We start from the raw sequence: 115,343 nt of genomic DNA, 5'->3' as shown, positions 1-115,343 counted from the left end.
GCATTTGAAATCATCATGGGGACAAGGCTGGGGCTTACTCTCGATGGACCTCGTTTATCTAATACATTCACATTATCAACAAGCGATTGTATGCCCCCGATTCCTGAACCAACATATACGCCTAAACGTTCAAGATCTACTTGATCTAACTGTAATTGTGAATGTTCTAATGCTTGTTCGGCTGCTGCTAAGGCAAACTGACTAAAACGATCTAATCGTTTTGCTTCTTTTCTCCCTAATATTTCATCTGCATCGAAATCACGAACGATTCCAGCTATTTTTGTTTTATAATCAGTCGTATCAAAAGAATCAATGAGAGATATTCCCGATTGTCCTTTAACGAGTTGATTCCAAAAGCTATCTATATCATTTCCTAGTGGAGAAATAACTCCCATTCCAGTAATGACTACTCTTTTCATGATCATTCCCTCCTTGTTTTTATTAACTTTATCCATTGTGTTATCCTATTACAAGTTGTTGTTTATCCTAGTATAATGAATAATATTTTAAAGGGTGATCATATTGAAACCTGAAACAAGACTTCAAGCATTATCAGAATTTCTAAAAAACCAACGTTCAAAAATCACGCCTCAAATGGTTGGTTTACCTGTAGGAACCCGCAGAAGAACACCAGGGCTCAGAAGAGAAGAAGTAGCTCAACTAGCCGGTGTGAGTCTTACTTGGTATACATGGTTAGAGCAAGGCAGAGATATAAAAGTATCTACTTCGGTATTAGATGCGATTTCTAGTGCATTACAATTAAATAACGATGAAAGGAGATATTTGTACGCTTTAGCGTTAGAGGAAGGTGTGAAACAATCCTATATCATTGAGAATGAGAAGGAAATCAGTCCGGCTTTAGTGAAAATTTTGCAGGAACTTCGTTATTGCCCAACAATTATATCTGATAGAAGAAGTCAGATTGTTGGGTGGAATCAAGCAGCAGCTAATGTATTTTTGGACTTTGAACAAATCATCCCAGCAGAAAGAAATATCATCCGCTTACTATTCGCAAGAAAGGAATTTAAAAGTTTAGCCGTGAATTGGGAGCATTTTGTAAGAGGATATATCGCCATATTTAGAACGTATTATGGACAGTATGTGGCGGATGACTGGTATGAGCAATTTATAGAAGAAATGGAGCAGGCATATCCTGAGTTTCGTAAAATATGGAATGAAAATGAGATCAGCTATGCACCTGAAGTATTAATTGAATTTCGTCATGCTAAGGTAGGTAAAATGTTGTTTAATCTCACTTCATTACAAGTGTATGGGGATACTGATTTAAGATGCAGTGTCTATACTCCAGTTGAGGATACTGAAACGGAGCTTAAGTTAAAACGTTTAATTGAAGGGTAGCTATTGTTTGGAGAGAAGAATAGATTTGAGGTATCCTTCCTTCGTTATAATTTAGATAAATTAAGTATTTATGGTAGAAATTATTTTGTGCTTTTTAAACTTAATCATGACATTTAGCTTCTTCGGGTATCGCTGATTGAGACATGCCGTCTATTCGCTTATCTAGTTCAAATAATATGAAAAATTTTATGATGTTCTGAAGAGAGGTAATTGAGGAAATTTTGGTTCCTTCAACTACCTCCGTGTTACATTTCTATTCGCTTTTCTATTCATAACTCCAATTGATCCTTTGCTTAACCAAGGTTACGCTTCTACAATCTCTAATAACACAGCATTTTGATGTAACTTGTCAATTCTCCTCTACCTCTTCACCAACACATATTGTAAGTTTTCTAATTCAAACATATCAATCAGTTCATCGATCCCTTTAAAATCGATATGTTTTCCAAACCGTTTTTTGCTTAGGTCAATTTCTACATCCAATTGATCGTCCTTTTCTTTCATTTCGAGTCCATCTAGACAAGAATAGATTTCGATGGTTTCTCCTTTTGACAGTTCTTTTTCAATGAATTTAAAAAGTGCACGAAGAGAATGAATGATGCCTAATTCATAAACAAAAGGATGCGTGAATTTGTCTCTTACCTCTTCATAGACGGGATCTAGATAATCAATATGAATGCCTTCGAAATCCTCTTCTGTTTCAAATACTTCTATCAAAAGATCTTCCTTTTGATAGGTTTTGTGCTTTTTTTGTTTTTTATCAAACATGCTGATATTGAGTTCAGAGAATGGTTTATAGGTAGGGTTTTGACCAATGGTACCAAGCGGCAGTTCTTTGTTTGATCCAATATAATGCTGTAAAGTCATGGGTTGCCCTCTTTCCTTGAAATATTCCTTATAGCGTTGATTATTTCCTTTTTACCAATTTAGAGGTGAATATGCAATGGCTTGACATATCGGTATTTCTAGATATACAATGTCTGCCATGGAACCTATTGATGTGTTTAAGGCATTATCGAATGAAACAAGGTTGAATATTTTAAAGTGGCTCAAGGAACCAGAGAAGCATTTTCCTAAGCAAGGCGCTCATTTACCGAAGGAGGTTAGTTATAAGGGGGGCGTTTGTGTTGGTGATATTCAAGAAAAGGCGCAAATTTCTCAATCAACGGTCTCTAGCTACTTACATTTGATGCAAAAGGCTGGTCTGCTCGAATCGGTACGGCATGGACAATGGACATACTATAGACGAAATGAAGAATTTATCCAACAGATCGGACAATATATGAAAACAGAGATCTAAAGGATGTGTGATTTCTGTTTTTTTCTATTCTATATATCTATTTATCTAGATATATAAATATATGAATCAAAGGAGATTTAATGATGCGTTTAATTTTTTATATGCTTGCACTATTAGCCGGTGCGGCACTTAGTTTTGAAGGAGCCATCTATGCGGAACTTGGGAAGTCGATTGGACAGTTAGAAACGAGTTTTTATAACTTTTTTGTCGGTTCAATTATCATGGGTTTATTGTGGCTCTTTTTTGGCAAAGGTGACCTTTCCTATACGTTGAAGGCACCAAAATGGTCTCTACTTGGCGGAGCGATGGGGGTTGTGTATTTAACGTCTATTGTGGTGAGTGTTCCATTTGTTGGTGTGGGGGTAACGATGGTTGCTGTCATTATTGGTCAGCTGCTGATGAGTATGGTGATTGAGCATTTTGGCTGGCTTGGGAGTCAGAGAACGAGAGTAAACAAAGAGAAGGTATTTGCGGTCATTTCGATGATCATTGCCCTTATTCTTATTCATTAGGAGGAAACTCGATATGGCATTATTGTTAATTTTATTTACTTTCATCGGAGGCATTACGTTAAGTGCGCAATCTTCCATAAACGGTACGTTTAGCAGGAGAGCGGGTACGATTGAAACGACCTTTTTGACCTTTTTAACGGGTACGATGTTTTTGACCATTCTGATTTTATTCTTTGGGAGCGGCCATCTGTTGAATCTCTTGCATGCACCAAAGTGGCAGTTGAGTGCGGCTTTTCTTGGAACGGCTTATTTAATCCTGACAGTGATCGCTGTTCCGAAAATCGGTGTCATTGCTGCGAATATTGCGGGGATTGCTGGGCAGCTTGTCATTGGAATGGTTATCGATCATTTTGGCTGGTTCCATAGCCTGGTGATTTCACTTGATCTCAAACGCATATTGGCATTGTTCTTTATGCTGATCGCTCTTTATTTTATTTACAAAGGAAATAAGCGCTCTCGAGAGGAAGCGAGTGCTTAAAGAGAACGTGCTGCTGCGACATTTGCTCTCAGCAGCTCTTTTATACTAATTCATCATGTTTGACTAAATACCTGTCAGGGTATACTATCTGATCATAGGGAAAAGAGAAAGGAGTGTTAAACGTGGAGTATAATCAGCAGATGAAGAATCGTCTTCGCCGGATTGAAGGGCAGATTAAAGGGGTTCTTGCGATGATGGAGCAGGGAAAGGATTGCCGCGAGGTGGTGACGCAGCTGTCTGCATCACGCAATGCCATTGATCGGGCAATGGGTGTGATTGTGAGTACAAACCTTGAACAATGTGTCCGTGAAAGTCTTGAGCAGGGCAAGGATACAGAGGGGCTTGTCAAAGAAGCGGTTGAGCTCTTGGTGAAAAGCCGGTAAGAAATTCCTCAGCCTTTGGAGGTTGACGAATTTTTTTACTTGTTATAATATACCCTTACCGGTATGTGTATATTTTTTTGTTATCAATATACCCCCACGGGTAATTGATATAAGGAGGATCATGATGGAGGAACAGAAAAAACGAACAACAATTGTTTTATTTAGTGGAGATTATGATAAAGCGATGGCCGCTTACATTATTGCAAATGGCGCAGCAGCTTATGATCACGAGGTGACGATTTTTCATACTTTTTGGGGGCTGAATGCCTTGCGTCAGGAAGAGATGGTGCCACTGAAGAAGGGATTTTCAGAAAAAATGTTTGGCAAAATGATGCCGCGCGGTGCTGATCGAATGGGGCTGTCAAAGATGAATTTTGCAGGAATGGGGCCGAAGATGATCAAGCATGTGATCAACAAACACAATGCCATGACCCTGCCGCAGCTCATTGATATGGCGAAGGAACAAGAGATCAACCTCGTGGCATGTACGATGACGATGGATCTTTTAGGGCTGCAGGAGGATGAATTACTAGCAGACATTCAATATGCCGGTGTGGCAGCGTATTTAGCAGAGGCAGAAATCGGGAATGTGAACTTATTTATCTAGGGGGGTGTCCATAAATGATTCAAATGCTTTTGCTCATCATGGTGATCGCTTTGCTTGTGAGCCGTTTTCTTCCCGTACGGGGTGTGAAACAAATGGACGCAGCTCATCTGAAACCTAAATTGCATAGTCGGCATCAACAACTGATAGACGTGCGATCACCTTTAGAGTTTCAAACAAATCATATAAAAGGCTTTCAAAATATCCCCTTACCACAGTTAAGGAATCGAGCGCATGAGCTTGAGAAAGACAAAGAAGTGTATGTGATCTGCCAAAGTGGGATGAGAAGTATGCAGGCGGCTAAATTGTTAAAAAAACAGGGATTTACCCACATTACGAATATCAGGGGTGGCATGAATGCTTGGCGATTATAGGTATCAATAGGCTTTGCAATATACCCCCACCCCTATAAAAGGAGGAAAAACAATGCAGCAACCAACAGCAATTCTAGATGCAAAAGGATTGGCATGCCCAATGCCCATTGTCAAAACAAAAAAACAAATGAATGAGCTCTTGCCAGGAGATGTGCTTGAAGTGCAAGCAACTGACAAAGGCTCTACAGCGGATTTAGCAGCTTGGTCAAAAAGCGCCGGTCATGAATTTTTAGGAACAAAAGTAGAAGGACAGGTGCTTCATCATTTGATTCGTAAAGGCGGAACGAAACAGGAGGAGGAGCAGTCAATGATTTCGGAAATGTCGTTGAACATGTTTCAACAGAAGGTAAAAGAAGATCAGTCATTGTTTATTTTAGATGTACGAGAGCCGGATGAATATGAAGCGGGTCATATTCCAGGAGCTGTTCACATCCCTCTTGGCGAGGTGGAACAACGTGCTGAAGAATTGAACCGAGAGACGCTCATTTACCTCATCTGTCATTCAGGCAGAAGAAGTGAATTAGCCGCACAAAAGTTAAAAGAAAAAGGATTTCATCAATTGATCAATGTAGTGCCAGGCATGAACAGCTGGACAGGAGAGATTGAAAAATAGGAGCTGAATGAACCAATGACTGTAAAAGCAATGACAGCAGAACAGTTAACAAAAAAGATCATCAACAAAGAGCCGATCTTTTTGTTGGATGTACGAAACGAATCAGATGTGCAGGACTGGAAAATTGAAGGGAAAGCCGTTGAATATTTAAATGTGCCTTACTTTGAGCTTCTTGATGGCGTAGAGGATATGGTGGAGAACATACCGGATGACCTAGATGTACTGGTCGTTTGTGCGAAAGAAGGCTCCTCTATTATGGTGGCAGAGATGCTGTCAGAGGCAGGCAGAACGGTCCATTATTTGCAAGGCGGCATGAAGGCATGGGGTGAGCATTTAGAGCCAGTGAAGATCGGTGATTTAACTGGCGGTGGAGAGTTGTACCAATTTGTGCGAATGGGCAAGGGGTGCTTGTCCTATATGATCATGTCGAATGGAGAAGCTGCGATTATTGATGCAGCTAGAATGACGGAGGTCTATACGCGATTTGCTAAAAATCATCATGTCACAGTAACGCATGTGTTTGATACGCACCTTCATGCGGACCATATATCTGGCGGGAAAAAGCTGGCTGAACAGACTGGGGCCACCTATTGGCTACCGCCAAAAGACGCCGAAGAGGTGACATTTGATTACAATCACCTTGAAGAAGGGCAGCGTGTGACGATTGGAGCGGCGGAGATTGATATTCACGCCCTTTATTCACCGGGCCATACGATTGGTTCAACCTCTTTTATCGTAGACGACCGTTTTCTCCTTTCAGGTGATATTTTGTTCATTGATTCGATCGGACGACCTGATCTAGCCGGTATGGCGGAGGACTGGGTAGGTGATTTGAGGGAAACCCTTTATACACGATATACGGCGCTTTCGGCAGAATTGATTGTGCTGCCTGCACATTTTATGATCGTGGCTGAGCTTAATGAAAACGGGAGCGTTTGGAAGGAGCTAGGCGCTTTGTTTGAAGAAAATCACGGGCTGAACATTGAAGATGAAGACGTATTTAGACAAATGGTCACGCAGGATCTCCCTGCACAGCCAAACGCTTATCAAGACATTCGGTCTACGAATATGGGGAAGCTGCATCCAGACGAGGAAGCGCAGCGAGACATGGAAATTGGTCCAAACCGTTGTGCGATTCGATAATGTTCAATAAAATAAAGAAGCGAGGGATGATCAGATGACATCAGATCACATTTTAGACGTAACCGGGCTTGCATGCCCGATGCCAATTATTCGGACGAAGAAAAAAATGAATGACTTGGCTGAAGGCCAAGTATTAGAAATACATGCAACAGATAAAGGAGCCAAAGCTGATTTGGCCGCATGGGCTAAGTCAAGCGGACATGAATTGATCACGCAGACAGATGAAGGGCATGTGCTGAAGTTCTGGGTGAGAAAAGGGTCCTAAAGGGGAGAGGGGTATCTATGAGGGAGCCCCTTTTCCTTTTGCAAAGGAGGAGACCAGCGTGGATTTTGCATTTTTCATTACTTTATTTATCATCGGATTTATTGGTTCCTTCTTATCAGGAATGGTTGGAATAGGAGGATCGGTGATCAACTATCCCATGCTGCTTTATATCCCGCCTCTAGTCGGAGTGATGGCATTATCGGCACACGAGGTTTCAGGGATTGGTGCTATTCAAGTCCTATTTTCGACACTCGGCGGTGTGCTGGCGTATCGAAAAAGCGGATTTTTACATCGACCATTGATTTTATATATGGGGAGCAGTATATTGGCAGGGAGTTTATTAGGCAGCTATTTATCACATTTCCTTCCAGAGAAAGGCATCAATGTAGTCTATGGTCTTCTTGCCATTGTCGCTGTCATTTTAATGCTTGTTCCGAAAAAAGGTCAGCGGGCAGAAGCGGATGGAGAGGCGACATTTCATAAAGGACTGGCGGCTGGTATTGCCTTTGTGATCGGAAGTGTATCGGGCGTATTAGGTGCAGGCGGTGCCTTTATTTTAGTGCCGGTGATGCTATCAATTCTCAAAATCCCTGTGCGGATGACGATTGCCTCGTCTCTGGCCATTACGTTTCTCTCTGCGATCGGCGCATCTGCTGGGAAAGTGCTGACGGGTCAAGTCATGTTCATGCCTGCTCTTGTCTTAATGGCGGCCAGTTTGATTGCTGCGCCGATTGGGGCGAAAATTGGTCAGAAAATCAATGCCGTTTATTTGCAGTGGGCGCTTGCCGTGATGATTACAGCCACAGCGATCAAAATCTGGGTGGATTTATTATAAGAAAAAGACCAACAACTGAGAGCAAGGGCTCTTTTCCATGTGTTGGTCTTTTTTATTTTATGTCATCGTGCTCGATATACGTTTCAAGTGCAGGGTGGTACTCTTTTTGATAATGAAGATTGGGGCATGTTTTCACGACTTTGCCTTGCAAGGCATTGGACTTCGAGACATCTAATGCTGTTTTACATTTTGGACAACGTTCGTTAAATATTGAGAGCCAGCGCTTCATAGATCACCACTCCAGTTAAAGTCTTAAAAACCGATTATATTAATATGAATTATAGGGGATTGTGTGAATGAGGTCAATGGATATTTGGCTCTTTTTAACAAAAAAGAAGCATCGTATAAGATGCTTCAGCGTATAGACAAATCCTCGCATTCTTTGTCAGCCTTGCATGCTGGCGCTCATGATTTTTAATTTCGCTCCGCGCAAGTGCTCGTCCTTCCTAGAGTCCGAAGGCTTTCCGTCACGCTGAAAAGAAGACAAAGGGCTAAAATAAAGTTCATTTTAGCCCTTTGTCAACAATTTGAAGCATGATTAGTAGGCTTTTGCCCAGAACACCATATCAGAAGCAGGTTTCCCGCAGCAGACACATGTGTCAGAAACGGATTCTTGTTCAAACGGGATACAGCGTGATGTCGCCCCTGTTCTCTCTTTGATGTCGTTTTCACAGTCTTCATCGCCGCACCACATGGCTTTGATCAACCTGTTTTCTTCGGCAAGAAGCTGCTCGATGTCTTCGATTGTGTGGGCGTTTGATGTTTTTTCATGTAATCGTTCTTTTGCTTTTTCGTACATCGTCTGCTGAATGTCTTCAAGCGTGGCCGTGATGGCTTGTTCAAGTGCATCTAACGTGATGGCTTGCTTTTCACCTGTGTCTCGTCTTGCGAGCATGACTTGGCCTTTTTCCATATCCTTTGGTCCTACTTCTACGCGTAATGGGATGCCCTGCATTTCGCATTCGTTGAATTTCCAGCCAGGCTGTTTATCACTTGCATCGATGTCAGCTCGTGCGATGCGGGCGAGTCGATCCTTTAATTCATAGGCATGATCGAGGACACCTTCTTTATGGGAAGCAATTGGCACAACACGTACTTGGGTTGGCGCAATGTTTGGCGGCAGGACTAGTCCTCTGTCATCGCCATGCACCATGATCATAGCGCCAATGATTCTTGTGGTGAAGCCCCATGATGTTTGCTGGACATGCTCTAATTTTCCTTCTCGATTTAAAAATTCAATGCCAAACGCCTTGGCAAATCCGTTGCCGAAGAAGTGAGAAGTGGCGGTTTGCAGGGCTTTTCCGTCATGCATCAAGCTTTCAACCGTATAGGTGAAGCGGGCGCCAGCGAATTTTTCTTTCTCTGTTTTTCTTCCTTTAATGACAGGGATCGCTAGAAGCTCTTCACAAATAGACGCATAGACATGGAGCATTTTTTCTGTTTCTTCAATCGCTTCTTGCTCAGTCTCGTGACAAGTGTGCCCTTCCTGCCAGAGGAATTCAAGGGTTCTAAGAAATGGACGTGTTGTCTTTTCCCAGCGGACGACATTGGCCCATTGGTTATATAGCTTTGGTAAATCACGATAGGAATGAATGATGTTTTTATAATGCTCGGCGAACAGCACCTCGGATGTTGGTCTGACGCAGAGTCTTTCCTGTAATTCCGAATCACCGCCATGTGTCACCCACGCCACTTCAGGAGCAAAGCCTTCGATATGATCTTTTTCCTGCTGGAGAAGACTTTCTGGGATAAAGAGCGGCATATAGACATTCTCGTGACCCGTTTCTTTGATTTGACGATCAAGTTCGTCGCGAATATTCTCCCAAATTTTAAAACCGTATGGCTGAATAATCATACTGCCTCTAACGCTTGAATAATCGACGAGACGCGCCTTTGTGACAACATCTGTATACCACTGGGCAAAGTCGTCTTCCATGCTTGTAATTTTCTCAACAAATTGTTTCTTTGACATCGTCTTTTTCCTCCTTTTAAAAAAACAAAAAAGCTGTGCTTTAAGTTAGGGACCATTCCTGGTGGTACCACCCTAATTTAAAGCACAGCTTTACACTCGATCATGATAACGGTATGAACCGCTGTATGAAACAGAACTAAATCGGCAGGTTCACTTGAAGATGTCAGTAGGAACTTCTCAGCACCGTTCCCTCTCTGGTAAAGATCAATTCAAGCTACTATTCCAGATCTACGTTGATCCTTGTTCGTTGATTTTTCATCAGTTTACCTGTAAATGGGGGAGAAAGCAAGTTGGTCCGCAAGTTCATTTCATGCCTTTCTAAGGTCGTTTATGTTGCTGAGCCATTGGCAGATATTTTCTATTTTTGCAGCTTGCACGTTATGGAAGGCTATGCTAATATATTTGAAGAAAAAAATAGACTTGTATAACCTCAATAATATGGTTTGAGGGTTTCTACCAGGATCCGATAAATCCTGATTACAAAAGCGCGCTTTCCTTTTTTGTAATCAGGGTTTTTTTGTTTGTCTACACCCTGTATCAAAAGTGAAAGCCATGATATAGAGAAGGGATGTTAGACATGAACTGGAGAGTTTATTTATTAGCTGTTTCTACTTTTGCGGTTGGATTAGTTGAGCTTGTGGTCGGGGCATTTTGCCAAGTTTAGCAGAGGATCTCAATGTGTCTCTTGCGACAGCTGGGCAGCTGATCACGGTATTTGCGATTGTGTATGCTATTTCAGCACCGGTGCTACTGACCGTCACAGCCAAAATCGAACGAAAGCGTCTTTATTTAATCGCATTATTGGTCTTTACATTAGGCAATGTATTCACATATTTTAGTTCCACCTTTGCCCTTGTCATGATCTCTAGGGTCTTGATTGCCATGAGTACAGCGCTTGTTGTGGTGTTATCACTAACGATTACCGCCAAGCTGGTGGAACCGGCGCATCGAGCGAAAGCATTAGGTCTGATTTTTATAGGGATTAGCTCATCACTTGTTCTCGGTGTACCGATCGGTATTTTTATTACAGAGAGCTTTGGCTGGAGAGTGATGTTTTTAGGAATCAGTATTCTGTCAGCTATATCCATGGTACTCATTTATTTTCTTTTGGAGAAAATGCCTGTTGAAAAAGTCACACCGCTTAAAGAACAAATTCGTTCTTTAGGGCATCCGAAAATTTTCAGTGCACATTTGATTAGCTTGTTCATGCTTGCTGGTCATTATATGCTGTATTCTTATTTCACGCCATTTCTGATGGAAGTTTTGCATATGACTCCGTTTTGGATTAGTATTTGTTATTTGGTCTTCGGACTTGCGTCGATTGGCGGGAATGGGTTTGGTGGCTGGCTGAGTGACAAACTAGGATCAGGAAAAGCCATTTTGCTTGTGACCATGGCGTTTGCCATTGTGATGTTTATCCTTCCTTATACAGCGGGAGTGTTTATGCTCTTTATGGTGATGGTTGTCCTATGGGGTGCTCTTAGCTGGGCACTGACACCTGCTTTGCAGAGCTATTTGATTCAAACAGACCCTGTGACGTCTGATATTCAGCAAAGTTTAAATACATCCGCTTTGCAAATTGGGATTTCCATTGGATCAGCAGTGGGTGGCGTCATGTTTACAATGACCGGTTCATCTGTTGATTTGGCTAAATTCGGTGCTGTTTTTGTGCTGATTGCCTTTAGCTGTGCAGTGATTTCATTAAAGAGACCGCCGCTTTATATGGATCGTCAGCATCATGCTGAATAGAAGGGAATAAGAACGTTTTCGTGTTAGTTAGCTGCCTCATCATAGGCAGCTTTTTATTTTTTGAAAACCACACCTTCACTTTTACCAGTAATGACTTCTTCTCCATGCTGATTGATATAACGGGAAAAAAGGTGGACACGATGGTATTTTTCAAGGGGTTCTACCTTGGTGACGGCCATCTGACAGGTAATGGTGTCACCTGTATAAACAGGGCGTATGAAGGTACATGTCATCTCTTGACCGATAAAATGAAACTGACCGCCAAGCTTCGTGGCTAGACTTGCTGTGAGAAAGCCGTGTACCATGAGCCTGCCTTGATCATCTAGCTCGGTATGATGTTTGCCAAGATCACCTGTCATCTCGCCAAATTGAATCACATCTTCATGCGTATAGGTTTTGCTTGTTTGAAATTGATCGCCTGGTCGAACCATCTGTTTTTCAGCTCCTTTTTTTAAATGTACCAAAGGAGTGAATGAATGTACATTCATTTTTATGGTGAGATGTTGGAGGCAAAGAAGAGACAGGCTACCTTTCTTTGCCTTTGATACCTCAGGAAAAATATCATCTTCTATTCAAAAATAACCATTTCTCCAATTGGTTGAAATCCGGCACGCTGATAGATATGTTTGCCGTCATTTGAGGCTTGTAACATCACACACTTTTGTTTGTTATCTGTCTGGGTCAGAAGGTAATGAAACATGTCACTGCCAAGTCCTCTTCCACGGTGTTCTGCCTTTGTGATGACATCATAAATACCGTAGCTGTCTGCTGTTTCAATCAATAAGCCCGTTGTGACTGGTTTGTTGTGTTCATATCCAACGAACATGCGGGTACTCGGGTGTAATCGTTCAATCGAGAAGCGCTGGAAATAGGTGTTTAAAGCGATTGCTTCAGGTGATCCTTCGAAAAGTTCGATAAATAAATGTTGATAATCGAGAAAGGTTTGATCGTCAGTCACTTCCTTGATCGTAAGCGATTGAGAGGTCCTTTGATCGATGTCGTTTGTATGTTCAAGCATCATGATGGTATTGCGTTCCACTTCTTGAAGCCCATATTTCTGCATGATATTCGACCAATCTGGGTGGAGCAGGCTTTGAGTGATCCATGTGCTGAATGCTAGCTGCTGTTGCTGCATTTGTTCGATGGCAGCTTCCACTTTTTGTTGATCTTGTATGTGCGCTGAAATGGGTAATAACAAATTGAACGTGTCAGTTGATATATGCGTGTTTGATAAAACGAAATCTTCTGTTGATAGGAACGATCCGTTGACAACAGAAGAAAACAAATTTATTTTTTCTTCTAACTGGCGAATGGCCATTTGCTGCTCTGTTTTCATTCTCTCACCTTCTTTTCTTAATTGAGGGTTACCTATCATAAATAATAGCAAAGAAAAGGAAATTGTGCCGTCTCTTGTAATCTAGTAAAAAAGTTCTTTTATTTATCAGGTCTGATGACCCATTCTTTTCCTCATCCCCACATTTCTTTTGACTCCTTTATTGATTATTAGTACCATTTTATTAACCAGTTAAGAGTGGAGGTTCAGATGGAAACAAACGAGCAGATTGTCTTAAAAGCGATTCAAGATTTGATTATGCATAGGGAAAAGAAACGGAACGATCCAACAGATCCACTGATTACCACGACTGATACACTCAAGCAAGATTGGACACTTACACAGCTTCATATTTTATCTATGATTCAAGCAAACCCTAACGAATCCAATAATACATTTCTTTCACAACAACTAAAACTATCAAAACCAGCCATTACAAAGGCTGTGAAAAAGCTCATCGAAAAAGGCATGGTCGACTATCGCCACCGGCAAGGTGACAAGAAATCCGTCTATTATTCACTCACAGAGGAAGGCACACAGCTTGCGGCACTGCATGATGAGCTTCATGAACAGGCAGTCTCCTCCTATTTAGAATTCCTCCATGAATTTAATGAAGACGAGCTACAGGTTATTGAGCGCTTCTTAAAGGCTTGGAAGGAAAAGATATAAATAACGGACCGAAAGCTTTCTATAAACTAGATGCTTTCGGTTTTTTTATGGTAAAATTAACATATATTGACGTTATTCGTGATGATGTTTGAGGGAGGGAGCCGTGTTGGTGAAAGAGATGATGGAGAATTTCAAAAAATCTATTTTTATCATGCCGTTCGTCGGATTGTTTGTCAGCTTGCTATTATTTGTTTATTTTTTTGGAGTGACAGGAGTTGAAGGGTCCATGTGGGCGGCTGTTTTGTATTGTGCTCTGCCCTTTCTGATGTACACGATACTCTGTTTGCCTTTATGGATTTATTTTAAAGTCAGCAAAAAACGTTCAATACATAGAAATGAGGAACATACATGATCGTTGTCAGCGCTTGTCTTGCGGGATTAAAGGTCCGTTATAATGGCAGCCATCGATTAGATCAACGTATCGAGGAGCTTGTGCAGGAAGGAAAGGCGGTAACAGTTTGCCCTGAGCTGCTTGGCGGTTTCTCTACACCAAGACCTCCCGCAGAAATTATTGGTGGAGATGGTCATGATGTCTTACGAGGGCAGGCTTCTGTAGTTGATGTTCATGGAACAGATGTGACAGAGATGTATGTAAAAGGTGCACAAGACACGCTTAAGCAGGTTCAGACTCTTGGCGCAACATCCGTCGTGTTAAAAGAGTACAGTCCTTCTTGCGGAAGCCGGATGATCTATCGGGGAGAGTTTAACGGGAAGACAAAGGCTGGGGACGGTGTGACGTCTGCCTTGCTGAAACAGCATGGGATTCAAGTATTCTCTGAGGAGGATGATTGGACCTCACTGTTTGTATAGGGATAAGTAGAAATCTATTTAATATAAAAACAAATATATTCACATAAAAATTTTGTGTTGTTAGTATGGGACAAAATGAAATTAGGTCATAGTAGCCCTTGCATGGTCTATTTTCATGCATGATCTTTCGCACATTCGGGTATAGTGCATGGTAAGCAAAAATGAAGCGGAGGTTTGTTTGATGAGTGGATTAACAGATACAGTCACATTAGCAAACGGAGTGAAAATGCCGAAGCTTGGCTTTGGTGTATGGCAAGTAAAAGATGGGGATGAGGCTGTAAATGCAGTCAAAGACGCACTTGAAGCTGGCTATCGCAGTATAGATACAGCAGCGGCCTATCAAAATGAAGAAGGTGTTGGCAAAGCCATTCAGCAATCAGGCATCTCTCGCGATGAGCTGTTCATTACGACAAAAGTGTGGAATAGTGATCAAGGATATGAGTCAACGCTTGAAGCCTTTGAAACGAGTATGAACAAACTAGGTCTGGATGTATTGGATCTTTATTTAATCCATTGGCCGGTTGAAGGCAAATATAAAGAAACGTGGAAGGCGCTAGAAAAGCTTTATAAGGATGGCCGTGTGAAAGCCATTGGCGTGTGTAACTTCCATCAGCACCATATAGAAGATTTATTAGAAGAGGCAGAAGTGGTGCCAATGGTCAATCAAATTGAACTGCATCCGAAGCTGACGCAAGAGCCTTTACGTGACTACTGCAAGGCAAAAGGCATTCATGTAGAAGCATGGTCGCCATTAGGCAGCGGGAAACTTCTTAACCATCCGGTGCTTCAAGATATTGCGAAAAAACATGAGAAGTCAGTAGCGCAAGTCATTCTTCGCTGGGACTTGCAGCATGGCATTATCACCATTCCGAAATCTGTGACGAAGAGCCGAATCATCGAAAACACAAACGTATTTGATTTCGAGTTGTCCGCCCATGAAATGAGTGTCATTGATCAGCTCAATGAAGATGAGCGCACGGGTCCAGACCCAGATAACTTCGATTTTTAATAAAAAGAAAGCACGGGCGGGATGCCTGTGCTTTTTATTTGCCCATATGTTCAAACCGTCTTTTGAGGCTGATAGGTTTCAATGATTTGAATGGCGTCGACAATTTGCTCTTTCGTATAGTCTCCAATCAAACAAAAGGTTTCATCTTTACGTGCAGCATGGTTTGCCACTGTATGTGCTGCTTCCTCTAGCTGAGCTGTGATGCCAAGCTCACGCATCGTTCTAGGTAATCCGAGTGTTTGATAGAGCTCAAGTAATTCTTCTACTTCCGTCATACGGTTTTCTGCGGCAAGCTGGACGAGAATGCCATAGGCCACTTTTTGTCCATGTAACACATGATGTGTTTCATCAATAAATGTTAATCCATTATGAACGGCATGGGCTCCTGCCATTCTGCCATAACGTCCTCCATAGCCGCCGACTGTTCCGGCTAACGTAATGATCGTATCTGTTACATCTGCAAAGGCTTGAGAAAGCTGACCTGTTTTTAAGCTGCTAACGGCTTCTTCACTATGAGTCAGAAGAATGTCACGAACGTACACTGCCTGCTTTAATGCAGCATGTACCATGAGCGGCAAGGTGCCTTTTGTGTTACGAATAATGGCTTCCGCTTCATACCATTTTGCCAGTGTATCCCCAATTCCGCTTTGTAGATAGGAAAGAGGAGATGAAAGCAAAAAAGTATGATCAATTAACGTGAGATAGCTGGACCGCTTATGATAGTCGACCCTCATGAAATTTCCCTTGTCATCATAAATGACACTGAGCGGTGTAGAAGCCGCACATGTCCCAGGAATCGTCGGCACCATGATCACTTCAATTTGGAGAGCGTCGGCAACAGACTTCGCTGTATCTAAAATCGTTCCACCACCGATCCCGATGATCACGTCTGAACTCTTGAGTTCTTCCGCAATTCGTGTGATCGCATTTGGTGAACTGTAACCTTTGTGCTGAACAACAGGCCACTCGGATGGAAGCTTTGTGTACTGTGAAAAGGCTTGATATGAGTCATATCCTGTCACTATAGCTGGTGACTGAAAGGGAGTAACAAGTGATTCGATTTCATGATAAATCCCCTTTTGAGAAATAAACTGGTTAGGACCGCTTCTGACGATCTCTTCTGGCTGGATCATGGACTTATGCTCCTTTACGAAATCATATAGTTCTTAAATCATCTCATTTTACAGAAAGTTCTGTCAAATAATCGGACAATATGAGACCATAGACCCTTCCGTTTTATGGAATTGAACTGCTGACATTGCCTTAAGGTATGTATTTCCTGTATGATATAAAATGGTATGTTTTGATTAAATTTAAGAGGTGTTTATATATATGGAAAAACAATATCGTGTATTACTTTACTATCAATATGTCCCCATTGAGGATCCAGAAACGTTTACAGCAGAGCATCTAGCATTCTGTAAGGAACTTGGTTTGTTAGGTCGTATTCTTGTTTCATCTGAAGGCATAAACGGAACCGTTTCTGGTACCATTGAGCAGACGGACAAGTACATGCAAGCATTGAAAGAAGATCCACGCTTTGCGTCCATGCCAATTAAAATTGACGAAGCAGATGGTCATGCGTTTAAGAAAATGCACGTCCGCCACCGAAATGAATTGGTGAATTTAAGTCTTGAAGATGATGTGAATCCGCTAGAATTAACGGGGAAACATCTCAGTCCAGTTGAATTTTATGAGCAAATGCAATCACCTGATACGGTCGTGATTGATGCACGTAATGATTATGAGTTTGATGTCGGTCACTTCAGAGGTGCTGTGCGCCCTGACATTGAGACATTCCGTGAATTACCTGAGTGGATTCGTGACAACAAAGAGATTCTTGAAGGGAAAAAAATTCTGACGTATTGCACAGGCGGCGTACGCTGTGAGAAATTCTCAGGATGGTTAAAGCGTGAAGGCTTTGAAGATGTATCCCAGCTTGACGGTGGAATTGTCACGTACGGAAAAGACCCAGAAGTTCAAGGAAAGCTATGGGATGGTCAATGTTATGTGTTTGATAACCGCCTAACGGTTCCAGTCAATCAAACAGAGCACGTCGTGGTAGGAAAAGATTTCTTCACTGGCGAACCTTGCGAGCGTTATGTGAACTGCGCGAACCCTGCATGTAACCGCAAAATGATTACAACAGAAGAAAGCGAGCATAAATATATGCGCAGCTGCAGCCATGAATGCCGCACAAGCGAACGTAACCTTTATGTGAAACAGCACAATTTATCTGAGGAAGAAGTTCAAGAAAGACTAGCTGTCATTGAAAAAGAACAAGCAATCTCACAAGGATAAGAGGGTTTCCCTTTTATCCTTTTTTCTTTGAATGATACGTGTTCAAAGGGAAGAGGAAGTCATTTCCTCTTTCTTTTTTGTTTTGTTTTTTTCAAAATAAGGGTAAAGGTAGTTAATCAGTCTAATAGATTGAACAGTTGAAAAAGCGCTTTCTTTTGAAATAAGCATGTTCGACTATTTCAGAAAATGGAGAATTGAGAGATAATATAACAGGTAAAAAAATGAACAAAGATAAAAGTTCAGATCAGAAAGTATTTGCCAATGGAATGAAAGGTGAGCTGCTATAAAAGAAAGGCGCTTGCTCGACACATGCTCTGTATTTTAATCGAAAGGTGTTATGAACATGAATCATTTGCATCGTAGGATGGGAACTTTCGCTTTAATGATGGTAGGTCTTGGCTCAATCATTGGTTCAGGATGGCTCTTTGGTGCGTGGCGGGCTGCTCAAATCGCCGGCCCTGCTGCTATTTTGTCATGGTTGATCGGGATGGTTGTTATTTTATTTATCGCATTGTCTTATAGTGAACTCGGGTCGATGTTTCCAGAGGCAGGCGGAATGGTCAAATATACGCAATATTCACATGGCTCTTTTATTGGATTTATCGCCGCTTGGGCAAACTGGATCGCCATTGTCTCAGTGATTCCTGTTGAGGCAGTTGCCTCCGTTCAATACATGAGCTCATGGCCTTGGGAGTGGGCAAAGTGGACAAGCCATTTGGTCACAAAAGGGGTTTTGACGACTGAGGGGCTCATGGTGGCAAGTGTGCTGCTGGTGATTTATTTTCTGCTCAATTATTGGACAGTTGGGTTGTTTTCAAAGGCGAATACATTCATTACGATTTTTAAAATCGTCATTCCAGGATTAACAATTGGTGCGCTCTTATTCGTAGGTTTTCATAGTGAGAATTTTACTTCTGGAACAAGTATTGCGCCGAACGGCTGGGCGAGTGTGCTCACAGCTGTGGCAACATCGGGGATTGTGTTTGCTTTTAATGGCTTCCAAAGCCCGATTAACATGGCAGGAGAAGCGAAAAATCCAGGGCGTTCGATTCCAATTGCCATTGTTGGATCGATTTTGATTGCAACGGTCATTTATGTGCTGCTGCAAATCGCTTTTATTGGCGCTGTCGATCCATCAATGATTGTGAATGGCTGGGGGCATTTGAATTTCAACTCGCCATTTGCTGACCTTGCCATTGCGCTAGGGATTAACTGGCTTGTCCTTATTTTATATGCAGATGCGTTCGTTTCTCCTTCTGGCACAGGGATTACGTATACGGCGACGACGTCTCGTATGATTTATGGGATGGAAAAAAACAAGTACATGCCGAGTGTACTTGGTCGTCTGCATCCAATTTACGGTGTGCCTCGTCCAGCGATGTTTTTTAACTTAGGCGTATCGTTTATCTTTCTGTTTTTGTTTAGAGGATGGGGGTTCTCGCTGAAATTATCTCTGTGGCGACCCTGATTTCCTATTTGACAGGACCTGTGACAGTCATGACGCTGAGAAAGACGGGCGCAGATTTATATCGTCCATTGCGAATTAAAGGACTCAGCATCATTGCTCCGCTTGGTTTTGTCTTTGCATCCTTGACACTGTACTGGGCGAGATGGCCGCTGACGGGTCAGGTGCTGTTCATTATTCTCATCGGTCTGCCAATCTATTTTTACTATCAAGCAAAAGCGAAGTGGAAGGGCTTTGGCCGTCACTTTAAAGCAGGTGCTTGGATGGTTGTGTATTTGCTTGTGATGATGACGATTTCCTGTCTCGGTAGTGATAAATTTGGCGGGTATAACGTCATTCATTATGGCTGGGATATGGCGCTCATTGCAGTTGTGGCGTTGTTATTTTATATGTGGGCACTCAAAAGTGGTTTTGAAACAGAGTTTTTAGAAGATGCGAAAAAAATTAATGATGAACTGCGTGCTTCTCAGAAAGAAGCCGCCTCATCTAAGGAATAACGGAAGGGCTGCCTGAATACTGAGGGCAGCCTTTTTATTTGGATAGATGATGCATGACATGTTGCTTTAGCCAAGTGGTAACGCCGTGTAGAACGGTGGCTGTCACAAGACAGATAAGCGCATATCTCCATAGCTGATCTAAGCCTTGTCCACTAAGCCAAAAAACAATACCTAGAATAAAGAGAGTCAGAATGAACATGAATAAAAAAGATGCTGACCAGAAAAAAGCCTTCATCGAAGGTCACCTCCTCGGGGTATTGTATGCAGGCCGAGGGAGGATCAGACCAGCAAGAAAGAAGTAAAAATATCGTGAAATCTATTTCAAAAGTCAGATAAAAATGCCAAGTGATTTGACAGTTGTGTTAAGATGAGAGCATATTTTGAGTGTAGATGGCTGGTTATAGACGGAGGTGTTTGGAGATGCAGATTCAAAAGGTTCTAAACAATAATGTCATTAGTGTGATAGATGAACAAGGAAAAGAAATCGTCGTCATGGGCAGAGGCATCGCTTTTCAAAGACGTCCCGGAGACCCAGTGGACGAGGCGTTAATTGATAAAGTGTTCCGCTTAGAGGATCATTCCGTTCATGAGCGGATGAAAATGCTGCTTCAAGAGGTTCCGTATGATGTCGTCAAGGTGACCGAGGAAATGATCCAATACGCACATACAAAGCTGAACCGAAGATTAAACGAAAGTCTGCATGTATCGCTGGCAGACCATATTCATTACGCCATTGAACGATTAAAGAAAAACCACTTGATTGAGAATTCGCTGATTTGGGAGATTAAACGTTTATACAAAGATGAGTTTCTCGTGGCGAAGGAATGCCTTGAGATGATTGAAGATCGTCTTCATATTGAACTGCCTGAAGATGAAGCGGGCTTTATTGCCATGCATATCATTAATGCAGAGCTCAATGAAGACATGAATACAACGGTCAATATCACAAAAGAAGTGAATGCCATACTGACCATTGTGAAATATCACTTGAACATGGAATTTGATGAAGACTCGCTCAACTTTTATCGTTTTCTCACACATTTACGCTTTTTCGTACAGCGTCTCATCAACGAAACGTTACTCGTCAGTGAAGATCAAGATTTATATCAGCTGATTAAAGTGAAATATCCGAAGGCGTACGAATGCGCAAAGAAAATCGCGGAATATGTGTATCAAACGTATCATCGCGACCTGACATCAGAGGAGATGCTCTATCTATCGATTCATTTGAATCGACTCATCAAACGAGAAAAATAAAGATAGAATTTTAAAAGAAAGCGTTGACATCATAAAAAGTGAGTGGTACTATTTGCTCATAAACATAAAAGAATACGGTTTCACAATGATCGTCTTAGAGGATTGTGACTGTTCGGCAGGCAAAACCTAAACGTTCACTGAAAAAGCGCAATAGCAAGTTGCGACTATTTTTGGTGCCCGTTTAGGTTTTTATTTTGCCTAAAAACGTATTTTTTTGAAAAAAAGGGGGTTTTTGTATGAGTCATCGTCAATTAGCAGAAGACATTATCAAACATATCGGGACAGAGAAAAATGTTCATTCATTGGTTCACTGTGCCACAAGACTTCGCTTCACATTAAATGACAGATCAAAAGCAGATAAAGCGGCCATTGAAAAATTAAATGGTGTGGTGACTGTCATGGAAAGCGGCGGCCAGTTTCAGGTGGTCATTGGCAACACCGTACCAGAGGTATATCGAGAGATTGGGGAGTTTACGAATCTATTAGAGGATTCCACTTCTTCATCTGCTAGATCAAGTGAAGAAAGTACAAGTCTTTTTGGAAAATTCGTCGACATTGTTTCTGGAATTTTCACACCGCTTCTAGGTGTCATGGCGGGTGCCGGTATTTTAAAAGGACTTCTAGGCATCTGTATCAATGCAAAATGGTTATCTCCTGAAGATACGTCGTATCAAATTTTATTTGCCGCATCAGACAGCTTGTTCTACTTCCTGCCGCTGCTGCTCGCATTCACTTCTGCTAGGAAGTTTAAAGCGAATCCATTTGTCGCTGTGACGATTGCAGGTGCACTGATCTATCCGACTATTCAAGAGCTCACAAAAGGCGGCGGAGATGTGTCGTTTTTTCGGCATTCCGGTTGTCTTAATGTCTTATACATCAACGGTTATCCCGATTATTTTGGCAGTGTTTGTGATGGGATATATCGAACGTTTCTTTAACAAAGTCATTCATGAAAGTGTGAAAAACTTTATTACACCACTGATTTTACTGGTCACGGTCGTTCCACTGACACTGATCGTATTTGGACCATTTGGTGTGTATGCAGGGAACGGAATTGCAGCCGTCCTGCTGAAAGTATTCTCCTTTAGCCCTACACTTGCCGGTGCTTTAATTGCGATGGCATGGCAGGTTCTTGTCATCTTCGGTATCCATTGGGGGCTTGTGCCAGTCATTTTAAATAATATTGCGGTTCATGGAAAAGATCATATTAAGCCGGCCACTGCGCCAGCTGTATTTTCACAAGCCGGTGCTTCAATCGGTGTTATGCTGAAAACAAAGAACAAAAAGCTGAAATCATTAGCTGGATCGACAGCGGTTTCTGCCGTGTTTGGGATCACAGAGCCAGCTGTATACGGGGTCACACTTCGTTTGAAAAAACCATTTATTGCAGCGGTGATCTCTGCCGGTGTCGGTGGTGCCATTATCGGTTATTCACAAAGTATTGCGATCGCGTCAGGTCTTCCGAGTTTACTGACACTTCCGATCTTCTATGGTCAAGGATTTACAGGGTTCTTAATCGGAATTTCCGTTTCATTTGTCCTTTCAATCGTCTTAACCTATTTGATTGGATTCAAAGATCCTGTGGATGAAGAAGATGCTCCTGCAGCTAGTTCTGCACCAGCATTTGAAAATGAACATGGTGTCAAAGCAGCTCATGTGAAAAGTCCTTTATCTGGCGAAGTCATCAAGCTAGAAGAGGTGCAGGATAAGGCCTTCTCATCTGGCGCTTTAGGTAAGGGCGCAGCCATTATTCCATCAGAAGGCAAGCTGTTTGCACCAGTAACTGGAGTCGTGACAACGGTATTCCCAACAGGACATGCATACGGTCTCACCTCTGAAAGCGGAGCAGAAGTACTCATTCATATTGGACTGGATACTGTACAACTTGGGGGCCGTCATTTTACGCCGAAGGTTGAGCAGGGCCAAACCATTACAGAAGGTGAACTGCTTGCGGAGTTTGATATTGAGGCCATTCAAGCAGCAGGACTGTCTGTCACAACACCTGTGATTATTACCAATTCCGGTGAATTTAGCGATATCATTGAGACAGAAGAAAAACAAGTGACACCAGGACAATCATTTTTACACTTAGTTTAAGAAAAGGGAGGACATAATCATGAGATATTCAACACTAGCACCATTTCCAAAAGACTTTTTCTGGGGCGGATCGACTTCCGCCTATCAAGTAGAAGGTGCATGGAACGAGGATGGCAAGGGACCTTCAGTCATTGATATGAGAGAAAGCTATCCTGAAGGAACAACTGATTTTAAGGTAGCCAGCGATCACTATCATCGATATAAAGAGGACGTGAAGATGTTTGCAGAAATGGGCTTGAAGGCTTATCGTTTCTCCATTGCATGGACACGCATCATTCCAGATGGAGATGGGGAGATCAATCAAAAGGGAATTGAATTCTACCATTCTCTCATTGATGAATTGCGCCACTATGACATTGAACCAATTGTGACGATGTATCACTTTGATTTACCTCATGCGCTTCAAGTGAAAGGCGGCTGGTCAAATCGTTCAACAGTCGATGCGTTTGAACGTTATGCGGAAGTTTTGTTCCAAGAGTATGGTGAGAAGGTAAAATATTGGCTGACCATTAATGAACAAAACATGATGATCTTACATGGATCAGCTCTAGGTACACTGGATCCAAATTTAGAAAATCCGAAAAAAGAACTATATCAGCAGAACCACCATATGCTTGTGGCACAGGCGAAAGCCATGACGCTTTGTCATCGTTTGCTGCCTGAGGCGAAAATAGGACCAGCGCCAAACATCGCCCTTATTTACCCGGCATCTCCAAAACCTGAGGATGTCATTGCTGCGGCCAATTACAATGCGATCCGCAACTGGCTGTATCTTGATATGGCGGTATTCGGCCGTTATAACAACCTTGCATGGGCATACATGAAGGAAAAAGACATTCTTCCTGTGATTGAAGAGGGAGATATGGATATTTTGAAAAGTGCAAAACCAGACTTCATTGCCTTTAACTACTACACATCTCAAACGGTTGAAGCGAGTAAAGGAGATGGCAATGATGAATTTGCCCGCGGTGGAGATCAGCATTTAAAATCTGGTGAAGATGGCGTCTACAAAGGCGGGAACAACCCGTTCTTAAGTAAAAATGCATTTGGCTGGGAGATTGACCCTACCGGTTTCCGATCAACGATGCGTGAGATTTACGACCGCTATCAGCTACCTCTGATTATTACGGAAAACGGGCTGGGCGCTTTTGACAAGTTAGAAGAGGATGGATCGATTCAGGATGATTACCGAATTGATTATTTAGAAAAACATATTGAACAAATCAAATGGGCGATCACTGACGGTGTTGAGGTATTCGGGTACTGCCCATGGTCAGCCATCGACTTAATCAGTACACACCAAGGTTGCTCAAAACGCTACGGTTTTATCTACGTCAACCGTGATGAATTTGACCTAAAAGACCTCAAAAGAATTCGGAAAAAGAGCTCTTATTGGTATGAAACATTGATCGAGCAAAATGGAGAGAACATCGGGAAGTAACAATATCACACTAAAAAACCCCTAATTTTTAGGGGTTTTTTTCTCTTCATGACTTGTAACTATATCAACTGGATGTATCAAGTTTTCATCATCATTATCCTCATCAGTGTAAGGCATAATAAGTGAATCCAACTCTTCTTTATCATTGACTAAAGCAACGTAAGTTGTATAATCCTCTAAATCTGATGGAAACAATTCAGCTTGACCAACATTACTTTTCAATGCTTGGTCAATAGCACTCTTTAATTCAATTAAACCCTCACGATTACCAATAATATAAGAATCCATATGCCAACTTTTTTGAGCATATATATGACAAATCTTATCTCTATCTTTCATTCTCTCATTACACCCTTCCTGAAGAATTTAATTGATTATGTGCCAACACGCCAACCACATAAAACGTCAAACGTCTCTTTGGCTTTTATGGCGTCTAACAGCTTTTTATCTCTTTCAAGAAGACTGCTTTGTATGTATGCTTGCTGTTTTTTCAACTTGCTGGAGTTTACCGATCACATCTTACTCTCTACTATCATTATACCCCGAATTTCATCTCATTTATAGACTGTTTTCCGTCCGCATCAGCCCGTATACTGTTATACGCAAGTCAAAAACGATAAGGGATGTGGCTGTATGAATGACAAGAAAGATGTTTTAGATCCTGGGCCGTTTTTTCATGGGACGAAAGCGGAATTGAAGATTGGGGACCTGCTTGAACCGTTGCATTTATCCAATTATCAGGATAAACAATCGAACCACATCTATTTCACCGGAACATTAAATGCAGCCAAATGGGGAGCTGAATTAGCCCGGTCTGATTCCAAAGAGAGAATTTATGTTGTAGAACCGACAGGCGAGTTTGAAGATGATCCGAATTTGACGGATCAAAAGTTTCCAGGGAATCCGACCCGTTCTTATCGATCGACATCCCCTTTGAAAATTGTCGCAGAATTAGGCGCTTGGGAAAGACACTCCGATGAAGAAATCAATCATATGCTGACGTCGTTAAAAAAGTTAAGGGAAGAAGGAAAAAATGTCATATACGATTGATTCGTATGTGAGGAATAGATGAATAAAAGGCCGCCCGATTTCACTTGGGCGGCCTTATGTGCTATTGAAACAGGACATGCATCAGCTCATCAAATGTCCTTGCATGTGTCAAGGAGTGAAGGCGGTCAGGACTGTCTAATAAATCGACAGCTTGTTCAAAAAATTGATTCATGCAGGCAGCGTCGTCTTTCTGAATGGCTAACAAGAAAATCAGAGATACTTGATCGCCCTGCCAATCAATTGGCTGTTTCAATCGTGCAATTGCCACGCAGGAGGTGCCTTCATTTGTGATGAGCGGGTGAGGCATTGCAATTCCCTTGCCAAGATAGGTCGATGACATTTGCTCCCGCTCCAGCACGGAGGAACGAAAAGAAGATGAAACAAGCTGATGCGCCTCCAGCCGGCTGCAAAGCGTATCTAATACCTCTTCTTTGCTTGAAAGGTTCACATCCAACAAGGTCAATCGTTCTTGGAAAAAAGCCATCAGCTCCTGCGAAGGGAAACCGTGTCCGTTTAACAGGTGAATGACCTCACTCACACGCTGGACATCATGGTGTTCAAAAAAAGCATTCACTTGAATGATTGGTTTCCCCTTTGGTGCGAGAGGTACGGTTGTAATAATCACATCACATGGCAAAGTCGTGCTAAAAGCGTAATCCTGATAAGAATAAAGCTCAACAATCTCAAGCTCATGCTGAAAGGCTGCCTTCAATTTAATTTCAAGCAGCCGTGCCGTTCCTAGTCCAGACCCGCATACAATAATGGCCCTCTTTTTTTGTGAGGTGTCAAGATGACTTCTCTCAAATGAAGCAGCAATATGTAAGGCAACATATGCCGCCTCATCTTCATTTGGCGTCCGCACCAGCTGTAGGGCATTGAGTCCGCTGACAGCCAAATCAAACGGATAAGGATAAGAAGTTTTGATCTCATGCAAAAGCGGATTTTGTAAAGACACGCCGTATTGGATTCGATTTAATAATGGCTTCATATGCAGCATCAAATCTTGACGCAGGATATCGTCATCTACAAAACGATGACCGCTTGTTTTTTCAATGTGCTGGAGAAATCGTGTCACTGCCTGACGTACTTCTTCTGTTGTTTGGTGCTCATCGATTTCTTTCCACGTTTGATTCGCCAAGAGATGCATCACCAAGTAATCTGTTTCATCCTCTGATAAGGTGACATGAAACGTGTCGTTTATTTGATGCGTGATCTTTTGAGCGATTCTTGTTAACACTGGCGGTCTTTGTGTGTGAGTAGTACTGGCGGGTATCCGCTGTTTTTTTTGCGTTTGCTGAATGGCAATCGCTAAGTGAATCACTAAATTCTTTAGGGCAATATCTTTAATGAGCAGTGATTCTTGATATAGATTTGTCAGCACAATGGATCGAATGGTTTCAAGTGAAATGTCAGGGAAATGAAGCTGTTCCCGCTCAGTTATATGAGATAGGGCGGGTTCTTCTTCAAGCAGTAAGTCTGCGTAGCACGTCCTTTTTTGCAATTCGTCTCCGTCTACTTTTAAGCCAAACCCAGGCTTTGAGACAAGGGTCATACCGTAACGGGCTAACAGCTCCCGTCCTTTTTTTAAATCACTGCTGACCGTCATACGGCTGATGAACAATTCTTCTGCTAATTGATCAATTTTTAAGTAGTCTGATTGAAGCAATAGTTTTCTCATCATAAATCGTATGCGCTCTTCTGGCATGACGGGTACGAGAGAGCGGGCAGGAAGCTTTTGCTGATGAAGCCAAAGCAGGAAAGCGTCTTGGTCACTTGTTAAGAGCGTATATCCTTTCCCGCGGATGGTCTTGATCATGGCTCCAGCTTGTGTTAACAGCTCGTTTGCTTCTTTGATTAAATTGCGGATGGAGCGTTCAGATAAGCGAAAAGAGGCAGTGAGCTCCTCCAGCTTCACGAACCCTTTCGTTTCAAATAGCCGCTGAATGAGCTGGTAGGTTCGAGTATCTGCCGTCATCATCATTGCGCCGCTCCTTGTTCCTTTAAGGCATCAGCTCCAAGGGCGATGGCTCCCATTAAACCAGATAATCCGTCAAAGGAAGGCTTTGTGACGATTTCATTTAATGGCTTTGGTAATTGTAAGTAACCATGAAGCCGCTTGTCTGTTTCTTCAAGGATGAGCGGCAGCAAGGCCGGCTGTTTCATGACACCTCCACCAAAAATAATGCGTTCTGGTGAAAGGGTGAGTAATAAATTTGCGGTCATTTGCCCGAGATAATAAGCTTGAAGTGACCAGGCAGGGTGCTCCTCTGGCAGCATTTGTGCCAATGTATGATAGCGGCCTTCTATGGCAGGTCCAGATGCTAGTCCCTCTAAACAATCATGGTGGATCGGGCAGCAGCCCCCATAGGTGTCATGAGGGTGGCGCTGAACGGTGATATGTCCCATTTCTGGATGAAGCAGTCCGTGAATGAGGCGGTTTTCAATATAAGCACCGCCGCCGATTCCCGTCCCAACCGTGATGTAGATCAAGGAATTTGGTCTGTCTGTGTCAGTTGAAAAACGAGCTTCACCGAGCGCCGCACAGTTCACATCCGTATCAAGCTTCATAGGGAGACCGAGTGCTTGTTTTAAGGTTGAGAGTAATGGAAATTGGCGCCAAGCTGTTTTGGGTGTTTCGAGAATCGTTCCATAGCTGGGGCTGTGCTCTTTTACATCGACAGGCCCGAATGCGCCTATGCCAATCGCATCGACTAGATGCTCTGTAAAGTATTCGATCACTTGCCGGCATGTTTCTTCTGGGTTCCCTGTTGCAAAGGAAGTCATATGTTCAATCGTTCCGTCTGTTGTTCCGTAGCCGCAGACAAATTTTGTACCGCCTGCTTCGATGCCTCCAATTCGCATGATCAATGCCCTCCATTAAAGAGAGGCGGAATCCAAATGGATCCCGCCCCTACATGTTCATTTTTTCTTTACAATGTAGGTTTGTACCTGACAAGGTGTGAGCGGTTCAATGTGTAATGATCCATGTTGTGCTTTCAGTATATGTCCTTCAGGTGTTTCGCCTAAATTCGCTGTTTCTCCATGTTGTAGAGATGAACTATTGATTGAAGCGGCTGTTTGACGTGTTAAATATGGATTGAAGAGACGAATGACAATGCCTGTTCCATGCTCTTCTTTTTTCAAAGCGCTTAGAACGACTCCGTCTGTCTCAATGTCAAGCAGGCTATAAGTAGATTGTAAGTCTTCTTTTTCATCTCGGAAAGAGAAAATTAAACGACCGTTTAAAAAGTCTGCCCGCTCGTAGCACTGAACCGGGGTGGTGTAACGTTTAGCAAGCTGAGCCAAGTGTCCTTCACTCACCGCTTCTTGGCTATAGTACATGCCAAAGGAGAATGATAGCGAACCTTGAAGCTGGGCGTCAGGTGTTTCCACGATTTTTTCTCCAGAAGCCCGGCCGGGACGGTAAAGAAGGTTTTCTTTCCCCATTTTTCCGAAACAGCGGAAGAGTGTGTAAGCAATGGTTGTGTAGTCCGCGCCTGTGATTTGGTATTCTCTGACGCAGTCCGTTAAAAGAGAGACACCATATGCTTCATCGCGAAGTGCAACAAATGATTGCATGGGTTCAATGGTAATCGGTTTTTCTTCCCAATGTTCATTGTTCCACCATTCTAGCTCTTGCGTCAGCTCCGTTGGACGTTCGATGGTGCCAAACTGTTGATCGCTGAGTGATACGTTTGATGCAATACCTGTATCAAAGAGTACCCGTAGACGGTGGTCTAGCGCATGATTGTCCACATTCACATGAAAACGGATGACCGCTTCATCTTTATTTAAAGCCACCTTCGCTGTGATCGGGAGGGAAGTCGTCACCTTTTGCTCCGAGCGTTCCTCTAAATCATATGGGACAGTCAATTGAAGCTTGATGATGAGCTCTTCCTGTAAACTGCTTTTAGATACGGTGATGTCTGCTGATGAGATATCTTTAGATGATACATAAAGATCCTCACGCGGTGGTGAATAGTTATAAGAATCCCCATCATCTCCGTTGTCTTCAAAGATCATTTGCTCAGAGAACGTTCGTCCAGTCTGTTTATCCGTAATTTCTAATGACCCATTGTCATTTGCTGTAATGCGGTAAAACGTATTTTCAATGACACGACCTTCTGTTTTTTCCAAAATGGATTCACTAGATTCATCGAAAACCATGCTAACTTGTGTATAACCAACGGATGGTAAGTCGACTGCTTCAATGAGTAAAACAGCTTTCCATACTTGCTTTGGCATGTACACTTCTTTGCTTGGGTTAAGTGAAATCTGCTGTGCTAAGACATAATCTGTCACATCGGTTTTGCTTTTGACTGTGTAGTAAAGAGTTCGTCCATCAGCGTCTTTTAGTGTAAATGGACGTTCTGTGATAAAGGTTTCGACTTCAATGACTTCAGAGCGCTTTGAAGGCAGTGTATTAAATAAAGTGAACGTGATTTCTTGCTCAGTTTGCAGCCGGATGGCGATGAGACGCATGTGTAAGTCCACAAGATTCTCGGCGATTTCCTTTGCCTGTTTATAGCGGAAGAAGACATCTTGATTCGTCGTATCACTGTTACAGCCGCCAATGCTATCATGCGCTGCATTTTCAAACATGAGGTACCAAATATCACGCACCGTGTCATGCGGATAGTCATGTCCGAGTGAATAGCTGATTGTAAGGATCGGCTCCATCACATTAACAAGATAGTTTTCAATTTGATTGTTTAAGATTTTCAAATCTGCTCTTGTTGAAAAAATGGACTTATGAATTCGCATATGCTTGGCATGAATGAGCTCTCCTTCTAATGTCTCAAAAGAAGTTCGCTCTTTTTTCACTGCTGCAATGTAGTCTTCTAAACTGCTGATTTGATAGTTATGCTCATCTATTTCATTGGCTTTTTCTAATAAGTCAGGCAGGTTTTTACGAATAGGCGCTTGGTCAAAGCCATTTGGGAAATAGACATTCTTTGTCGTAGCTTTTGCTTGCAGCGCCCCGATTTTTTCAGAAAGAAAGGCTTGCAGGTCTTCATCCTTCTCAGGAATATTTCCTCCGTAGTAGTAGCCAAATGGCAGATTCACTGCAAACACTTCACTGCCATCCGCCCCGCGCCAATTAAATTCTGTGTGATTCGTCATATGATCAGAAACGCCGCGCCAAAAGGCTGTATCGACAATTCCAAAGCCTTGATAAATTTGAGGCATTTGTGCAGATTGACCGAAGGAATCAGGGACATAACCGACCTTCATGACATGTCCAAACTGCTGACAGCGCTCAATCCCATATTGCAGATTCCGTACAATCGATTCCCCAGAAATCACGAGCTGATCCGTTTGTGTATACCACGGACCGATGATGAGGCGTTTTGCTGTGACGAGCTGTTTGATTCGATTTTCATCCTCGGGGCGCCATTTTAAGTAATCATCTAGCAAGGATGCTTGCGCATCGAGCATGAAGTAATGGAATCGTTCATCTGTTTCGAGGGTGTCCAATATGTCCATTACGCTTTTCATTAAGTAGATACGGGAGCGGGAGGTGGTAAAATACCATTCCCGGTCCCAGTGAGTATGTGGAATCACATGTACATTGACAGTCATTGTGTAACGACACCTTTCTTTGTTCAAATTATCCTTCTAGCACAAGGTCAAAATCATCTTCTTCTTTCTGCTTCTGATCATGTTCTGGCTTTTGGGGTTCTTTTTTCTCAGAGAAGTTCACAAGTAGGTTGGCACCAATTCCAATAACAAGTGCGCCAGTTAGCGCGCCGATTAAATATGCCCACCAGTTTCCTACTGAGAAGAATCCGTAGAGTCCGCCAATTGGCGGCATGATGTCATGGACACCTAATAAGGCAGCAACCCCGCTTCCAGCAGCACAAGCGACGACATTCAGCGGAATCAATTTCAAAGGATTGACGAGTGTAAAGGGAATGGCTCCTTCTGTAATCCCGATAATCCCCATCACAAGACCGCCTCGTCCGGCTTCTCTAAACGTAGGAGAGAAGTTGCGTTTTCGAATCAATGTCGCAAGCCCGTATCCAAGCGGAGGAATGACAATCGCGATATTGACGAGAATGGCAGGAAGATAGACACCTGATAGGAAGAGCGCGTTACCAGCCATCCAAGCTGATTTATTCACTGGGCCGCCAAGATCAAAGCCAATCATGGCACCTAGAATGAGAGCAAGTGCGAGTGTACTTGTTCCATCTGCAACCATGCCTTTGATCCATTCAATTAATGCGGTGTTCAAAGCCCCTAATGGACCGCCCAGCAGAACGGACATGAGAAGTCCGGTTAAGCCAACAGTAATGAGCGGTAAGATGAGCAGAGGGACGAGTCCAGCTGCAGAGCCTTGAATTTGAATTTTTCTTTTCACAAAGAGAGCGACATACCCGGCAAAGAAACCTGCAATGACGGCGCCGATAAAACCAGCATTTGTTGAGCTGGCAAGAGCTCCGCCGATAAAGCCGGCCGCAAGACCTGATTTATCCGCAATCGAATAGGCAATAAAGCCAGCGAGCAGTACGTTCATTAAGCCAATGCCTGTCCAGCCAACCTGTTCCATCAAATAGGCACCATGTAAAATGCCGCCTGCATCTTTATAGGCGTTTAAATCTGATACACCAAAACCTAACCCGACTAGTTTGGCTAAACCAACGATAAGTGAAGCTCCGATGATCACCGGAAGAATATAAGAAATACCGGTCATGAGGTGGCCTTCAATGACTTTTAATTTTGCTTTCATTCTGCTTTGCTCCTTTCTATATGGCATTGCTCTTGTTTATTGGGATTCAGATTTTTTCTTTTCAACCAGCGCAACGGCTTTTGTGATGATTTGCTCGGCATTTTTTAGGGCGCGTCCGATTTCGACACGTACAGTAGGAATACCTGAGAAGCGTTCAGCATCGTTAATGTGCTGATTGGAGGCAATGATGCAAAGGTCTGCCTGCTTGGCTTCCTCTGCTGTAATGCCATTCACCTGTCCCATAATTCCTTGTTGTTCGATTTTAATCTCGTGTCCAAGCTGTTTACCCGCATTCTCTAATGCCTTTGCTGCCATTGGTGTATGAGCTAACCCTGCTGGGCATGAAGTGACACCGACAATTTTCATTGTGTAATCCCCTCTTTCAATTGTTGTTCAATGACTTCGTAATAATAGTCTGCTGTTTGACCGGGTTGAATCTTTTCGATGAAAGCAGGCTCCATTAAACTTGTGGCAATGCCAGACAGTAATTTGAGGTGTGTGACATTGGCCTCTTCAAGTGGAACGAGCAGTGTAAATAAATAGCTTGTTGGCAAATCGTCGAAGCTTCCCCATTCAATGGGTTGTTCAAGTTCTAAAAAGAGAAGTGAAGCCGTTTGAACAGCAGAGCTTTTTGTATGAGGAATCGCAAAACCTTGCTGAAGTCCTGTTGAGACTTCGTCTTCGCGTTTCAACAAATCTGTTAATAACCCTGACTGATTGTTTGTAATGTGAAGGTCTTCAGCTTTCTCGGAAATGTATTGTAAAATCTCATTCTTTGATCGACCGTTTACTTGTGTAAAAACATGATCTTTTTGGAACAAGCTGATCCCTTCTCTCTTGTTTGTTAAGCGCTTACAATTTGATTGTAATGTACTTTTCGACATGGTTAAATAGCATCATTTTCCGTTTGAAATGGCAAAAAGTTTATGAAGCGAACAGACTAGTCATCTGAATATCTCAAATCCTAGCTTAAAACGAGTTTAATTATGTCAAAAATAGATTCTACTAAAAAGGATTCTGTGATATTCTTCCAAGGTATTGTAAAAGATAAGGGGGTCTTTTCATGTTTAAAAAGCAGGTCAAATCCTGTGTGGTTGTACTCATGGCCATCATTCTATGTATGGCTGCATTACCTGGGTACGAGGCATCAGCAGTTAGTAAAGGCACAAGTGTCAATGAAGCCATTGGGTTGAAAGATGGTGAAGTCATCTCAGGTACATTACAGAATGAAAAAGAAGAGTCATGGTACCAAATTACGCCATCTGCAGATGATGTGGCAAAACATACACATATGCAAATTTCTGTCAAAAGCAAACAAGTGTTATCTGTATCGGTCTACCCAAGTAAGGATAGAGCGATAAAGGATGACACTTATTCGAGATATCGTGTGGACACAGCAAGTGGAGAGACAGAAATCAACTTCCCGCATGCATGGTCAGGTCCTTACTATGTCAAAGTTCTGTATTTAGGTTCAGAGGAAGATAGCCGTGATGAGGAAGAGGATGCAGCATATACAATCGGGTATAAAGGTGCGAATCTTCCGCCATCTGAACCGATTTTCCCTGAAGAAGAAGAGCCAACGATCATCATTATTGAGAAAAAGCATGGACGTGAAATTCTTCAATCCATTCGTACGATCGAAGACAAACGATTCAATGAAACAGCCGATGGTCAGAAGCTGACACGTCTGCTACAAAAAACAAAGCCGTTTCTCAAATCTAAACTCATCAACAATCAAAAAAAGCAGCAAACGGTGTACAATCATTTGCTGACATTAAAATCATTGCTGAATGACGTAGAGAAAAATGGTGCATTCAGCGGTCATATCGTCACAGAGAAAGAGCAACAGGCGATTCGTTCTCTTTTTGATATGCTCAAAGAGGCAAGTCCAGCCTATTTAAAAAAGGAATTAGAAGCAGTGGGGCAAAAAGTAGGAATCGATCAGCTTGAAGGAAAATCGATCGGTTATGTATTAGAGAAACAAAAGCTTGTTCCAGAAGAAAAGGTCAACACAAACAAAATCATCTTTAAATTAAAGGATGGACAAACACTTCAATCCGCAAAAAAGAAGATGAAAAACTACGGAATTCAAGAAAATCGTGTGACATCTCAATCAGTAAATCCTTTATTTAAAGGAATGTATGTTTATGATGTACCGGCAGGGCAAGAATCGGCTGGCAAAACGCTTAAAGCAGGCAAAGCTGTGATCAAAAGCACGGCGAGAAAGCTTTCTAGTATGCCGAATGTTGAATTTGCAGAGCCTGTACAAACGTATCGTGCGCTTAGCAATGACGCGCAGTATGGTTACCAGTGGCCGCTGAAAAACAGTGCGCAGAACAGTGGGAAAAAAGGCGCTGATGTGAAGTTTGAACAAATGAATACATTGATTGGTACAAGCAAAATGAAGCAAACGTTAATCGCTGTTGTGGATACAGGTGTCGACAGCCGTTTGTCCGATTTAAGCGGAACGGTTCGCACAGACTTAGGTGCCAATCTCATCGGCCGAAATAAAGATGCAATTGATGACAATGGCCACGGCACCCATGTGGCAGGTATCATTGCAGCAAAAGCCGATAATCATTACTCCATGGCAGGGCTGAATCAACATACAGGAATCATCCCAGTCAAAGTGCTGGATGCGTATGGAAATGGAGATACAGAGCATATTGCTCTTGGCATTAAACATGCAGTGGACAAAGGTGCAAAGGTCATCAACATGAGCCTTGGTGGCTACTATAGCAAGGTCATTGAATATGCGATGAACTATGCTGCACAAAAAAATGTATTAGTGGTAGTGGCGAGCGGAAACGATGGCATTCCAGAAATGGGTTATCCTGCGACTTCCAAATATGCCATGGCAGTTGGTGCAAGCAATCGCATGGATATTGCCGCTGAATTCTCAAGCTATGGGAAAGGATTAAGCATGTCTGCACCAGGGTCCGATATCCCAAGCTTAATGCCTGATGGGAATGTTTCATACTTGAGCGGGACATCAATGGCTACACCGTATGTTGCAGCAGCAGCAGGATTACTGCTTTCTAAAAATCCAACCCTGAAACCAAATCAAGTGAGAAATATTTTACAAAATACAGCGGATGATATTTCATTTAAAGCTGTTGATGGAACAGATGACGTTTTCTATGATGAAAATGACGAGCCTGTTGTTGATCCGAAAATTCCGGGTATCGATTGGATGACAGGACATGGCAGACTCAATGCTTTTGCCGCGTTAAGTGCTGTTGAATTAAACGCATCAGTTAATAAAGTAGAAGATCAGCATCAAAAGGTGACAGGAAAGGCGAAAGCCGGCGCTGCCATTTCTGTGTATAGAGGCAAAACCCTGCTTGGAAAAGGCACGGCAAGCAAAAAGGGAACCTTTAGTGTGAAGATCAAGCATCAAAACAAAAATAAAGTGCTTCACATCAAGATATCAAAAGGAAAGGCTGCGACTTCGCTCAAAACGGTCGTGAAAAAGGGCAAAGCGCCAGCTAAGCCAAAGGTGAATCGAGTAACAGTGAAAAGTAAAACGGTCAAAGGAACTGCGGGTGCAGGCTTGACGATCAAGGTGAAGAACAAATCAAAGAAAGTCATTCAAACGGTCAAAACCAATAGCAAAGGCGCATTTACGGCTAAAATCAAGCCGCAAAAAGCCAAAACCGTCTTGTATGTGACGGCTTCAGATGTGAGAAAAAGAGAAAGTAAAGCAGTGAAAGTTGTTGTGAAAAAATAGTCTTGTAGCTTCCCTTTTTTGAATAAAAAGGGAAGTTTTTTGTTTTTACTGGAAAAATGACAATAACTGTCGATAGTAATATAGTAGGAAAAAAAAGGAGGATTTATCGATGAAAAAAATCATGTTTGCTTTCTTTCTATCATTGCTTCTCGTTTTCCCAAGCTTTGCACATGCAGAGGAAACAGGAGCAGTACCAGCATCCGTACAAGTAACAGGCGTCACAGCAGCAGACGGTGGTATGGTTAATTACGGTTCTGGCAGTAAATATCGTGTAGGTTCATATTATCCAGCTACTTTTAAAGGAACATTAAAGGACACAAGTGGTCAACTCATGGCGAATCAGCCAATTCAGCTTTATTTTGAAGCAGCAATCAAATCATATGCTCAAACAGCGACAGGTACAACAGACGAGAATGGACAATTTTCACTAACGATTCAAGTTCCTGCAGGTGCAGGCTACCGTACATACAATAATGCAGGCTGGTCTACACATTACTACGATATCGTTCCAGTGACTTTCACTTCAAACGACATCACGCTATCTTCAAATGTGACAAGTGTGTACCATTTGGCATATACATCACGTTACTAATCTGCTAGAAGAGGCGACTTGGCGCAAGCCCTGTCGTTTTCATAGAAAAAAAGGATGTCAGCTAGTGACATCCTTTTCTTTTTGTTAGCAAACCTGCTGGGCGGCAACCGAAAGAGTCGATAAACAAACACTCATGAGCCGTTTCTCCCAGATTCGATCGAGCATTGAGCTTTTCATCTTGAACTTTGATGGATAAGAACTTTGAATACTTGAGCTTTCAGCTTTGAACGTTCAGCTTTGAGCTTTTATCATGGATCATCCTAAGATGATCATCAGATGAGGAGGGAATGACCTTTCCCTCGGAGGTGTTTAGTCCTATCGATTTTCGGCTCACTAACAAAATCGACTAGTCGATCTGTATTTTTGTCAAGGTATTGCTTTCTGACAAGGAGAAATCCACTTCCATTTGGAAATCTTCAATCTCTTTCGAAAGCTGTTCAATCTTCACTCGAAGACGAAGAGGGTCAATGATCGCCGCCTCATTTTCAGCTAGGAATGACTTGACGATCTCTTGGTTGGCAGCGGCTTGTGTTTTTCCGTCTTTCCCAAATAGTGTTTCTAAATGTTGATCCAGTCTCTTTTTCACATCTTCATTGATTTGTTCTGACCGGTCAACCAGCTCTGTGTAGACCTTTTTTAATTTTCGTAAAAAACGAATATCGTAATCTATGGATGTCTTGCGTTCAATGGCTTCTGCTACGGTCATGCTAACACCCGCCACCTCAATCGTTGTCGTAGCATTCGACACAACGATGGCTGATTTAATGGCATTTCGGCGTTTGATTAATGCTTGAATCGATTGGTCATCTGCTTTTGCCTTTTTTTCTACTTCTTCTTGATTTTGAAATCCGTTCTGTATATGTTTCCCGATGACCAAGCCACCGAGTACAGCTTCATCAATCGTTCGGTTGATTCTTTTATCTAACATTTTCAGTTCACTTAATGCTCTTGTAATGGTCATTTCCATATTAAAAACAGCTCCCTTGATACGTCCTGAAAATCATAGATTCCTATCATATACCAAAATGTCTTTGTTTTGCTAGTGATATCCTTTTTTGGGACAAACAAAACCCTGGTGCTATACACCAGGGTTTTCTCGTTTTTTCTGAATCCATGTTGTCACGTAATAGGCAGCATAGCAGAGTGCGATAAAAGGGATACCGCAGATAAGAGCAATGCGCTGATTTGGATCAAAAGCAATGCCGATCACAGATGCAAGGCATAGGAGGAAGGCAGCAATCGGAACCACCGGATAGAGCGGGGTTCGGAAAGATAAATCATGAAGCTGTCCGCCATCCTGTAAGAATTTTTTGCGAAACATGAACTGTGAAGCTGCAATTCCCATCCATACAACAACAACGGCGAGTCCAGAGATTGAAACAAGAACCAGATACACCGTTTCAGGTGCGATGACACTCGATAGCAAAGAGAGAATGCCTCCAATCATACTCAAAATGAGTGCATTCAAAGGAATTCCCTTTGACGTCAATTTTGCCAGCTTTTTAGGTAATGTTCGTTCTTCAGAAAGGGACCATAGCATGCGAGATGAGGCGTATAGCCCTGAGTTTGCAGCAGATAAAATCGCTGTCAGAATGACAAAATTCATGAAATCTGCCGCATAAGGAATCCCGATGCGGTCAAATACCACAACGAAAGGACTTTTGATCACCCCAGCTTCTTCTACTGGAATTAAGCCGGCTAAGACCACGATCGTTCCGACGAAAAACAGGACAAGACGTAGCACAGTCGTGCGAATCGCGCGGGGAATGGTCTCATCTGGATTGACGCTTTCACCCGCAGCAATCCCAATCAGCTCAGTACCCGAAAAAGCAAAATTAACAGCCAGCATGGTCATTAAAATCGGTAAAAAGCCGTTTGGAAAGAGACCCCCATCTCCAGTGAAGTTAGAGAAGAACGGAGCGGCCTCACCGCCTTTTAGTGGAATCAATCCAAACATCGCCGCTCCGCCAAGAATAATAAAGAGAATAATAGCCATGACTTTAATGCTAGAAAACCAAAATTCCGATTCTGCAAAAAACTTAACTGTAAAAGCATTGAGTAAAAAGATGAGAAGCGCAAAAACACCGCTCCACATCCAAACTGATGTGTCCGGGAACCAGCGCTGCATTAAAAGACCTGCCGCTGTAAATTCTGAACCAAGTGCCACGGTCCATGTCAGCCAATAAAGCCAAGCCACTGTATAGCCAGTGCCGGGCCCAATGTATTTTGTTGCATATGTGTGAAAAGCGCCTGTAACCGGCATTGCGACAGACAGTTCACCTAAACAGAGCATCACGAGGTACACAATTAATGCCCCGACCAGATAAGCCAAAATCGTTCCCGCAGGTCCGGCCTGATTGATCGTATATCCTGAACTTAAAAAGAGTCCTGTGCCAATCACGCCACCTAAAGAAAGCATGAACAGGTGACGGCTTGTCATTTTTCGTTGATATTGTTGTGACTGATCTTTTGCTTGTTCCATGTCTTCCCGCCCTTTTGCTTAAAAGTATGTGTGTTGAGTCATGATGCTACGATGTTGCCTGTTTTAAGATATCGGTAATATCCTCTGGTGTCGTCCGGCAGCAGCCGCCGATGATTTGTGCGCCGTCTTTATACCATTGCTGCGCACATTCACCAAATGTATGGTGAGACGTATCGCCGCTCCAAACCTTTTCTTCAGGATCATATAATTCCCCTGAGTTCGGATACACGACAATCGGTTTGCTCGTCCCTTTTTTCATCTCCTGAATAAGAGAAGACATATATTGCGGCGGTGTACAGTTTACGCCAACAGCAGCGATCTGCTCATATGGCTCAAGTGCTTGTACACAGTCTCTAAGTAAATCTCCTTCACTAATGTGCTGACCATCCTTTGCACTAAATGTAATCCACGCATATACACTGCTGAACTCATCCTGCAGCAGTTTAGCGATAGCGATTGCTTCAATGAGACAAGGGATGGTTTCACAAGCGAGAATATCTGCACCAGCCTCTACCAATGCTTGAATTCTTGGTCTGTGAAAATCAATGAGCGCCTGCTCTGTGAGTCCGTAATTTCCCTTATATTCTGAACCGTCAGACAAATAAGCGCCGAAGGGCCCCACAGATCCAGCGACAAATGGTTTTGTCCGCTCTTTACGATGTGTCTCATCCTGCCAAAACTGCTCGCATGCTTCTTTTGCTAACGTGACAGATCGTTTCATTAATTCGATGGCTTCTTCTTTTGTATAGCCTTTTTCAGCAAAGCCATCAATTGTCGTTTGGTAGCTGGCTGTTGTTGCACAGTCAGCACCTGCTTGGAAGTAGTCCAAGTGTACTTGCTGAATCAATTCTGGCTGTTCAATAAGGATTTTGGCTGACCATAAACTGTCGTTTAAATCACAGCCCTTTCGTTCAAGCTCCGTTGCAAGTGCACCATCTAAAATCAAAGGTGCGTGAGCCTGTAAACGGCTTTGAATAGGATTCATATAAATCAAACAGCCTCCTTTGTCGATCGGAAATAATGGATATGATATGAGGCAGTAGTTTAAATGACTAAAGTGTTTTTGTCAAGGAGAGGAATAAGCATCACATGACGGGAAAACCCTGATAACATGCGGGTTTGAGTGCATAAACATACAGTTGAAATAATAGAAAACCAAGTCATTGACAGCCTCTAAAAAGAGATATATATTATGGAAAGGTTCATTTCAGAAAGCTTCATCAAAAGGCGCCGTCTTTTGATTTTTATTTTGTCCAACGACTGTCTTCTTTCGTGCAGAAAGAGGGTTTTTTATATGCTTAAAAAAGGAGGAAAGAAGAAATTGAAAAAATGTGTAAAAGATATTGCAATGATTCTCGTTGGTTCTTTTTTATTTGCTGCAGCTGTGAACATGTTTGTCATTCCACTTGAGTTTGGTGAAGGTGGCGTAACGGGGCTGTCCATCATTTTCTACTATATGTTTGAGATTGCGCCATGGCTGACAAACCTTGTGTTGAATGCGATTTTATTACTTGTGGGGTATAAATACTTGGACAAGAAGACCACGATCTACACAGTGATAGCTGTCGCAAGTAACTCTCTATTTTTACATTTGACCACTACATGGGTGGTGAATGTCCATGAATTGATCATTGGTTCTATTTTCGCAGGGATTATCATTGGGATTGGCATTGGTCTTGTTTTAAGAGCGGGTGGTACAACAGCGGGATCTGCCATTCTTGGGCGAATTGCGAATAAGTATCTAGACTGGAACGTGAGCTACGCCATCTTGTTCTTTGATCTGATCGTTGTTTTTGCTTCTTACTTTATTATTGGTGCGGAAAAATTAATGTTTACGATTGTGATGCTGTATGTGGCGACTAAGGTGATGGATTTCGTCATAGAAGGGCTTAACACGAAAAAAGCAGTGACGATTATTTCTTCATGCAAAGATGATATTGCAGAAGAAATCAATCACACCTTGGATCGAGGCGTGACCATTTTAAACGGTCGCGGTCATTATTCGAAGGAATCGAAGGAAATTCTCTATGCGGTCATTCAAAAACAGGAGCTGATGCGTTTAAAGAAAATCATTAAGAAAATTGATCGAGACGCATTCGTTGTTGTCCATGACGTGCGTGATGTGTTTGGAGAAGGATTTGTGAATATATAAAAAGTAAAAAAAGACACCTCCACTATAAAGTGGGGGTGTCTTTTCATATGTTGAGTGATCTTATGTTTAAGGGACTATTTTTTCAAGGTATCATCTTTCTTCTCGTTACTTTTCAGAACGAAAAAACGTATACACTCAGCAATGGCGGCTCCCACCACAAACAGGATGATGGGTGTAATGGTAAAAGGTTGTTTGAAGATGAACAAATACACGATATAACACAAAGTTAGTGTAATGACTAAAGTGAGATAATTACTCCACATTTTTTTCAAGGTCATCAGCTCCTCGTTTTTTAAGGTCTACCATTATTCGGTATTGGTTGGGTTGAAAAGAACTAGCCACTTTCAGCCGTTCTCATCACTTTAATTCGAGTTGAGTGTTCGTAAAACTTAGTATGATGATCATAAGGATAAGCCATTGTGAATGAACTTCTTAATTCCATAAAATTCAGCTTATCCCTTTAAAATAAAGAGATTAAATGAGTTGTTTCCTATGATATTCGTTCCTGTGTATGTTTGTTGTCTACAATAGACACACGCTAGATTTATCTTGATCAGGTGAAGCCTTGAAGAAAGAGAAACTTCCTGTATGAAAATTTATAGCGACGTTGAGAGTGAAAAGTTGCAAAAGATACCTCTTGTCACATCATACTATGTATTGTATAGTATAAATAGTTAGGAGTTGTAAACATGAATGCACAACTAAAAAAAGGATTACTGGAATTCTGTGTACTGGCGGTATTAAAGAAAGGCGATTCCTATGGTTATCAAATGATTAAAGATATGTCCCATTGTATTGAGATTTCAGAATCGACATTATATCCGATATTAAAGCGGTTAGAGCAAAACAATTATGTGGAGACCTATTCACAGGAACATAACAGTCGATTAAGAAAATACTACCGGATGACTGGGAACGGACGGGAGCATATCGCGCAATTTTTAGCGGAATGGGATCAAGTGATGGCGATTTACGACTTTATTTCTGGAGGACAGAGCAATGAATAAAAAAGAATTTTTAGCCAGCTTGGAGAAGCACCTGCATCGTCTAGGCGAAAAAGAAAGTGATCGGTTCATCGAGTATTACGATGAAATGATCGAGGATTATCAGGAAGATGGCTACAGTGAACAGGAAGCAGTTCATCAAGTCGGTCAGCCAGCCATCATCGCTGAAGGGATTTTGAAGGAACAAGGAATCAAAACCGTTCAGGTGCCGACGTTTGGAGAAAAAGCTACAAGACTCTCCATCCTCATTTTGGGCTTTCCGTTATGGGGCAGTATTCTAGCAACAGTCTTCCTGCTGTTTCTTTCTGTGTATATGGTGATTTGGTGCATTCCACTCGTGACAGGTACAATGACGCTAGTTGGTCTGCTCGGCGGTTTTTGGAGCATCATTGGTTCTCCGTTTATTTTTCAGGACGGTTTGCATGTGGTGGTGACGCAGATCGGAGTTGGTATTCTTCTATTAGGTGTCGGATTATTAAGCGGCATAGCCACGGCGTATTTGACAAAGCTATTTGTGCAAGGGACTGTTCAAACCACTAAGGCATTCATGGGAATGTTTAAAAAGAAGGTCGTGAGAGTATGAACGTGAATGATTTAAAAAAGCAATGCATCAAATGGGGGATCATCTTCACCGTTGCCGGAGGAATTGTCATGGCAATTGGTTTTGGACTTTCAGGCTTTGACCTAGATGCATATCAAAATAATGACCAGTACAATGTGTTCCGCACGATCAATTGGAGCAAGCCATAAATGAAAGACCCGCTTATGCGGGTCTCAGCGTGTAGATAAACCCTCGCATTCGGTGTCAGTCCTGCGCTTCGGTGCTCACGAATGTCAAATTCGCTCCGCGCCGATGCTCGTCCTTCCTAGGGCTGCAAAGGTTTTCTCACGCTGAAAAGAAGACAAAGGGCTAAAATAAAGTTCATTTTAGCCCTTTGTCAACAATCTGCCACCCGCTTATGCGGGTCTTTTTTTCGCTCTGGCAACAAAGAAAAAATAACAGCAGAGTGCGCCAAGGTCACAGAGCATAATAATCAGCCCCATTGGAAAGGCTGTTTGGCTTCCAGCTAAGCCGACAAGGGGTGTCATGCATGCGCCAAGAAGCATTTGTGCCACACCGATGAGGGCAGCGGCACTTCCAGCATGTGCACCGTGATGCTGCATCGCAAGAGAAGGAGCAGACGTGCCGACAATCCCAACGCTTGAGACCACAAAAAAGAGCGGGATGAGGATGCCATAAAGCCCTGCATCAATAGAGATCATCACACACAAGGTGACGCCCCCTAAAGCAGCTGTCAGCAGCCCGATGCGAAGGACTTTCTCCTCACCAATTTTCGCAGCAACGCGGGCAAATACTTGTCCGGCTGTGATGATGCCAAGACTATTCACCGCAAAGGCAGCACTGAAGCCTTGCGGAGAAAGGTTGAAAATCTCCTGCAATACAAACGGTGATCCAGAGATATACGCAAACATGGCGGCGAAGACAAGTCCTTGTGAGAGAGCATATCCGACAAAGAGTCGATCGCTCGCTAGAATTTTCATCGCACCTAGGATTTGTTTGAAGCCCCCAGTCTGTCTGCGTTCCACAGGTAAGCTTTCTTTCAATGAAAACATCGATCTTAGGAGCATGAGCGCCCCGAGGATTCCTAGCAGAACAAACACACCCTGCCACGTCGTGAACCGTAACATTTGTCCGCCCACGATCGGGGCCGCTGCTGGAGCCACTCCGTTGACTAACATGAGCAAAGCAAAGAATTTCGTCATTTCTGAGCCTTCATAATGATCTCGCACGATGGCTCGTGCAATGACAATGCCTGCTGATCCAGCAAGGCCTTGAATCAGCCTTAAAAGAATGAATGTCCAAATTGATGTGACCACTGTACATAAAAGAGAGGCCGCAATAAAAATGATTAATCCAACCATCAGCGGCTTTCTTCTGCCAACTGTATCACTGATTGGACCTGCAATGAGCTGTCCAAGCGCAAGTCCAATTAAACAAGCCATGAGACTTAACTGAGACAGCGCCGTGCTTGCTTCAAAGTCACGGGCGATATTAGGTAAAGCAGGTAAATACATATCCATTGCCAGCGGTGCAAGGGCTGTTAAAGAGCCAAGAAGCGCGGCAAGGAGGAATCGATTTTTTTTCGATTCTTGGGGATAAGATAAAGAATTCATATGATGCCACTCCTCGTATATGTCCTCAAATCAGCATAATGAATCAAGCTTTCCATTTCAATCAAAATTTTCAAAGAAAATTTCGTGCAAAATAATTGATCTTTAAAAGGAGACTCTTTACATTGAATGAGTAGAGAAAAGAATCAGATCATCGGCATGCAGTGATTGCATGATACGTATATCCATTCATAGACAAACAGGAGGTGCTGGCATGGAGCAGCAAGAGTTGATCATTCGTCAAGCGGTGAGTGAAGATCATGAGGCGATCACACATGTGCTGATCAAATCATACGCACAGTATGAGCCTCAATTTACAGAGGAAGGCTGGCAAAATTATTCTGCAGCCCTGCGAGCGGCTGTAGATAACCCAAACATGGAGTTGATGCTTGTGGCCGAGCTTGAGGGCAAGGTCGTGGGGACCCTTCAAATGTTCCGATCATCAGAACAGGCATATGACAAGCCGGAGATGGGCATTACTTCAGCGATTGTCCGGTTTTTAGGGGTAGATCCTGATGTGAGAGGAAAAGGTATTGCAGAGTCATTGTTGCGTAAAAGTATAGAACTGACGCAATCGTGGGGCGAGAACGTCCTGTATCTTCATACATCGGATAAAATGCAGGCCGCCATTCGTTTATATGAAAGAATGGGCTTTGAACGGGCACTTGATAAAGAATTTGTGAATCAAAATGGGACGCATGTGAAGAGCTATCAGTATGTGATCAAAAAAGAACAGCCGGCTGGCTCATAATATACATCGAATAAGAAGAGGAAGAGTATGTCCTGCATGGACGGGACTCTTCCTTTTTCTCATGACACCCATACGTTCAGTGCCATATATGAAAAGCACCAAGAGATTAACCCGAACATGACAAAGAATTTCAACACATGTTCATAAGGGGTTAGCTTTCGATCTCTTTTCGTTTTCACAAGCCGCCAGTAAAGGGCATAACCACAAAAAACCAAGATGATTTGTCCGAGTTCTGCTACGGTTTCGATGATTGTGATTCCGTTCATTTGTTTTCACCTCACCATATGTCTTCCATAGGCAGCAGCAGTGAACCTTTATTTCTTCAAAAGAAAGCAGTGTATACTAGAATAAGAAGTAGATGCAGAAGGGGTTGTGACCGATTGTTTCCGCTATATGCAAATTCTTGGGATGACGTAATCGAGAGAAAAATCAAATACGATGATCAGGTTGTGGAACATACGTGTCAGCTGTTAGATGCACAGGAGCAGCAAGTCGTGTTGTTTCATAAAATTCAAGAACCATTTACAATGGTTGCTGGTGATGGCACTGTCACGATTCCAAAAGGGAGTTATACGACCGCCTATTATTGGACGGACCGGCCTTACAATGTCTATTTTTGGAGGGATGATCAAGGCAATGAACTTGGCTCTTATTTGAATATCGTCAGACATACATGGTTTGAAGAACAGGCGGTTGTTTTTGAAGATTTATTGATTGATCTACTCGTTCTTCCGAATGGTGATTTCTTTGTTTTGGATGAAGATGAACTGCCGGAGAGTTTAGCTTCCTTTGAGCAGGGCTCGGTTCATCGAGCACTCCGTGATGTCATCCATTCGATAGCGCACATCCTCGATCAAGTGAGGCTGGATGCGAAAGGGAAATATCATCACACCCTGTTTCAGAAGATGTTGAAATAGAAAAACGATTCCTTGCTGAAAGGAATCGTTTTTTATCAAACCTTGATCCGGTTTAGTCGTTTTTGTAAATCAGTTTTTGTTTTAGATGCTTTTAGTTGTTTGACCGCACTTTGAGCGGTTGCTTTTGTTTTCTTTGTTCGTTTGGCTTCGGCTTTTTTGACTTTTTGTTTGGCATCTGTCACTTTCTTTTGATAGGCGACTTGTTTTTTGACTTTGTCGAGCCGGTTTTGCAGGCTTGTTTTTTCTTTGCCTTTGGATAGCTTTTTAATGGCCGTTTGGGCACTTTTAATCGAGCCTTGGGTTTTACTTTTTTCAGCTGATTTGACCTTCGCTCGTGCGTCACGAATATCAATGGCTGTTTGGACTTTTTTGACTCGGTCAGTGAGTGCGGTTTTTTGCTTGCTGGCAGTGAGTCTGCCAATTTTCGTTTTGGCTTGATCAACATCTGTCTGTTTTTTAGATGTTTCGGCTGTCTTGACTGCGCTTGTCGCAGCCTTTAAAAAGGTTGACTGCGGCACATATTGCACGCGGCCATAGCCGAATTGTGGATCTTTTCCTTTTGCGCCAAGATCCACTGTATAGCTGCGCAATAAAGTGCGGAGCTGAACATTTGTTTTCTTAGGATGTAGCTGTTTTAACAGCGCCAGCATCCCTGTGACATGTGGTGCCGCTTGTGATGTACCCGTTGCATACCAATATTCATTTTTCAAATAGGTACTGATGACGTTCTCGCCGGGAGCGGAAAATTCAATTCCTTTCCCCGTATTAGAGATGGAGGCGAGTTTGTCTTTGTCAGTCGTTGCGGAAACAGCAATGACGCTATTGTATGCGGCAGGATAACTAATCCCATTCTTCTTTCCATCATTTCCACTTGCAGCAACGACCAGCAGTCCTTTTTTGTATGCTTCATCAACTGCTGAACGTAAAATCGGAATGTTATCTTCAAAAGCTAGACTAAGGTTGATGATATCCATCTTATTGCTAATCGCCCAATCAATGCCTCGGAGCAGACTGTATAAGTCGCCTTCTCCTTTTTTATCTAATACTTTTACAGCATACAGCTTCACACCAGAAGCGACGCCGACCGTACCGTAATCATTATTGAGCGCCCCAATTGTACCGGCGACATGTGTTCCATGTCCTTCATCATCTTTGTAAGAAGACGTGTAATCGACGAATGATTTACCACCGGCTACCTTTAAATCTTCATGTGGGAAAATACCAGTATCCAGAACGGCTACTTTCACATTTTTCCCTGTCACGCCTTCTTTGATTGCTTGCTTTACATTGAACTTCTGCAAGTTATAAGATTTTTGTACCAAAGCATCCTGACCAGTAGCAGCAGCCGTTTTCTTCACGGTAGAAGCAGCGAGTTTGACCCTAACGTTTTTTGAAACATAAGCGATGTTTGGGTCTTTTTTAAGTGAGGTGACAGCTTGCTCATCTGCTGTCACTGCTACAGCTGGAAGATGTATGTATTGAGCGTTCACTTTTTCACTTTCTTGAATAGCCGTTTGTTTTCCTTTTTGATTTTTATAGACGATGATGACATCTGTTTCTTTTGGTGGTGCAGCTGCCTGCGAATGGAAGGGCAAAGCAGTTGTCAAAGCAAGAAGAAACGCGATGACCACGACGATTTTCTTTTTCAAGGCAATGGCTCCTTGCATATGAGGTGACCTCCGTCTTTTTTTCTTTATTATATCGGAGAAATAAGATAGATGGTTAGAAGAATCATAGTCTAGAAAGAAAGTTTTTTTCACACGTATCCCGAAATTGAATTTCATAGAATTCTAGTAGACAATAGAGAGATCATAATATGAGAAAGAAGGACATGCCGATGAATGTAAAAGAGTATATGACGTATGATGCGACGGGACTGGCGTCACTTGTGCAGAAAAAGCAGGTCACGCCCGAAGAGCTTGTACAAGCTGCATTTACTAGATTGGAAGAAGTGAATCCAGTACTAAATGCGGTGATTCATACTAGACGAGATCAAGTGTTCAAAGACATGAAGTCACTAGATGCGGATCAGCCGTTTGCTGGTGTTCCGTTTGTGTTGAAAAATATATCGCAGGGGCTGGAGCATGAACCTTTGACAGCGGGTGCTTTGCTGTTAAAGGATGTAAAGGCGCAAACAGATTCCCACTTTGTCCGTCGATTGAAGCAGGCTGGGCTCCTCATGATCGGTCATACGAACACACCTGAATTCGGATTGAGAAATGTGACAGAACCCTTTTTATATGGTCCGACGAGAAACCCTTGGAATGCTGACTATTCTCCGGGCGGTTCAAGCGGCGGGACGGCAGCAGCTGTGGCAAGCGGTATCGTACCTGCGGGTGGAGCGAGTGATGGCGGAGGGTCTATTCGGATTCCGGCATCCTTTACTGGTTTATTTGGACTCAAGCCAACAAGGGGGAGAACACCGGTCGGCCCGGGTGCAGGAAGGCAGTGGCAAGGAGCTTCCATTGACTTTACGCTCACAAAAACAGTTCGAGACAGTGCAGCCCTGCTTGATTTGCTTCAAGTCATTCAGCCAGAGGCTGCGTTCCAAACGCCATTATATGACGGCAGCTATCAGGAGGATTTGGTGAAACGAACGTCTTCTATGCGAATTGCTTACAGTGTAGACTCTCCAGTAGGCACGAAGGTGAGTGAGGAAGCAAAGCAGGCAGTCTTGAACACTGTGAAATGGCTGAGTGAACAAGGGCATCAAATAGAAGAAGTGAAGCCGGACATTGATGGTGTCCATCTGATGCAGCAATATTACGTCATGAACAGCGGTGAAATGTCTGCATTATTTACCTCTCTGGCTCGTTCATTCGGGCGTCCGGTGAAGCCGGAGGAGACAGACATTGTGGCATGGGTACTGGCGGAAGCAGGAAAAAATGTGACGGCTGCTGCTTATACAGAAAGTCTTGATGCATGGGATATGGCCGCTGCAAAAATGGCCGCATTTCATCAAACCTACGATCTATATGTGACCCCAGCTACTGCCTATTCGGCTCCAAAGGTTGGCGAGCTGATGCATAACGATCAAGAAATTGCTGCATTGTTACGTGTGTCATCCCTTTCAATGCAAGCACAGCAGGATCTGATTTATGAAATGTTCCTCAAGAGTTTGACCTACACACCATTTACACAGCTGGCTAACCTAACCGGCCAGCCATCTATGAGTGTGCCAGTTCATCTCACAGAAGCAGGCATGCCTTTAGGCATACAGGTGACAGCACCGAAAGGAAAAGAGGACTGGCTGCTCAGACTGGCGTCAGAAATAGAATCATCCTCATTATGGAAAGGATCGCATCCATTACTGAATCAATAATACAATGGCATCGACGTTGGTCTATGGAGGAAAGGAGTGTCACACGTGAGTACGAAGGACAAAATCATTCAAACGGCCGCACTTCTTTTACGTAAACAGGGGTATCATGCGACAGGGTTGAATCAAATCATTCGAGAGAGCGGCACGCCGAAAGGATCTCTTTATTATTACTTTCCAAATGGAAAAGAAGAGCTAGCCATAGCAGCCGTTGAATATATGAGTCAAAGGGTCATCGATCAAATTGAAGCAAGCTTTGCCTATTCTGATGACCCATATGTCGCCGTCGATCATTTTATGACAAATATTATTCGGGGTTTTATGGAGCAAGAAAGTGAAAGAGGGATACCGATTGTCTTACTGGCGGCAGAGTCAAAACCTGAACATACAAAACTTCATGCTGCATGCAAACAAGAAATGATCCGCTGGCAAGAGCTTGTCAAAGAAAAGCTGATGAATAGCGGATATGATGAAATAAAAGCGGATGAGAGGGCATCTCTCCTTCATTCAATGGTCATCGGCGGATTATCAATGACTACTGCATTAAAGCAAACGACACCTTTAGAGCACGTAAAATGTTACCTTAGACACTTATTTATGCGAGAAGAGTAAAATCTCTCGCATATTGCCTATCTATTATATCAATTGGTCTATATAATAAAGATAGTCAATTAGTCATGAGGAGTGATGGGATGTCGGAGCAACCACAATCGATCAAGCAATCCGAAGATACCTCTTTTTATACCGTGTCCGGTTCGGGGGAGCTGTATGGTTTGGAAAATCAGCTTGTACATGTGCTGGCAGAAGCAAATCAAACAAATCAACTGTTTGAGCTTGTCTTAATCACAGGTGGGAAAGGTGCTTACTTTCCGCTGCATTGTCATGAGACGCTATTTGAAACCATCTTTGTGCTGGAAGGGAAGCTGGAAGTGATACTGGACGGTAAAAAGTATATGGTGACGGCCTGCGATTATATTCATATTCCGCCCAAAACAATTCATGGCTATAGAATGCATAGTCACAAAACAAGGTTTATTTCTTATACACTGGGCGGGCAAATGACAGATGTCTATCAGCAAATCGGAAAGAGGCTGTTGCAGAATGAATGGCCGATGACTGATCACCCATTTGATGCAGACAGCTTTCATCAGGCTGAAAAAGAAAGCGATATCATGTTGATGCATGGCATTAGGGAGCTATCCAATACAACCAAGCCAGCTGTTTTGTTTCATAGTCAGCTCCCGCGCGCAGTGCAGCCATATGTGCTGGAGGCTGGTGAAGGAAAGCAATACATGGTCGAAGGTCAGCTTCATGAGCTGATTGCGACAACGGAAACAACAGGAGACGGATTTAGTTATTTTGTGATTGAAGGGACAAAGGGAAAAGGGTTACGTTCGCATTATCATGAAATGCATACAGAAGCACTTTATTGTGTTGAAGGCAGAATCAATCTTCAGTTAAACGGAGAAAATATTTGCTTGATGCCAGGGGATTTTGCCTATATTCCTCCGAATACCGTTCACTCGTATGAATTCGTGTCTCATTCAAATAAAATGTTGGTTTTGCTGCTGCCTGGCTATATTGAGCAAGTGTTTGAACAATTTGAAGAAGCACAAAGTCCAGGTATGTGCCCTTATTTTATACAGGAAGGGGACATGATGGAGGATGGGGAGACCTCTGCTCAGTATGATTTGGTGTTTGTCGAAGAAAAATAGCTGTGTAACGCGTTACACAGATTTGAATAAACAGCCTGTCGAATCAATCGGCGGGTTATTTTGTTTTCCCTTGTGGAACAGCATCCCTATTCATATGTATGAACCATCCATTCAAGGTGAAGCTATAGAAATGATGACTTGAACTAAAGGAGGAAATGCAAATGAGAGCTGTCACCTATCAAGGGAAAAGCCGCATTGCGGTAAAGGAAGTAGCTGCACCATCCATACAAGATCGTGAAGATGTCATCGTTCGGATAACATCTACAGCTATTTGTGGGTCAGATTTACATTTATATCAAGGGAATTTCCCGCTTCCTATCGGCTATGTGATTGGGCATGAACCGATGGGGGTGGTAGAGGAAGTCGGGCCGGATGTCACTGCGGTGAAAAAGGGAGATCGTGTCGTTATTCCATTTACCGTGGCGTGTGGTCAATGCCAGTATTGCCATCACCATTTAGAAAGTCAATGCGATCACTCAAATCCTCATTATGATTCAGGCGGACTTTTTGGATACAGTGAGAAATATGGGAATTACCCCGGAGGACAGGCTGAATATTTACGTGTGCCCTTTGGAAACTATACACCATTTAAGGTGCCGGATGATTGTGAGCTAGAGGATGAACAATTGCTGTTTTTATCAGATGTTCTGCCAACTGCTTATTGGAGTGTAGAACACGCAGGTGTAAAAAAGGGGGATACAGTCATTGTGCTGGGGTGTGGACCTGTTGGGTTAATGGCACAGCAATTTGCTTGGCAAAAGGGCGCAGAGCGGGTCATTGCTGTTGATTACATTGACTACCGTCTACATCATGCAAAACGAATGAGCGGCGTAGAAGTATTTGATTTTACAGAAGACCCTGACATGGGAGAAACCCTAAAGGAGCTCACAAAAGGCGGGGCGGATGTTGTCATTGATTGTGTGGGGATGGATGGGAAAAAGTCACCGCTTGAAAAGATTGAACAGAAGCTCAAGCTGCAAGGCGGAACGATAGGGCCCATTCAAATTGCCACAAAAGCCGTGAGGAAATGCGGGACTGTTCAGCTGACGGGTGTGTATGGAGGTCTTTACAATATGTTCCCATTGGGTGCTTTTTTCGCAAGAAACGTCACGCTGAAAATGGGACAGGCACCGGCGAGAGGGTACATGTCAAAGCTTTATCAAAAAGTGACAACCGGGGAAATTGATCCTAAAGCGATCATCACACATCAATTACCGCTAGATGATGCAGCTCATGCGTACCACATATTCAATGAAAAACAAGATGATTGTATAAAAGTCATCTTAAAGCCATAAAAAGAAGGCTTAGGATATTTCCTAAGCCTTTAATGTGCGCTCGTCCATCATTTTTTCGATTAATTCAAAAAATGTTTTTTTATCTTCTTCTGATAGGTGATTGAACAGTTGATTGACAAGCAGCTGACGATTGTCGATCATTTGTCTGGCGATTTGTTCACCTGATTCAGAGAGTGTAATCCATACCGTACGGCGGTCATTGTTATTTCTAGAGCGGATAATCAGCCCTTCATCTTCTAAGTGATTGAGAGCGGTTGTTGTTGCGGAGGGAGATAATGAAACTTCCTGCAGAATATTTTTCACAGTACATGATTGATGGCGGTAGATGATGCGTAAAATAAACCCTTTTACATTCGTGACGTTTTTGGGGATATTCTCTTCATCTATTCGTTTCGTCGCCTTTAAATACTTTGTCAGTGCATGGTCTAACAAACTTGCCTCTAGCTCGAAATGTTGCATTCTCCATACCTCTTTTCCTATTGCATTCGCATTTTCCGATCAATTACTAGGTCTATATTATCATAATAAGCATCATCATTTAAACCAAAATGGAAGACGGCTATAAAATTACCTATATTATCAATTAATAAAAGGAACAATTCCAAAATGAAATGATTTTACTTTCACCTTTTTTTATTTTAGAATGTGAATGAGATAAAATCTGCCAATCCAATTCACTGGAAATTGGCTATTGGACATCAAACGTTTGGAGATGAAGATATTGAATACTTTACAGGCATTACTAAACGACAGAATGGAACGCTCTTCACAAATTGAAGCGGTAACTGGCGGAGGTGTGTCTTATACATTTGAAGAATATGCAAAACGCATTGATCAGCTAGCGCATTACTTACATCGTAAAGGAATTCGAAAAGGTGACCGGGTGTGCTTTATTTGTCAAAACCATCATCACTTTTCTACGATTATGCTGGCAGCCATTAAAGCAGGTGCAGTCGCCGTACCGCTTAGCTGGCAGCTTACCTCTTTTGAGCTAGAAGGTATCTTGAAAAAAGCAGAGCCAAAGGCTTTATTTTTTGACCGTGAATTCCGTGACATTATTGCGGCAGTGAATGTGTCTTTAGAAGATTGTCTCATGGTGGAATCTGGTGTCAATGCGAAAACAACACAGCTGTTTGAAGACATATTGGCGTCTAATGATGGAAGTGATCTTGCTGAACAGGTATCAGAAGAAGATTTGGCCATGATTTTATTCACTTCAGGTACAACAGGTAATCCAAAAGGCTGTATGGTCGGACATGGACGAATCTATCAATTTTTAACAAGACGTGGGAATCGAGGATTTGATCTGAAAGGAAAACGGTACTTGGCAAGTCATCCGCTGTATCATATGAGTTCTATTAATCACTTGATTGCAGCTGCAATTGAAGGGTATACGTTAGTCTTCTTACATGATGCAACACCGAAACGCATTTTAGAAACGATTGAGAAAGAAAGAATTACGTTTATGATGGCTTTCCCATCAGCTTATACGTACATGCTAGAAGAAATGAAGCGCGGTTCGTACGATCTCTCATCTTTTGAAATTGCGATTTCTGGTGGTACGAAGGTACCGGTACGCTTAATTAAAGATTACAAAGAAGTAGGCATTCAGATGATGCATGGCTACGGAAGTACAGAAGCGTGGGTTGTGAGTGCGTGGCATCCAGCGATGGGTGAGGATAAGATGGGCTCTGCTGGTAAAGTGGATCCGGATGTAGAAGTCAAAATCGTGCATCCTGAGACAGAGGAGGCGCTCCCAGCTGGAGAAATTGGTGAGGTCGTCATGAGAAGCCCATTTTATTTCTTAGGCTACTATCATCAACCTGAAGCGACAGAGAAAGTGCTCAAAGATGACTGGTTCCATATGGGGGATGCAGGCTATCTGGATGAAGACGGTTTTCTTTACATCACAGGGAGATACAAAGATGTGATTCTATACGGTGGGGATAATATTTATCCTGACCAAGTGGAAGAGGTCATTGATCAAATTCCAGGTGTAATTGAATCTGCTGTCATTGGGGTACCAGATGACTTATATGGCGAAGTACCAAGTGCGTATATCGTAAAAGACGAATCTGTCGATTTCTGCGAAGAAGATGTGTTGAATTACTGCAAGGAACGTTTAGCAGATTACAAAGTGCCATCCATTCATTTCACGCAGGATCTGCCAAAAAATAAACTTGGTAAAATCATGAAGAAAGATTTACGTGAATTGGTTGTGAATGCGTAGGACCTATTCTGCTATAATGAAATTTGAATGATTTTTTTGTTTTTCTAACGTTTTGGAGGGAAAGGGTTTGCGACATATACTTCGTAAGAAACACATTCACGATTTGTTAGAACAGAGCAGACAGCAAAAGGTAAAGAAAACACTGGGCGGGCTCGATCTCACGCTCCTTGGCATAGGGGCTGTGATTGGGACGGGGGTCATGGTGTTAACCGGAATTACAGCAGCTAAGGATGCAGGACCGGCTGTTATTTTCTCCTTTGCGATCGCAGCGATTGTGTGCAGTTTAGCAGCACTTTGTTATGCAGAAATGGCTTCTGCGCTGCCTGTGTTCGGCAGTGCGTACATTTATTCATATACCACAATGGGTGAGCTCGTAGGTCATCTCATGGGATGGACGTTATTATCTGTTTATATGCTGACTGCTTCAGCTGTAGCGAGTGGCTGGTCGAGTTATTTTAACAGCCTGCTGGAGGGGTTTGGAATCTCAATTCCACATCAATTTTTAGCTGGTCCAGAACAAGGCGGATATATGAATTTGCCAGCAATTATCATTGCTTTACTCATTGCGTGGATCCTATCTAGAGGAACGAAAGAAAGTAAAAAATTCAATAATATCATGGTGTTTGTGAAACTTGGCATTATTGTTCTTTTCATTGTAGTAGGTGGTTTTTATGTAGAGCCAGCCAATTGGCAGCCGTTCATGCCGTTTGGTACGGAAGGGATTATTGCTGGTGCCGCTGCTGTGTTTTTTGCCTTTTTAGGATTCGATGCCATTTCAGCTTCTGCAGAAGAGGTGAAAAATCCACAGCGGAACCTGCCAATTGGTATTATTGGTTCATTGCTCATTTGTACGATCATTTATATTGTCGTTTGTTTGGTCATGACAGGCATGGTGCACTATACGAAGTTGAATGTGACAGAGGCAATGTCTTATGTATTGCAAAGTGTCCATCAACATAGCGTGGCTGGTATTATTTCTGTCGGTGCTGTGATTGGATTGATGGCTGTGATTTTCGCCAATAATTATGCGGCAACTCGAATTGCTTTTGCGATGGGGCGGGACGGGCTCTTGCCTAAAGTGTTTTCAAAAACAAACAAAAGTGATACACCTGTTGCCAGTATATGGGTGATTGGCGGGATGACAGCTGTTATTTCAGGGTTTATTGATTTGAAGGATCTGTCCAACCTAGCCAATATCGGTGCATTATTAACGTTTGCGATGGTGAGCTTATCCGTACTCATTTTGAGAAAGACACATAAACAGCTGGAAAGGGGATTCCGGGTTCCGTTTGTACCGGTTTTGCCAATTATCTCGATGGGCTGTTGTGTGTTCCTGATGCTCAATTTACCAGGCCGGACATGGCTGTACTTCGGGGTTTGGCTGATGATCGGTGTCGTCATGTACGCAGCATATTCTAACAAACATAGTGAATTAGCGAAATCTGCTTGAGAAAAAGGTGCAAATCCGTTGACGATTTGTGCCTTTTTTCATACGATTTGGGATAAGCTATATAAGAGATAATGAACGGAACAAGAGGAGGATGAGGGAAATGATCAGCGTTAGTCCTTATATTGTCGTAGAAGACGTCAAAGAATCTCTTCAATATTATCAAGGAATTTTTGGCGGAGATATTCGTATCTTAAATGAACATCAAGACCGTGTATTGCATGCTGAGCTACACCTTGGAGAATCACTGCTCCACTTTTCAGATACATTTGGCCGCACACCAAAACCGGAGAATCTTCGATTGATCATGCAGTTTGACAATGAGGAAGAGTTAAAGGCTGTATACGAGGCGCTTGAAGCTGACGGAGATGTCCTTGTAGAATTACAGGATACGTTTTTTGGCGCACTTCATGGACAAGTACAAGATCGGAAGAATGGTCTGATATGGGTGCTGAATTATATGAAATAAATAAAGACCTTCACCCTTGTGAAGGTTTCAGCGTGTAGACAAACCCTCGCATTCGGTGTCAGTCCTGCGTGCTGGTGCTCACGAATGTGAAATTCGCTCCGCGCCAGTACTCGTCCTTCCTAGACTTCAAAGGTTTTCTATCACGCTGAAAAGAAGACAAAGGGCTAAAATCAAGTTCATTTTAGCCCTTTGTCAACAATCTGAGACCTTCACCCTTGTGAAGGTTTTTTTGTGAGTGTTTTTATTTTCTGAAAAATGGAAAATATGCTATGTTGGAAGAATGATAAGACATGGGGAAAGGGTGGAAAAGGAATGGATCAAGTTGAGTTTCAATATATTCAAACAAACGGCATAAAGCTCCATACAGCAATGGCTGGTCCTGAAGATGGCCCACTGCTGGTCCTGCTGCATGGATTTCCTGAGTTTTGGTATGGTTGGAAAAATCAAATCCTCCCCCTAGCTGAGGCGGGGTATCGTGTCGTTGTTCCTGATCAAAGGGGATACCATCTGAGTGACAAACCAGAAGGAGTCGAATCATACGTCTTAGACAAATTAAGAGATGATATCGTGGGATTAATTAAGGCGCTGAGCCCAAATCAAAAGGCCATTGTCGGCGGACATGATTGGGGTGGAGCTGTTGCTTGGCATCTTGCTTCAACCCGTTCTCAATATGTAGAAAAATTAATCATCGTCAACATGCCGCATCCTCGTGTGATGATGAAGGTCCTTCCGTTTTATCCGCCGCAGTGGAAGAAGAGCTCTTATATCGCGTTCTTTCAGCTTCCAAATGTACCAGAGGCAGCCCTTCAAGAAAATCACTTTCAAAGACTGGATGAAGCCATTGGATTGTCTGCTAGACCTCATCTGTTCACGAAGGAAGATGTCTCAAGCTATAAGCTGGCATGGACGCAGCCGGGAGCCATTACGTCCATGTTGAATTGGTATCGAGCGATTAAAAAAGGCGGCTTTGAAAAACCGATTTCCAAACGAATTCTCGTGCCTGTCCGAATGATTTGGGGAATGGAGGACAAGTTTCTAAGCAGAAAGCTCGCAAAAGAAACGATCAAAATTTGCCCAAATGGACAGCTGATTTTTGTCGATGATGCCACCCATTGGATCAATCATGAAAAGCCAGATGTCGTGAATAAGCTCATACTCGAATTTTTAACATAAAGAAATAAGCTCTGATCATATGACCAGAGCTTATTTGTTTTATCCGATTTGATTCTTTTTCAAGGAAACAGGTTCGTCGTCCCAGCATTCAATCTCTTCATTGTTTGGAACAGCGTTTTTATAGAAAACAGGATCTTTGCCTTCTTTTTTCTGTCTCATGTAATCCTTCAGTGCTGCAAAGGCGACTTTGGACAACATGGTAATGGCAATGAGGTTGACGATGACCATGAGACCCATGAATAAGTCGGCTAGACCCCAAACGAGAGGAACAGTCGCAACAGCTCCGAAAAGAACCATGCCAATGACAGCAACACGATAGATGTTGAGCCAAATTTTATTCGCTCCCAAGAACTCAATGTTCGTTTCACCATAGTAATAGTTACCAATTAACGTACTAAAAGCGAATAAGAAAATCATGATCGCCAGGAATCCAGAAGCCCAAGGGCCAATGTGCTGGCTTAATGAAGCCTGAGTTAGCTCAATTCCTTCCAGATTGGTTGTTTTATACGCATCAGAGAACAGAACAAGAAAGGCTGTGCTTGTACAAATAATTAACGTATCTGTTAACACACCAAATGCTTGGATTAATCCTTGTTTGACGGGGTGGCTCGTGACAGCAGTTGCTGCTGCGTTAGGGGCACTACCCATACCGGCTTCGTTTGAGAAGAGACCGCGTTTAATCCCTTGTAACAATGCTCCACCTAATGTACCGCCGGCAAACTGTTCAAATCCGAAAGCGTGCTTCACAATCGTACTGATGACACCTGGTAGTTCAGTGATATTTGTGATAATCACAAAGAAAGCAATCCCGATGTAAGCAACGGCAAGAAAAACGACAATATATTCAGATGCTTTTGCAATCGCTTTGATCCCTTTGAAAATAATGAACGCAAAAATAACAGCCATAACGATTCCGACAGTTAAACGATCTAGGCCAAAAGAGTTTTTAAAAGCGACGGTGATTGTATTTGATTGCACGGCGTTAAAGACAATCCCAAAAGAGATCGTGATCAGGATGGCAAATAAAATCCCCATCCAGCGCTTATTTAATCCTTTTTCCATGTAATAAGCAGGTCCACCGCGGAATCCTGTTTTATCTTTTACTTTATACACCTGAGCTAGTGTACTTTCAACAAAGCTTGAAGCAGAACCGATAATCGCTACGATCCACATCCAGAAGATTGCGCCAGGTCCACCGATCGCAATAGCGATGGCAATCCCTGTGATATTCCCTGTTCCGACACGTGCTGCCATACTGATGGCAAATGCTTGGAACGGTGAGATTCCCTCTTTTTCTTTTCTTCCTTCTTTTAGAACACGCAGCATTTCTTTCAGCATTCTGACTTGCAGGAAGCGTGATCTATATGTGAAGTAGACCCCTACTCCAAGTAACAGAGCAATGATTAGATAAGTCCAAATAAAATCATTTGTAGTTGTTAAATAAGATAGCAAAGCTTTTTCGTTCATAACATCACCTCTTCGATTTCATCACTGTTCTCTTTAAAAAATACTGAGATCCCACTCTTTGGCGAGTTTCTTCAGCATCATGACACCGGTAATACTATTTCCACAATCGTCAATGGCAGGACCATAAATGCCGATACCGCAGCCTGTCTGAAATGGGAATTCTCTTCTTGCGCTTGGCGGAACGCAAGCCATGATTCCTCCAGACACACCACTTTTGGCTGGAACGCCTACGAAAGCAGCAAAATTACCAGACGCATTGTACATGCCGCATGTCAGCATCAATGCCTTTGTTAGTCTTGCGATATCTTTTGGGATGACTTGGACTTGTTTAAAGGGATGGTAGCCATCACTTGAAATAATCAGTCCAATCAAGGCGATGTCCTCTGTTGTAACCTCAATGGAACATTGCTTTAAATACACTTCTAACGTGTCCTCGACATCTGATTCTAAGTAATTGGTTTCTTTTAAATAATAAGCAAGTGCCCGGTTGCGGTGTGCAGTTGCCCATTCTGATTGATAAACTTCTTCATTAACAGAAGGACGCTTACCTATTAAGTTTTCGATTAAATCGAAAATATATGCTAGCTTTTCTGTAGAAGTCTTTCCAGGAAGGATGGAGGATACGGTAATAGCTCCAGCATTAATCATTGGATTAAAGGGCTTCCCTGGTTTATGCATCTCAAGGCGGTAGATGGAATTAAATGCATCACCAGTTGGCTCTACATCTACCCGATCCAAGACGTACGGAACGCCTCTTCCTAAACAGGCAGCTATAAAGCTGATGACTTTTGAGATACTTTGCAGGGTAAAGGGAACGTCCCAATCACCAAAACGTACAGATGATCCATCTGGGCCTATCACGCTGATACCAAGTTGAGAGGAATTTACTTTTCCGAGTGCTGGAATGTAGCCAGCGTTCTGCCCGTTTTTGTAATACGGACGTATTTCTTCTGCCCATTGATCAACAGAAGACTGGCATGCGTGTTGTGTATTATTAGAAATTGCTGTTTTCATACGATTCCTCCAATCAAAAATCAAAAAGTACCCTATTGAATTGGCGGATGACAAAAAATGCGATCAAATAGGCACGAAAACATGTTACACATCTTCAAAGAACTTGTCATGCGCTGCTTGTACCACTCCTTTACACCTAAATATATGTTCAAATGAAGGCTTTGGCGGCGAAACAACAAAAAGGGTTTTTAGTGAAAATTCAGAAAACGCTTACATATAGTTTCACTAAAATTGTTCATTCAATTTATCTTGGAAACTACACAATCTGACGAAAATCTACAGAAAAACTTACAAATAAAAATCAGTCCGTATGCAATTGTCTAAACAATTCCCATTATTGTAGACAATCTCCAAATGTAGAATAGCTGAAAGGTCACCATGCCTTCTCGGAGAATAGTCATAAAAAATGATTTTGAAGAGAGAAGAAGCCGTGAAAATAATTTTTTTGCTCATTGTGAAGCAAAGAGTCTCCTTGTATACTGTGGCTATGTAAACAGGGGAAGGGATGTCAGTCATTTGAGTTTAAACCAGCTTGTCAAAAAAGACGCATTTATTTTGATTTTTATGATCGTCATTGTGCCGCTTGCGGGAGAGCTGAAGTTTTATCCTGTGAATGAAACATTTCGTATTAGTTTTGGGGCACCTGCGTTTTTCTTTTGCTTATTACTTTTAAGAAAATCAAGACCATTGCTGCCAGGTTTTTTAACAGGCGCAGCCATTGTCCTATTTCGGGTAGGTTTAGATCTTATTCAGCAAAAAGCTGATCTGGCTCTGTCATTTTATCAGCAGTTTCCGAGCTTCTTTTTTTACTTTACTTATGCTTTTCTTTTCTTTGTTGTCCGTACAGGACGTTTTAAGCAGCGTTCCATTTTTATTGGGCTGATCGGACTGATGATTGAACTGCTTGCTGATTTTGTTGAGCTGTTTGTACAATTTTTAGTGTTTGATACAACCATGACTTTCTCAAAGCTGAGTGATATGATCCTCATTGCATTTGCTCACAGCTTCGTGGTCATCAGCTTTTTTAATATGATGAGGCTGTATGAGGCACAATCAAGAGAGAAACAAATCATGAAGCAAAATGAGCATATGATGATGGTCATTTCAAATTTATATGAGGAAACAGTTCATTTAAAGAAAACGTTAAATCATACAGAGCACATAACGCAAGAATCCTATCGGCTCTATCGTCTGCTGAATGAACATGAGGCAGGAAAGAAAGTGAGTCAGGAGCTGCTCAAGCTTGCAGGGGAAATACATGAAGTCAAAAAGGACAATCAGCGTATTTACGCTGGGCTTTCAAAGCTAATTTCCAAGGAGAATATGCAAGATTATATGAGGGCAGAGGATCTTGTTCAAATCGTGATTCGCATTCAAGAGAAATATGCGCTATCTCTCGGGAAGAACATTTCCTTTACATCTGATATAAAAGGCATTCACTTGCATGAGTATCATGTGTTCATTTTCTTATCGCTGATTAATAATTTAATGGCAAATGCAGTTGAAGCAATCAAGGATGATGGAGCCATCTCACTCGTATTAAAAGGGAGTCATGATAAAATAGAGATTCGGGTTGAGGATGATGGACCGGGTATTCCTGAGAAATTGAGAGAGATTGTATTTGATCCTGGATATACCTCAAAATTTGATGCATATGGAACACCGTCAACTGGGATTGGCTTATCCTATGTGAGAGAGCTGGTTCAAGAGCTGGACGGTCAAATCCAGATTGAGCAAAAAGAAACGAAAGGAACAGCTTTTCAGCTTGTCCTTCCGATAAAAAATTTAATACAGAGAGGGTGAGTGTATGCGATTTTTCATTGCAGATGATGATCGTGCAATACGCTCGATTTTAGGTCAGATCATTGAGGATGAGGATCTAGGAGAGGTCGTGGATGAAGCTGATGACGGCATAGGATTAGAAGCGCATTCATTGAACCTGAAAAAAGTAGACATCCTTCTGATTGATCTTTTAATGCCAGCTAGAGACGGCATTCAAACCATACGTCATATTCACCCTGAATTCAAAGGAAAGGTCATCATGATATCTCAAGTAGAAGCAAAAGAGATGATGGCAGAAGCCTATGAACTTGGAATTGAATATTATATTCATAAACCCGTCAATCGAATTGAGATTGTCAGTGTCATTCGAAAGGTCATGGAGCGGATCAAGCTCGAAAAATCAATTTACGATATTCAAGCTTCTCTTCGGCATGTGCTGCCATTAGAGCCAGTGCTTTCTCATGAGACAGGTACTGGATCAAAGCGAAGAACGATGAAAGAGGCAGGGGAATTCCTCCTATCTGAATTAGGAATTGTCGGAGAGAGTGGCTCTAAGGATTTACTAGAGATCTTGATCTACTTACATGAAACGCAGACAGCCAATTCTCATGAGGTGAATTTTCCGCCATTAAAGCAGCTATTTATCAAAACGGCGGAACGAAAGCTTGGTCGTGGTGCGTCGGATGTGGAAGTAATGCGGGAAGTGAAAGCAGCAGAGCAGCGAATTAGACGAGCCATCCATCATTCCTTAAATCATTTCGCATCACTTGGGCTCACAGATTTTTCAAATCCTAAATTTGAGCACTATGCGTCGAAGTTTTTTGATTTCACTGATGTCAGCCAAAGAATGAAAGAAATGCAGAAGACTTCTTCATCTGCAGGGTCAACAGGCAGAGTCAATACGAAAAAGTTCGTGCAAATCTTTTATTTTGAAGCAAAGCAGCTATTCGAAGGGATGAGCTGAGGGAAATCTATTGGAATGATTGGAGAAAATAAACAGAGACAGAGTGCTTTTGACTATGAGCCGCCTTGCTCTTTTAGACGTCTTTGTTATTTATCTGATCATTCTGATTTTTCTTTTTTCTTGAAAATAAAACTCTCCTGTGCAATCGTTTGTTAAAATAGTGAGGTTAGACTAGAATGTCGGAGGTTTTATTTTGGGAAAAATTAAACGAAATGCGCTCTGCCCATGCGGAAGCGGAAAAAAATATAAACATTGCTGTGGTCAAAAGTCAGGCGGAGAACAAACGTCTGAGCTTGTGTTTAAGGAAGCTGTACAAGTTCAAAAGGATTTAATGAATTATGCGTTCTCTAAGCATCAGAGAGCGATCAATCAATTCATTAATGAGTTTTCTTTCCTAGCAGATATGGATAAAGAAACGCAACAAATCTCAGTCTTTCATTTGAGTGTATGGGGCATTTTCTTCCGCCCATTAACAGATAAGAAAGAGACCATCTTCCAAGAATTCCTGACAAAAAAAGCAGAAGATATTACCCGTCCTAAAACAAGACAAGTGGTTGAATCTTGGACAGACATGGAGCCATCTTTGCTTTTATTAAATGAAAAAACGGACGAGTCTCTTTACTTTGAGAATATGGTGACAGCTGAGAAGGTTGAAGTTGATGTGAAGCCGGATCAAACTGTGCTGCCAGAGAAAGGTAGTCTTGTTCTAGGTTTCCCTGTTCAGTTTGAAGAAAAAGCAGAGTTTTTCATTCAATATACGATGTTTGCGAAAGAGTTTACTGATACGCTTCTTCTTCAAGTTCGCCAGCTCGTTGAAGCACATGAGGCAAACGGAGGAGCACATAGTACATTTATGAGAGAAGTCTTCCCTGAAGTGCTGAAGTGTATGTTTGCGAAGCAAGAAGTTGAAGAAACAGAAGCGCCTGCTCAAACAGAAGGAAGTACAGTAGGACTATCAGCAGATCGGATGGACTGGGCTAGTGATGTTCAGCTGGAAACAGCCAAGCTGATTGAAGACGGGATGAAAGAGCACGGTGACCAAAGCCTGACAGATGGCGCTTTAACGGTTTGGAAAGCTTACTGTGATCAGAAAGCACCTGTGATCCGTAAAGCGGCGTCATTTGCTGCGGGAATCGAATATTATATTCATTCACTTGCAAGTGATGCCCCGCTTTCTCAAGCACAAGTTGCTAAAAAGTATGGCATTAGTGCGTCCACTGTATCGAGCCGATTTAAAGACATTGAAAAAGCGGTCAAAGAAGAGCAAGAGACGACTGTATCATAGCATGAAAAAAGACGCGGCACCTTTCAAGGAGTCAGCGTCTTTTTTTCATCATCTTGTTTTAATAAAACCACTCATGTATTGCTCTGTATTATAATCATTGAGGTCAATTTTCCACTGACCATCTCCGTTACGTTTCATTTTCACTTCATACTCAGCAGGGCTTGAGACTGGAGGAAGCTTTTCAAACTCAGATGCGTACATATTCAAGCTTTTCTTATACAATTCTTCTTTCGAACGGATTTTGCCGTTGTAAAACTCATCTCTTTGTTTGTCGAGTTTGTCTTTTAAGTTAGAAGCATCAATACCGGTTACTTGAGCGACAACCTTCGCTTCGTCATCTGAGATGGTTTTCACACTTGTTTCTACTTTCGCTTTATCCTTCATTGTATTTTGCATGCGTTTGTACATGGATAAAATATCGCGGTCACTGACTTCGTTTCCATATATGCCCGCACTTCTCTTAAAGTCTTTCACAAACATTTCGTGATATTTATTAACGACATCTGATTGATTGTCACCTGTTAATTCTGAGAATTGATCATTCTTTTTGTCAAAAACAATGAGATCTGTATAAGCAGATAGCGCTTTTGCTGGGTTATCTAGCTTTTTCGCTGTATCTAGTATCTTTTCGCCATCTAGTTCAATTTCGATCGAATCGCTGTTTTTCTTGATGCTATCTTGGTACACGAACTGATATTTTTTGCCTTTATCTACTAGGAAATAAAGAGCTCCTGATAGTGATTTCCCTTTGTTCAATGACCCAAGATCAAGGCGGTCTTTACTGCCGTAGAATTTTAAATCAGAGACTTTGGCATCGTCCTGATAAAGGGTGAAATCAGAGTTATATAGTGAAAGGGCTTTGTCACCTTTGTTCGTGATCGTCAGGTTGACTTTTAACACCAATTCATTGTCTCGCAAGGTAGTTGTTGAGTCTTCTGGTAACGTATATTCGTAGCTATTCACTTTTACCTCTGCTGTTTTTGTTGATTTTTGGTCATCCTTTGTTGATTTTGCTGAGCTCTGGCAGGCTGCAGAGATGATCATCACGAATGAAATCATGAGGAGTGCACTTATTTTTTTAAGATTCACAGTTGATGCTCCTTTGCTTTTCTTTCGTCATTTTCTTCCCGCTATCTGACTGAGAAAAAAGAAACAGATAGAATGGTATATTCGGGTGTTAAAGGGGGAAATCTCCTAATGACGATTTGCACTATTCATTCTATCGAATTTCATTCGTGATGAGGAATAGGTTTTAGTCCCTATCTTTGATAGATTTTTACACAAATACCTATAAAAAACGGAATTTAATAAGTAGAATATACTAGTTAATAAGAATTAATTTATCTATTTATCATGGGTTTTAAATGTTTTTTGTATAAAATTCTTGAAGTGGAGGTATTTTTTATTTCACAAGGCGATGACGAATAGCGAAGACGACAGCTTGTGTCCGATCTTGTGCATTTAATTTCTGCAAAATGCGATGAACATGCGTTTTTACCGTACTTACACTAATAAATAACTGATCAGCAATGTCTTCATTCTTTAAGCCGTAAGCCATTTGCTGCAGGACGTCACGTTCCCGTTCTGTAAAAGATTCTTGAAGAAAATGAGTGTGGTGCCGATCATTTGCCTGTTGAAGGGCCTGGGCCATCATATGCTCGGAGGCTGCTGTTTTAAACACAGATTTGCCAGCAAAAGCCGTTCGAATGGCCTCAATTAAGTCCTCCGGCGATGTGTCCTTTAGTAAATAACCGACTGCTCCTGCACGGATTCCGTCAAAGACATATTCTTCTGTATCAAAGGTCGTCAGAATGACAACTTTGATATCAGGCTGCTGATTTAAAATGTGCTCTGTTGCTGTGATACCATCCATTTTAGGCATTTGGACATCCATCAGTAGGACATCTGGTTTGCGGCTAGCGCAAAGGTCCACTGCTTCCTGACCGTCTGCCGCTTCCCATATAACCTCAATATCCTCTTGAGCACTTGCAATATAACGAAATCCTTGGCGAATCAGCGGTTGATCATCAATTATGCCAATTGAAATAGGGTTTTTCATGATAGGGTATCCTCCTTGATTGGGATTTGAACAAGTATAGAGAAGCCATGTGGATCACGAATGGAGGTCTTGAGATTTCCCCCTGCTGCCTCACAGCGGGCTTTCATACCTGACAGGCCAAACCCGTATGATATGCTGCCGCCGTTTACATATCCATCATCTTCAATGTGCATGATGAGCTCTTTATCATCATTACATAATGTAATACTCATCGTGGTCGCTTGCGCATGCCGAATTGTATTGGTGATCGCTTCTTGCAAAACACGATAGAACAGTTCAGATATAGCGAGCGGCCATTTTTTATATGTGAGCTGATCGGTATAAAAGTGAAGCTCAAGCTCTCCAGTCATTTCTCCTTGTTTCACTAAGCTGCGGAGTCCTGCAAGACCAAGTCCTGCATCATCTGACGCCATATGATGAACAACGGAACGGACCTCGGTGAGACAGTTTTTAGAAATGGAGATCAGTTCATCAAATGTTTGAGCCATCTGTTCAGGTTTTTCTTGTTTTAAGCGGTAGGGCAGAGATTGAAGCTGCACAATCATAGACGTTAATTGGTGGCCGATGCTGTCATGCAAATCCCGTGCAATTCTGCTTCGCTCTTCCAGCACAGCAAATTGCAATGACTGAACCGTCGCTTCTTCCAGTTCGATATGAGCCTGTTTCAATTTCTCATGTGCGTCTGACAATTCACGGTGAACCAGCTGAAGTTCTCCGAAGTGTTCTTCCTTTAATTCTTGTTCCCGCCGCCGCATTCTAGAGATCAAGACGATGGTATACACAAGCAGCTGGAATAATGGAAGGGTGATGACCATGCTCCAAGAAAGCCCATTCACGTAGTAACTTACACCACTGGTGAGAAAGATCAGTCCGAATAAATAGGGATGATGTGCCTCTGAAAAACGAAAAGCAATAAAACCAATCATAAAAAAGGTGAGCCCGATACTGTCTTGCAGATGTCCTGTGACGATCCAAAGGAGATGTGTCAGTATCCACATCAAGAAGAGCATGGAAAATTGCTTTTTAGGTGCCAGCTTGTTTTTTGGAAAAAGACAAAGAAGAAACACCAAATAGGCGAAGGTGCGAAACACCAATTCGCCTATAGAAAGTGGCTCGTACATTTGAATATACATATACGTCAACACAAGACCTAACACTACTTTTCGTCTCATTTGACCTAAAAGCTCGAGTGGTTTCTGAAGATTCATGTGTAAAACTCCTGTCTGTCAGTTAAATGGCTGCAGATGCTTTGAGGGCCATATATTTTTTAAAAAGGATGAACCGCAATCCAATCATGCTTCCGACTGGCAGTAATGTCAGGCCATTTGCAAAGATTATCAGCGAATGACCGCCGTCTTGAACAAATGAGCCAACTGCCATACGTATCAGGATAACCCCAATGAAAAAAAGGGTTCCATAGAGAGAGCTTGCGGCAGTAATACGCCCTGACTGACGATCAAATGTTACTTTATATAGTGTACCTCTCCATAGCCCGATTGCAAAACCTACAAGTACAAAGACTGCCATTACGAGCAGGCCGGTAGCAGTGATTTGCACATGCTGCATGAATGAATAAGAAAGAACAGCTAATAAAATCATCGGACCTATCAGAAGTTTGATTGGACGAACTTCTTTTTCCTTGCCTGACCTTAAAAGTAGAATGACGATGATAATCACAATTTGAATGGTCATGTGATGAACCTCTTTTCGTTTAAGTGTATCTTCATCATACGAATCTTTTTCTTTCAAAGCGTCCACCTCCAGATTGATTTTAAGAGAGCAGAATACTTGAATGTTGAAAATGATTCATGGGAAAATAAGGATGATTAAGCAGATAAGGGAGATGAGCTTTTGAAAAAAGTAACGCTTGGACGAACTGATTTACTGGTGAATCCGATAGGGCTTGGAACAAATGCAGTAGGCGGGCATAATTTATTCCCGAATCTGAGTGAAGATGCAGGGCGGGAGCTGGTAGAAACAGCTCTTGATCATGGTGTCAATTTCTTAGATTCTGCTTTTATTTATGGGCTGGGCCGTTCAGAAGAATTGATTGGTGAGATCATTGCCAAAAGAGGCGGCAGAGACGAACTGGTTCTTGCGACAAAAGGGGCTCATAAAGAGGTAAACGGGCAAATCGAACTGGATAATAGCCGAGATTTCTTAAGACAGCAAGTCGAAGACAGCCTGAAGAGGCTCCAAACCGATTATATTGATTTGTACTATATGCATTTCCCAGATGGCCGCACGCCGCTGGATGAAGTGGCAGGTACTTTAAAGGAATTGAAGAATGAGGGGAAAATCCGGGCAATTGGGGCATCAAACCTTGATTTTGAACAGCTTCAAACCTTTAATCGAGATGGATACCTAGACGTGCTTCAATCAGAGTATTCTCTGCTGAAACGTCAGGCCGAGCAAGACCTTCTCCCATACTGCGTGGAGCATGGGATTTCCTTTATCCCTTATTTTCCATTGGCGTCAGGCCTGTTGACTGGGAAGTTTACAAAGGATGCGACATTTGATGATATTCGAGCAAAGGACCCGCTTTTCCAAGGTGATGCTTTCCTTCAAAACCTTGAAAAAGTAGACAAGCTGAAGGCCATTGCGCAATCAAAACATGCCGAAACAGCTCATGTAGCGCTGGCGTGGCTATTGGAGCAGGAAGGCATTGATGCCATTATTCCTGGTGCAAAACGAGCCGAGCAAGTCTTGCAAAACTTGAAAACAAACGATGTTCAATTAACAAAAGAAGAAATCAACGAAATCGATCAGATCTTTTCTTAATATAAAAAATAAGGTGCGAAGCAGCACCTTATTTCAGATTGTTGACAAAGGGCTAAAATGACCTTGATTTTAGCCCTTTGTCTTCTTTTCAGCGTGATAGAAAACCTTTGCAGTCTAGGAAGGACGAGTACCGGCGCGGAGCGAATTTGATATTCGTGAGCACCGGCACGCAGGACTGACACCGAATGCGAGGGTTTGTCTACACGCTGAAATAAGGTGCCAAGCAGCACCTTATTTTTTATGCCATTGTGAGAGGAATCTTGATCACGAGCCTCAGGTTTGGAGAACGATACGTAAAATCAAGCGTGCCGTCTGCCTTTTCAACAAGCTGATGAATGATATAAGTACCCATACCTTGATGATCACCGCCTTTTGTCGAGCGGCCAAACGTCTTGAACAGATGATCTAATACGTGTTTTTCCATTCCCTTCGTACTGTTTTCACAATGAATCAAAAAGAGCCCGCTCCGGATGGAAGTCGTGATCGAGATGCTTCCCTCGTTCCCAGCTTGCTTCGCTTCAATGGCGGCATCTAATGCGTTATCAAGCAGGTTGCCAGTAAAACTCACCTGATCCGCTTTAGAAAAAGGAAGAGAAGAAAAGGGTGCTTGAAGATCTAGTGAAAGGGCAATCTCCTCTTTTTCAGCCCGCTGGAAAAAGGAATGAAGGGAGGAAGCCAAATAAGCATTTTCCCCTTTGATCCAAGGGAAATGTTTCACGTATTGCTGAATCAAATCTTTGATCTCATGCTCGTCATTCGATGCGGAAAAGGCATTTAAATGTCTAGCTGTTTCATGGTGTTTACTTCGCAGCTCAAGCAGCAAGTCATTGGTTCTCGACTCAGCATGAATCAGCTCTTGAAGCCGTCCATTTAATCGTTGCTCCGTTTGCATCATCTTGATGGAAAGGAGATCGGCTGTCAAAATGATGATGACAGTTAAAAGATGGCTTAGTCCATTTCCGTGCGTGAGAAAAAGTGAAATGCCTGAGCAGGTAATGAGCACAAAAGCGCCTAATATCATGTAACCACTCATAACTAGCCAAAACCTTTTGTAAATGAAAAAGGTGTAAAGGCACAAGATGCAAAAGGTCAGAAGCCACACCATGCTTGATGACAAAGGCAGAACAGCGTTAGCAGCAGCATGAACTGCAAGACCCAGCCAGATGAGCGTATATATGCGAAATCCAAGATAGAAAGCGTTCACGTTCGTTCTCCTTAAAAGTAGTATTTCTTAAAATATTCTAATTGCTGCTTCGTCATCATGGCTTTTTTATCAGTCCCTTCAAAAGACACGATAAATGAATTTTTGGCATACGCCGAAAAGTTCTTGATGTAATGAATATTGATGATAAACGAGCGGTGGGAGCGGATAAAGTCTTTCTCAGCTAAATCACCTTTTAACTCGTTGAGAGTTTGGTATGTTTGAATATCTCCTGTTGTTGTGACAATGGTCGTCGACCTGCCAGTACGTTCAACAAAGATGACATCCTTTTTTTGCAGTACATGGATATCTGATTGCTGCTTGATGAGAAGCCGTCCGTGAATGCTTTTCTCCTGCTTGGTGGACATGTAGCGCTCTAAGGATTTGGCGATTCGATCAGCTTGATAAGGCTTCATAATATAATCATGGACATTCAAATCAAAGGCATGGACAGCATACCCACTGTTTCCTGTCACAAATACAACATCTACATTCAGTGCATGAGAGTGAATAAGGTCTGCTAATTCATAGCCTGACATGCCAGGCATCTCAATGTCTGCAAACAATAGATCAATGTCGCCCTGTTTGACCTTCTCATATGCATCCTCCGCTGACTGCGTCACAAAAACGATGTCAACGGCATCCATTCTGCCGACAATGGCATGCAGCTTTTCTAAATCCACTCGGTAATCATCGACAAGACCTACTTTTATCATAAAAATCACCTATGACTCTTCTTATTATTTGTCTATTTTACCATTTGTTTTTTAAAATGGATCATTTCAAGACAGAAAAAGGACGTTTCGCGACATTTTTATGTCAGACAGGCGGTATTTTTTCTATCATAGACGTAGATAGTCGAAAGGGGCGAATCAAATGATTACTCTCAGCGATTGTAGTTGCTGGTTTACAGATAAGAAAAAAGTCGTAAAGGCGATGAAACATATGACGTTCTCCGTGAAGGAAGGAGAAGTCGTCGGCATTTTAGGAGAAAATGGTGCGGGGAAAACCACATTATTACGCGCCGTTGCGACATTATTGGAGCCTACTCATGGAACAGTCAATGTTGCAGGCTTTGATACAGTCAAAGAAGCAACTGAAGTGAAGAAGCGAATTGGGGTCTTATTTGGCGGCGAGACGGGACTTTATGACCGTTTGACGGCTCGTGAAAACCTTGAATACTTTGGGAAATTATATGGCTTAGATCAGCATGAAATCAAAGCAAGAATTGAGGATTTGGCAAAGCGATTCGGGATGAGGCAGTACATGGATCGCAAGGTAAAAGGATTTTCAAGAGGGATGAAGCAAAAGGTGGCGATTGCCAGAACATTGATTCATGACCCTGACATTATTTTGTTTGACGAACCGACAACAGGTTTAGATATCACATCGAGTAATATTTTTAGAGAGTTTATTCATCAGTTGAAACAGCAAAATAAAACGATTCTATTTTCAAGCCACATCATGGAAGAAGTCAGCCTGCTTTGTGACAGTGTCATGATGATACATCAAGGGGAGCTCGTGTACAAAGGAACGCTTCCAGAATTATATGCACAGGAACAAAGTGAAGACTTGAATTACATCTTTATGTCGAAGCTCGCAAGGGGAATGCATAATGTGGAAAACCGTCTTTTTAAAAGAAATGACAGATTCGCTCAGAGACAGAAAAACGCTGCTCTTAACAGTGTTGATCCCTCTTTTGACGATGCTCGGACTCGTGTTTTTCTACGAAAGCATGATCGCTGATCCAGGCGATAAAACGTATACAGTCGCAATCAATGAAAAGCTTCCGTCCGATATGAATGACATGATCAAAGAAGTGAAAAACCTGAAACTTGAAACATTTGATGACCCGCAACAAGCCGTTAAAGACGGTGAGGCAAATGCTTATCTAGAAATGCCAAAAGATGCAGGCGATATGCTTCAGCATCAAACATCGTTTGCCATTAAAGTCCATGGGTATCCAACAGATGATGATTCCGTGATTGCGGTTCAAATGCTGCAATCATTGCTTGAACAATATCAAAACCAAGTCGTAGAAAAGCGTTTGGCACAGGATCAGATCAAATCGTCAGTGATCCATCCATTTGAGGTACAATCGGTTGATGTGCAAGAAGGAGAGGACGGGGATGGAGAAAACGGGGTGACCACCATGCTGCTGTCGATTCTCCTTCCAATGATTTTAGTGACGTCCGTGATCTCAGGTGCTTTGCCAGCTGCGCTTGATATCGTAGCAGGTGAAAAGGATAGAAAGTCAATTGAAGCTTTATTCCTGACACCGGCCAGCAGACTTCAGCTTTTAATTGGAAAATGGCTAGCTGTTTCTATGTTTGGTATATTAAGTGGCATTGTGGCGATTGGCATGCTGCTGCTCTCTACATTGCTCTTTACAGAAAAGCTGAAACAAGCGCTGAACTTCGGAGATCAAGTGTGGAGCATCATCGGTGTTATGTTTGCGGCATTAATTATTTTCTCATTCATGGTATCCATGATTGAACTGCTGCTCAGTGTCGTTTCAAGCTCAGTGAAAGAAGCACAATCGTACATGTCCATGATCATTACACTAGGTGTGATTCCGATGTTTTTCACCATGAGAGCAGGCGCTATGCAGCTAGATACGTATTACTTTGCGATCCCATTCCTTAATATTCACGCACTATGCAAGCAATTGATGTTTGGCATCGTTGACCCAATGTCGATTGGCCTGACGCTCGGCTCCTCGGCGCTGACAGTGATGATCTTGTTTGTCATCGTGAGAAGTTTGTTTATGAAAGAGAAATGGATGCTTGCGAAATAGAAAGAACATTTCATTGATAGAAATGAAGAACTTGTAGATTTTTTCTACAAGTTTTTTGTTTTGTATGTTTAAGTGAGTGATAAAAAAGGGATCACAATGTGAATGAGGTGATAGAATAAAAATGCTCAGTCGTGTAAAATTGACTTCATTTCACTTAAAAGGGGTTTTGTATATGAGTGATCAATTAGAAGATGATGATGTTTTGGGGTTATGTAATATATATGCTCAGCAAACACATCATTTTGAAGCTTTCATTTTAGGGAATAAAAAAGGACTGATAGAATTGAGAAATGCAATTGATAGAGCTTTAGAAACAGGTAGTTCTGTTGCACATTTATTCCAATCTGACTATGAAGGCGATGAAACTTATATTGCTTTAGTAGACGATGAGCAAAGGTTCGAGAAATTAATCACTCCTTATGTAGAGGAATACATACAAGAAGATGATGCAGTTGATCCGATTGACATCATAAAAGGATATGATGCTGAAAAGGGGAATTTATCTTCATAGTATGTTGTATCCTTTTGTCAGTATACGCCTTACAATAAGGAGGTGCGAAAATTGCCCGCAGCTTTCAGTTATGGAATCACCTGTTTCATCGCTTTTCTACTAATCATTTTCGTTCTCACCCATAAAAAACTAGAAAAAAAATTAGATCTCACAATTTTGATTGTAGTAGCCACCACATTATTGATGGTGAATGTCTTGTGGGTGTGGGTCACCATTTTCTTCCTTACTTGCTTGTATGTCGGAATCAAATATAGACATCAATCGAAAAAAGACTAAAGAAAACCCCCGGGAACCGGGGGTTTTCTTTAGTTCTTGATGAACTTTTCAACCAATGAGCTTGTTTTGTAGTCGTTCAAATCAAGTTTCCATTGGTCGATATCGTTTTTCTTCATGTTCACTTCTACTGTTTCTTCAGAAGATGATGGTCCTAATTTTTTAAATTCATCTGGATAGATAGAAAGTAGATATTTCTGTGCATCATCATAAGATGCTGTACGGTTTTTGCTGTAGAATTCAGTTGCTTTTTCTTTTAAACGATCGACAAGCGGGCTTGCATCAATTGGTGTAAGTGTCACAGTCACGACAGCTTTATCACCGCTGATTGATTTTGTTTTCGTTGATACTTTTGATTTTTCAGCTAATGTTTCTTTCACAGCTTTTAGAAGCTTATCAAGGTTTTCGTCTTTTGCTGAGCTAGATGAAATACCAGAAGAAGAAATGTAGCCTTGTTTGAATGATTTATCAAATTCGTTTACGACAGTTGATTTGTTATCACCTGTTAGTTTTTCGAAATCGTCATTTTTCTTACCAAAAATCATGACATCAATATAAGAAGAAAGGGCTTTTGCAGACGCTTGAAGTGTATCTGCCTTTTTCATCAAGTCTTTTCCTTTAATATCGAATTCTAGTGTTTTGTCATCTTTTTTCGATCCAGAACCAGGCTCTGTGTAGACAAGTTGATAGTCTTTTTCTTTATCAACTACATAGAAAAGACCACCTTTTGATACTTTACCTGCATTTAGAGAGCTTGAAGATAATACTTCGTTGTAGTCATCAGGAGAGATGGTAGACACCTGAGCGTCATCTTGGTAAAGCGTAAAGTTGCTTTTATCCACATTCAATGGTTCTTTGCTGATGTTTTTTACAGATACATTCACTTTTAGGACATATTGATCATCCTGAACAGATGTATCGTATTGAGGTGGTAAAGTGTACTCAGCACTTTCTACTTTTACTTCAGCTGCATCAAGGGATTTTTTTGTATCGCTTTCTTTCGCAGCAGTTTTGTCTTTTCCACCACTACAAGCAGCAGCGACAACAGTTACACACAAAATCAGAAGAAACAGGGATAATTTCTTTTTAAACATGAGATGTTTTCCTCCTCGGGTTTTATGGTGAATTTCATTGGAAAGCTTTAGTTCATATCGTTCTTTTTGCACAAAAAGAAAAATACTGTATGTTTTTTACTGTAGAATGAAGCGAAAGTACTGTCAATACCTCAGTGCGTTCGAAAGGTTCATCCACTTCAAGTAGTAAAAATGACACTATGTTGAGAGGAGAAATGTGTATTTTATTGTTTGAAATCTCCTGTAAAAACTCAACATTTTATATTTTAAGGTTTTGAGTCGGATTATTGAATAGGTTCAAATGACTGTTTTTGAAGAAGATGTAGCAAATAGAAGGATTTTTATGACTTGTAAATGAGTCGTTAGTAATGAATATTTTTTCCTGTGATGTGTATGATCACTAGGTTTGTGTGTTGTTGACATAGAGACACTTGTCCAGCGAAATGTTGAGGTATTTAGACAGGCTCTCGACACGGAATGTGTCTTTTCCCTTCAAAATGGCAGTCATCTACACAGAAACCCTACATAAAATAAAAGAGAAATGAATGGGAGGTGGATGTATGGCAGTGGTAAGAGCGACAAGCTCTGATATTGATTTAATGGCCAGACTGCTGAGAGCCGAAGCGGAAGGTGAAGGGAAACAAGGGATGCTGCTTGTAGGAAATGTAGGCATCAATCGTTTGCGTGCCAACTGTTCTGACTTTAAAGGGCTGCGTACGATTCCACAAATGATTTATCAGGAGCATGCGTTTGAGGCGGTCACGCATGGCTATTTTTATCAGCGAGCACGAGAAAGTGAAAAGACACTTGCACGGAGGAACATTAATGGTGAACGATTTTGGCCTGCGAAATTCAGTCTTTGGTATTTTAAACCGCCTGGAAATTGTCCATCCACTTGGTACAATCAGCCGTTTGTGGCAAGGTATAAGTCACATTGCTTTTACCAGCCCACAGCTGAAACATGTGAGAATGTTTATAACACCTTTTAGTTTGATGAACAGCACAATCCTTTGTATTCAAGAGGATTGTGTTTTTCTTTTTTTCAAAATGGGTAACCATTGTGTATCAACAAGATGAAGCACGTGATTGGAGGAAATGAGAATGTATCAAGACTTAAAAGGGAAAACAGCCATTGTGACAGGTTCTTCTAAAGGCATAGGACAAGCCATCGCATTGAGGTTTGGACAAGAACAAATGAACGTGGTTGTGAATTATAAAGGTGATGAAGAGGGTGCTGAAGAAACAGTACAAGCCATCCAGCAGCATGGAGGTAGGGCGGTGAAAGTACACGCAGATGTCTCCAAAGAGGAAGGAATTCAGGCGTTAATGGATGCCGCGCTGGAGAATTTTAACGCACTAGACGTGTTCGTCAATAATTCGGGATTTAATGGTGAAGAAGCAATGCCGCATGAAATGACGCTGGAACAATGGCAAAAGGTCATTGATGTGAATATCACAGGCTCATTTTTAGGAGCAAAGGCAGCGATTGCCTATATGATGGAACATGATGTGAAAGGATCCATCTTGAATATATCCAGTGTCCATCAAGAGATCCCGCGTCCGTTTAATGTTCATTACTCTACTTCTAAAGGAGGAATGAATATGATGACGAAGACGCTGGCTCTTGATTATGCCGAAGCGGGTATTCGGGTCAATGCGATTGCACCAGGTACAATGGCAACGGAATCAAATGACGACCTTCAAGATGAACAAAAAAAACAAAAGCAGCTTGAGAAAATTCCAATGAGAACGTTTGGCGATCCGAAAGAGATTGGGTCCGCCGCTGCATTTCTCGTATCGAAAGAAGCGGCCTATATTACAGGTACTACATTATTTGTTGATGGAGGAATGACGCTTTATCCTTCTCAATTAAATGATGAATAATAGAAAAACATCCGCCCCATTAGCCGGCGGATGTTTTTTCTTTGTAGCGGTGTGCTGACTTTGCTGGTTTGCCGAGCAGCATAGGATACTTGCTCAAGAAAGAGATACATGGCACCATGAGCAGCAATGTACCGATCGTATAAAAGAGCGTCCAAGAAAGCTGCGCTGTATCAGAGATATTGATGCCTAGTCCGTAATAAACAAATGCCTTCATGATATCGATACCGGCAAATTGCAGGACGAGAATCACAATGGAATGACGTCCGAGATACGTCAATATCGTGGACGTTTTCAATTTGAAGCTTAAATAAATAACAGCAGCTGAACCGAGCAGTGCACAAGCATAAAAAATGAATAGATCCCCATAGTCATTGACCCGCATATCAATTCGTGAATTAAAGCTTTGCATATATGCAGTCAGTACAAGCAGACCTGTACATAACAGAAGGGTAGGATCTGTTTTTAATTCCACAAACCATTGTTTTGCTAAAAATCCGATTGAATAAAACACAACAGCCGTTAACGCAACATTGGCATTCCAAGGGAGACTCTGGTTTAACAATAGCGTGGAAGCATATCCGGCTCCACCGCAAAGGACGGTCAGTAACATCAATACAGCTGGTTTTCCTTTTGTCAGACGATGCATTAAGAAAAACAACATTTCCACTAAAAAGAGCGTCGTTAAAAACCAGATGGCTGGGTTATGCGTCAGTCTTGCTTCATCGGCATTTGAAATGAAAATTCCCGTAAATGGAACGAAGGGATCAATATCTGTTTGCCCCTTAAAGGCGAAAAATCGGGTCACCGTGAACCAGAAAACGTACGTAATAATGGAGAAATAGAGATAAGGTAAGAGCAAGCTTTTCGCTTTTTTCTGTATAAATGATATAGCAGGTTGTGAGGATGATCGAAACATCATACCTGATAGTAAAAAGAAGAGTGGCATATGAAATGAGTATATAAATTGCTTGAATGAATCAGGAATGGGTACATGTGCCATAACGACGAGCAGAATGCCGATTCCTTTAGCCGCATCCACCCAGTCGAGTCGTTTATTCATGGCCAGTCATCTCCTTCCTTCTCAGCATTGTAAACCGTTACTTCATATGTACCTCTACTATATAAAAGGTACACCTACAATGCGTTTACAGTTCGCTAACGATTAGAAGACACATTTGCGATCAGATGACAGAAGGAAGCTTTTTGACATCTCGATGTTACATTTCCCATTTTTTATAACAATGTAAAAAAAGAAGCCAATGAAAGATTGGCTTCAAAATAGTTCTGCGATTCGTTCAAAGGAACGCTGTTTTTCCATTGGATCAAATGAATTGTTTAATATCATCATCTCGTCCGTTTGATAGCGGTCCATTAAGATTTGCAGCTGTTCTTTCACTGTTTGCTTTGAGCCAACAATCATTCGCTGGCGGTTTTGTAACACTTTTTTCTTTTCTTGCTCAGTGTAATGATAGTTCTCTGCTTCTTCTATAGAAGGAACGCGACTGTCCAGCCCTTTTTCAACCCGAAGTAGCCATAAGTCTGTACTGGTGGCAATGCGGCTTGCTTCCTCGTCTGTGTCTGCACAGATCACAAAGACAGCAAACATAGACTGAGGCTGACGTGAGAAAACGGATGGAGAAAAGTGTGACCGATACGCTTCAAAAGCTTGCCGGCCTCGTGCAGGATGAATAAAATGTCCGAAAATATAGTTGATTCCAAGTGATGCCGCCTGGATGGCACTGTTTTCCCCGAGTCCAAGCAGCCAGACTGGCGGATAAGAATCAATGAGCGGAGCCGCTTTCACTCCTGCATGCCGATGACCAGAAGGCAGGCTGTCAGATAAGTAAAAAAGAAGGTCCTCCAGCTGGCGGTCAAATTGAGACAGTTCTTTCTTCACGCCGTCTGTCAAAGCGAGTCTCGTCCGTTCAATTCCGCCTGGGGATTTACCAACCCCGATCTCAATCCGCCCAGGGTAAAGGGCTTCAAGCTGGCGGGTGACTTCTGCTACTTTAAAAGGGCTGTACTGCGGGAGTAAAATCCCCCAGAGCCTGTGCGCAATGTCGATGTGTGTGAAGCAATATGTGCCATTAATATTTCAGGCGCTGTACTCGCGAGTCCTCTCGTGCTGTGGTGTTCAGCAAACCAATACCGCTCATACCCCAGTGTTTCCGCAAGCTTGGCCAGCTCTGTCGTATGAACCAATGTTTCTTGTGCGGATTGGCCTTTAGGGATGGCGACTTGATCTAATATATGAAGTGATGGCATCATCAACACCCTTTCATCAATACGTTGAATTCTATCCATAAGTATAAAGAAAGTCATGAACGGAAGGAAATGAAAGGGTTTATCACAGCTATGTACATGAATTTTCTATATCAACATATGAAGTGGGTGCGCGCCCTGTTTTTAAGCGAGAGGCTGTGTAACGGGAACATTCGACAATGTTTCACATGAAACACTTCTTTTACGACATGAATCATTTTTGTCATGGATCTTTCTTTAAAAAAATATCATCATATTGAAACCTCTTTTATACATAGATCGTATATACTAGTAAATAGAAAAAAGAGTAAGAGGCTCCAATGTCATTTCATGAATTTTGTCGAATTTTCATGTATGATGATTTTAATAGGGTCCATCGCTTAATAAATAGATTTTTATTATGCTGGAGGAGTGATTGATTTGGCGATTACATTAGAAAAAGGTCAACGTATTGATTTAACAAAAGGAAAAGCAGGACTAACCAATATTCTAGTTGGACTTGGCTGGGACCCTGTGTCACAAGGTGGCGGTTTTCTTGGAAAGCTGTTTGGCGGAGGCGGCGGTGCTGATATTGATTGTGACGCTTCAGTGCTGATGCTGAAAAATGATAAGTTTGTTGAAAATAAAGATTTGATTTACTTTGGTAACTTGAAAAGCAAATGCGGCAGTGTTGAGCACACAGGTGACAACCTGACAGGTGAAGGAGACGGAGATGATGAACAAGTCCTCGTCAACTTAAGCAAGGTACCAGGCAATGTGAATAAATTGGTGTTCGTTGTGAACATTTATGATGCACTTAGAAGAAACCAACACTTTGGTATGATTCAAAATGCTTACATCCGAATTGTTGACCGTTCAAACAATCAAGAATTAGTGAAATATAATTTGAAAGATGAATATGCAGGTAAAACATCATTAATCGTTGGAGAGCTTTATCGCCACGAGAATGAGTGGAAGTTTGCAGCTGTAGGAAATGGTACAAACGATGCGAAGCTTGCCGATATTACGAGAAACTACATTTAATTAGAAGGGAGAGGTTCCTAGTGGGAATTTCTTTAGCGAAAGGTCAAAAAATTGATTTAACAAAAACGAATCCAGGTTTAACAAAAGTAGTCGTAGGTCTTGGCTGGGATGTAAACAAGTATGATGGCGGACATGACTTTGATCTAGACGCAAGCGTATTCCTGTTAGATGCAGCAGGGAAAGCAAACTCTCCATCTGACTTTGTCTTCTACAATCAAACAACTGGCGGTGGCGGAAGTATCGTACATACAGGCGATAACCGTACAGGTGAAGGAGACGGAGATGACGAGCAGGTCAATGTTGATCTTTCAACTGTACCAGCAAGTATTGAGAAAATCTCCTTCGTCATTACAATCCATGATGCAGAAGCACGCAGCCAAAACTTTGGACAGGTGTCTAACGCTTACGTCCGTATTTTAAATGCGGCATCAAATGAAGAGCTCATTCGCTATGATTTGGCAGAAGACTTTTCAATTGAAACAGCGATTATTGTAGGTGAATTATACCGTCATGGCGGAGAGTGGAAATTCTCAGCTGTTGGATCAGGCTATCAAGGCGGACTTGCCCGCATTGCAACAGACTTCGGCTTAGATATCGGGTAACGCCCGTTTTCATATTTTCAGGAGATAGGAGAGATACGAATATGGCGATTCAGCTTTCAAAAGGACAACGTGTCGATTTAACGAAAACCAATCCAGGGCTGACAAAAGTGATGATCGGACTTGGCTGGGATACGAATAAATATTCAGGCGGAGCCGAATTTGATTTGGACGCTTCGGCTTTCTTAGTAGATGCAAACAATCGTTGTCAACAAGACACAGACTTCGTGTTCTATAATAATCTGCAGCATCCAAGCGGTAGTGTTACTCATACCGGTGATAACCGTACGGGTGAAGGAGATGGAGATGACGAGCAAATTCTCGTTGATTTCTCGAAAATTCCTGCTAACATTGATCGTATCGGAATTACAGTGACGATTCATGATGCAGAGGCACGTAGCCAGAATTTTGGACAAGTCTCTAATGCATTTGTTCGTGTTGTAAATGAAGAGGGCGGGGAAGAATTGATTCGTTTTGATTTAGGGGAGGACTTCTCAATTGAAACAGCTGTCGTCGTATGCGAACTATACAGACACGGCAGCGATTGGAAGTTTAACGCAATCGGAAGCGGATTCTCTGGCGGACTTGCTGCTCTTTGTCAAAATTATGGGTTAGAAGTGTAAAGAGAAGAAACAACTTCATTCAAGAGGCGCTGCCAATGACTCATATGAGGGTATTTTCCAAAGTGAGAAAGAAACAGCGATCAAGAATAACAGCAGGCGAAAGCCTGCTGATGCTTCTACACTTATAGGAGGAAAACCAGTTGGACATTTTGAAACATATGTTGGACACGTATGCCTCGTTTTTTGATTGGCATATGTGGGCAGAGGTATTAACAGACCCTGTCTCTTGGGGGCTTATTGGGACCCTTGTCGTGCTTGAAGGTTTGTTGTCAGCGGATAACGCACTTGTATTAGCTGTTATGGTGAAACATTTACCTGAAAAGCAGCGTAAAAAGGCATTAACCTACGGATTAATTGGCGCTTATTTCTTCCGTTTTCTATTCATTGGCGTAGGGATGCTGCTTATTAAGTTTTGGTGGATTAAGGTTCTAGGCGCTGCATACTTAGCTTGGCTGGTCATTAAGCACTTCTGGTTAGGTGACGGAGATGACGAAGCGAAGGAATTGAAAAAAGAAGGCTGGATGATTCGTGTATTTGGCGTCTTCTGGGCAACTGTTATTTCTGTAGAAATTATGGACCTTGCCTTCTCGGTAGATAGTATTCTTGCTGCATTCGCTGTATCTGAGGAAGTATGGATTCTTCTTTTAGGTGGAATGCTTGGAATTCTCATGATGCGTACAGTGGCACAATTATTCCTTGTGCTCATCGACCGTATACCAGAGCTTGAGAATACGGCATTTATTCTCATTGGAATTATTGCCATCAAAATGGGCTTAAGTGCTGCTCATATTGAAATCCCGCATCTCGCATTCTTTGCGATTATTATCCTAGCGTTTATCGGAACGTTTATTGTTCATAAAATCAATAAGAAGAAGCATCAAGGTGTAACAAACGAAGCTGCGGCTTCAAAAGAAGAATAGGACGATCAAAAAGGAATGGAGTTGACTAGCGGCTCCATCCTTTTTTGAATCATCAAGTCATTACAACAGGAGGTGGCACTGCATGCGATATTTTCGTTTTTTATCAGAGACGAGGCAGCACGATATTTTTTTTAAGCGGCCGGCGGCAGTTCATTCATTGACGCCAAGGCATGTACTTGCGCATGCATTAGGTGCTACTTTGTATATGCCTGCGACAAGACAGGATGTAGCAGACATGCTGCTTTCGCAGAAATATGAAGCGCTTTGCTCTGTTGTGTTTTGCTTGGAGGACGCCATTGGTGATCAGGAAGTGGACATGGCTGAACAGAATATAGTGGCACAATTGACCTGCCTTTCTGAGACAATTCATCAATCTCCAGAAATGGCTGAGCATTTGCCGCTTTTATTTATTCGGGTTCGTTCGCCCAAACAGCTGCTCAAAATGGCAGATTTGCTCGGTTCCTCTCTTCATTTACTGACTGGTTTTGTGTTTCCAAAGTGCTCCGTTCACAATGCAAAGGAATATGTAGACAGTTTGAAACGAGCTTCAGCACAAACTCAGAAAACACTATACGGAATGCCCATTTTAGAAACACCAGATTTATTAGAAAAAGAAACGAGATATCAGGTGTTGTCTGAGTTAAAGCAGATCATGCTGAATGATGAGGAATATATTTTGAATATTCGCATTGGGGCAACGGATCTGTGTGGATTGTACGGCATTCGCCGTGATCGCGAGACCACCATTTATGAGATCAGAGTCATTGCTGAGTTGATCACAGATATCATCAATTATTTTGGTCGTTCATTTGTGATATCAGGAGCTGTATGGGAGCATTTTGGACCGGCACGAAAAGAACAAAATCCATTCATCCGTGCAATTTCTAAGAGTGGTGAGTCTTTATCATCTGAGCTCGATCATATGCAAGGTCTGCTCAAAGAGACAAGGCTGGATGTGGTAAACGGTATTCATGGCAAGACAGTCATCCATCCAACGCATCTCAAGCCAGTTCAAAGCATGTACGTTGTCACAAAGGAAGAGTACATGGATGCATTAAGTATTTTAGAGCATGCAGATGGTACAGTCGGCGTGATGAAGAGTACCTTTTCTAATAAAATGAACGAAACGAAGCCGCACTATCGCTGGGCGGAAAACATTTTAATGAAGTCAGACATTTACGGGGTGTTTCATGAAAATAGAAGCTATATCGACATACTCACAGAATCAGAAGCCGCATACGCTGAACATCTTGGAACATATGGAGGTGGAGCTTAACCTCAAAGAGGGTACGCTTCAGCTTGAAAAAGAACATCTTTTTGACATGGCGGCACGGGTGAACAAAAAGAGAGCCTTTTTATTTGTTAGCAAGGTGCTCGGGAAACATATGCCTGTTCACCCGTTGAAGCCACTCCTCGTCTCAGGTCTTTTGGCAATGGCTTATGCAAAAGAACAAACAGGCAAGACGCCCCCGCATCAAGACGATGTAGTAGAAGCACTAAAAACGAATGATCATGTTAAGTTAACTGAAGCCTATGCTGCGCTCAAAAAAGAGAAGCTTTCGGCGGTAAACGAGCCGATTGTGATCGGCTTTGCTGAAACGGCAACAGCGCTTGGTCATGGTGTGTATGACGTCATAGAAGGAGCATCTTACATTCATACGACACGTGAACAGCTGTTGGATCTTGATCCTTCACTCGTATTTGAAGAGGAACATTCTCATGCGACAGATCAGCTTTGCTACGCAGATGACGCCTTACTTCGGACGGATCGCCCGATTGTGCTAGTAGATGATGAGGTCACGACAGGCCGGACAAATATGAATATCATTCGGGATCTGCACGCAAAGCACCCTAGATCCTCTTATACGATTCTATCCATTTTAGATTGGAGAACAGAGGAGCACGAGGAAGCGATGCTTCAGCTTCAAGAGGAGCTAGGGGTAAATATCACATCATTATCTTTATTAAAAGGGCAGATGATGTTTCGGGGGACAACGCTGGATGAGCCTGCTTATTCGTATGAAATTGCTGCGCAAGAGAAAAGACCTGAACTCTCTTTTCATTCTCTTCAATCCTTCTTTAAGCAAGTGCCATATTCACTTTCCCATGCAGTCAATCCGGCGGGGCATTCGCCGTATATCCATGAAACAGGTCGTTTCGGTTTAAGCGCAGCGGACACGGACGCCATTGATCAAGCAGCTGCTGAGGCTGGGCTGAAGCTTCAGCGAGAACGAAAAGGAAAACAGACACTCTGCTTAGGGACAGGAGAATTGATGTATGTGCCGATGAGACTTGCAGCTCATATGGGCGAAGGTGTCCTTTTTCATTCGACGACAAGAAGTCCGATTCATCCGGTTGAAAAGGAAGGGTACGCCGTTCAAAACGGATTCGCATTTTTGAGTCCAGAGGATGCCCGCATTCAGCACTATGTGTACAATATCCCTAAAGATCAGTACGATGATGTCTTTTTGTTTTTTGAGAAAAAGGTGTCTCAAGAAGCTTTGATGCCGCTGATCCACTTATTTGCTGAGCGGCATGTGAAGCATGTGCATATTGTGACTTTATCAGATGAGGTGAAGGTGAATGGCTAACGTGTATACAAAGATGGGAAGCTATCCAGAGCAGGACGTAACCTTCTTACTCAAGGATTTATCATCGATTGAGATGGAGAAAAGTACAGAAGAGCGGGAGCGCTCTATTCAAAGCGGTGCCCATTACTCAGAAATGCTGCCAATTGAATATAAGCCGACGGCATCTTATATGGACTTATTCTATCAATCTCTTGAAGAAAGTAAGCAAAAGGTAGCGGAAGCCGTAGCGATTGTCGCAGAACAAATTGTGAAAAAGCGAGGATTTCAAACCGTTCTGTGCAGCTTGGCACGGGCTGGGACACCAATCGGGGTGCTCATTAAACGGTATATCAGAAAGACATATGGTCTCGATTTGCCGCATTATAGCATCTCTATTATTCGTGATCGTGGAATAGATGAAAATGCGCTGCATTATATACTCAAAGAACATCCAGGTTTTGAGATTGCCTTTATTGACGGCTGGACCGGAAAGGGTGCTATTTCCAAAGAGCTTCAAAAAGCGGTGCTCGATTTTGAACAGAAATATGGAATTCGTCTTTCGAGTGAGCTAGCTGTGCTTGCTGATCCTGGTTATTGTACGAGTGTTTACGGAACGAGAGAGGATTTCCTCATTCCAAGTGCCTGCTTGAATTCAACGGTCTCTGGCCTAGTTAGTCGAACGGTGCTAAACAACCGCTGGATCCATGCCGATGATTTCCATGGGGCCAAGTATTATGAAGAGCTCATTGATGAGGATGTCTCTAATTTGTATGTCAATACAATTGAAGAAGCGTTTTCTGAACTTGATGCAAATGTAAAAGAGAAAGCAGAGACCCTGCTCGCAAAAGGAACGCCTCCTGACTGGCGAGGGATGACCTCCATTGAAGCGATTGGTCAGGAGTTCCAAATTGACAATACACATTTGATTAAGCCGGGCGTCGGTGAGACGACCCGTGTGCTGCTCAGAAGAGTCCCTTGGAAAATACTCATTCAGCCTGGATCTCGGGAGAAGCTCAAGCACATTTTACTACTCGCAGAGGACAGAGGCGTGCCCGTCATTGAATATGCCAACATGTCCTACACATGCTGCGGGCTCATCCGCCCGTTGGAGCAATCGTCATGAAGAATATCGCATTTGCCAGTGATTTAGACCGGACACTGATATACTCACATCGAATGCTGGAGCAGTATGCATACAAGGGAGCATACGAATTAATTGAGGTGCTGGACGACCGGCCGCTTTCCTACATGTCTATTGAAACGAAAGCATCCTTACAGGCAATTCATCAAGCAGGTTGGTTTATCCCAGTGACGACAAGAACGACAGCACAATTTGAACGAATCACTCTCTTTCAGCAAGAGATCAAACCAGAGTATGCCGTCACGACAAACGGCGGCTGTATCCTTCATCACGGCAAGCCGCTTGAGGAGTGGCAGGCGATTGTAGATGAGAGACTGCAAGAGTGTATGCCGGTGAGAGATATGCTGCGGGCGATCTCTGAACTTCCGGTTGCCGCTTGGGTGAAACGTACTCGAACAGCTGAGGGAAGATTTCTTTATTTGATTATGAAAGACGAGTTTCTTTCTCATATTCCGCTTGCTGAATTAAGGCTGTGGGGTGAGGAGAGAGGCTGGCAAGTTTCCCTTCAAGGCCGAAAGCTGTATTTTATTCCAAAGCCGCTCAATAAGTGGGCTGCTGTTGCTTTTCTAAAAGAAAGGCTACACCTTGAATATGTTTATGGAGCGGGCGACTCCTTGTTAGATGCTGATCTCATACGTCAAGCAGATAAAGGCTTCGCTCCGAGTCATGGGGAAGTCTTAGATGCTGAGCTATCGTTTGAACCGACGACAGCCTCTGGCATGGCGGCGGCAGACGAAATCGCCGCTTCTGTCGCAAAGAAGATGAACACAGCAAAAAAGCCTTCGATTCGATAGCAGAAGTAGAAGGCTGAATGATATGATAGTAGTAGCTTTCGAGAAAATATAGGAGAAAGGAAGGAGCGGCGTGAGTTATAAAGAAATCAACGTAACCCAGACACGGGCGAAACAGGAAGCCTGGAAAAACCTGCTGAAAAAGCCGCTCCCTGAACGAGACGGCTACGTCAAGGACGAGCACACCTTATCCTTGCCGCGTCTCGCCGCCCGCGTCCTTGGAACTCCGCATGATGCAACCGATTATTTTATTTATTTACATGAATTATACGAAACTGACGGCATGCATATTTTAAGTGAAACCCTCAACCGGCATATTGAGCCGGAGCACTTTCAAGCGCTCCAGCGGATTCATATGATCAATCAGGAAGAAAAGGGATTGTCCGTGAATCGATTTGTGGCTTTCTTAGATGGTGAACAGCTCATTGTCCGTCATCCAAACCCAGTGATGAACCGGCATATCCGCCTTTCGTTAATCCAGGTGTTTGAACATTTCAAGCAGCTGCATGAAGGGGGATTCCAGCATCCTGATTTCCGTCGTGTGCTGCTAGATGTAGTGAAGTTTTCAAATAATCACTTAGGACCATGGCTGAAGGAAGGCAATATGGAAGAAAAAATGCCATCTGTCATTTGGTATGGAGAGGCGAATAAAAGTCAGCTTTATTTTCTTTACTATGTCATGCTGATTGGCTGTGATGTGGTGCTGTTTCATCCAGAAGGCAAGGATCAATTTCGTGAATTAGATCCAGAAGAAAAGCTGACTTTTATTGATCAGTATCCAGGGACGTCAAAGCTTGAACCGTTCCCTACTGAAAAGCCTGAGAGGAAATCAACGGTGGCGTACCGTTCGACAAGAGAGCTTGAAGAGGTACTTCACACAGAAGATTCCATGCTGTATAAGCCATGGCAATTCAGAGATCATACCCCTCATTCTATTACGCTAAAGACAACGTATGATGAGCTGTTTTTAATTGCGAAGGAACGGTCGTTTATCCGCCCGAATTTCAAAGCAGACCGTGACACCATACAGATTCCGAATCTTTTTGCGAAGATGATGGGGGTGACGAGAGACAAGCGAGAATATTGGGACCGTATCCATACGCTAATGGAGGGGAAAGAAACGAAAACGATCCGTCATTTCCCTTTCACACAAGAAGTGTCTTCGAATTATCAATTTCATTATCAGCATGCACTTTCTAAAGCAGGAGAGGTTGACCCTGATTTGTTAATGAAAAGCAATGTGTGGCAGTTCTCGCATTTATATGAGGGCACGCAGCGTGCGATCGCAGAGGCCATTTCTCGCATTTGTCAGCATCCGAAGCTGTTAAAAGAAGGCCATGAGACTGAATTAGATGTGCGTATTTATTTATTCAAGCAGCTTCTGCATATGAACCAAGATGTAATTGAACTCATTCAAACCTTTGATTATGCCCAGACTGTACCGAAAGTGATTTTATACCATACGGAATATAATGGTGAGCTGACTCGTTCTGATGCGGCTGCCCTGATTTTCCTAAATGAAATGGGTGTGGATCTCTTCGTGTATCATCCCGCCGGCTATCAGTGTATAGAGCGGTATATAGACGATCAATTATTTGATACACATTGGCTTGATGAAATGGTCATGAACCAAGAGTTTAAAGAGCCGTCTATTGTGAGAAAGTTATTTCAATCCATTAAAAACCGATAAGGAGATCAAAGCTTATGACAAATACAAACGGAAATGACATCATTTCAATTGATAAAGAGGAAATCACGATTGAAAAGGCAGACGATATTCGCGTTCAGCTGCGCAATGAACCAGAAGTCCAAAACATTGCGAGACAGATTGATGCCAAAAATCAGCTTGAACTGCTTGAATACGGAAAACAGCCGGCTGTCGAAATCTCTAAGTTTTCTGACCGTATTCTCTCTATGATGCGTTCAACAAGTGTCACAGACTCAGGAACGATGCTTACACAGCTTGGAAAAATTATGGATCGTTTTGATAAAAATGATTTTGACGAGCCTAAGGGTGGTTTGTTATCAAAAATCTTTAAACGCGGCGGCAGCATGATCGAAAAGATTTTCAGCAAATATCAAACGCTCGGTGCAGAAATTGAAAAAATCAATGTGGAAATCAGTAAATACAAAGATGAAATGACCAAATCGACGGTTACGCTTGAAGAAATGTATGAGCATAACATTCAATACTATATGGAGCTTGAAAAGTATGTCGTCGCAGGGCAAATGAAGATCGAAGAATTAAAACAATTGGTTCCTTCTTATGAAGAAAAAGCGGCGGGGGGAAACCAGCTGGCACAAATGGAGTTGGATACGCTTCGTAATGGGATTCAAGCGCTTGAAGAGCGTGTATATGATCTTGATATGGCACGGATGGTGGCACTTCAAACGGCACCGCAAATCCGTTTGCTGCAGCGTGGTAATACGAAATTAATCGGGAAAATTAACTCTGCCTTCATCATTACGATTCCAATTTTCAAAAATGGAATCATTCAAGCGGTAACAGCGAAGAGACAAAAGCTTGTGGCTGATTCCATGAGTGAGCTGGACAGAAGAACGAATGAAATGCTGAAACGAAATGCTGAAAATATCTCAAGTCAAAGTGTTGAGATTGCTAAATTATCAGGTCGTCCAAGCATCGACATTGAAACGATCGAATCATCCTTTAATACGATTGTACAAGGGATGAAAGAGACGAAGCAGATTGAAGAAGAAAACAAACGATTACGTGAGGACGGAACAAAACGTATGCTTGAACTTCAAGATAATATTAAGAGAGCTGCCCTAGAGTCCTAAAAAAACAGGCTGTCTGTAACGAAAGTTGCAGGCAGTTTTTTCGTGAATTTGATTAAAATTTGAGAAAAAAGGTTTTTATGTGACCTTTTTCGGGTAAATCCTGTTCAGGGGCATGGTTCACCGATGAAAGAAAAAGCCCGCTACCACAAGGATTCGACTTATTTTTTAGCACAATAAGGAATTTCCAGTAAAATATTGTCTGATGAGAGAAAATACCCCGTAAAATATGTAGTTTATGAAGCATTCTATAGGATTTACGAGTAATACGGCGTATAAACTGTAATCACCAGACCTCTATATGGAATTCATACATATTGTACGGAAATAAGCGAATTCTAAAGATTGTTCGCATCATAACGCTTATGTTACGGTTATAAAGATGCTAATTTGGAGGGAAAAAATGAATTCTGAAGAGAGAAAGATCAAAATCAAGATAAATAATGTATCTAAAATTTTCGGTAAAAATGCTAAAAAAGCATCTCAAATGCTTGAAAAAGGGAAGACAAAGAGAGAAATCCTAAAAGAGACCGGCGCAACAGTTGGTGTCAATCGAGCAAATTTTGATGTGTATGACGGCGAGATATTTGTCATCATGGGGCTATCAGGGAGCGGAAAGTCCACACTTGTGCGGCTGCTGAATAGGTTAATCGAACCAACCTCCGGCGAAATTTATATTGATGGGGATATGATAACAAATATGTCAAAGGATCAATTGCGTGAAGTCAGACGGAAAAAGATCAGCATGGTCTTCCAAAACTTCGCATTGTTCCCGCATCGTACCATTCTGGAGAATACAGAATACGGGCTTGAATTGCAAGGTGTAGAAAAAGAACAGCGCCGCTCTAAAGCGCTTGAATCTTTAAAGCTTGTTGGACTTGAAGGTTTTGAAGAGCAGTACCCAAATCAATTAAGTGGCGGTATGCAGCAGCGTGTTGGATTGGCACGTGCACTAGCTAATGACCCTGATATTTTGTTAATGGATGAAGCATTCAGCGCACTAGATCCATTAATTCGTAAAGACATGCAGGATGAATTGCTTGAGCTTCATACGTCTGTAGGAAAAACAATTATTTTCATCACGCATGATTTAGATGAAGCGCTTCGTATTGGCGACCGCATTGTCCTCATGAAAGACGGGAATATCGTTCAAATCGGAACACCAGAAGAAATTCTGATGAACCCATCGAACGAGTATGTTGAACGTTTCGTTGAAGATGTAGACCTTTCTAAAGTATTAACCGCTGGTCACATTATGAAACGTGCAGAAACAGTTCAGCTTGATAAAGGGGCACGTGTTGCGCTCACGCTCATGAAGAACCTTGGTATTTCGTCTATCTATGCAGTAGATAAGAAAAAGCATTTATTAGGTGTTATTTCTGCACAAGCAGCGAAAAAAGCGGCAGAAACGGGTGCGTCGCTAGAAACTGTTCTTGATAAAGAATTTACGACAGTATTGGAATCAACGTATTTAACAGAGATCTTTGACGCGGTGTCTGATGCGAACATTCCAATTGCCGTTGTAGATGAGAAAAACAGAATGAAGGGTATTGTGGTCAGAGGTGCATTGATTGGTGCATTATCAGGTAATGATGAATATATCAACATGTCTTCTAACGAGCTAGAGGAAATTAAAGCACAAGAGCCTTCTGCACAGGAGGTAGAATAAGATGTTTAGTATGAGTGATTTACCTAGAATTCCGTTCGCGGATTATATCGATCAATTTGTTGACTGGTTAACATTAACCTTTGGTGGTTTTTTTGATGGCATCACAAATGGATTAGCTGGAACAGTAAATGGTATTGTAGCTGCACTTGGCGTCATTCCATCCATTATTTTAACGCTTATCTTTGCCGGCATTGCTTGGTGGATCAGTACAAGAGGAGTTGCTCTTTTCACACTTATTGGATTCTTACTGATCGACTATTTAGGCTACTGGCAGCCAATGCTGCAAACACTTGCGCTCGTTCTGACAGCTGTGGTCATTTCTATCGTGATCGGGGTTCCGATCGGTATTTGGGCATCACAGAAGGAAACGGTGCGTAAAATTGTCACACCTATTTTAGACTTAATGCAGACAATGCCTGCATTCGTATACCTTTTACCAGCGATCTTCTTCTTTAATATTGGAGTTGTTCCTGGGGTTGTGGCATCGGTTATTTTCTCTATGCCGCCAACGATTCGTATGACCATTCTCGGGATTAAACAAGTACCATCTGATTTAATTGAAGCAACAGAAGCTTTTGGTTCAACGACATTCCAGCGTTTGTTCAAAGTTCAGCTTCCACTTGCTACAAAAACCATCTTAGCTGGGATTAACCAAAGTATCATGCTTGCTCTATCCATGGTCGTCATTGCGGCAATGGTTGGTGCACCAGGACTTGGTTCGGAAGTATATAGTGCAGTAACGCAGCTGAAAACAGGGATTGGTTTTGAAGCTGGTATTGCCATTGTTATTGTAGCGATCACACTGGATCGTATTACACAAAACATTAAAACGAAAAAAACCAGGGGGAATGCTTAATGTGGAAAAAGTCTCTCTACATTGGGATGACCGCCCTGCTCGTCTTTTTACTAGCGGCTTGTGGTGCACAATCAGATTCAAATGCAAGTGCAGCACAGCAGGTCAATAAAACGATTATCGGGATTGATCCGGGTTCAGGTATTATGGCCTTAACCGATCAAGCGAAAAAGGATTACGGTTTAGAGGATTGGACGGTTGTATCTGCCTCAAGTGCAGCGATGACAGCGACATTGAAGAAATCGTATGACCGTAAAAAACCGATTATCATCACTGGCTGGAATCCTCACTGGATGTTTTCCCGCTACGATTTGAAATATTTAGATGATCCGAAAAAATCATATGGTGACGAAGAAGAAATTCACACCATTTCTCGTAAAGGATTTGCGAAGGATCAGCCGGAAGCAGCCAAAATGCTCAGTCAGTTTAAATGGTCTCAAGATGATATGGGTGAAGTGATGCTTGATATTCAGGATGGCGTCAAACCAAAGGATGCTGCAGTTAAATATGTGAAAAAGCATAAAGATCAAGTAGCGAAATGGACAAAAGGCGTGAAAAAGTCAAACGGTGACAAAATCAATCTTGCCTACGTTGCGTGGGATAGTGAGATTGCAAGTACCAATGTGGCCGCAGAGGTATTGCGTGAACTTGGCTTTAAAGTGACCTTGACTCAGGTTGAAGCGGGCCCAATGTGGACAGCAATTGCAACCGGAAGTGCTGATGCATCATTATCTGCATGGCTTCCAAATACGCATAAAACGTATGCAGCGAAGTTTAAAGGAAAATATGATGATCTCGGTACAAGTATGAAGGGTCTTCGCATGGGTCTCGTTGTTCCGACTTATATGAAAAACGTCAACTCGATCGAAGATTTGAAAAAATAGCCAATTGTATAACAGTTCCCTTATAATAGAAGGGAGCATATGGAAAAAGCAGTCTGCTCAAAAAGCGACTGCTTTTTCTTATATATAAGGATGGTGGATGAGTTGTCGATGGTGGAAAAACCAATGATGATTTTCCTGCACGGTGGAGGCGTAAGCAGCTGGATGTGGCAGGAGCATATGGAAATATTCAAGGAAACGTATGAATGCTATACCCCTGATTTTATTGGTCACGGGACAAGAGCAAATGAAACGTCGTTTTCCATGCGAGAAAGTGCTTATGAAATCATTTCATGGATAAAGGAGCATGCACATGGCCGTACAGTCATTCTAATTGGCTTCTCTCTAGGTGCACAGGTAGCCGTTGATGTGTTATCGAGAGAGCCAGACATCGCAGACATCGCCATCATCAATAGCGCCCTTGTGTTGCCATTACCATGGCTCTATTTGATGGTAAGGCCCATTTTACCTCTTACATATCCGTTATTAAAGAAAGATTGGTTCATCCAGCTGCAAGCAGAAAAGATGGGACTTCCAAACGATGTACTGGATCATTATGCAGCGGATTCCAAACAATTGCAGAAGAAGACGTTGCTTACGATGTTTCAAGAAAATCTTCATTACAAGCTCCCTGAGACGTTTCAACAAGCGAAGGCACGGATTCTTGTGACAGTGGGAGAAAAGGAAAAGGGCATTATGACTAGGTCAGCAGAAAAAATCACGAATGCACACCCGAATGCAGCCGGGTTCATCGTTCCTGACATTGGACATACGTTTACTTTTGAAAAGAAAGAACTTTTTGTCGACATGATCAAAAGCTTTATAGAAGCGCGTGCGTTACCAGAGGAATTAAAGGAAATAAGGAAGCTAGGCCATTTAGAAAGTAAAGATGAGCATAAAAGGGGCAGGCATGTATAAGACACTGTATGATATAGGTATAAAACGCTTACAGATGAATGGGTGTAGTGGTGGAAGCTCGTAAGTGAGCCATGAAGGAGGAAGCATGAGTAAAAACTATATCATATTCGGTGCGAGTCAAGGATTAGGGGATGCCTTTGTAAAAGGTCTTCCTTCAAGTGGAGATACAGTATGGATTGTGTCACGAAGTGAACCAAGCAGTTTGAACATAGACGATGGGGTGCGTAGAATTTGGCTGAAGATCGATTTATCAAGCCAAACCCATATCCCTTTTATGCTCGAAGCATTGAAGAATCAAACAATTGATGTACTTATTTATAACGTAGGCTTATGGGAGAAACGCGGCTTTGAAGATGATTATTCTTTCGATCATGATCAACCGGAGGATATCGCTCATTTAATCAATGTGAACGTTACCTCAACGATTACCTACATTCAAGCTCTGCTTCCGCACGTAAGGACATCTGAGAATGGAAAGATCATCGTCATTGGTTCTACTGCGGGACTTGACCATACGAATTTGCCTCAGGTTTCTTTTGTTGCTTCTAAATTTGGGCTTCGTGGTATTGTGAACGCACTAAGAGAGCACGTAAGGAAAGATAAAATATCCGTTACCTGTATCAATCCAGGAGAGCTGGCGGCAGAAGTTCCGTACGAAGATGGCGCTGAAAAAGCCATTGCTCTGTATGATGAAACGAGAATACCTGTACAAGATATTGTCGAGCTGGCGAGATGTGTTATTCATCTATCCAGGGTGTCCTGTGTCAAAGAAATCAATGTCCCGGCAATGACAGATGTGAATGCGTAAAATAAAGGAGACCACCCGCTTCAGAAAAGACGGGTGGTTTTTTTATTTTACGATGAATGCTGTTGAAGTGTTTCGTATACAGCTTCCGTCAAAATCTCAATACCGGTAAAAATGGCAGAGCGGTCAAATGTCATATAAGGGTGGTGTAGCCCTGGTTTTAAATCACAGCCTAAACCGAGCATCGTCGATTTAATATGCGGAACCTTTGCTGCATAAAAATGAAAGTCCTCTCCGCCTGTCGTCACGATCGGTGGATCGAGCTGTTCTTTGCCTAGCACTTGCTCTATGGCATGTGACATGATCTCCACAGCTTCTTCATTTAATGTCGCAGCTGGAAGACGATGATCAGTTGAAAGTGTGATAGAGGCGCCAAAAGCATCCGCTACAGAATGGCATGCTCTTTCAATTTCCTTTTCTAATTCATCCATCACTTCATTTGTCTGTGCCCGAACGTCGAGTGTAAAAGAGGCCTTGCCAGGTATGATGTTGGAGCTGCCGCCGCCTGCATTTAAATTGGTCATTTTCACAGAATGGGCGACTCGTGGATCGACATGGATATGTGCCAGTCTCTGCACAAGCGTAGATGCAACTTCAATGACGTTGACCCCAAGGTGCGGGCGTGCACCGTGTGCTTCCTCCCCTAGAATGGTCCCGACGTAATGATTACTTGATCCGTGCAAAATGGCAGGAGCGCAGCGTCCGTTTAAGGTTTCTTGAATTGGGCGCACATGCACCCCGTATAAATAATCGACGTCAGCTAACACACCTTTTTCGATCATCTTTAAAGCGCCGCCGCCTCTTTCTTCGGCAGGCTGAAAAATGAATCGGATCGTGCCACTTGGAAGTTCTTTTTCTTTCAATGCCATGAATGTCCCAAGTGCCATCGTCATATGAGCATCGTGTCCGCATGAATGGTTGGCTTGAAATACGCCATCTACTTCCTGCCATAATGCGTCAATATCGGCTCTCACAGCAACCACTGGTGCGCCTTCCCCAATTTCACCGATTACCCCTGTACAGTCTTCAAATGTTCTCGTTTTACAGCCTAATTTCTTTAATAGAGCTTCAATATAAGCTGTCGTATTTGTCTCTTCCCAGCTGATTTCTGGATGGGCGTGCAGATGTTCAAAGATGTCTGTTACGGTTTGTTTCATCTCGTTTGTCAAAGTTGTCATGAGAAGCCTCCTTGCTGACAGATAATCTGCCAAAACATTCTTTTAGTGAAATAATATTGATCTTAAATATCATCAGTGTTTATAATATAACACATCATTTGATTATTCAGAAAATTAAGTGAAATTCCGATCGGGACAAAGGGGTTTTGACAGATGAAAACAGCGACAGTATCAGCACCTGAGAAACAAAAAAGAAAACTTCAGATGCCGGATGCATATGTACTCTTATTTATGATTGCTTTAATTTGTACGATCGCAACGTATTTTGTACCAGCCGGTGAATTTGATCGGAAAACGTCAGGAGAGATCACAACAGCTGTTCCTGGCAGTTATCACCGTATTGATCAATCACCAGTTAGTCCGGTTGGTTTTTTTACAGCGATTCAAGAAGGGATGGTTGGTTCATCCTCTATTATTTTTCTGATTCTTTTTACTGGTGGAACCATTGCAATTTTGGAAAAGACAGGTGCCATTAACGGGATGATTCACAATGTCATCAGCCGGTTCCAAACGAAACAGCTATTGTTTATTTGTATTGTTGGCGGATTGTTTTCTGTACTTGGGACGACCGGAATTGTGGTGAACTCAGTCATTGGCTTTATTCCTATTGGGATCATTGTGGCACGTTCTTTAAAGTGGGATGCAGTGGCGGGAGCGGCGGTTATTTACATCGGCTGTTATGCAGGTTTTAACGCAACCATTTTGTCTCCATCTCCATTAGGTTTATCACAAACGATTGCAGAACTGCCGATTTTTTCTGGTATTGGTCTGCGTGTCATCATTTATCTTTGTTTTCTCCTATCTAGTATTGTGTACATCTATTTATATACAAAACGCCTGAAAAATAAAGAAAAGGGGAGCCTGCTTGGTGACGAGTGGTTTCCTGCTAAAGGGCTTGGAGGAGCTGATGCGGAATCTGTGGACAAGCCTGAATTCACCGGCAGACATAAGCTGATTTTAGCGGTGTGCGGTTTGTCGCTTGGGGGTTCTTATATGGTGCGCTTCAGCTTGGCTGGACCGATAAGGAAATGGCTGGTGTGTTCATTTTCATGGCAATTGCTGCTGGACTGCTTGGGGGATTAGCTGCCAATGATATTGCAAAAACGTTTATTGTCGGCTGTCAAAGCCTTGTATACGGCGCACTCATTGTCGGCATGGCACGCTGCATTTCAGTCATTTTGGAAAACGGCAAGCTGCTTGATACTGTGGTGAATTGGCTTGCGAGTATGCTGACAGGGTTTAGTCCAATCGCTGGTGCGATCGGCATGTATATCGCCAGTGCGCTCCTTCACTTTTTGATTTCATCAGGATCAGGGGAAGCGGTTGTCTTTATACCGATTCTTGCGCCGCTTGCTGATTTAATGGGTATCACGAGACAAGTAGCGGTAGAAGCAGTGATGCTCGGTGAAGGGGTGGTCAACTGCGTGAATCCGACTTCAGGTGTGTTGATGGCTGTCTTGGCTGCAAGTGGGATTCCTTACGTGAAATGGCTGCGTTTTATGGTGCCGCTTGCGCTCATTTGGTTCGTCATCGGCCTTGTCTTTATTTGTATCGGTGTCATGATCAATTGGGGACCTTATTAAATAAGAGAGAAGCCACCAAAGAGTGTTTGGTGGCTTTTTTCTTATGAGAACATGTATGGGGACAGCGGTTTAAAACCACAATATGAGTGTTCACAAAATGGCAACATTATTTTTTTGAGCAATCCCCTTGCAAAAGTTTGTGAAGTGTTGCACAATAAGAATGTGAAATATTTCACATAAGAAAAACAACCTAGTTTTACTCAGGAGGATGAGATAAATGACAAACGAAAAAGTAAACAAAGTAGCACTTATTGGAGCAGGTTTTGTCGGCAGCAGTTATGCCTTTACATTAATAAATCAAGCAATCACAGATGAATTGGTAGTCATCGATTTGAATCAAGATAAAGCAATGGGTGACGTCATGGATTTAAACCACGGGAAAGCATTCGCCCCGCATCCTGTGAATACTTGGTATGGAGATTATGAGGATTGTCAGGATGCTGATATTGTATGTATCTGCGCTGGTGCAAACCAAAAGCCAGGTGAAACGAGACTTGATCTTGTTGAGAAAAATTTAAATATATTTAAAGGCATTGTAGACAATGTGATGAAAAGCGGATTCGATGGTATTTTCTTAGTTGCTACGAACCCAGTTGATATTTTGACATATGCGACTTGGAAATTCAGCGGACTGCCAAAAGAACGAGTGATTGGTAGTGGAACAACGCTTGATACGGCAAGATTCAGATACATGCTTAGTGAGTACTTTGAAGCAGCGGCGCACAATGTGCATGCGTACATCATTGGAGAGCATGGAGATACAGAGCTTGCTGTTTGGAGCCATGCGAATATCGGAAGTGTACCCATCACAGAATTAATGAAGAGAAATGACCAATACAAACAAGAAGATTTAGACGACATCATGGAGAATGTCCGTCATGCTGCTTACCAAATCATTGAGAAAAAAGGAGCGACTTATTACGGCGTAGCGATGAGTTTAGCCCGTATTACTAGAGCCATTTTACACAATGAAAACAGCATTTTGACTGTCAGCACTTATTTAGATGGGGAATACGGAGCAGAAGATGTCTACATTGGTGTACCTGCCCTCGTGAACCGAAATGGTGCAACTGAAGTGATGGAGCTCGCACTGAATGACACAGAAAAAGAAAAATTCGCGCGCAGTGTAAATGTGTTAAAAGAGATTTTAGCTCCTCATTTTTAATCAATCAAAGGCAACCTATCTGAGCAGAAAAGGATGAATCACTATGTGGCAGCAAATATATGATCCGTTTGGTAATGAGTTCGTCAGTGCATTGGTGGCCATGCTTCCAATCTTGTTTTTCCTACTTGCATTGACTGTATTTAAGTTAAAAGGGGTATTAGCCGCTTGTTTTACCTTGATCGTCAGTTTTGTAACAGCTGTTTTCTTCTTTCATATGCCAATTGAAAAAGCATTATCTGCTGTGGTGCTCGGTGTATCTAATGGGCTGTGGCCAATTGGATATATCGTCATCATGGCCGTATGGCTCTATAAAATTGCTGTGAAGTCTGGAAAGTTCGATGTCATTCGTTCTAGTATTGCAGGAATTTCTCAAGATCAACGGTTACAGCTCTTATTAATTGGTTTTAGTTTTAACGCATTTTTAGAGGGAGCCGCTGGATTCGGTGTACCGATTGCGATTAGTGCCGCTCTTTTAACAGAGCTTGGGTTTAAACCACTAAAAGCCGCCATGCTCTGCTTGATTGCAAATGCTGCGTCTGGCGCTTTTGGTGCAGTAGGTATCCCGGTTATTACTGGAGCACAAATGGGGAATATGACGCCGCTTGAGCTGTCTCAAACCCTTGTGTACACCATTCCGTTTATTTCTTTCTGTATCCCATTTCTGCTGATTCTCATTGTAGACGGCTTTAAAGGGATCAAAGAAACGCTTCCAGCCTTGCTTGTTGTGAGTGGAAGCTATGCGATTCTGCAGGCTGTTACAATGGTCACCATGGGTCCTGAGCTTGCCAATATTATTTCAGCTTTAGCGAGTATGGGAATTTTGGCTTTATTTCTTCGAAAATGGCAGCCGAAATATATTTATCGTGAAGAAGGGGCACCAGCCATTGAGAAGAAACAAACGTATAGTGGTGTTGAGGTGCTGAAAGCATGGTCTCCGTTTTATATTTTAACTGCCGTCATTACTGTATGGAGCCTACCAGCTTTTAAAGCATTATTTGCTGAAGGAGGACCGCTTAACTGGACAACCATTTTAGTGAAAATGCCGTTTCTGCATCAGCAAATTGTGAAATTACCGCCAATTGCCCAAACAGAAACACCGATTGATGCGATCTTTAAAATTGATGTTATTAGTGCAACAGGTACCGCCATTCTAATTGCGGTGATGCTGACAGGATTGTTCAGCAGACATATTACATTAAAAGAAGGGGCTGCCTGCTTAAATGCAGCGGTCAAAGAGCTTTGGGTTCCTGTTCTTACGATTTGTTTTGTCATGGGCTTTGCCAACTTGGCGAACTTTGCAGGCCTAAGTTCTGCTATCGGACTAGCACTTGCTAAAACAGGCGATTTATTCCCGGTTGTCAGCCCAGTGCTTGGCTGGATCGGCGTGTTTATTACGGGATCTGTTGTGAGTAACAATGCCTTATTCGGTAACCTTCAAGCAGTCACCGCTTCTCAAATCGGCTCTCAGGCAGGTTTGTTAATCGGGGCAAATACGACCGGTGGTGTGATGGCGAAATTAATTTCGCCACAATCTATTGCTATTGCAACAGCAGCTGTAGGAGAAACAGGTAAAGAATCTGAACTCTTCCAAAAAACAGTGAAGTACAGCTTCATTTTGCTCGGCATCGTATGTGTATGGACATTTATTCTTGCTCAATTTGTATAGGTTGATCGATTGATTGAAAAATGGAAGACTGAGAGATTTCTCAGTCTTTTTTTATGTGGATTCTCGTGTGACAAGCCGAGTAGGTAGCTGAATATGTTCACGTTGTAATGGTTTTTGATCTTGTAGCAGCTGAATCATTTGTTTTACAGACTGCTGGCCAAGCTCGACGATGGGGATGTCGATGGTCGTGATCGTTGGTGCTGTCACCTCGCAAATGTCTTGATTGTCATAACCGATCACCGCTAAATCCTTAGGAATGTGATATCCATATGAAATGGCTTGTTTAATGAGGCCTGCTGCCACTTGATCATTGCCGGTGAAAATCGCATCCGGCGCATCCGGCATCCGGTGGATTAAGTCCATTAAACGAAAGCCGTCCTCAATGGTAAAAGCCTCGCCGAACAGCCAATCTTCTTTAAGCGACAAACCGTGATCAGAAAGCGCATCAAGATAGCCTTGCTTTCTTTGTTTTTGTGCTTCACTGCTTTCTGTATCAAAGCAAAATCCAATGGATGTACGCCCTGATTGAATCAAGTAGTCAACCGCTTTATAAGCAGCTTCCCGCTCATCATATCCAATAATCGGAATGTCTGCTGTTTGATGAAATTCATTTGCCATGACGATCGGGCCGTTTGCTAAAAATGGCTCGATTGTTTCCCACTTATTTTCTAACGCCCCCAATATGACACCATCTACTTCTTTTCTTTTTAATAATTGAAGCCCTTCAAGTTCTGCTGATTCTTGATAAAACGTCTGGAGCACGATGGCTTTATACCCTTGATCCAGTGCTTCCTTTGAAATGCCTTTAATCAATTGTGCAAAAAAAGGATGGTCCACAGCTGGAACAGACACAGCAATGGTTTTTGTCTGATGTGACCGAAGGGTGCGGGCTGCTGAGCTTGGTGTATACTCCATTTCCTTCATCACCTGTAAAATGTGCTGGCGCTTTTCTTCGGATACATATGGATGGTTGTTCAGCACCCGAGAAACAGTGGTCGTTGAAACCCCGCAGCGTTTGGCAATTTCATAAATTGTACACATATTAACAAATCCTTTACACAAAGTTATTGTTCTGAAATCGATAACATCATTTACAATGTGAAACAAGTTAAATATTAACAAATGGAATTGATTAATTGGAGGGAATGGAATGCAAATATTGACGAAGATATCAGGTAAAAGCAAGGATTATCTACCGTTGCTGGATATGATCAATCAAGGTGTTCAAGTAAAGGCTGATTCAGTTGAAAAGAATCTAGCGAATGATAAGCTTGCTGCGTTCCTTGAGCAAGATATTGCGCGTACAGGTTTGGAAAAAATTCTCTTCCATTATAAACAAAATAAGGAAAAAAAGATACCGTTCCTGCCGGTCGATAAACTGATTTCAGAGGATGAGATTGATGATATTATGCAGGTGCTGAAAGAAGTATTAAGTTCAGGCCGTTTTACATCAGGCCCTTATATTCCAAAGTTTGAAAAGACGCTCGCAGCATACTTAGGGAAAAATTATGTCATTGCCACATCAAGTGGAACAGATGCCTTGATGATCAGTTTAATATCAGCAGGCGTCCATCCTGGAGATGAGGTCATCCTACCTGCCAACAGCTTTGCTGCAACAGAAAATGCAGTGCTTGCGATTGGTGCGGTTCCAGTCTATGCCGATATTGATCCAGACACCTACTGCCTAGCGCCGAGTGAAATAGAGAAGCATATCACAGATAAGACAGTATGTATTCTCCCGGTTCATTTGTATGGAAAGCAAGCGGATATGAAGGCCATTTCGACGATTGCGAAACGGCATGGTCTATCGATCATTGAGGATGGCTGTCAGGCGATTGGTAGTAGCGGGCTTGGGGAATTTGGGGATGGACTTGTTCTCAGCTTTAATCCTTACAAAAACCTTGGAGTTTGCGGAAAGGCAGGAGCCATCGCGACAAATGATGAAGCCCTAGCCGAAAAGTGCATGGAAATCAGCTATCACGGTTTTGAACCAGGAAAGAAAAACGTGAAGCGCAGTGACTATGGCTTTAATTCTAAGATTGATAACTTACAGGCCGCAATCGGGCTAGAACGAATGAAATATTTAGGTTTACAAAACTTTAAACGCTTTTACTTGGCAAAGAGATACATAGATCAGCTGCAAACGCTGGAAGACGAAGGCTATATTAAGCTTCCGAAGCTGACAGACGATCATGTATGGCATCTATTCCCGATCAGAGTGGTGAAGGGAAGCCGAGATGAGCTGGCAGAGAAATTACTGGAAATGGGCATAGAAACAGACGTCTATTACCCTGTTTTATCGCATCAGCATCAAACGAATCTTGTTTCTCAAAAGTATAAACAAACGGCACTTCCACATACGGAAAAAGCCGTACAGCAATTACTCCATTTGCCGCTTTATCCAGGTATGCCGCTGCAAGATCAGGAGAAAGTCATCGAGGGGGTCCATCATGTTATCAAATCTTCCATTCAATAAAAAGCTTTTGCATCAACCGCAACATCCGCAGTGGATCGTCTTCTGTGATTTCGATGAGACCTATTATTCTCACGGAATGACCGAGGAGCAGAGAGAGGATGTAAAACGGCTGGAAGCTTTTGTGGCAGAAAAGAGCGAAGCCGGACAGCTCATGCTGGGCTGGGTGACGGGAAGCAGCCTCGATTCTGTTACGAGCAAAATGGAGAAGGGTGGTTTCTATCAATTCCCGCATTTCATTGCGTCGAATTTAGGAACTGAAATCGTGTATACATCAGATGGGAAATTTGGACAGCCAGATGCAGAATGGATGAAACGGCTTGATGCACAAGGCTTTTCAGACGAAAAAATTGAAGATATTCTGCAAGCCGTACGTGAAAAGGGGATTACCCTTAGGCCGCAAACGCAGCTAGGCAGCTCTGGGTATAAAAAGAATTTCTATTATCAGGAGCAGGATGAACGAACAGATCTCCATCATCTATCGTTCATCCAAACACTTGCGAAGGAGCGGGGTGTGGCGGTGAACATCAACAAATGCAACCCGCTTGCGGGTGACCCTGCGGATTGCTATGACGTTGATTTTTTACCAGTGGGAACAGGTAAGGATGAAATCGTTCGGTTTATGCTGAATCAATATAACCTGTCAAAAGATAAGGGTTTTGCTTTTGGTGATAGTGGGAATGATCTGCGGATGCTTCAATCCGTCACGCACGGCTTTCTTGTCCAAAATGCAACAGCCGAAGCCAAACGGCACCACCATCAAATTTGTCATCATGGGTATGCAAAAGGAATCTATGAAACATTGAAAACAGTGATGTATAAACATGAGGAGGCACATTCATGAAGAAAATTGGAATTGTTGGAGCAGGGAATATTGCAAAAGCACATGCTAGAGCCTTATCAACGATCAAAGGTGCAGAATTATCTGGGGTCTATGACTTGCACGAATCCGTTGCACAAGGATTTATTAAACAGTACGGCGGACGGGTGTATGCCAGTATCGAAACACTAGCGGATGCATCAGATGGATTGATCATTGCTTCCCCTAACTTCTGTCACAAGGACCATGCCCTTCAGGCGCTTAGAGCAGGACAGCCGATTTTATGTGAAAAACCGATGGCTGTATCGTTAAAAGAAGCGAAGGAAATGGTGGAGACAGCCAAACAGTTCCAGGTTCAAGCCAGTATGGGCTTTAACTATCGCTATTTATCCTTTGTGAATATTTTGAAGAACTTGATCGCCAATGGTGAATTAGGACGCGTTTTGACAGTACGGACACATTTTAAGAAAAATAGTGCCCTTAGAAGAAAGACATTTTCGTGGAGAGACAGCGGCGAAAGTCTGCGTACAAGCGGTGCATTAGGAGATTTAGGGATTCATTTGATTGATATGCTGTGGTACTTATTTGGCAGTGAAATGAAAAAAGAATCCCTTAATACGAAGATGCTGACACATGTAAAGGAAAAAGAAGAGAAAAAGGTACAGGTCGATGACCATACCGAAATTTTTGGGCAAATGGAGAATCAAGTGTTCTTTCATTTGGTGACGTCCAAAAGTACGCAGCCCGAGGAATGTGGATTTAGTGTAGAAGTAGTGGGACATGACAAGGTTTTTAAATACCATACAAACATGAAAAACGAATATGAGATCAGTGATGGCTTGTGTGTAGAGCGTCATCAAATGCCGCAAACATTGCTGACAGATCCACCAAATGAATTTTATGGATGGTCTGATACATTCCGTGATCAGCTGATGCATTGGGTAAATACAAACTCATATCCATCTCATATGAAGGTAGCTGATTTTGCAGATGGTTATCGCGCGCAGGCTGCGCTGAATACGTGCTTCGAGAGGGAAGAGGCTGTCGTCTCTGCCCGCGCATATTAATGAAGAGGTGGAGCGGAGGATATCATGACTCCGCTCCTTTTTAGAGGAAGTGAAAAGATGAAAAAGGTGTTTTATTTTGGCTGTATCTTTTATTTTTTTATTGGGACCATTCATGTGTTTTTTGGCAGTTTAACGCCTTATTTGCTGTCTAGTTATGAGAAGGGCCCTGGGGAATTATCTTCTTTAATCTTCTTTCAGTTTATTGGCTTTTTGACAGGCGTTCTTTTGTCGCCCATTCTTGTGAGGAAAAAAGGCTACGGCACTGTTCTGACGATGGGATTGCTGCTGATGATCGGAGCGCTTCTTCTTGGCCTTTTGGTACCAGGTTGGACGATTCTTGTGGTGGCAGGTTTTTTCCTTGGGAGCGGTGCTGGCAGTCTTGAGACGACGGCCGGGGCGTATGTCATTTCAATGGCAAACAGTGCAAAGCGAATCAGCATCATGGAGGTCTTTTTTGGATTAGGTGCATTATTATTTCCTCTATTGATTCTGCTGACTGTGACAGAGGAAACGTGGCATTATGTGTTTTTATTTCAAGTCGGTGCACTGACTTTTTTCCTTATGCTGTGGCTTACTTTTATGAATAAACTCCCTCAAGGACAGATGGCAGCTCCTTCTCAAGACATGAAGAAACCATCTTTGCTGTTTGATCGAGGGAATCGAATGATTGTGGTGCTGATGATCTGTTTTGCGTTTTTCTACGCAGGAATTGAAACGAACTTTGCGAACTTTTTACCGTCGATCATGCTAGAAAAAGGGGGAGACAACTGGGGTCTTTTTGCGGTCTCTACTTTTTGGACAGCGATCGTCATTGGCAGAACTGTCATTGCGAGAAAAGCCGATCAGCTGCATCCGCTGCGTTTTTTAAAGTTAAGCGCAGCGCTGATGATTGTGCTGCTCGCCGTATTTGCTCTAGTCACCCACATCGCCGCGCAGCTAATTCTTATCTTTTTCATCGGTCTGTGCGCAGCTGGCATGTTCCCCATTGCCTTGACGGCTTCTGCATTAATGATTGAAAATGCCATCGACGAGGCCACGAGTTATTTTATTGCCGCCGCTAGTTTAGGTGGAGCTTGTTTGTCCTTTTTGATTGGGTTTAGCCTTGAGTGGGCAGGTGCGGCAAGCGCCGTCTTTGTTTTCGCCTTTTTAGCTGTTCTCCTTTTTGCGGCTGCCATTCAAATGAATCGATCTCGGAAAAAAGAAACCATACCCACACAGCCGCCGGCGATGAAAGCCGATCGATAAGCAGCTGCTCTGGTGGCTCCTCCTTTTGTATAGCATATCTTCAGAAAAGGTGACGAAGGACTTGTACTAAAACAACGAAAGCGTGAATAACATGTACAAGTCAGCATCAAAAGGAGGACGTCTATGTGGCGGTGTTTTTTGGTTATATCTTTTTAGGGTTGTCACTTTCAGCGCCTGTTGGGCCAGTCAATGCAGCCCAAATCGACAGAGGAATTAAAAGTGGATTTTGGCACGCTTGGATTTTTGGTGTGGGGGCTATGGCTGCGGATATTGTCTATATGCTCCTCATCTATTTTGGTGTCGCCCAGCTTTTGACTGCACCTCTTGTGAAAACCTTTTTGTGGCTGTTCGGCTTTTTCGTTCTGACCTATACCGGTATTGAAAGCCTTCGTAAAATCAATTTGCAGGAAAGCCCAAAGAAGGATGGAGGAAACACATCGATCGGGCATTCGTTCATGACGGGATTTTTTATTTCTCTTTCCAATCCGCTTAGTATTTTATTTTGGCTTGGAATTTATGGAAGTATTTTGGCCAATACGATTGAAAAGTATGGAGCATCTCAAATGCTGATGTACAGCATGGCTATTTTTATCGGCATGCTCTTATGGGATTTCTGTATGGCGCTACTCGCCAGTACGTTTAGACGGTATTTAAATGAACGAATGTTGCACGGCTTATCCGTTCTGGCAGGTCTCTCTTTACTTGGCTTCGGTGCCTATTTTGGATATCAAGGGATCATGGCGCTCATTGGATAGAATGGTTGATAAGAAAAAGGGCTAAAATCTAAATCATTTTAGCCCTTTTTCTTATTTGACAGAAATAAGACACTCTTCAATAATGATGGAAGATACATAAAATTGAAGGAGTTTTTGCCATGCGTATGTTCCTGCCAGCATTCAACTATGTGTGTATGCTGATGTTGTCTGTGATCACATCGACATTTGTTTATATCATGTTGTTTGCCTCACCTGAATCCGGATTCAGTTATGTGGAGGTCACCAGTCTTTTCATTTTGATCGCTTATGTCCTATTTGCTGCACCTATCCAAATGGCTTTACACCGTCATCCTGAGAAGTTTCGACGCCGTGATTTATTGGTTTATTTTATCGGGGCGTGGGTGGTTTGTACGGCGCTTGCTTTATGGATTGATTATGGTGTTGTCGTCTTTATTAGCTACAAGATTTATCTATTTAGCTTTTGTGCGGCCTTCATTTATTGGTTGCTTGATTCCGTTTTTTTAAAGAAGAAACAATCATAATGGCTTTTCCCGTTTTTTCTCTTGAACATGAACGTGTATGACCTTCGAGAATCCGCTTGATACAAAAGCAAGAGCCGTCATCAGAAGGACCCAGTATAGATTGCTAAGGTCAAATCCAGTATAAACGAAGATGAAAATCATCGAGATCACGGACGTTAATATGAGGACAGGCCATATCCGTTTAAATAGCAGATAACCAACAAATCCCCAAAGGAAAGCCATCACTGGTAGTGTAAATAAGATCAGATACATCGGATGGAGAAAAAGAAGACGCATGTCATTCACCCATTTCTTTTATGATGGCCGACTCTATTAGATAGAGGCGGCTAAATGATGATATGCAGAAGCATACTCATACATGATTAGATAAATGGAAGTGAATTCCTGCTTCATCCGTCAAATCAACCACCTTGTGAATGTCCAGTGAAAGTCGTTGAAGGACAGTCACCACAGCTTTTTCCTCCTCATAGGCTATGGAGAAGACGCTAAAACGAGGTGGAAGAAAATGGCCCAGCTGTATGCAAAAAGTTGCCTTGATCAAAATCTACGATCACTCGAAGAATGGAAGCAGGATGCCTTCACACAGTTTGGAGAGATGGTAGGGGATGAGGCAGATACATTTCCGTGTGTACCAGGCAGACAAGGATTTTTTCTCGATCATTTACGCTATGGATTTGTCGGTGATCTGCGGGGAGACGGGGCAGTGAATGAGTTAGCAGAGCTGCTAAAAGAATATCAAGGCTGCGCTAAACAAACTGGTCAATACGCTTCATTTATCTGCTTTTTTGAAACTCCGCAGGATTTAAAGGAAAGCCCAATTGAAGAATTTGAGCAGCAGTTCTGGTCATTGCTTCAACGGTTACATCAAAAAGATGAAGTGCCATGGCCAGCGGAGATTCCACTGGACCCTCATCACCATGAATGGGAGTACTGCTTTCATGGCGAGGCTTATTTTATTCTGTGTTCAACACCAGCTCATAAGCTCAGAAAGAGCCGCCACTTTCCATATGTCATGATGGCATTTCAGCCCAGATGGGTGTTCGAAAAATTGAATGGATCGACCAAGTTTGGACAAAAAATGAGCCAGCTCGTTCGCAAGCGGCTCAAAGCATATGATCAAGTTGACGTCCATCCATCGTTAAAATGGTACGGTGATCCAACAAATCATGAATGGAAGCAATATTTTCTCCCAGATGAAGAGGCGGAGAAACCAGCCTCCGCCAAATGCCCATTTACTGCTTTAAAAAACATGATGAAATTATGATGCGGCCTGATCCTGTTTCCACTTTTTTCTCATAAAGAGTACCATGATGCCAATCACGGCGATGATCCCAATGCTTATAAAAAAGCCGGGGCGTCCGCTTGCCTCTGTCAGAGTGCCTGAAACAGCCGCACCAATCAAGAGCAGGGCAAGAACCGTTTCACACGTTTGACGAGTAGATGGTTTTGACAGCTTTTTGCTCGAAAGCAGAATAAACACCCATGTGTATAAAAGAGTTAAGCCGGCTGCTGTTGTGAGATGCTCGTAAATGTGTTTGGACAAAAAGAGTGCCAGCAAAATGGAGACAATCAACCCTGCAGCAGTTAAAAGAATTGAAGACCATCTGACATGAGATGGTTCTTTTTGTTTAAAACAAGCAGGTGCATCCTGATGCTCCGACATCGTGCCAAGCAGTGTCGTGACTGCATAGAGGGAGGCAACCAATGTGGAAAACCCGGCAATAATGAAAATGCCATTAAAGATATGAAGGAAAATCGATAAATGAAATGGTTCTAGTGATGTAATAAATGGACTGCTATTCTCGTTAAAGGCTGTCACTGGCACAAGCAAAAGCGCAAGTCCGATGGAGACGATATAAATGACAGCAAGAATGATCAGCATCACACGTCCAGATTTTGCGGCGTCTTTCGGGTCTTTTAAATGAACCGCCATCAGCCCCATGACTTCAATTCCCCCGAAAGCATAAAACGCATAAATCAGCCCATTCCATAGACCGAGTGGGCCGAGCGGCATCCATTCATGGTCTTTATTTGGCAGGTGTAGGGTGGGCCTATGCTCTGTGAGAATGCCGCATAAAACAAGAACGGCAAGGACGACAAACAATAGGATCGCCCCGGTTTTCAGCACGGCAAGGACATTTTCCGTCTTTTGAAAAGAAGAAAGCCCAATGATAATCACAAGCAGGGCAAGAGCGGAATAAATCGCTGAAAATACCCAAAGTGGAATGGATGGAAACCAGTGACGAGTAAAAAGAGAAATCGCCGTCAGCTGACTCCCTGTGATGAGCATTTCTGAAAACCAATACACCCAGCCATTACTAAATCCCGCCCAGCGCCCATAGGCTTTTCGGGCATAGGAACAAAATGATCCCTTATCTGGGTTCTCGGCTGTCATCGCAGCCAGGTGTTTAAAGACGAGATATGTGCCGACTGCCGCAAGCAAAAATGAAATGCAGACGGAATAACCGGATTTTGTAATGGCGATGCTGGAACCAAGGAAGAAACCAGTGCCGATTGTACAGCCGACTCCGATAAGAGAAAGCTGCCACCAAGATAAAGATTGTTCTTCTTTCAATTTGTGTGCAACACCTTTCCGATTCAATAGCATTAGCTTGTGACCGCCTCTTTTTTTTTATACATGATCAAGAGGACGTTTTGGGCATACTGTCAACATGGAAAGGAGTGCATGTGATGAATGGAGAATACGTGATTTTACCAAAGGATGGATTTGGCTTTCGGTTAGGAAAAGGACAATGTATTCGAGTGGTTGATGTCGAAGGGCAGCAAGTAGCAGACGTGATGGCCTATCATGAAAAGGATTTTTATGAAAAATTTGATCAAGGCGCTACAATGGACAGCCTGTTCTCTTCCAAGGTGAAAAAGGGAGATCAGCTATATTCTAATTTATATAAACCAATGTTTACGGTCATCGAAGATACAGTTGAATGTCATGATTTATATATGCCTGCATGCCGGCAAGAAATGTATCAGCTCTTATACGGCAGGACGCACCTAGAGGTCATGCATACATGCTACGATAATCTCAGGACGGCCTTTGAGCCATTCGGGATTCCAAAGGAGGATATGTATTATCCTTTTAATGCGTTTATGAATACAGTTATTGATGAGAAAGGAAAACTGTCTGTCGAGCTACCAAAATCGCTCCCTGGTGATTACATTCGTCTGCGTGCAGAAATGGACCTCATCGTCGCCGTGTCTGCCTGTCCTGCCGACATTGGAAAATGCAATGGCTCAAGCTGTACATCCATCCGGGTGGAGATTGATTGAAAAGGAAAGACCAGTCAAAGAGACTTGGTCTATTTCGTTTGTGAATGTTTGATCATTTATGAAAAAGGGGAACGTCTAAAAAATATCTTTTTTCAAAACATGATATAATAAAGTAGCTAAAATCGTAGGTAAATCAATTGAAATGGAAGTAAAACCTGTTCTCTTCATGTAGAGGATGCTTAGGAGGAAAAGTGTATGAGTTTGCAGAAAAAAATCAGCCAAGAGTTGCATGTGCAGCCCTCAATTGACCCAAAGCAGGAGATCGAAAAACGGGTTGGATTTCTAAAGGCTTACTTGAAAAAGACCGGTGCAAAAGGATTCGTTCTTGGTATTAGCGGCGGACAGGATTCAACGCTTGCCGGCCGTCTCGCTCAGCTCGCTGTAAGTGAGCTTCGTCAAGAAGGAAAAGAGGATGCTGTCTTTATTGCAGTCCGTCTTCCACATGGCACGCAGCAAGATGAAGACGATGCGCAGCTGGCTCTATCATTTATTCAGCCGGACAAGTCTTGGAAATATGATATCGCGCCTGCCGTGACGGCATTCAGTGAACAATATCAAAAGGAAACAGGCGGTGCGCTGTCTGATTTTAATAAAGGGAACGTCAAAGCACGCATGAGAATGATCGCACAGTATGCCGTCGGTGGACAGGAAGGCTTACTTGTCATTGGAACGGATCATGCAGCCGAAGCTGTGACGGGCTTTTTCACGAAGTATGGGGATGGCGGTGCAGATGTTCTTCCGCTCACAGGTCTGACGAAACGCCAAGGACGGTTGTTGCTTGAGACCCTTCAGGCGCCGGAGCGATTATATTTAAAGAAACCGACAGCCGATCTGCTGGATGATAAGCCTCAGCAAACGGATGAAACAGAACTTGGTATTACGTACAATGAAATTGATGATTACTTAGAAGGAAAACCAGTTTCAGATCAAGCAGCAGAAGCGATTGAAAAACGCTATGTTCAATCAGAACATAAACGTCAAGTACCAGCTTCTATGTTTGATGACTGGTGGAAATAAAATAAGTGACCTCTCCAGAAGATGGAGGGGTCTTTTTATGTCAAATTTCAGCTGAATTTGACAGAATGAATCGAAAATGGTTCATTAATTAGTAGAACGATATACATAAGTCTGTTTGACTAAATAAAGGATGAATTGAAGAATAAGTGGTGAAATAATTAGTTCGATTCACTTAATTTCTCATCAAAAGACAGTATTTTCAGAAAAAATGATTGACGATAAAAACGAATGCGCTTACAATAAAAACACATTCCAAAAAGTGAAATTGAATTCCACTAGACGGAATATAAGGAGTCGTTCATCTCCAAATAAGTGGCTAAAGGAATGATTCACACAATGAAAAATCGAAGTGCACTGGAAATATACAAAGAAGGAGGCGCTTGGTGGGAGACTGAGATTAGTCATATTCAAAAAAATTCAATTGAACTTCGGGGCTATCCAATTGAAGAGCTTATTGGTCAATTATCGTATCCACAAATGCTTTATCTACTGCTTGTTGGTGAATTACTAGATGATTCGAAGGCAGCTCTTTTTGAAAGTGTTCTTGTCGCAGGTGCGGATCATGGGCCAAGAGCACCGTCTATTGCAGCGGCAAGAATGGCGGTTACATGCGGCATTTCGTTTAATTCTTCTGTTGCAACAGGGGTGAATCTATTAGGTGATATTCATGGCGGAGCTGGTGAAAAGGCGATGCGTATGTTATACGACGCCAAAGCAGCCTACGATGAACACAAGGATATCAAGTCTGCTGCAAAGCAAGTATGTCAGACGTGGTTAGCCCGCAAGGAAAAAATTCCGGGGATCGGTCATCAGCTGCATGACGATGATCCGAGAGTGAGACGGCTGTATGAGCTGAGTCAAACATATGTGCAGCAAGGTGATATCAGCGGAACGTACTTACGGTTAGCTGAGGCGATTAGGCATGAACTTGAACAATTAAAAGGGAAAAAAATCACGATGAATATAGATGGTGTATCTGCTGCGATCCAATGTGAATTAAGCATTCCAGCTGAAGCGGCAAAAGGCATCTTTTCCTTATCCAGAGGAATGGGCATCGTGGCGCATGCATATGAAGAGCTGACAAAAGGTGCCCTAGTGAAAGGCCCTTGTCCGAATGAAGAAAGACTTGTTCGTTATGCGGGGGTCGGGACGCGTCACTTGAAGGAGGGTGAGAGAATTTGAGTGAATTGAAAGCGTTGTCATATATAAACGGCGAATGGCTGGATGCAAACCATGGCAAAGAAGATATCATCAATCCATACTCTGGGGAAATGATTGGTACATCCTATCTTGCATCCTCAGAAGATATAGAACAAGCGCTTTCTATTGCGCAGCAAGCTAAAAAACAAATAGCGGCAATATCAGCATTAGAACGCTCAACGCTTCTAACAAAGGCAGCCGCTTTATTGGAAGAACAAAAAGAGCATTTCGCAAAACTCATTTCTTTAGAATTAGGCAAACCGCTTAAAAATACAAGAGATGAAGTCTCACGATCAATTGAAACGCTCGCACAGTCAGCTGAAGAAGCCAATCGATTAATCGGTGAGACCATTCCAGGCAATGTATCTTCCCGTGGACAGAGAGCAATGGCGATGACATTTAAAGTGCCGGTTGGGGTTGTGCTGGCGATTACGCCTTTTAATGCGCCTCTCAACTTAATTTGTCACAAAATCGGTCCAGCTTTTGCGGCAGGGAATGCCATTATTTTAAAACCAGCACCGCAAACATCAGCTGTTGCCACAGCGTTTGTTAAGCTCCTGCTTGAAGCAGGGTTTCCTGAAAAGAGCCTGCAGCTTGTGATTGGGGGAGTAGACGCCGGCAGACAGTTAGTCACGGATGAAAGAACCAATCTTGTTTCTTTTACTGGCGGTGCGGTGGGCGGAGAACATATTTCAAACTCTGCTGGATTAAAAAAGGTACTGCTGGAACTCGGAGGAAATGGAGCGACGATTGTTCATCATGATGCAGATATCGAGCAAGCCGCATCTCTTTGCGCCAAAACGGGCTTTAGCAACTCTGGTCAAAGCTGTATTTCTGTTCAAAGAATTTATGTTCACAAGCAAATTTTGTCGACATTTACTGAGACACTTAAACAAAAAGTAGAACAGCTCGTCGTTGGAGATCCGCTGTCTAGTGAAAGTGATATCGGCTGTATGGTTGATGTACAGGCAGCAAAACGTGTGGAGGCATGGATACGAGAGGCAGAGAAAATGGGTGCCGAGCTTCTATATGGAGGACAACGAAATGGCGCAAGCATCACACCGGCTATTTTGCTAAACCCGCCAAAACAAGCCAAGGTCGTCTGTGAAGAAGTGTTCGGTCCAGTTGTCAGCATTCTCCCATATGAGGAGCTGGATGAGGCAATCAAAGAAGCAAACGATAGTCGATATGGTTTGCAGGCAGGCGTCTTTACGAATCAGCTGGATGTTGCGTTACACGCAGCAAAAGAGCTTGAAACTGGCGGCGTAGTCATCAATGGGACATCGAATTTCAGACTAGATCACTGGCCATATGGCGGGATTAAACGAAGCGGTATTGGAAGGGAAGGCCCGCGTTTCGCCATCGAGGAGATGACCGAAACCAAAATGGTTGTGCTGCCAAATGGGCTATAAAGGGGGCAGATGGATGTGAATGTCTTTCAGCAAAAGGTGAAAAGTGCGCAGACAGGCGGTCAGCCGATGATTTGTACGCCGCTCATTGGACAAACAAAGGAAGAATTGTTTCTTGAAGTTGAGGTGTTAGCTGATAAAAAGCCTGATGTGATAGAGTGGCGAGCAGATTTTTTCAATCACCTCAATGACAAGGAACAAGTCATCACCACCCTGAAAGGGATGATTGAAAAGGCAGGTAGCATCCCATTTTTATTCACCATTCGTTCTGAAAAAGAGGGCGGCGAACGCATCTCACTCTCAGAGGATGAAAAAGTTTCCCTGCTTGTCGAGCTTTGTACCACTCATCTTGTGGCTGCCGTTGATTTTGAATTAATGCATGATGTCTCGCATATCCAGCAAGTCAGTCAGGCGGCTAAGAGAAACGGGGTCATCTTGATTGTGTCGTACCACGATTTCCAGCGTACCCCGGAGGCGGATCGGCTCGTGGAACTATTCACCAATGCAGAATCGGTCGGTGCCGACATTGCAAAGATCGCCGTCATGCCGCATTCCTATGAGGATGCATTGACACTACTTTCTGCGACAGGCAAGGCGAAAAAGCATCTGTCCATCCCCGTTATTTCGATGGCGATGGGGGAATATGGCGCCTTCACAAGAATGGTAGGTGGACTCTTTGGGTCTGTCATGACCTTTGCTGTAGGGAAAGAAAGCTCAGCACCTGGACAAGTTGCGATACAGGATTTGAATACCGTTCTATCGATTGTGTTTTCAAAGAATCAGTGAGTAGCAGATTCATAGCTGCACCGTGAGAGGAGAGAAACATGAAGAAGAATATATCTACACAGGTCATTCAGTATTTAGAAAATCGAGGAGTTGAGCATATCTTCGGTCTGTGCGGTCATACGAATATTGCTTTTTTATCAGCCCTAGAAAAAAGCCGTATTCAATTTGTGAATGTTAGACATGAACAGATAGCGGCGCATGCAGCAGACGGTTATGCACGAGCGAAAAAACAGACGGCTGTTGTGCTCAGTCACTTAGGTCCTGGACTCACCAATGCGGCAACAGGCGTAGCGAATGCCGCACTCGATTCCATTCCAATGGTTGTCATTGCAGGAGATGTTCCAAGTCATTACTACGGAAAGCACCCACACCAAGAAATCAATCTTCATTCCGATGCTTCTCAATACGAAATTTATCGCCCATTTGTGAAAAGAGCATGGCGAGTCGACATTCCAGAATTATTTCCAGAAATTTTATCAAAAGCGTTTCAGTTAGCTGAAAGCGGCCGCCCTGGGCCAGTCCTAATTTCAGTTCCGATGGATGTGTTCTCAA

General features: G+C 42.5%; 108 protein-coding genes, 6 pseudogenes and 1 riboswitch (2 of these 115 cut by a window edge). Of the genes and pseudogenes, 77 read left to right on the top strand and 37 right to left on the bottom strand.

The window, feature by feature from the left end; translation table 11 throughout:
• Positions 1-419: the start of a beta-ketoacyl-ACP synthase II gene (gene fabF, locus KFQ09_RS08360; protein WP_035702991.1), read on the bottom strand. It extends 814 nt beyond the left edge of the window; 419 of the gene's 1,233 nt are visible here — the first part of the coding sequence; the start codon lies at positions 417-419; its stop codon lies off the left edge, out of view.
• A gap of 103 nt (positions 420-522) precedes the next feature.
• Between fabF and KFQ09_RS08355 the strand changes: the two genes are divergently transcribed.
• A complete protein-coding gene (locus tag KFQ09_RS08355) occupies positions 523-1,359 on the top strand; it encodes a helix-turn-helix transcriptional regulator (RefSeq protein WP_008359338.1) in 837 nt (278 codons plus the stop codon).
• Between the two features lie 360 nt (positions 1,360-1,719).
• Here KFQ09_RS08355 and KFQ09_RS08350 read toward each other — a convergent pair whose 3' ends face one another.
• Positions 1,720-2,226, bottom strand: coding sequence for a hypothetical protein (locus KFQ09_RS08350; protein WP_017366508.1), 507 nt, complete (start codon positions 2,224-2,226; stop codon positions 1,720-1,722).
• Positions 2,227-2,344: 118 nt separating this feature from the next.
• Here KFQ09_RS08350 and KFQ09_RS08345 point away from each other — a divergent pair, with 118 nt between their 5' ends.
• From KFQ09_RS08345 to KFQ09_RS08300, 10 genes are all read left to right on the top strand, one after another.
• Entirely contained in the window at positions 2,345-2,659 is a 315-nt protein-coding gene (locus KFQ09_RS08345) for an ArsR/SmtB family transcription factor (RefSeq protein WP_008343888.1), read from the top strand.
• Positions 2,660-2,742: 83 nt separating this feature from the next.
• Positions 2,743-3,171 (top strand): DMT family transporter, encoded by a 429-nt coding sequence (locus KFQ09_RS08340; RefSeq protein ID WP_017366509.1) that lies wholly within the window; start codon positions 2,743-2,745, stop codon positions 3,169-3,171.
• 13 nt (positions 3,172-3,184) lie between these two features.
• The gene (locus KFQ09_RS08335; protein WP_017366510.1) at positions 3,185-3,649 is read left to right on the top strand and encodes a DMT family transporter; all 465 of its coding nucleotides are present in this window, start codon (positions 3,185-3,187) and stop codon (positions 3,647-3,649) included.
• A gap of 122 nt (positions 3,650-3,771) precedes the next feature.
• A complete protein-coding gene (locus KFQ09_RS08330) occupies positions 3,772-4,032 on the top strand; it encodes a metal-sensitive transcriptional regulator (RefSeq protein ID WP_003217059.1) in 261 nt (86 codons plus the stop codon).
• A gap of 124 nt (positions 4,033-4,156) precedes the next feature.
• Positions 4,157-4,639 (top strand): DsrE/DsrF/DrsH-like family protein, encoded by a 483-nt coding sequence (locus tag KFQ09_RS08325; protein ID WP_060832022.1) that lies wholly within the window; start codon positions 4,157-4,159, stop codon positions 4,637-4,639.
• A gap of 14 nt (positions 4,640-4,653) precedes the next feature.
• Positions 4,654-5,010 (top strand): rhodanese-like domain-containing protein, encoded by a 357-nt coding sequence (locus tag KFQ09_RS08320; protein WP_060832023.1) that lies wholly within the window; start codon positions 4,654-4,656, stop codon positions 5,008-5,010.
• Between the two features lie 52 nt (positions 5,011-5,062).
• Positions 5,063-5,623 carry a sulfurtransferase TusA family protein gene (locus KFQ09_RS08315; RefSeq protein WP_060832024.1) on the top strand — a complete coding sequence of 187 codons (561 nt, stop codon included), beginning with the start codon at positions 5,063-5,065 and terminating at the stop codon, positions 5,621-5,623.
• Between the two features lie 15 nt (positions 5,624-5,638).
• On the top strand, positions 5,639-6,766 hold the full coding sequence (locus KFQ09_RS08310) for an MBL fold metallo-hydrolase (RefSeq protein ID WP_255836199.1): 1,128 nt from the start codon (positions 5,639-5,641) through the stop codon (positions 6,764-6,766).
• A gap of 34 nt (positions 6,767-6,800) precedes the next feature.
• Complete coding sequence (locus tag KFQ09_RS08305; protein WP_008343881.1) at positions 6,801-7,031, top strand: sulfurtransferase TusA family protein; 231 nt, start codon at positions 6,801-6,803, stop codon at positions 7,029-7,031.
• Positions 7,032-7,089: 58 nt separating this feature from the next.
• Positions 7,090-7,866, top strand: coding sequence for a sulfite exporter TauE/SafE family protein (locus KFQ09_RS08300; RefSeq protein WP_046527292.1), 777 nt, complete (start codon positions 7,090-7,092; stop codon positions 7,864-7,866).
• Positions 7,867-7,918: 52 nt separating this feature from the next.
• On the opposite strand, the gene KFQ09_RS08295 is transcribed toward KFQ09_RS08300, so the two are convergent.
• Together KFQ09_RS08295 and proS are read right to left on the bottom strand one after the other, a co-directional pair.
• On the bottom strand, positions 7,919-8,095 hold the full coding sequence (locus tag KFQ09_RS08295) for a hypothetical protein (RefSeq protein WP_164071373.1): 177 nt from the start codon (positions 8,093-8,095) through the stop codon (positions 7,919-7,921).
• A 309-nt stretch (positions 8,096-8,404) separates the two neighbouring features.
• A complete protein-coding gene (gene proS / locus KFQ09_RS08290; RefSeq protein ID WP_206114160.1) occupies positions 8,405-9,838 on the bottom strand; it encodes a proline--tRNA ligase in 1,434 nt (477 codons plus the stop codon).
• A 400-nt stretch (positions 9,839-10,238) separates the two neighbouring features.
• Positions 10,239-10,338, top strand: a riboswitch (purine riboswitch).
• Positions 10,339-10,415: 77 nt separating this feature from the next.
• Here proS and KFQ09_RS08285 point away from each other — a divergent pair.
• Positions 10,416-11,587 (top strand): annotated as a pseudogene (locus KFQ09_RS08285) (MFS transporter).
• Positions 11,588-11,640: 53 nt separating this feature from the next.
• Here the strand turns inward: KFQ09_RS08285 and KFQ09_RS08280 are convergent.
• On the bottom strand, positions 11,641-12,018 hold the full coding sequence (locus KFQ09_RS08280; RefSeq protein WP_008343876.1) for a hotdog domain-containing protein: 378 nt from the start codon (positions 12,016-12,018) through the stop codon (positions 11,641-11,643).
• 137 nt (positions 12,019-12,155) lie between these two features.
• Positions 12,156-12,923 carry a GNAT family N-acetyltransferase gene (locus KFQ09_RS08275; protein ID WP_255836198.1) on the bottom strand — a complete coding sequence of 256 codons (768 nt, stop codon included), beginning with the start codon at positions 12,921-12,923 and terminating at the stop codon, positions 12,156-12,158.
• A 207-nt stretch (positions 12,924-13,130) separates the two neighbouring features.
• On the opposite strand from KFQ09_RS08275, the gene KFQ09_RS08270 reads away from it, so the two are divergent.
• The 3 genes from KFQ09_RS08270 to KFQ09_RS08260 all read left to right on the top strand — a co-directional run bounded on the left by KFQ09_RS08270 (position 13,131) and on the right by KFQ09_RS08260 (position 15,408).
• Complete coding sequence (locus KFQ09_RS08270; RefSeq protein ID WP_017366520.1) at positions 13,131-13,589, top strand: MarR family transcriptional regulator; 459 nt, start codon at positions 13,131-13,133, stop codon at positions 13,587-13,589.
• Positions 13,590-13,937: 348 nt separating this feature from the next.
• Entirely contained in the window at positions 13,938-14,399 is a 462-nt protein-coding gene (locus KFQ09_RS08265) for a 2-thiouracil desulfurase family protein (protein WP_045034650.1), read from the top strand.
• A 181-nt stretch (positions 14,400-14,580) separates the two neighbouring features.
• Positions 14,581-15,408: an aldo/keto reductase gene (locus tag KFQ09_RS08260; RefSeq protein WP_250026971.1), complete on the top strand. Its 828-nt coding sequence runs from the start codon at positions 14,581-14,583 to the stop codon at positions 15,406-15,408.
• A 50-nt stretch (positions 15,409-15,458) separates the two neighbouring features.
• Here KFQ09_RS08260 and KFQ09_RS08255 read toward each other — a convergent pair whose 3' ends face one another.
• Positions 15,459-16,541, bottom strand: a complete 1,083-nt coding sequence (locus KFQ09_RS08255; protein ID WP_035390603.1) for an iron-containing alcohol dehydrogenase family protein — start codon at positions 16,539-16,541, stop codon at positions 15,459-15,461.
• 199 nt (positions 16,542-16,740) lie between these two features.
• On the opposite strand from KFQ09_RS08255, the gene KFQ09_RS08250 reads away from it, so the two are divergent.
• Both KFQ09_RS08250 and KFQ09_RS08245 read left to right on the top strand, forming a co-directional pair.
• Complete coding sequence (locus KFQ09_RS08250; RefSeq protein ID WP_129548055.1) at positions 16,741-17,709, top strand: oxygen-dependent tRNA uridine(34) hydroxylase TrhO; 969 nt, start codon at positions 16,741-16,743, stop codon at positions 17,707-17,709.
• A gap of 343 nt (positions 17,710-18,052) precedes the next feature.
• A pseudogene (locus tag KFQ09_RS08245) lies at positions 18,053-19,671 on the top strand (APC family permease).
• A 34-nt stretch (positions 19,672-19,705) separates the two neighbouring features.
• On the opposite strand, the gene KFQ09_RS08240 reads toward KFQ09_RS08245, so the two are convergent.
• The gene (locus tag KFQ09_RS08240; protein WP_035390601.1) at positions 19,706-19,906 is read right to left on the bottom strand and encodes a hypothetical protein; all 201 of its coding nucleotides are present in this window, start codon (positions 19,904-19,906) and stop codon (positions 19,706-19,708) included.
• Between the two features lie 185 nt (positions 19,907-20,091).
• Here KFQ09_RS08240 and licT point away from each other — a divergent pair, with 185 nt between their 5' ends.
• The 3 genes and pseudogenes from licT to KFQ09_RS08225 all read left to right on the top strand — a co-directional run bounded on the left by licT (position 20,092) and on the right by KFQ09_RS08225 (position 24,466).
• Positions 20,092-20,928, top strand: coding sequence for a BglG family transcription antiterminator LicT (gene licT, locus KFQ09_RS08235; RefSeq protein ID WP_008343858.1), 837 nt, complete (start codon positions 20,092-20,094; stop codon positions 20,926-20,928).
• Between the two features lie 236 nt (positions 20,929-21,164).
• Positions 21,165-23,025: pseudogene (locus KFQ09_RS08230) on the top strand (beta-glucoside-specific PTS transporter subunit IIABC).
• Positions 23,026-23,044: 19 nt separating this feature from the next.
• Positions 23,045-24,466: a glycoside hydrolase family 1 protein gene (locus KFQ09_RS08225; RefSeq protein WP_202734035.1), complete on the top strand. Its 1,422-nt coding sequence runs from the start codon at positions 23,045-23,047 to the stop codon at positions 24,464-24,466.
• Positions 24,467-24,487: 21 nt separating this feature from the next.
• Here KFQ09_RS08225 and KFQ09_RS08220 read toward each other — a convergent pair whose 3' ends face one another.
• Positions 24,488-24,805: a hypothetical protein gene (locus KFQ09_RS08220; protein ID WP_052320704.1), complete on the bottom strand. Its 318-nt coding sequence runs from the start codon at positions 24,803-24,805 to the stop codon at positions 24,488-24,490.
• Positions 24,806-25,099: 294 nt separating this feature from the next.
• Between KFQ09_RS08220 and arr the strand changes: the two genes are divergently transcribed.
• Positions 25,100-25,516: an NAD(+)--rifampin ADP-ribosyltransferase gene (gene arr, locus KFQ09_RS08215; protein WP_007498448.1), complete on the top strand. Its 417-nt coding sequence runs from the start codon at positions 25,100-25,102 to the stop codon at positions 25,514-25,516.
• Positions 25,517-25,577: 61 nt separating this feature from the next.
• Here arr and KFQ09_RS08210 read toward each other — a convergent pair whose 3' ends face one another.
• The 6 genes from KFQ09_RS08210 to KFQ09_RS08185 are packed head-to-tail and all read right to left on the bottom strand — an operon-like array spanning position 25,578 to position 33,067.
• Positions 25,578-27,497, bottom strand: coding sequence for a BglG family transcription antiterminator (locus KFQ09_RS08210; RefSeq protein WP_370648316.1), 1,920 nt, complete (start codon positions 27,495-27,497; stop codon positions 25,578-25,580).
• Positions 27,494-28,378, bottom strand: coding sequence for an ROK family protein (locus KFQ09_RS08205; protein WP_046342525.1), 885 nt, complete (start codon positions 28,376-28,378; stop codon positions 27,494-27,496). Before KFQ09_RS08205 ends, KFQ09_RS08210 begins: the two co-directional genes overlap by 4 nt.
• Positions 28,379-28,435: 57 nt before the next feature.
• A complete protein-coding gene (gene mngB, locus KFQ09_RS08200) occupies positions 28,436-31,099 on the bottom strand; it encodes a mannosylglycerate hydrolase (RefSeq protein WP_254506141.1) in 2,664 nt (887 codons plus the stop codon).
• Between the two features lie 28 nt (positions 31,100-31,127).
• Positions 31,128-32,246, bottom strand: coding sequence for a PTS fructose transporter subunit IIC (locus KFQ09_RS08195; protein ID WP_017358746.1), 1,119 nt, complete (start codon positions 32,244-32,246; stop codon positions 31,128-31,130).
• Between the two features lie 36 nt (positions 32,247-32,282).
• Entirely contained in the window at positions 32,283-32,612 is a 330-nt protein-coding gene (locus tag KFQ09_RS08190; protein WP_007498438.1) for a PTS fructose transporter subunit IIB, read from the bottom strand.
• Complete coding sequence (locus tag KFQ09_RS08185) at positions 32,609-33,067, bottom strand: PTS sugar transporter subunit IIA (protein ID WP_255836196.1); 459 nt, start codon at positions 33,065-33,067, stop codon at positions 32,609-32,611. The genes KFQ09_RS08190 and KFQ09_RS08185 overlap by 4 nt, the downstream gene beginning before the upstream one ends.
• A gap of 242 nt (positions 33,068-33,309) precedes the next feature.
• Between KFQ09_RS08185 and KFQ09_RS08180 the strand changes: the two genes are divergently transcribed.
• Complete coding sequence (locus KFQ09_RS08180; protein ID WP_255836195.1) at positions 33,310-35,976, top strand: S8 family peptidase; 2,667 nt, start codon at positions 33,310-33,312, stop codon at positions 35,974-35,976.
• Between the two features lie 109 nt (positions 35,977-36,085).
• A complete protein-coding gene (locus KFQ09_RS08175; RefSeq protein ID WP_007498435.1) occupies positions 36,086-36,568 on the top strand; it encodes a DUF2059 domain-containing protein in 483 nt (160 codons plus the stop codon).
• A 346-nt stretch (positions 36,569-36,914) separates the two neighbouring features.
• Here the strand turns inward: KFQ09_RS08175 and KFQ09_RS08170 are convergent, their stop codons facing one another.
• The 3 genes from KFQ09_RS08170 to mmuM form a co-directional block, all read right to left on the bottom strand.
• Entirely contained in the window at positions 36,915-37,535 is a 621-nt protein-coding gene (locus KFQ09_RS08170; RefSeq protein WP_138824969.1) for a hypothetical protein, read from the bottom strand.
• Positions 37,536-37,646: 111 nt separating this feature from the next.
• On the bottom strand, positions 37,647-39,050 hold the full coding sequence (gene mmuP / locus KFQ09_RS08165) for an S-methylmethionine permease (RefSeq protein ID WP_008342173.1): 1,404 nt from the start codon (positions 39,048-39,050) through the stop codon (positions 37,647-37,649).
• Between the two features lie 46 nt (positions 39,051-39,096).
• On the bottom strand, positions 39,097-40,035 hold the full coding sequence (gene mmuM, locus KFQ09_RS08160; RefSeq protein ID WP_216099404.1) for a homocysteine S-methyltransferase: 939 nt from the start codon (positions 40,033-40,035) through the stop codon (positions 39,097-39,099).
• A 336-nt stretch (positions 40,036-40,371) separates the two neighbouring features.
• Between mmuM and KFQ09_RS08155 the strand changes: the two genes are divergently transcribed.
• The 4 genes from KFQ09_RS08155 to KFQ09_RS08140 all read left to right on the top strand — a co-directional run bounded on the left by KFQ09_RS08155 (position 40,372) and on the right by KFQ09_RS08140 (position 42,956).
• Positions 40,372-41,202 carry a YitT family protein gene (locus tag KFQ09_RS08155; RefSeq protein WP_235675428.1) on the top strand — a complete coding sequence of 277 codons (831 nt, stop codon included), beginning with the start codon at positions 40,372-40,374 and terminating at the stop codon, positions 41,200-41,202.
• A gap of 689 nt (positions 41,203-41,891) precedes the next feature.
• Positions 41,892-42,209: a PadR family transcriptional regulator gene (locus KFQ09_RS08150; protein ID WP_035703044.1), complete on the top strand. Its 318-nt coding sequence runs from the start codon at positions 41,892-41,894 to the stop codon at positions 42,207-42,209.
• Positions 42,202-42,789 carry a DUF1700 domain-containing protein gene (locus KFQ09_RS08145; protein ID WP_181891166.1) on the top strand — a complete coding sequence of 196 codons (588 nt, stop codon included), beginning with the start codon at positions 42,202-42,204 and terminating at the stop codon, positions 42,787-42,789. Before KFQ09_RS08150 ends, KFQ09_RS08145 begins: the two co-directional genes overlap by 8 nt.
• Positions 42,786-42,956, top strand: coding sequence for a hypothetical protein (locus tag KFQ09_RS08140; RefSeq protein WP_017360401.1), 171 nt, complete (start codon positions 42,786-42,788; stop codon positions 42,954-42,956). Before KFQ09_RS08145 ends, KFQ09_RS08140 begins: the two co-directional genes overlap by 4 nt.
• Before the next feature lie 207 nt (positions 42,957-43,163).
• Here the strand turns inward: KFQ09_RS08140 and KFQ09_RS08135 are convergent, their stop codons facing one another.
• Complete coding sequence (locus KFQ09_RS08135) at positions 43,164-44,381, bottom strand: multidrug effflux MFS transporter (protein WP_024719029.1); 1,218 nt, start codon at positions 44,379-44,381, stop codon at positions 43,164-43,166.
• A gap of 211 nt (positions 44,382-44,592) precedes the next feature.
• Here KFQ09_RS08135 and KFQ09_RS08130 point away from each other — a divergent pair, with 211 nt between their 5' ends.
• Positions 44,593-45,129, top strand: coding sequence for a GNAT family N-acetyltransferase (locus KFQ09_RS08130; RefSeq protein WP_008342165.1), 537 nt, complete (start codon positions 44,593-44,595; stop codon positions 45,127-45,129).
• 59 nt (positions 45,130-45,188) lie between these two features.
• Here KFQ09_RS08130 and KFQ09_RS08125 read toward each other — a convergent pair whose 3' ends face one another.
• The gene (locus tag KFQ09_RS08125; RefSeq protein ID WP_008342164.1) at positions 45,189-45,395 is read right to left on the bottom strand and encodes a hypothetical protein; all 207 of its coding nucleotides are present in this window, start codon (positions 45,393-45,395) and stop codon (positions 45,189-45,191) included.
• A 114-nt stretch (positions 45,396-45,509) separates the two neighbouring features.
• On the opposite strand from KFQ09_RS08125, the gene KFQ09_RS08120 reads away from it, so the two are divergent.
• The gene (locus tag KFQ09_RS08120; RefSeq protein ID WP_216099405.1) at positions 45,510-46,046 is read left to right on the top strand and encodes a ribonuclease FAU-1 family protein; all 537 of its coding nucleotides are present in this window, start codon (positions 45,510-45,512) and stop codon (positions 46,044-46,046) included.
• A 35-nt stretch (positions 46,047-46,081) separates the two neighbouring features.
• Here the strand turns inward: KFQ09_RS08120 and KFQ09_RS08115 are convergent, their stop codons facing one another.
• A complete protein-coding gene (locus KFQ09_RS08115; RefSeq protein WP_255836194.1) occupies positions 46,082-47,695 on the bottom strand; it encodes a S8 family peptidase in 1,614 nt (537 codons plus the stop codon).
• Positions 47,696-47,883: 188 nt separating this feature from the next.
• On the opposite strand from KFQ09_RS08115, the gene KFQ09_RS08110 reads away from it, so the two are divergent.
• The 4 genes from KFQ09_RS08110 to KFQ09_RS08095 all read left to right on the top strand — a co-directional run bounded on the left by KFQ09_RS08110 (position 47,884) and on the right by KFQ09_RS08095 (position 52,375).
• Positions 47,884-49,368: an amidase gene (locus KFQ09_RS08110; protein WP_216099406.1), complete on the top strand. Its 1,485-nt coding sequence runs from the start codon at positions 47,884-47,886 to the stop codon at positions 49,366-49,368.
• A 45-nt stretch (positions 49,369-49,413) separates the two neighbouring features.
• Positions 49,414-49,977: a TetR/AcrR family transcriptional regulator gene (locus KFQ09_RS08105; protein ID WP_008342160.1), complete on the top strand. Its 564-nt coding sequence runs from the start codon at positions 49,414-49,416 to the stop codon at positions 49,975-49,977.
• 80 nt (positions 49,978-50,057) lie between these two features.
• The gene (locus tag KFQ09_RS08100; RefSeq protein WP_025206682.1) at positions 50,058-51,080 is read left to right on the top strand and encodes a quercetin 2,3-dioxygenase; all 1,023 of its coding nucleotides are present in this window, start codon (positions 50,058-50,060) and stop codon (positions 51,078-51,080) included.
• A gap of 161 nt (positions 51,081-51,241) precedes the next feature.
• Complete coding sequence (locus tag KFQ09_RS08095; RefSeq protein ID WP_046342536.1) at positions 51,242-52,375, top strand: zinc-dependent alcohol dehydrogenase; 1,134 nt, start codon at positions 51,242-51,244, stop codon at positions 52,373-52,375.
• Positions 52,376-52,396: 21 nt separating this feature from the next.
• On the opposite strand, the gene KFQ09_RS08090 is transcribed toward KFQ09_RS08095, so the two are convergent.
• Positions 52,397-52,834, bottom strand: coding sequence for a MarR family winged helix-turn-helix transcriptional regulator (locus KFQ09_RS08090; protein WP_007498406.1), 438 nt, complete (start codon positions 52,832-52,834; stop codon positions 52,397-52,399).
• Between the two features lie 262 nt (positions 52,835-53,096).
• Between KFQ09_RS08090 and KFQ09_RS08085 the strand changes: the two genes are divergently transcribed.
• The 4 genes from KFQ09_RS08085 (at position 53,097) to KFQ09_RS08070 (ending at position 57,694) form a co-directional block, all read left to right on the top strand.
• Entirely contained in the window at positions 53,097-54,605 is a 1,509-nt protein-coding gene (locus KFQ09_RS08085; RefSeq protein ID WP_046342537.1) for a class I adenylate-forming enzyme family protein, read from the top strand.
• A 67-nt stretch (positions 54,606-54,672) separates the two neighbouring features.
• Positions 54,673-56,055, top strand: coding sequence for an amino acid permease (locus KFQ09_RS08080; RefSeq protein WP_017358611.1), 1,383 nt, complete (start codon positions 54,673-54,675; stop codon positions 56,053-56,055).
• 100 nt (positions 56,056-56,155) lie between these two features.
• Complete coding sequence (locus KFQ09_RS08075; protein WP_008342155.1) at positions 56,156-56,521, top strand: VOC family protein; 366 nt, start codon at positions 56,156-56,158, stop codon at positions 56,519-56,521.
• Between the two features lie 312 nt (positions 56,522-56,833).
• On the top strand, positions 56,834-57,694 hold the full coding sequence (locus KFQ09_RS08070; RefSeq protein ID WP_041508187.1) for an alpha/beta fold hydrolase: 861 nt from the start codon (positions 56,834-56,836) through the stop codon (positions 57,692-57,694).
• A gap of 39 nt (positions 57,695-57,733) precedes the next feature.
• Here KFQ09_RS08070 and KFQ09_RS08065 read toward each other — a convergent pair whose 3' ends face one another.
• The gene (locus KFQ09_RS08065) at positions 57,734-59,161 is read right to left on the bottom strand and encodes an alanine/glycine:cation symporter family protein (RefSeq protein ID WP_017358609.1); all 1,428 of its coding nucleotides are present in this window, start codon (positions 59,159-59,161) and stop codon (positions 57,734-57,736) included.
• Between the two features lie 33 nt (positions 59,162-59,194).
• On the bottom strand, positions 59,195-60,175 hold the full coding sequence (locus tag KFQ09_RS08060) for a glutaminase (RefSeq protein WP_017358608.1): 981 nt from the start codon (positions 60,173-60,175) through the stop codon (positions 59,195-59,197).
• 516 nt (positions 60,176-60,691) lie between these two features.
• Between KFQ09_RS08060 and KFQ09_RS08055 the strand changes: the two genes are divergently transcribed.
• The 3 genes from KFQ09_RS08055 to KFQ09_RS08045 all read left to right on the top strand — a co-directional run bounded on the left by KFQ09_RS08055 (position 60,692) and on the right by KFQ09_RS08045 (position 64,206).
• Positions 60,692-61,978 (top strand): ATP-binding protein, encoded by a 1,287-nt coding sequence (locus KFQ09_RS08055; RefSeq protein WP_017358607.1) that lies wholly within the window; start codon positions 60,692-60,694, stop codon positions 61,976-61,978.
• 4 nt (positions 61,979-61,982) lie between these two features.
• Positions 61,983-62,921 carry a response regulator gene (locus KFQ09_RS08050; protein ID WP_060832041.1) on the top strand — a complete coding sequence of 313 codons (939 nt, stop codon included), beginning with the start codon at positions 61,983-61,985 and terminating at the stop codon, positions 62,919-62,921.
• A gap of 193 nt (positions 62,922-63,114) precedes the next feature.
• Complete coding sequence (locus KFQ09_RS08045) at positions 63,115-64,206, top strand: SEC-C metal-binding domain-containing protein (protein WP_046342543.1); 1,092 nt, start codon at positions 63,115-63,117, stop codon at positions 64,204-64,206.
• A 48-nt stretch (positions 64,207-64,254) separates the two neighbouring features.
• Here the strand turns inward: KFQ09_RS08045 and KFQ09_RS08040 are convergent, their stop codons facing one another.
• From KFQ09_RS08040 to KFQ09_RS08025, 4 genes are all read right to left on the bottom strand, one after another.
• Entirely contained in the window at positions 64,255-65,295 is a 1,041-nt protein-coding gene (locus tag KFQ09_RS08040) for a DUF4352 domain-containing protein (RefSeq protein ID WP_039963227.1), read from the bottom strand.
• Positions 65,296-65,608: 313 nt separating this feature from the next.
• Entirely contained in the window at positions 65,609-66,265 is a 657-nt protein-coding gene (locus KFQ09_RS08035) for a response regulator (RefSeq protein WP_074041729.1), read from the bottom strand.
• Entirely contained in the window at positions 66,262-67,473 is a 1,212-nt protein-coding gene (locus KFQ09_RS08030) for a sensor histidine kinase (RefSeq protein WP_249476535.1), read from the bottom strand. Before KFQ09_RS08030 ends, KFQ09_RS08035 begins: the two co-directional genes overlap by 4 nt.
• Before the next feature lie 22 nt (positions 67,474-67,495).
• Complete coding sequence (locus KFQ09_RS08025; protein ID WP_234781014.1) at positions 67,496-68,023, bottom strand: DUF1453 domain-containing protein; 528 nt, start codon at positions 68,021-68,023, stop codon at positions 67,496-67,498.
• Between the two features lie 93 nt (positions 68,024-68,116).
• On the opposite strand from KFQ09_RS08025, the gene KFQ09_RS08020 reads away from it, so the two are divergent.
• Positions 68,117-69,046 (top strand): aldo/keto reductase, encoded by a 930-nt coding sequence (locus tag KFQ09_RS08020; RefSeq protein WP_144626385.1) that lies wholly within the window; start codon positions 68,117-68,119, stop codon positions 69,044-69,046.
• A 238-nt stretch (positions 69,047-69,284) separates the two neighbouring features.
• Here the strand turns inward: KFQ09_RS08020 and KFQ09_RS08015 are convergent, their stop codons facing one another.
• Both KFQ09_RS08015 and KFQ09_RS08010 read right to left on the bottom strand, forming a co-directional pair.
• On the bottom strand, positions 69,285-70,079 hold the full coding sequence (locus KFQ09_RS08015) for a sensor histidine kinase (protein WP_234922815.1): 795 nt from the start codon (positions 70,077-70,079) through the stop codon (positions 69,285-69,287).
• Positions 70,080-70,261: 182 nt separating this feature from the next.
• Positions 70,262-70,963 (bottom strand): LytR/AlgR family response regulator transcription factor, encoded by a 702-nt coding sequence (locus KFQ09_RS08010; protein ID WP_007498366.1) that lies wholly within the window; start codon positions 70,961-70,963, stop codon positions 70,262-70,264.
• A gap of 160 nt (positions 70,964-71,123) precedes the next feature.
• Here KFQ09_RS08010 and KFQ09_RS08005 point away from each other — a divergent pair.
• The 3 genes and pseudogenes from KFQ09_RS08005 to KFQ09_RS07995 all read left to right on the top strand — a co-directional run.
• Positions 71,124-71,858, top strand: a pseudogene (locus KFQ09_RS08005) (ATP-binding cassette domain-containing protein); the annotation flags it as partial.
• A gap of 4 nt (positions 71,859-71,862) precedes the next feature.
• Positions 71,863-73,044: an ABC transporter permease gene (locus KFQ09_RS08000; RefSeq protein ID WP_050826896.1), complete on the top strand. Its 1,182-nt coding sequence runs from the start codon at positions 71,863-71,865 to the stop codon at positions 73,042-73,044.
• Positions 73,045-73,216: 172 nt separating this feature from the next.
• Entirely contained in the window at positions 73,217-73,555 is a 339-nt protein-coding gene (locus KFQ09_RS07995; protein ID WP_144740533.1) for a hypothetical protein, read from the top strand.
• Positions 73,556-73,860: 305 nt separating this feature from the next.
• Here KFQ09_RS07995 and KFQ09_RS07990 read toward each other — a convergent pair whose 3' ends face one another.
• Complete coding sequence (locus tag KFQ09_RS07990) at positions 73,861-74,922, bottom strand: DUF4352 domain-containing protein (protein ID WP_035390550.1); 1,062 nt, start codon at positions 74,920-74,922, stop codon at positions 73,861-73,863.
• A gap of 539 nt (positions 74,923-75,461) precedes the next feature.
• Between KFQ09_RS07990 and KFQ09_RS07985 the strand changes: the two genes are divergently transcribed.
• Positions 75,462-75,890, top strand: coding sequence for a cell wall hydrolase (locus KFQ09_RS07985; protein ID WP_008342138.1), 429 nt, complete (start codon positions 75,462-75,464; stop codon positions 75,888-75,890).
• Between the two features lie 112 nt (positions 75,891-76,002).
• Positions 76,003-76,785, top strand: a complete 783-nt coding sequence (locus tag KFQ09_RS07980) for a glucose 1-dehydrogenase (protein ID WP_017366553.1) — start codon at positions 76,003-76,005, stop codon at positions 76,783-76,785.
• 19 nt (positions 76,786-76,804) lie between these two features.
• Here KFQ09_RS07980 and KFQ09_RS07975 read toward each other — a convergent pair whose 3' ends face one another.
• Together KFQ09_RS07975 and KFQ09_RS07970 are read right to left on the bottom strand one after the other, a co-directional pair.
• Positions 76,805-77,845, bottom strand: a complete 1,041-nt coding sequence (locus tag KFQ09_RS07975; protein ID WP_035703090.1) for an acyltransferase family protein — start codon at positions 77,843-77,845, stop codon at positions 76,805-76,807.
• Between the two features lie 213 nt (positions 77,846-78,058).
• Positions 78,059-79,050: pseudogene (locus KFQ09_RS07970) on the bottom strand (LLM class flavin-dependent oxidoreductase).
• Positions 79,051-79,467: 417 nt separating this feature from the next.
• Between KFQ09_RS07970 and KFQ09_RS07965 the strand changes: the two are divergent.
• From KFQ09_RS07965 to KFQ09_RS07895, 15 genes are all read left to right on the top strand, one after another.
• A complete protein-coding gene (locus tag KFQ09_RS07965; protein WP_017358594.1) occupies positions 79,468-80,070 on the top strand; it encodes a TerD family protein in 603 nt (200 codons plus the stop codon).
• Between the two features lie 20 nt (positions 80,071-80,090).
• On the top strand, positions 80,091-80,672 hold the full coding sequence (locus KFQ09_RS07960) for a TerD family protein (protein WP_008342133.1): 582 nt from the start codon (positions 80,091-80,093) through the stop codon (positions 80,670-80,672).
• Between the two features lie 41 nt (positions 80,673-80,713).
• Positions 80,714-81,292, top strand: a complete 579-nt coding sequence (locus KFQ09_RS07955) for a TerD family protein (RefSeq protein ID WP_007498343.1) — start codon at positions 80,714-80,716, stop codon at positions 81,290-81,292.
• Positions 81,293-81,432: 140 nt separating this feature from the next.
• Positions 81,433-82,212: a TerC family protein gene (locus KFQ09_RS07950; RefSeq protein WP_008342130.1), complete on the top strand. Its 780-nt coding sequence runs from the start codon at positions 81,433-81,435 to the stop codon at positions 82,210-82,212.
• Between the two features lie 82 nt (positions 82,213-82,294).
• The gene (locus KFQ09_RS07945; RefSeq protein ID WP_017358591.1) at positions 82,295-83,488 is read left to right on the top strand and encodes an HpcH/HpaI aldolase/citrate lyase family protein; all 1,194 of its coding nucleotides are present in this window, start codon (positions 82,295-82,297) and stop codon (positions 83,486-83,488) included.
• On the top strand, positions 83,472-84,803 hold the full coding sequence (locus KFQ09_RS07940; RefSeq protein WP_098680981.1) for a phosphoribosyltransferase family protein: 1,332 nt from the start codon (positions 83,472-83,474) through the stop codon (positions 84,801-84,803). The genes KFQ09_RS07945 and KFQ09_RS07940 overlap by 17 nt, the downstream gene beginning before the upstream one ends.
• Entirely contained in the window at positions 84,796-85,905 is a 1,110-nt protein-coding gene (locus KFQ09_RS07935; RefSeq protein WP_035703097.1) for a cysteine protease StiP family protein, read from the top strand. Before KFQ09_RS07940 ends, KFQ09_RS07935 begins: the two co-directional genes overlap by 8 nt.
• Positions 85,902-86,717 (top strand): HAD family hydrolase, encoded by an 816-nt coding sequence (locus KFQ09_RS07930; RefSeq protein ID WP_017358588.1) that lies wholly within the window; start codon positions 85,902-85,904, stop codon positions 86,715-86,717. The genes KFQ09_RS07935 and KFQ09_RS07930 overlap by 4 nt, the downstream gene beginning before the upstream one ends.
• Before the next feature lie 70 nt (positions 86,718-86,787).
• Positions 86,788-88,404 carry a YceG family protein gene (locus KFQ09_RS07925; protein ID WP_017358587.1) on the top strand — a complete coding sequence of 539 codons (1,617 nt, stop codon included), beginning with the start codon at positions 86,788-86,790 and terminating at the stop codon, positions 88,402-88,404.
• Positions 88,405-88,418: 14 nt separating this feature from the next.
• Complete coding sequence (locus KFQ09_RS07920) at positions 88,419-89,513, top strand: toxic anion resistance protein (RefSeq protein ID WP_024719000.1); 1,095 nt, start codon at positions 88,419-88,421, stop codon at positions 89,511-89,513.
• 400 nt (positions 89,514-89,913) lie between these two features.
• Positions 89,914-91,179 (top strand): glycine/proline betaine ABC transporter ATP-binding protein OpuAA, encoded by a 1,266-nt coding sequence (opuAA, locus tag KFQ09_RS07915; RefSeq protein ID WP_008342124.1) that lies wholly within the window; start codon positions 89,914-89,916, stop codon positions 91,177-91,179.
• A 10-nt stretch (positions 91,180-91,189) separates the two neighbouring features.
• Entirely contained in the window at positions 91,190-92,035 is an 846-nt protein-coding gene (opuAB, locus tag KFQ09_RS07910; RefSeq protein ID WP_024718999.1) for a glycine/proline betaine ABC transporter permease subunit OpuAB, read from the top strand.
• Positions 92,035-92,916 carry a glycine betaine ABC transporter substrate-binding protein gene (locus KFQ09_RS07905; protein ID WP_008342122.1) on the top strand — a complete coding sequence of 294 codons (882 nt, stop codon included), beginning with the start codon at positions 92,035-92,037 and terminating at the stop codon, positions 92,914-92,916. The genes opuAB and KFQ09_RS07905 overlap by 1 nt, the downstream gene beginning before the upstream one ends.
• 108 nt (positions 92,917-93,024) lie before the next feature.
• Positions 93,025-93,831, top strand: coding sequence for an alpha/beta fold hydrolase (locus KFQ09_RS07900; RefSeq protein ID WP_231583255.1), 807 nt, complete (start codon positions 93,025-93,027; stop codon positions 93,829-93,831).
• Between the two features lie 85 nt (positions 93,832-93,916).
• A complete protein-coding gene (locus tag KFQ09_RS07895; RefSeq protein WP_025206697.1) occupies positions 93,917-94,639 on the top strand; it encodes an SDR family NAD(P)-dependent oxidoreductase in 723 nt (240 codons plus the stop codon).
• 47 nt (positions 94,640-94,686) lie between these two features.
• Here the strand turns inward: KFQ09_RS07895 and KFQ09_RS07890 are convergent, their stop codons facing one another.
• A complete protein-coding gene (locus tag KFQ09_RS07890; protein ID WP_057078597.1) occupies positions 94,687-95,814 on the bottom strand; it encodes a M20 peptidase aminoacylase family protein in 1,128 nt (375 codons plus the stop codon).
• A 153-nt stretch (positions 95,815-95,967) separates the two neighbouring features.
• Here KFQ09_RS07890 and KFQ09_RS07885 point away from each other — a divergent pair.
• The 3 genes and pseudogenes from KFQ09_RS07885 (at position 95,968) to KFQ09_RS07875 (ending at position 100,228) form a co-directional block, all read left to right on the top strand.
• Positions 95,968-97,397: pseudogene (locus KFQ09_RS07885) on the top strand (YfcC family protein).
• A 217-nt stretch (positions 97,398-97,614) separates the two neighbouring features.
• The gene (locus tag KFQ09_RS07880; protein WP_008342118.1) at positions 97,615-98,562 is read left to right on the top strand and encodes an L-lactate dehydrogenase; all 948 of its coding nucleotides are present in this window, start codon (positions 97,615-97,617) and stop codon (positions 98,560-98,562) included.
• 43 nt (positions 98,563-98,605) lie between these two features.
• Entirely contained in the window at positions 98,606-100,228 is a 1,623-nt protein-coding gene (locus KFQ09_RS07875) for an L-lactate permease (RefSeq protein WP_255836193.1), read from the top strand.
• Between the two features lie 51 nt (positions 100,229-100,279).
• Here the strand turns inward: KFQ09_RS07875 and KFQ09_RS07870 are convergent, their stop codons facing one another.
• Complete coding sequence (locus KFQ09_RS07870) at positions 100,280-101,269, bottom strand: LacI family DNA-binding transcriptional regulator (RefSeq protein ID WP_041508206.1); 990 nt, start codon at positions 101,267-101,269, stop codon at positions 100,280-100,282.
• 109 nt (positions 101,270-101,378) lie between these two features.
• Here KFQ09_RS07870 and KFQ09_RS07865 point away from each other — a divergent pair, with 109 nt between their 5' ends.
• The 6 genes from KFQ09_RS07865 to KFQ09_RS07840 all read left to right on the top strand — a co-directional run bounded on the left by KFQ09_RS07865 (position 101,379) and on the right by KFQ09_RS07840 (position 107,091).
• Positions 101,379-102,704 carry a DegT/DnrJ/EryC1/StrS family aminotransferase gene (locus tag KFQ09_RS07865; RefSeq protein ID WP_144668476.1) on the top strand — a complete coding sequence of 442 codons (1,326 nt, stop codon included), beginning with the start codon at positions 101,379-101,381 and terminating at the stop codon, positions 102,702-102,704.
• A complete protein-coding gene (locus KFQ09_RS07860) occupies positions 102,679-103,545 on the top strand; it encodes an HAD-IIB family hydrolase (protein WP_041091228.1) in 867 nt (288 codons plus the stop codon). Before KFQ09_RS07865 ends, KFQ09_RS07860 begins: the two co-directional genes overlap by 26 nt.
• Positions 103,542-104,588, top strand: a complete 1,047-nt coding sequence (locus KFQ09_RS07855; protein ID WP_017358578.1) for a Gfo/Idh/MocA family protein — start codon at positions 103,542-103,544, stop codon at positions 104,586-104,588. Before KFQ09_RS07860 ends, KFQ09_RS07855 begins: the two co-directional genes overlap by 4 nt.
• 57 nt (positions 104,589-104,645) lie before the next feature.
• Entirely contained in the window at positions 104,646-105,833 is a 1,188-nt protein-coding gene (locus KFQ09_RS07850) for an MFS transporter (RefSeq protein WP_255836192.1), read from the top strand.
• Positions 105,834-105,958: 125 nt separating this feature from the next.
• Positions 105,959-106,588, top strand: coding sequence for a LysE family translocator (locus KFQ09_RS07845; RefSeq protein ID WP_236810206.1), 630 nt, complete (start codon positions 105,959-105,961; stop codon positions 106,586-106,588).
• Between the two features lie 119 nt (positions 106,589-106,707).
• Complete coding sequence (locus tag KFQ09_RS07840; RefSeq protein WP_249476542.1) at positions 106,708-107,091, top strand: UPF0715 family protein; 384 nt, start codon at positions 106,708-106,710, stop codon at positions 107,089-107,091.
• Here the strand turns inward: KFQ09_RS07840 and KFQ09_RS07835 are convergent.
• Positions 107,086-107,367 carry a DUF2651 family protein gene (locus KFQ09_RS07835; protein WP_046342569.1) on the bottom strand — a complete coding sequence of 94 codons (282 nt, stop codon included), beginning with the start codon at positions 107,365-107,367 and terminating at the stop codon, positions 107,086-107,088. The two genes, KFQ09_RS07840 and KFQ09_RS07835, sit on opposite strands and share 6 nt — an antisense overlap.
• Positions 107,368-107,596: 229 nt before the next feature.
• Between KFQ09_RS07835 and KFQ09_RS07830 the strand changes: the two genes are divergently transcribed.
• On the top strand, positions 107,597-108,355 hold the full coding sequence (locus KFQ09_RS07830; protein WP_035703119.1) for a YqcI/YcgG family protein: 759 nt from the start codon (positions 107,597-107,599) through the stop codon (positions 108,353-108,355).
• Here KFQ09_RS07830 and KFQ09_RS07825 read toward each other — a convergent pair.
• Positions 108,350-109,699: an amino acid permease gene (locus KFQ09_RS07825; RefSeq protein WP_255836191.1), complete on the bottom strand. Its 1,350-nt coding sequence runs from the start codon at positions 109,697-109,699 to the stop codon at positions 108,350-108,352. The genes KFQ09_RS07830 and KFQ09_RS07825 overlap by 6 nt on opposite strands.
• A gap of 83 nt (positions 109,700-109,782) precedes the next feature.
• Here KFQ09_RS07825 and KFQ09_RS07820 point away from each other — a divergent pair, with 83 nt between their 5' ends.
• From KFQ09_RS07820 to KFQ09_RS07795, 6 genes are all read left to right on the top strand, one after another.
• Entirely contained in the window at positions 109,783-110,379 is a 597-nt protein-coding gene (locus KFQ09_RS07820) for a DUF1989 domain-containing protein (RefSeq protein ID WP_046527192.1), read from the top strand.
• A gap of 195 nt (positions 110,380-110,574) precedes the next feature.
• Complete coding sequence (gene nadE / locus KFQ09_RS07815; RefSeq protein ID WP_007498287.1) at positions 110,575-111,396, top strand: ammonia-dependent NAD(+) synthetase; 822 nt, start codon at positions 110,575-110,577, stop codon at positions 111,394-111,396.
• A 324-nt stretch (positions 111,397-111,720) separates the two neighbouring features.
• Positions 111,721-112,578, top strand: a complete 858-nt coding sequence (locus KFQ09_RS07810) for a citryl-CoA lyase (RefSeq protein ID WP_082114286.1) — start codon at positions 111,721-111,723, stop codon at positions 112,576-112,578.
• Complete coding sequence (locus KFQ09_RS07805; protein ID WP_099496289.1) at positions 112,575-114,008, top strand: aldehyde dehydrogenase family protein; 1,434 nt, start codon at positions 112,575-112,577, stop codon at positions 114,006-114,008. The genes KFQ09_RS07810 and KFQ09_RS07805 overlap by 4 nt, the downstream gene beginning before the upstream one ends.
• 9 nt (positions 114,009-114,017) lie before the next feature.
• The gene (aroD, locus tag KFQ09_RS07800; protein WP_255836190.1) at positions 114,018-114,791 is read left to right on the top strand and encodes a type I 3-dehydroquinate dehydratase; all 774 of its coding nucleotides are present in this window, start codon (positions 114,018-114,020) and stop codon (positions 114,789-114,791) included.
• 38 nt (positions 114,792-114,829) lie between these two features.
• Positions 114,830-115,343, top strand: the start of a protein-coding gene (locus KFQ09_RS07795) for a thiamine pyrophosphate-binding protein (RefSeq protein ID WP_060832057.1). Its footprint extends 1,247 nt past the window's final position; the window shows 514 of its 1,761 coding nt (coding positions 1-514); it begins with the start codon at positions 114,830-114,832; the stop codon falls past the right edge of the window.

Source organism: Bacillus sp. FS02, from assembly GCF_024398395.1.
GTDB lineage: Bacteria > Bacillota > Bacilli > Bacillales > Bacillaceae > Bacillus > Bacillus altitudinis.
This window is presented reverse-complemented; position numbering and strand designations above follow the sequence as displayed.

What these genes read in the sequence shown, in the direction of transcription:
- KFQ09_RS08350 (WP_017366508.1), bottom strand. Translation starts at nt 2,226, where the DNA reads ATGACTTTACAGCATTATATTGGATCAAACAAAGAACTGCCGCTTGGT.
- KFQ09_RS08345 (WP_008343888.1), top strand. Translation starts at nt 2,345, where the DNA reads ATGGAACCTATTGATGTGTTTAAGGCATTATCGAATGAAACAAGGTTG.
- KFQ09_RS08340 (WP_017366509.1), top strand. Translation starts at nt 2,743, where the DNA reads ATGCGTTTAATTTTTTATATGCTTGCACTATTAGCCGGTGCGGCACTT.
- KFQ09_RS08335 (WP_017366510.1), top strand. Translation starts at nt 3,185, where the DNA reads ATGGCATTATTGTTAATTTTATTTACTTTCATCGGAGGCATTACGTTA.
- KFQ09_RS08325 (WP_060832022.1), top strand. Translation starts at nt 4,157, where the DNA reads ATGGAGGAACAGAAAAAACGAACAACAATTGTTTTATTTAGTGGAGAT.
- KFQ09_RS08320 (WP_060832023.1), top strand. Translation starts at nt 4,654, where the DNA reads ATGATTCAAATGCTTTTGCTCATCATGGTGATCGCTTTGCTTGTGAGC.
- KFQ09_RS08315 (WP_060832024.1), top strand. Translation starts at nt 5,063, where the DNA reads ATGCAGCAACCAACAGCAATTCTAGATGCAAAAGGATTGGCATGCCCA.
- KFQ09_RS08310 (WP_255836199.1), top strand. Translation starts at nt 5,639, where the DNA reads ATGACTGTAAAAGCAATGACAGCAGAACAGTTAACAAAAAAGATCATC.
- KFQ09_RS08305 (WP_008343881.1), top strand. Translation starts at nt 6,801, where the DNA reads ATGACATCAGATCACATTTTAGACGTAACCGGGCTTGCATGCCCGATG.
- KFQ09_RS08295 (WP_164071373.1), bottom strand. Translation starts at nt 8,095, where the DNA reads ATGAAGCGCTGGCTCTCAATATTTAACGAACGTTGTCCAAAATGTAAA.
- proS (WP_206114160.1), bottom strand. Translation starts at nt 9,838, where the DNA reads ATGTCAAAGAAACAATTTGTTGAGAAAATTACAAGCATGGAAGACGAC.
- KFQ09_RS08280 (WP_008343876.1), bottom strand. Translation starts at nt 12,018, where the DNA reads ATGGTTCGACCAGGCGATCAATTTCAAACAAGCAAAACCTATACGCAT.
- KFQ09_RS08275 (WP_255836198.1), bottom strand. Translation starts at nt 12,923, where the DNA reads ATGAAAACAGAGCAGCAAATGGCCATTCGCCAGTTAGAAGAAAAAATA.
- KFQ09_RS08270 (WP_017366520.1), top strand. Translation starts at nt 13,131, where the DNA reads ATGGAAACAAACGAGCAGATTGTCTTAAAAGCGATTCAAGATTTGATT.
- KFQ09_RS08265 (WP_045034650.1), top strand. Translation starts at nt 13,938, where the DNA reads ATGATCGTTGTCAGCGCTTGTCTTGCGGGATTAAAGGTCCGTTATAAT.
- KFQ09_RS08260 (WP_250026971.1), top strand. Translation starts at nt 14,581, where the DNA reads ATGAGTGGATTAACAGATACAGTCACATTAGCAAACGGAGTGAAAATG.
- KFQ09_RS08255 (WP_035390603.1), bottom strand. Translation starts at nt 16,541, where the DNA reads ATGATCCAGCCAGAAGAGATCGTCAGAAGCGGTCCTAACCAGTTTATT.
- KFQ09_RS08250 (WP_129548055.1), top strand. Translation starts at nt 16,741, where the DNA reads ATGGAAAAACAATATCGTGTATTACTTTACTATCAATATGTCCCCATT.
- KFQ09_RS08240 (WP_035390601.1), bottom strand. Translation starts at nt 19,906, where the DNA reads ATGAAGGCTTTTTTCTGGTCAGCATCTTTTTTATTCATGTTCATTCTG.
- licT (WP_008343858.1), top strand. Translation starts at nt 20,092, where the DNA reads ATGCAGATTCAAAAGGTTCTAAACAATAATGTCATTAGTGTGATAGAT.
- KFQ09_RS08225 (WP_202734035.1), top strand. Translation starts at nt 23,045, where the DNA reads ATGAGATATTCAACACTAGCACCATTTCCAAAAGACTTTTTCTGGGGC.
- KFQ09_RS08220 (WP_052320704.1), bottom strand. Translation starts at nt 24,805, where the DNA reads ATGAAAGATAGAGATAAGATTTGTCATATATATGCTCAAAAAAGTTGG.
- arr (WP_007498448.1), top strand. Translation starts at nt 25,100, where the DNA reads ATGAATGACAAGAAAGATGTTTTAGATCCTGGGCCGTTTTTTCATGGG.
- KFQ09_RS08210 (WP_370648316.1), bottom strand. Translation starts at nt 27,497, where the DNA reads ATGATGATGACGGCAGATACTCGAACCTACCAGCTCATTCAGCGGCTA.
- KFQ09_RS08205 (WP_046342525.1), bottom strand. Translation starts at nt 28,378, where the DNA reads ATGCGAATTGGAGGCATCGAAGCAGGCGGTACAAAATTTGTCTGCGGC.
- mngB (WP_254506141.1), bottom strand. Translation starts at nt 31,099, where the DNA reads ATGACTGTCAATGTACATGTGATTCCACATACTCACTGGGACCGGGAA.
- KFQ09_RS08195 (WP_017358746.1), bottom strand. Translation starts at nt 32,246, where the DNA reads ATGAAAGCAAAATTAAAAGTCATTGAAGGCCACCTCATGACCGGTATT.
- KFQ09_RS08190 (WP_007498438.1), bottom strand. Translation starts at nt 32,612, where the DNA reads ATGAAAATTGTCGGTGTCACTTCATGCCCAGCAGGGTTAGCTCATACA.
- KFQ09_RS08180 (WP_255836195.1), top strand. Translation starts at nt 33,310, where the DNA reads ATGTTTAAAAAGCAGGTCAAATCCTGTGTGGTTGTACTCATGGCCATC.
- KFQ09_RS08175 (WP_007498435.1), top strand. Translation starts at nt 36,086, where the DNA reads ATGAAAAAAATCATGTTTGCTTTCTTTCTATCATTGCTTCTCGTTTTC.
- KFQ09_RS08170 (WP_138824969.1), bottom strand. Translation starts at nt 37,535, where the DNA reads ATGGAAATGACCATTACAAGAGCATTAAGTGAACTGAAAATGTTAGAT.
- mmuP (WP_008342173.1), bottom strand. Translation starts at nt 39,050, where the DNA reads ATGGAACAAGCAAAAGATCAGTCACAACAATATCAACGAAAAATGACA.
- mmuM (WP_216099404.1), bottom strand. Translation starts at nt 40,035, where the DNA reads ATGAATCCTATTCAAAGCCGTTTACAGGCTCACGCACCTTTGATTTTA.
- KFQ09_RS08150 (WP_035703044.1), top strand. Translation starts at nt 41,892, where the DNA reads ATGAATGCACAACTAAAAAAAGGATTACTGGAATTCTGTGTACTGGCG.
- KFQ09_RS08145 (WP_181891166.1), top strand. Translation starts at nt 42,202, where the DNA reads ATGAATAAAAAAGAATTTTTAGCCAGCTTGGAGAAGCACCTGCATCGT.
- KFQ09_RS08140 (WP_017360401.1), top strand. Translation starts at nt 42,786, where the DNA reads ATGAACGTGAATGATTTAAAAAAGCAATGCATCAAATGGGGGATCATC.
- KFQ09_RS08135 (WP_024719029.1), bottom strand. Translation starts at nt 44,381, where the DNA reads ATGAATTCTTTATCTTATCCCCAAGAATCGAAAAAAAATCGATTCCTC.
- KFQ09_RS08130 (WP_008342165.1), top strand. Translation starts at nt 44,593, where the DNA reads ATGGAGCAGCAAGAGTTGATCATTCGTCAAGCGGTGAGTGAAGATCAT.
- KFQ09_RS08125 (WP_008342164.1), bottom strand. Translation starts at nt 45,395, where the DNA reads ATGAACGGAATCACAATCATCGAAACCGTAGCAGAACTCGGACAAATC.
- KFQ09_RS08110 (WP_216099406.1), top strand. Translation starts at nt 47,884, where the DNA reads ATGAATGTAAAAGAGTATATGACGTATGATGCGACGGGACTGGCGTCA.
- KFQ09_RS08100 (WP_025206682.1), top strand. Translation starts at nt 50,058, where the DNA reads ATGTCGGAGCAACCACAATCGATCAAGCAATCCGAAGATACCTCTTTT.
- KFQ09_RS08095 (WP_046342536.1), top strand. Translation starts at nt 51,242, where the DNA reads ATGAGAGCTGTCACCTATCAAGGGAAAAGCCGCATTGCGGTAAAGGAA.
- KFQ09_RS08090 (WP_007498406.1), bottom strand. Translation starts at nt 52,834, where the DNA reads ATGCAACATTTCGAGCTAGAGGCAAGTTTGTTAGACCATGCACTGACA.
- KFQ09_RS08075 (WP_008342155.1), top strand. Translation starts at nt 56,156, where the DNA reads ATGATCAGCGTTAGTCCTTATATTGTCGTAGAAGACGTCAAAGAATCT.
- KFQ09_RS08070 (WP_041508187.1), top strand. Translation starts at nt 56,834, where the DNA reads ATGGATCAAGTTGAGTTTCAATATATTCAAACAAACGGCATAAAGCTC.
- KFQ09_RS08065 (WP_017358609.1), bottom strand. Translation starts at nt 59,161, where the DNA reads ATGAACGAAAAAGCTTTGCTATCTTATTTAACAACTACAAATGATTTT.
- KFQ09_RS08060 (WP_017358608.1), bottom strand. Translation starts at nt 60,175, where the DNA reads ATGAAAACAGCAATTTCTAATAATACACAACACGCATGCCAGTCTTCT.
- KFQ09_RS08050 (WP_060832041.1), top strand. Translation starts at nt 61,983, where the DNA reads ATGCGATTTTTCATTGCAGATGATGATCGTGCAATACGCTCGATTTTA.
- KFQ09_RS08035 (WP_074041729.1), bottom strand. Translation starts at nt 66,265, where the DNA reads ATGAAAAACCCTATTTCAATTGGCATAATTGATGATCAACCGCTGATT.
- KFQ09_RS08030 (WP_249476535.1), bottom strand. Translation starts at nt 67,473, where the DNA reads ATGAATCTTCAGAAACCACTCGAGCTTTTAGGTCAAATGAGACGAAAA.
- KFQ09_RS08015 (WP_234922815.1), bottom strand. Translation starts at nt 70,079, where the DNA reads ATGAGTGGTTACATGATATTAGGCGCTTTTGTGCTCATTACCTGCTCA.
- KFQ09_RS08010 (WP_007498366.1), bottom strand. Translation starts at nt 70,963, where the DNA reads ATGATAAAAGTAGGTCTTGTCGATGATTACCGAGTGGATTTAGAAAAG.
- KFQ09_RS08000 (WP_050826896.1), top strand. Translation starts at nt 71,863, where the DNA reads ATGTGGAAAACCGTCTTTTTAAAAGAAATGACAGATTCGCTCAGAGAC.
- KFQ09_RS07995 (WP_144740533.1), top strand. Translation starts at nt 73,217, where the DNA reads ATGAGTGATCAATTAGAAGATGATGATGTTTTGGGGTTATGTAATATA.
- KFQ09_RS07990 (WP_035390550.1), bottom strand. Translation starts at nt 74,922, where the DNA reads ATGTTTAAAAAGAAATTATCCCTGTTTCTTCTGATTTTGTGTGTAACT.
- KFQ09_RS07985 (WP_008342138.1), top strand. Translation starts at nt 75,462, where the DNA reads ATGGCAGTGGTAAGAGCGACAAGCTCTGATATTGATTTAATGGCCAGA.
- KFQ09_RS07980 (WP_017366553.1), top strand. Translation starts at nt 76,003, where the DNA reads ATGTATCAAGACTTAAAAGGGAAAACAGCCATTGTGACAGGTTCTTCT.
- KFQ09_RS07975 (WP_035703090.1), bottom strand. Translation starts at nt 77,845, where the DNA reads ATGAATAAACGACTCGACTGGGTGGATGCGGCTAAAGGAATCGGCATT.
- KFQ09_RS07955 (WP_007498343.1), top strand. Translation starts at nt 80,714, where the DNA reads ATGGCGATTCAGCTTTCAAAAGGACAACGTGTCGATTTAACGAAAACC.
- KFQ09_RS07945 (WP_017358591.1), top strand. Translation starts at nt 82,295, where the DNA reads ATGCGATATTTTCGTTTTTTATCAGAGACGAGGCAGCACGATATTTTT.
- KFQ09_RS07940 (WP_098680981.1), top strand. Translation starts at nt 83,472, where the DNA reads ATGGAGGTGGAGCTTAACCTCAAAGAGGGTACGCTTCAGCTTGAAAAA.
- KFQ09_RS07935 (WP_035703097.1), top strand. Translation starts at nt 84,796, where the DNA reads ATGGCTAACGTGTATACAAAGATGGGAAGCTATCCAGAGCAGGACGTA.
- KFQ09_RS07930 (WP_017358588.1), top strand. Translation starts at nt 85,902, where the DNA reads ATGAAGAATATCGCATTTGCCAGTGATTTAGACCGGACACTGATATAC.
- KFQ09_RS07920 (WP_024719000.1), top strand. Translation starts at nt 88,419, where the DNA reads ATGACAAATACAAACGGAAATGACATCATTTCAATTGATAAAGAGGAA.
- opuAA (WP_008342124.1), top strand. Translation starts at nt 89,914, where the DNA reads ATGAATTCTGAAGAGAGAAAGATCAAAATCAAGATAAATAATGTATCT.
- opuAB (WP_024718999.1), top strand. Translation starts at nt 91,190, where the DNA reads ATGAGTGATTTACCTAGAATTCCGTTCGCGGATTATATCGATCAATTT.
- KFQ09_RS07905 (WP_008342122.1), top strand. Translation starts at nt 92,035, where the DNA reads ATGTGGAAAAAGTCTCTCTACATTGGGATGACCGCCCTGCTCGTCTTT.
- KFQ09_RS07900 (WP_231583255.1), top strand. Translation starts at nt 93,025, where the DNA reads ATGGTGGAAAAACCAATGATGATTTTCCTGCACGGTGGAGGCGTAAGC.
- KFQ09_RS07895 (WP_025206697.1), top strand. Translation starts at nt 93,917, where the DNA reads ATGAGTAAAAACTATATCATATTCGGTGCGAGTCAAGGATTAGGGGAT.
- KFQ09_RS07890 (WP_057078597.1), bottom strand. Translation starts at nt 95,814, where the DNA reads ATGACAACTTTGACAAACGAGATGAAACAAACCGTAACAGACATCTTT.
- KFQ09_RS07880 (WP_008342118.1), top strand. Translation starts at nt 97,615, where the DNA reads ATGACAAACGAAAAAGTAAACAAAGTAGCACTTATTGGAGCAGGTTTT.
- KFQ09_RS07875 (WP_255836193.1), top strand. Translation starts at nt 98,606, where the DNA reads ATGTGGCAGCAAATATATGATCCGTTTGGTAATGAGTTCGTCAGTGCA.
- KFQ09_RS07870 (WP_041508206.1), bottom strand. Translation starts at nt 101,269, where the DNA reads ATGTGTACAATTTATGAAATTGCCAAACGCTGCGGGGTTTCAACGACC.
- KFQ09_RS07865 (WP_144668476.1), top strand. Translation starts at nt 101,379, where the DNA reads ATGCAAATATTGACGAAGATATCAGGTAAAAGCAAGGATTATCTACCG.
- KFQ09_RS07860 (WP_041091228.1), top strand. Translation starts at nt 102,679, where the DNA reads ATGTTATCAAATCTTCCATTCAATAAAAAGCTTTTGCATCAACCGCAA.
- KFQ09_RS07855 (WP_017358578.1), top strand. Translation starts at nt 103,542, where the DNA reads ATGAAGAAAATTGGAATTGTTGGAGCAGGGAATATTGCAAAAGCACAT.
- KFQ09_RS07850 (WP_255836192.1), top strand. Translation starts at nt 104,646, where the DNA reads ATGAAAAAGGTGTTTTATTTTGGCTGTATCTTTTATTTTTTTATTGGG.
- KFQ09_RS07840 (WP_249476542.1), top strand. Translation starts at nt 106,708, where the DNA reads ATGCGTATGTTCCTGCCAGCATTCAACTATGTGTGTATGCTGATGTTG.
- KFQ09_RS07835 (WP_046342569.1), bottom strand. Translation starts at nt 107,367, where the DNA reads ATGCGTCTTCTTTTTCTCCATCCGATGTATCTGATCTTATTTACACTA.
- KFQ09_RS07830 (WP_035703119.1), top strand. Translation starts at nt 107,597, where the DNA reads ATGGCCCAGCTGTATGCAAAAAGTTGCCTTGATCAAAATCTACGATCA.
- KFQ09_RS07825 (WP_255836191.1), bottom strand. Translation starts at nt 109,699, where the DNA reads ATGCTATTGAATCGGAAAGGTGTTGCACACAAATTGAAAGAAGAACAA.
- KFQ09_RS07820 (WP_046527192.1), top strand. Translation starts at nt 109,783, where the DNA reads ATGAATGGAGAATACGTGATTTTACCAAAGGATGGATTTGGCTTTCGG.
- nadE (WP_007498287.1), top strand. Translation starts at nt 110,575, where the DNA reads ATGAGTTTGCAGAAAAAAATCAGCCAAGAGTTGCATGTGCAGCCCTCA.
- KFQ09_RS07810 (WP_082114286.1), top strand. Translation starts at nt 111,721, where the DNA reads ATGATTCACACAATGAAAAATCGAAGTGCACTGGAAATATACAAAGAA.
- aroD (WP_255836190.1), top strand. Translation starts at nt 114,018, where the DNA reads ATGGATGTGAATGTCTTTCAGCAAAAGGTGAAAAGTGCGCAGACAGGC.